The following is an 88,320-nucleotide window of genomic DNA, read 5'->3' on the forward strand; positions in this document are numbered from 1 at the left end:
CAACGAGGAAATACTTTACTTGCCATATGAATTTTTATAATGTTAAAACGGTGTAAAGTAAATCTGTATTAAGTCAATCTTATATAGTTAAATTGAACTTTAAAAAATCCGCTTCACCTCAGTAGTACTCTTTAATTACACAAAAAGAAAATTCTCTCCCAACCCGAAGCTGCCAATGTAAAACATTACAAACATCCGATCTATTTGCCATAGAGAATCGCCCCGATCTCCGTAGAGTTTCGAGCTGTTTCTCGTAGAGTTTCGACTCGTTTCTCGTAGAGAAAAAACGCGTTTTTTCACTCCATTGATTATCAATTGTTTAAGAGAAAGAATCTTTGTTACATTTTTTCATTAGCAAATAATATACATTCTCACACATTAATTCTTTTTCAAATTCTCAAATAATAACAATCATTAATCAGTTTCCGTATTAGTATTACTTATATATTATCAATCTGGGATGAAAACTCCAACTGAGCATTGTAAGTTTTTTATCAAATATATACAGACTCCTGAGAACAATAAATAAAATCAATATAGGTCAAGTAAAATTAAAGCAATAAGTATTTTTAAAGTTTTTCTAAACAATTAAAACTGTAATTTGTTATTTAATTTAAAAATGAAAGTAATTAAAGGAGGTAAACAGCTATCAATTTGACATATTCATGTAAGCTTTTCCGCGGTTAATGGCAAAAATTTAACCAAAATGTAATATAAAATAAGATAGCTAAGCTTTGTTTATTCAGCTCAATAATATATCTTTGTTTGCTTTACGGCGAAAATTCAAATTAAAAACGCCTACAATATTAACTTTTATTTATTAAACATCAATGAAGAATCTAAATTTTCTGAAGTTGTTTTTTGGAACAATGCTCTTAATTGCCACAACGGCCTTTGTGAGCTGTGTTGACGATAATGACGACACCGAGGCTCCTTATCTGGAAGTCTCTCCAACAAATCTGATTTTTACTACAGACGGTACTCCTGCCGAAGGCAGCCAATCATCTTTCGAGATTTCGACCAATCGCCATTGGACAGCAACTGTGAAAGATGACAAATCCTGGGTAACTCTTTCTGCAACTGAAGGAGATGGTTCTGCAACGATTCAAGTTAGTATCCCGGAAAATATCACAGATGAGGCAAGCGTTGAAATCCAGATTTCAAATAAAGTAGGTCCATTGATGACAGAAACAGTGAAGATCAAAAGTGGCAATATTGCGCCTGTGGAAGTTATCTATCACGAAACTGTCGGTACAACAACTATCACAGATCCTCCTACTTATGTAGATGCTTATCAAGGATGGACTAAAACGGGTATGGGTGTTGCCGACGTCACTTATTCAGGACAAAAAGCAACAGTGCGTGCATCCGGTTTATCCAATGCCAATGCATATGAAGGTGCTTCAGGCCCCAATGTTGTATTCTTTGGAACATTACCTGCTGACTTCCAAATAAATAATATTACTCTAAACGCAGAGCAAACCAATTTAAGACTCACATTTGGTGCCAGCTATTCCTACAAACCGGAAGGAGCTACTGAATATGATAACACTTTTGACCCGTCCAAATTCATATTATCGTTAAGTGCCGATGGAACGAACTGGGTTCCTGTAAATTATACAAAGAATAATGGTGATGAAAAATCTCCTTACTGGATTTTTGCAACATCAAACTTTACGTTAAAACAAGCTTCTGCAAAATTATACATCAAGTTCACTGCTTTAGCAGCATCTGCTTTCCGCCTTGATGATATTACACTATCCACAGGTAATGGTGGACAAGAAATAGATTTAGGAAATGTTACTCCACCGGAACCGGCAGAAACAAAACCAATTACCATTCCTGAACTTATCGGAATGATGACTACAACGCAAACTCCAGTAGATGCTACTTTCGATCGTACATTCGAAGCTATTGTACAAAGTAACACTGAAGGAGGAAACTATACAGTTAACAACCTCGTTCTCGCAACAGAAGGAGCAACTACTGCAGGCAATGGCATTACACTATTTGGAAGTCAGGTTGATCCTGCTGCACTGCAACTTACCCAAGGAGATAAAGTAAAAGTTACTCTCTATAAAAGTCTTGCCAAAACAGTTAATTATAATGGTATGTACGAAGTAACCGGTTCTAAAGATGACAATTGGGCTAAGGTTGAAAAACTCAGCTCAGCAACAACCATTACTCCAACTATCATTACTGCGGATAAACTTGCTGCATTCCAAGGCATGACTGTTACAATTAAAAATGCAACACCAGAAAGTGCAGGTGTTTGGGGAAGTGCAGATACTCATACATTTACTGCAGGAGGAGTTAATTTTGCAGTATTCTGTAAGGAGGATTCACCAGCCTTTGCTAATCGCCCATTTGTAAAAACAGAGAGTGATATAACTGGTTTAGCAGCTGTTTACAAAAACAACAGCCAGCTTGTGCCACGTAATCTGCAAGACGTAATAGGGTTCAATTCAACTGATCCTACAATCATTTCTGTAACTCCTTCACCAGTAAGTTTCCCTGCTACAGGCGGAACGCAAATTCTGACTGTTGAAATCGCTAATCAAGGGAGTAATACAATCTCTACAGAGGGGTTAAGTGACATATTATCCTCCGAAGTAGATGGTAATAAAGTTACAGTTATTGCCAAAGCTAACAATAGTACCAATCCGGTAAATCAAACGTTATCCATCTCACTTACCAACGGTAACACAGTAACAGTTCCCGTAAGTGTTTCCGGACAAGGTAGTGGAAATCAAACCGTTCTCACTGTTGATCTTACGGTTCCAGACAACTATCCAAGTACGTTCCCTAAATTATCTGCAAATAAAAAAGTAGAGGCAGCAACATTCTCATTCGGTGGTCATGATTATGTATTTGCCGGTTCAACTGGTAACGGATATTATCAGGCTATGAATAGTAATGTTCCTTATATTATAAATGGGAAACAAGGAGCCTATATAGAATTGCCAGCCATCGCTGACAAAAAATTAACTAAAGTCACTGTTACAACCCGTAGCGGAGCATCTGTTGCTGTCATGGTAGCTATTGTAGATGGTTCTAACACAGAAGTAGCCGGTGGCAAAGCCATTAAATGGGATCAGGCAGAGGGTAATATGGACTATACCTATAACTTGACGGGAACAGCTGTTAATACAAAGTACAGAATTTATATTAGCAGTACCCACAATGCCCAATTCACAAAATGGGAACTCACTTACGAGTAATTTAAACAAATAATGAGAAGACAATCCTTGGAGATGTGTTTCACCTCTCCAAGGTTTTATAATCTCTCAACATCCCTTTTTCAATTATTTAAATGACATCAATTCATAAATATTATACAGCTGTAATACACACCACCTTACTCACAATATTAATGCTGTGTGTAGGAGCCTGTGGCAGTGATGATCCGGAAGTATCACAAGAGCCGAATGTTGCTTACTGGAAAATATCTTCGACAGTAAGCTCGTCCGAAGGTTCTTCGGCAATCATCATAACAGGAACAACAGGCATTGAGTGGGACGCAGAAGTTGTCGAAGGAAACACCTGGTGTGCATTCAGTAGTAAAGACTATACGAATTCTACCAAGAGCGGTGTAGTAAACAGTGGACTTAATGTACTATATGTATACTACAAAAGCAATACCGGAAACGAGCAACGTGAAGCCAAAATCTCTTTCCGCTTTGCGGGAGGAGAAGCACAGACTTTCACCTTGGTACAACTTGCCGAATCGCAACAAAATTTACCGCCGTTCGGAGCTTGGGCAGAACTGCCGGCACCTAAGGAGAATGCGAATTATCAATACGTCACACATTACGGACCACTAAGCAACGATAAAAAGGTTCGTAATTACTCTATCTGCTTCGATAAGACAAAGAAAGCTGCGTTATGGGTTGCCTATCCGATACACAATGCCTATCTGACAGGATCCGGCAGTCGCACAGATGCATGGGCTTTTGATCCTATCATTCCTATGGCTTATCAGGCAAACTGTGTAGACAAATCATACAGAGGATCCTATGATCGTGGACACCAGTTACCATCTGCAGATCGTTTGGCAACTGATGAATTGAATGCTCAAACTTTCTATATGTCAAATATGACTCCACAGCTGAATCGTCTCAACCAAGACATGTGGGCAAAGCTCGAAGCCAGGGTTCGTGGAAACAAATGCTCCGATACTCTATATGTAGTAACCGGTGCCATTTTTAATTCCAATGCAACCACATTTGACGGAGCCGGCAATGTAGTATCACTTCCCACGAACTACTATAAAGTTCTATTGCGTACCAAAAGTGGTTCGACAGGTAAGGCTATCAAGGATTGTTCGGACAGTGAACTTATCTCTATCGGATTCTGGGTGGAACAAAAATCTTATGGTAATATTGAACCTCCCCGGTCTATTTGTACATCAGTAGCAGATATTGAAGCAAAAACAGGTTTTACGTTTTTCCCACAAGTATCAGCAACTGTAAAACAACAAAACAACCCTACACAGTGGGGAATCAACTAATATTCTGACGTATGAAAAAACTATTAATTCCTTCAATTTTCTTTGTGTTACTGATCTCGTTCAGTTTCGCACAGAAGCCCTATAAAGTAGTTTTCTACAACATCGAGAATTTCTTTGACACGATCAACGATCCTGAAGTTCTGGATGACGAGTTTACTCCCGAAGGACCTAAAAAATGGAATACAGCCAAATATAACAAGAAGCTCAGTAATATCGAACGGGTGCTTTTTGACATCGCTGCCATTGATAAGAATTATCCGGTTGTAATTGGTGTTTCAGAAGTAGAAACCCGTGGCGTATTAGAGGATATTATCGCTACTCCTAAGCTTGCTCCGGGTAACTACCGAATCGCACACTTCGATTCTCCCGAAGCACGTGGAGTGGATGTAGCATTCCTGTATCGTCCTGACGTATTTAAAATAGAAGGGCAGTATCCGGTGAAAACAGTCATTCCTTCGTTGCCCAACTTCAAGACGCGTGATATTCTCACCATGTGGGGAACCATCGAAGATGAACCGTTCTTCTTTATGGTAGCACACTGGCCATCACGTCTGGGAGGCAAAGAAGCTTCCGAATTCAAACGGATTGCGGTAGGAGAACAGATGCGTAGCATTGCAGACTCAGTGTTGAGAGCTAATCCGGCCACAAAAGTGATAGCAATGGGCGACTTTAATGATGATCCTACAGACAAGAGTATTGCACAAGGGTTGGGAGCAAAATTCAAATTAAAAGACCTCAAAGAAGGAGACCTCTATGATCCTTATGCCGATATGCTTAAAGCAGGATTTGGAACATTGGCTTATGGCGATGCATGGAACATTTTCGATAATATCGTAGTGACAGAGAATCTTGCCACAGGTTCTACAGGCAAACTTAAGCTTCAAAGGGCTCCCGGTTCTAAATTCTATGGCAATATTTTCAAACAAAGTTACATGATACAAAAAGAGGGGCAGTTTAAAGGATATCCATTGCGCACGTATGTAGGCAATAATTTCCAGGGTGGTTATAGCGACCACTTCCCCGTATATATCTATATAGGTAAATAAAAATCTTTAATATTTATGAGAATAAAAACATTCCTAATTATGGTATTATCTTTGCTATCACTAACCGCTTTTGCGCAGTATGGCGGTATCAAGGGTAAGGTCGTTTCCCGTACTACACGTGCGGCTATTGATGGTGTAAAGGTCACCTTGACACCGGGAGACGTGACGACAAAAACCGATGCTACAGGTAATTTTGAGATTGAAAATTTAGCAAAAGGTGAATACTCTCTTACCTTTGAAGCTGCAGAGTTCGAATCACTCACCATCGCGGTTCGCGTAGACAAGATGATAAGAGATATCAATAATGTAGTGATGGTTCCCGATAACGTTACTCCGATGATGGATGATGCCATCTTTACAGAGTTCGATACCGAAACACTTGAAGATGCACAATCATTGCCTTCGTCATTGTCGGCATCAAAAGATGTCTTCAACAACATTGCATCTTATAAATTCAGTGAAATGCGGTTCAATGTCCGCGGTTACGACTCTCAATATTCGGACGTTTACATGAACGGAATCCAGCTCAATGATGCAATGACAGGATATACTCCATGGTCATTGTGGAGTGGTCTGAATGACGCAACACGTAACCAGGAGATAACTTCCGGACTAAAGATGGGGGACATGGGGATCGGTGGTATTGCCGGTACGACTAATATTAATACCCGCCCTTCACAGATGCGTAAAGGCTTGCGCGCAAGTGTAGTAAATGGTAACTCCATGTACCGTTTCCGCGGGATGGTAACCTATTCATCGGGGCAGCAGGACAATGGCTGGTCCTATGCCTTCTCCGTATCAACCCGTCAGGGAGGTAATTCTTATGTGAACGGCGTTTACTACAATGCTTTCGGATACTTTGCTTCTGTTGAGAAACAATTTAATCCTCAACACCGTCTTGGATTAACCATCCTGGGTGCCCCTACAGAACGTGGAGCACAACAAGCATCCACTCAGGAAGCCTATGACCTGGTAGGAAACAATTACTACAATCCTAACTGGGGGTGGCAGGATGGTAAACGTCGCAATGCACGCGTACGTAATTATCACGAGCCCATTACAATGCTTAATTACACATTTGATATTAATGATCGTTCGCAATTAAACGTTGCCAGTTCACTCCGATTTGGTCAGAATGGTTATTCTGCATTAACCTGGTACGGCGGTCCGGACCCACGTCCCGACTACTACCGTTATCTGCCAAGTTTTTATAATGGTACAGAAGTAGGTGCATGGCTCGACGAAGCATGGCGTACCAATACAGACAATATTCGCCACATCAATTGGGACCAATTGTACGACATTAACCGCAACCAGCCGGAAAACTCATTGTATGGTTCCGGACGCCGTGCCATCAACATGATTGAAGAACGCCATACCGATCAGTTGGACTGGAATTTCTACACACAGTTCTCTCACATTCTCCGTAATAGCTCTAAAATTAATGGTGGAGTGAACTTACGCCGTAACCGCACCGAATATTACAGCGAAGTAAAAGATTTGTTAGGCGGTGATTATTGGGTAGATGTGGATAAGTTTGCAGAACGCGACATGGGCGGTCTCAACCCTATTCCTTATCAGAATGATATGGATTACTACGAGCAACACGGACATGCACGTGCTGCCAAAGAAGGTGATAAATATAGCTACGACTATTACGGAAACAACCTCACTGCACGTGCCTGGGCAATGTATGAAACGAGCTTCAGAGGTCTTGGTATAAACCTTGGTGGTGAGATCGGGCATTCTACTTTGTGGCGTCATGGTTTATGGAAAAAAGGATTGTTCCCCAATGACTCACAGGGTGACTCTAAAAAGCTGAACTATCTGACCTATAAGCTGAAAGCCAACTTCAATTATAAATTCTCGGCAGCTCATTCCATTGACGCCAGCATTATTTATATGCAGGATGCTCCGGCATTCCAGTCGGCATTCGTGTCTCCCCGTACACGTAATTCAGTTACTCCGGGCATCTCAGCAGAAAAAGTATTTGGTGTAGATGCATCTTACAACTTCCGTTGGGGTGATTTTAAAGCACGCGTATCAGGCTATTATACAAAATTCATGGATCAGTCGAAAGTTATTTCCTACTATGACGATGTAGAAGCTACTTTCTCCAACTTTGCCATGAGCGGTATCGATAAGCAGCATTTCGGTTTGGAAGTTGCGGCTTCTATACCTCTGTATGCCGGATTGGCTCTGAACGGTGCTATAAGCTGGGGACAGTTTACTTACGACTCCAACCCCGATTATGTACAGATTCAGGATAACAGTGGAGAAATTAAAAATGAGGGTAAAGTTTACTGGAAAAATTTCCGTGTAGAAAGTACTCCTCAGACAGCAATGAATATTGGCTTGTCTTATCGTAGCCGTAACAACATTTATGCTTCCGTTGATATGAACTACTATAATAATATGTATCTGTCTATGAGTCCACTCTATCGTACAGATGCAGTATTATCACGTAACATGTCAGCAGAAGATATCCGTGAGTTGCGCCATCAGGAGAAATTCAATTCAGCTTGCGTATTCAATGCAAGTGTAGGTAAGAACTGGTACATTAACCGTGCGTACACACTTGGATTCAGCCTGGAAGTAAAGAACCTGCTCAACAACCAAAATATTAAGACCGGTGGATACGAACAGATTCGTTTGCTCAAGAACAAAGATGAGAACTATCAGACTTATCAACCGTTCGACTCGAAATATTTCTATATGTTCGGTACGACCTATTATATGAATATTTATTTCCGCTTCTAAATGACGTAACGAATAAAAAATGAAAGCTATGAACAAAATAGTAAAAATATGTATGATTGCAGCAGTCGTGTTGAGTTTCACAGGCTGCTACAATGACTTTGACGATCCTGCTCCTGCAAAAGTATGGACGAAAGAGGATTTTTCTAATGAGAAGATTATTTCTATCAAGGATTTCAAGCAACTGTTCTATGATGTATATGGCAGTGGTGAAACAAGCCTGGCCAAAACGCTTGAAATAACAGAAGATTATGTAATACATGGAAAAGTAATCTCAAGCGATCAGGCTGGTAACGTTTACAAATCAGTATATATTTACGATGAAGAATCCGAATCAGCCATCGAACTCAAACTGATGGTCAGTAACTATGTGTTCTATCATCCGGGACAAGAGATTTTTGTAAAAACCAAAGGATTGGCCATTGGTAGTTACCGCTATATGTTGAGTGTAGGAGGAATGCCTACCGCTACTGATATCGCCAAAGGTTATGCAAACCGTAATCTGGAAACACAGCTTCTGGTCAATGCACACATTTTCCCGGGAGCCTTGGGAGAATTAACTGCAGCAGACACACTGGTGGTTAATGCAGAAGATTATAAGACTAAGCTTACGGATGCTGCCTTAGGACGTCTGGTGCGTTTTGAAGGTTTGGAATATAAAGCCGGCACTTTTGATGGTGATACATATCCTCAGTTTCTGGAGGTTACCTATCCGGGAGGACAAACAGAGGCTGTTTATACCAATAAATTCTATGAGAGTGAAGGCTTGACACCCACTTATGCTTATAGCTACAATAATCAACGTTATTACGGTTCATCCTGGTTCTCTTTTGGAGGAACTTCGACCTCATCGGGTAACTACATTGTACGCGTAAGCGGTTATGCCAACTTCGCACTTCAACCGTTGCCCCAAAATGGTAAAAAAGGAGATATCACAGCAATTTATACAAAATATTCGGCCAAAAAGGGTAATTACATTAAATATCAGTTATTGGTTAATAGTATGAATGATATTAAGTTTTGAATCAAACTCACCACAGAGTAACACCGAGTTCCACAGAGTACTATTTATCTGATTTACAACAAGAAACTCGACAAAATTCTGTGTGACTCTATGGTGAAATCGATTCAAAACCATCATAAAAAAAAGTCCGGATGATGTTAAAAGCTTCATCCGGACTTTCTTATCATAAAAAGATCAATCGGTTACAAGAAATAGAATATTAATAATACCACCGCATTTACCGCTATCACACAACCGAATCCTCCTAATATCCAGGGACGCAGTTTACTCCCCTTCCCGGAAAAGAACAATGCGTAGCACATATTAACCATAATATTACTCACAATTGCCTGCATACTACAAGCTGTGATCACCAACGCAGCGACAGTACCTGTACTTTGCAATAAGTTCAGAATAAAAGGAGTAATATCACTAAAGCCCGAAATAAACGACAAAAGGTTTAACCCTCCCGTACCTGCATAAATCAATGTATAGTGCGTAAGAACGGTAAACACAACAAACAGCACAGCGAAAATCAATGCTACTTTAAACTCCAACGGATTGCTACCGTCTTCATCCTCATCCACATTTTCAGTAACATCTGTTTTCTTCCTTCGCGAATGAACAAACCATGCAACAGCTGCCGCAGTCAATGCCATGATAAGGAGGTAAGGATAAATATCCAGAAATATCTCACGACTAAAAATAAAGATCAGTATCATAAACCGCAAAAACATCATACTAACTGCCAGCAACATAGCAGCAACATATTCCGTAGCCTGACCGGAATGTATATTACGACTTTTACGCGCTAAAACAGAGATAGTGGCAGTACTGCTATAAAGACCACCTACAATACCGGAAACCAACACACCGGACTCACGAAACACATAACGTTTCAGCAAATAAGACAGATATGAAATGCCGGAAACAACCACAGTAGCCAGCCATATGGAATAAGGAGTCAGGTTGATATCCGGGATAATATTCTCATCAGGCAACATGGGCAAAATGATACCACTAATAGCCAGAAACTTGGCAAGGGTAATCATTTCATCGTTCTTCATACGCTGGGCGAATTCGGTGAAAGTATGTTTCAATTCCGTCAGTAATAATACGGTAACAACAACCATTACATAAAACCACGAAGGCTGCGTATCAACTATCGGAGCAATGCAATAGGTGATCAAAGCAATTATGATGGTAGTCACACCAAATACGTGGAACTGAGATTGCTTAACATAATAGTTCAAACCAAGCAAGATACCCAGTATCAAACCTCCTCCCATAAACAAACGCATATCTGCCTTATCAAGAATGTAGAGTAAATATCCCAATATACCAATAAAGGTAAAGGTACGGTCAGTACCAAAAAGAGTCGTCTCCCCTTCTCGTTTTAAACTGATTTTACGTTGGGAAAGGCCGATAAGAAGAGAAAACAAAGTCACCAGAATAAAAGTGACCAGTTCACGCGGAAGATAGTTATATAATTGCTCCATACAGTGTCCTTTTAATAATAAGAACAAATATACAGATTATTTTGTTAGCGTTACCAGGTTGTGTATGGTTTCTTCATCAACTGTGAATTATAGTAACGAACATCTCCTGTTACTTCCTGTCCGATAAAAGAAGGTTTCACAAAAGCCTCATCTTCAGCATTGAGTTCCACCTCTGCAACAATAAGTCCTTCGTTTTCACCATAAAACTCATCGACTTCAAAAATATGCTCACCACTACGAACCAGATAGCGGGTTTTATCAATTACCCCCGGTTCACAAAGTTTCATTAATTCTTCTGCCTCATGCAAAGGCAGCTCTTTCTCCCATTCATAACGACTGGTACCGGATTCATTAGAAGCCCCTTTGATAGTAAGATACCCTCTGCCATTACGAATTCGTACACGTACCGTCCGTCCACGGGCACTGCTTATATACCCCTGTACAATACGACTTTGCTCAAAAGCCTGTGATTTAAAATCTCCGATAACGAGAAACTTACGTTCTATCTCCTGTGCCATACCGCAAAGATAGAAATAAAAGTCATAAGGTGATAGAGTTATAGGATTATAAGATTACAGAGTGGTAGGGTCATAGAGTGGTAAGGTTATAATTATATCTAAAAGTTATTTGTCAAAATCGCAACTATCTTTTCGGCATTCTCCAGTTTAAAACAGCAATAAAAGTCAGAGACATTCTTCCCTTTATCTAAAATGCTGATTTTCAACCATTAGCTTATTTATATCTTACCGACAAAACATGCACTTTATACTGTCAGAAAATAGTATTTTAAGGGTGAGTTAAATACGTACTTATTATACACAAAAGTACGTACTTTAAACAGATAAGAGTACGTACTTCTCTAAAACCGCGTCATAAATTCGATAACTAACTTATCTTGCTCCGAATCTTTAGGAATGCCCCCCTTTTTGTAGAAATACTTTTCATAGTTCAATCGGATATCGGCAACGAAAGCCTTGGAAAAGCTAAAAGTAAGCCCGCCGGTAAGACGCTTACGGGCATAATCCGTAACGGGAAGGCGACGGGTTGTTTCGTCCATTCCAAGTCCGTTACTATGGTCGTTCATCATATCATAGCGTACGAGAAACGACATTTTATGAAAGAATTTGTGCAATGGCAGATCATAATTTACAAAGCTATTAACAGCATGTACATCATCAAAAGAGCTGTGACCATACTTCTTATATAGATATTCGGCTTCAATGTGGAAATTGTCTGTTTCATAATAGATACCGATATCATACATATTAATACGTATAGCCTCCGGTTTAATCATCTGTGTACTTAAAGTAAGATTCCAGCCTTTAGCAAACCATAATTGTCCTTTTAGGGAGTAGTTCAACGTCTTCTGCCACTCTTTTTGATTAGTAAGTCCCGAACCATTGAATAAACCTCCTTCAAGAATAAAAGGCATTGCAGCATTTTTTCGAGTATAGGCCAACGTAGCGCCTACATCACGCACATCTCCCACCTGCTTGGCAATAAAAGAACGATTTGCAAAATACTGCTGATGGGGAGAGCGATGGGCATCAATCGTAAAAGGAACACGCATCTGCCCGATTGTAAAATCAAGGTGTTTCACCGGGAAGATACGGGTATAGGCATCCAGCATGCGGATAGTGCCCTGATCTGATAAGTCAATTTCTGCTTTGTAAGCAACAATAGGAAGTACATTGCCCGTAAGACTGAAACGTGCATTACGCACCTGGAAACGGCTTTCATCCGTAGCTGTCTGATACTCATACTTAGCACGAACAGTACCATGGATGGCTGGCAAATAGTCATGCAGTTCCATTTTTTCTTTATTCAGCTTCTTGCCATCCACTACTTCTTCATTCACTTGTCCAAAAGCCATTGTAGCAAGCAATAAACCAGCTATGGCTGTAGTCAGTTTCCTCATTCCGGTCAAAATCTTTATTTTGCCGCAAAGGTATCTGCATAGAGGTACATCGTTATGACAAATGAGCTACAAAGCTGTTACAAAAAAGAATTCATCACAAATTACGCAGAAAACCATCTACATAATCTGTGATGAATAAAATCATCCTAAGAAAGAAAAGCCAATTAACATGGCCAATGCCAGAATAACGAGTCCCACCGAAATTATCTTAATGACCCGCTTGGCTTGTTCTTCTTCCTTTTTTGTGTGTGTTACTTTTTTCTTATTCTTACCCATATGTTTTTAGCTTTAAAGTTCAACGCTAACAAAGCTAAGAATAATTATTCAATCCAACGAAGGATAAGGAGATTAATTTTGTTCTTCTGATGAAAACTCCATCAAATAGGCTTTGATAAAATCCTCAATCTTCCCATCCATCACACCATTTACGTCAGAAGTCTGATAATTAGTACGATGATCCTTCACACGCCGATCATCAAACACATAACTCCGTATCTGTGATCCCCATTCAATTTTCTTCTTTCCGGCCTCTACTTTTGCTTGTTCCGCCAGGCGATGCTGCAATTCTCTGTCATACAAAATAGAACGTAACTGACGCATCGCATTCTCTTTATTTTTAGGCTGGTCACGTGTTTCGGTGTTTTCGATAAGAATTTCTTCTTCCTCACCAGTATAAGGATCTTTAAACTGATAACGTAAACGAACTCCCGATTCTACCTTATTCACATTCTGACCACCGGCTCCACCCGAGCGGAAAGTATCCCATGAAATACGTGCCTGCTCGATGTTAACCTCAATACTATCGTCCACAAGCGGAGTAACAAAAACCGAGGCAAACGAAGTCATTCGCTTCCCCTGGGCATTGTATGGCGAAACACGCACCAGACGATGTACTCCATTTTCACCTTTCAGATAGCCGTAAGAATAATCACCTTCTATCTGAATTGTACAAGTTTTAATACCTGCCTCATCGCCTTCCTGCAAGGTAGAAATAGTTGCTTTATAACCATTCGTTTCGGCATAGCGCAGGTACATACGCATCAGCATAGATGCCCAGTCCTGACTCTCCGTACCACCAGCTCCGGAATTTATTTTCAAAACACAGCTCATCTGATCGGCTTCGCCACGGAGCATATTTCTTAATTCCAGATTCTCTACAGCTTCCAGTGCTTTGGCATAACCCTCATCCACTTCTGCTTCGGTGACAAGTTCGTCTTTATAAAAATCAAAAGCCAGTTCCAGTTCATCGCTCAGTGTCTTGACTGTATTATAGTCTGCGATCCACTTCTGCAAGTCCTTCACCTTCTTCATTTGTGCTTCGGCACGTTTCTGATCATCCCAAAAACCCGGAGCTTGTGTTCTTAATTGTTCTTCTTCGACCTGAATTTTCTTTCCGTCGATGTCAAAGATACCTCCTCAGCGCATCAGTGCGCTCTTTCACGTCTTTAAGTTGTTCAATAGTAATCATTTGATTTACAATTTATTCCCTATGGTCATGACCATTATCTAATCTTTATCGCATAGGTACGTTAACGATTTACAATTTACGATTGAAATTACTTTATTCAATCATTTTATCTGTCTCAAGGGGACAAAGATACGCAAAAATCCGCTACCTTTGCTTTTGTAACTAAATTGTTATCATTGATATGAATAAACTACTAAAACTATCCTGCCTGTCGCTATTTCTCTTAATAGTGGCAAGTGTAAGCGGCGCTACGTCCAAAGACTACCGCTATGAGACAGTACCCAACGATCCGTTGAAGGCACGCATTTACACACTGGACAACGGGCTGAAGGTCTACATGACCGTTAACAAAGAAGAACCACGTATACAAACTTTTATTGCTGTACGTGTAGGTGGAAAGAATGATCCCGCAGAAACCACCGGACTGGCTCACTACTTCGAACACCTGATGTTTAAGGGTTCACAAAAGTTCGGCACACAGAATTATGCGGCCGAAAAACCTTTGCTCGACCAGATTGAGCAACAGTTTGAGATATATCGCAAAACAACCGATGAAACTGAGCGTACAGCCATTTACCATAAGATAGACAGCTTATCATACGAGGCATCCAAATTTGCCATTCCTAATGAATATGACAAACTAATGGCTGCTATCGGAGCTACAGGAACCAATGCCTACACCGGATTCGATATGACTGTTTACGTAGACGATATCCCTGCCAACCAAGTAGACAACTGGGCTAAAATACAGGCAGACCGCTTTGAGAACTGCGTCATTCGCGGCTTCCATACAGAATTGGAAACAGTGTACGAGGAAAAGAATATGTCACTGACCAAAGATCCGCGTAAGGTATACGAAACTGTATTGTCTGCCCTCTTCCCACACCACCCTTACGGTACACAAACCGTGCTGGGTACACAGGAAGACCTGAAGAACCCTTCTATCACCAACATCAAAAACTACCACAAACAATGGTATGTGCCCAACAATATGGCAATCTGCCTTTCCGGTGACTTTGAGCCGGACCAGATGATTGCTACTATCGATCAATACTTCGGGCATCTAAAACCCAATAATAACTTGCCGAAACTGAATTTGCCGAAAGAGTCACCCATCACCGCCCCTATTGTTCGTGAAGTACTGGGTCCGGATGCCGAAAGCCTGACACTGGCATGGAGATTCCCGGGAGCTGCCAGCAAAGAATACGAGATCCTACAGGTCGTTTCACAAATCCTGTACAACGGTAAAGCCGGTCTTATAGACCTCGATCTCAACCAGCAACAGAAAGTGTTACAGGCCTATGGCTACCCACTGGACATGGCAGATTACTCGGCTTTAATGCTGCAAGGCCGTCCCAAACAAGGACAGACATTGGATGATGTAAAGAACCTGTTGCTTGAAGAAATCAAGAAGCTACGTGCAGGAGATTTTGACGAAAAGATGCTGCAAGCCAATATCAATAACTTCAAACTTTACCAGGTTCAACAACTGGAAAGTAACAAGGGACGTGCAGACATGTTCGTAAACTCGTTCATTAACGGTACCAACTGGGCAGATGAAGTAACCGCTATCGACCGCCTTGCCAAACTCACCAAAGAGGACATTGTAACCTTCGTCAATAAATATCTGACCGATCAGAACTATGCCGTTATTTATAAGAAGCAAGGACAGAATCCGAATGAGAAGAAAATGACAAAACCAGCCATCACTCCGATTGTGATGAACCGTGACGTTGCCAGTGACTTCCTGAAGGAGATACAAAACAGTAATGTAAAGCCCATTGAGCCTGTATTCCTTGATTTTAAGAAAGACCTCAGCCAACTGAAAGCTAAATCGGGCATTCCTGTACTATACAAACAGAACACAAGTAATGACCTGTTCCAGTTGATTTATGTATTCGACATGGGTAACAACAACGATAAAGCTCTCGGTACCGCTTTCGATTACATTGATTATCTGGGAACCTCCGATATGACACCCGAACAGGTGAAAAGCGAATTCTATCGCCTGGCATGTAACTTCCGCGTATCTCCGGGTAACGAACGTACCTATGTTGTACTTTCGGGCCTCAATGAGAATATGCCTGAGGCAATGAAATTGTTTGAGAAACTGATGGCGGATGCACAGGTAAATAAAGAAGCTTATACCAATATGGTAGCCGACATTCTGAAATCACGCAAAGATGCCAAACTGAATCAGATGCAGAACTTCCGCCGACTGATGAACTATGGTATGTATGGTCCTAAATCTCCTGCTACCAATATACTGACAGAAGTCGAACTTCAAAACATGGATCCGCATGAACTGACAGACCGCATTCATAATCAGAACAGTTACAAACATCGCATTATGTACTACGGTCCAACAAGTGAGAAGGAACTGTTAGCCATTATCAACAAAAACCACCAGGCTCCCAAAAAGTTAAAAGAGATCCCTGTTGGGATGGAATTCCCACGTCTGGAAACGCCGGTAACAAAAGTGCTTATCTCCCCTTATGAGGCAAAACAGATTTATATGACTCAGCTTTCCAATCGTGGTGAAAAATTTGATCCTATGATTGAACCCTCACGCCAAATGTACAATGAATACTTTGGTGGTGGTATGAACTCCATCGTATTCCAGGAAATGCGTGAGAGCCGCGGGCTTGCATACTCTGCATGGGCCGGACTCAACCGTCCGTCTTATTTGAAGTATCCATATCTGCTCCAGACTCAGATAGCCACACAGAATGATAAAATGATTGATGCTATCAAGGTTTTCAATGATATTATCGATAACATGCCGGAGTCTGAAGCTGCTTTCCAGCTCGCCAAAGAAGCACTTATCGCCCGTCTGCGCACAGAACGTATCACTAAGAGTGACATCATATGGTCATACATTAATGCACAAGACCTGGGACAAAATGTAGATAGCCGTATCAAGCTGTATAATGATGCACAAAACATGACACTGAAAGATGTTATCAACTTTCAGAATAAATGGGTCAAAGGACGCACCTATACATACTGTATCCTCGGTGACAAAAAAGAGTTGGATATGGAAAAGCTAAAAGAAGTGGGACCAGTTGAGGAACTTACACAAGAAGAGATTTTTGGATATTAAAGAATAGATATGAAAAATAAAGATGCACCCCACAAGTTGGAAAATAAACTTTAGGGGTGCATTTTTTATATTGAGGCACACATTAATATATGGTTCTTATCTCATTTTCCTGTACGTCAATTTCCTTCGTTTCATTGAGTAAATTACCAGTTACAATAACTGTTTCACCGTTATTATGGTGTATATTCAGCTTTTTACCCCGAATACATAAACCATCTACCCCGGATGTAGTCTTGAACAAATTCACAACATGGGGTTCTCCCTTTTGATAAAAATAATTATTTTTCAATAAAACAAAATCAATAATAGAAGCCATTCCGAATATAGAAGGCCTCACTCCACTAGGTTTACCGTTCCGATAAGTTTCAGCAAAAACCGAATTGGTCAACACGATATCCCGAATATTTGCTTCTAACAAATTCCGGGCAAGAGTAACCTTATTTTTTTCTATCAATCCATATACCGTATAATTCATATCCGGATATTTTGCCGCGTCAAATCCGGCAAATGGTTGTTCAATATCATAGTATTTATAGAAAAGTCCTAACATACTCTCATAATAATCATCCGAAAGTTCATCCAGATACAATCCGGTAGTAATCTGAACCGGAAAGCTATCTCTCCCCTTAAACTGATTAAGATGTTGGACAGGTAGTGCCTGAGGACTATCCCAAAACCAATTCAGACATTGTGAGAACAGACTCTGATATTTATTTTTCCAATCACTGGCATCTACTTCCTTACCAAGTACATCAGCAATTTGAGCCATACATTTGATATCTATGAGTCCTGCAACTACAAACTCTATATCCTTTTCATTTTCAGGTGTCATACCTAAATAAATCCAACGAGGATTCTTTATCCTCCAGTCCAAATAACGGGACAGAGCCGGATAAACTTCTTCCAACGATCTGACATCTCCCGTCAACTGATATAAGACCCAGGCCGTTTCTGCCTTCTTGGAGGGAAGACTTTCACCGCCTAACATACCTTCATCATCAACCAATGAAAGCATACCTTTCAATGCACTCCAGGAAATAGAGGGATTAATATACCCATATAACTGCATCCCGACAAAAGATTCCCATGCAGCCGAGAAAGGAGAACTCTTATGACCATGATCCCATAAAGAAGGCTTTCCTGCCACAAGCTGATAATAAGGATAAACTGCCGGATCGGGGCACAATACAGACTGTGCCAGAAACACCCATGCTTTATAGTAGGTAGCTTTTACTTGTTCCGGAGTAACTCCTTTTGCATCAATGGAACGTAATGAGAAATCCACTGGCTGAGGTACCTGCGAAAGATATGTATCCCAGTACTTTTCCTGTTTTTTATAAGCATCTAACGCCTTCTCCTTTTTCAATGGAGCCAATACACGGGTAAGCATTTTCCCGGAAGATTCCTCCGGCAAAGCAAAAGAAATACTCCAAACCATATCGGGAACTGTTGTCATTTCTATTGCCCACCATTTGGCTTTAGTCGCATCCTTCACCCTATTTTTCTTAGCTTTCAAATCATCATAACTTCCATAATAAGTAATTCCTCTAAACAACCCATTAGAAGCTATAGCATATTTAAAATCAGGATGTTCTATAGTTAAATAAGATTTGTGATAATCAATCTTACCCGGTATACTCCCTGCAAGAACAATACGGGTGTTTGAACGAAAACGAACGCTCCTCACAAGCGTGTTCTCGTCATAGAAAAAGTCAGTCCCTTCCACATATACATTTTGCGGATAAGTAGCACTAAATGGTAATGCATGAGGCATCCACTGTGTCTGGTACGTCAATGCTTCGCTGTATCCTCCGCCAGTATCGGTCAATAATAGCAGCAGTTTTTTTACTTCTCTTCCAAAACGATTTCCTTTATCATTATTGTTCGTACTCAAATAAGCAACGTTTAAAGGTAAAGAAGAAGCATTACTATAAACGACAGGAGTAATTTCATCCGGATTTTTATCAAAATCATAAGGGTTAATTACAATTCTCGAACCTTCGATACTCAGATCGCGACGTTGAAAAGCCCCTTCTTCCATCAAGTCTGTACTTTTAGGAGGTTGTGCTCCTACAACCAAAAACGGAAAAAAGAGAGCTATTATTAAACTAAAATTCTTTTTCATATTTTATATGACAACTGCATTACACATTGTTTTATTACAAATCGATTCTTTTTTCTTCTTCTCCATGCGAGTAAGTAAATTTCGGGCTACAAAGTAGGATGCCCCTTGTAAAATAGTGACCAAAGGCAATGTTATTTTCAAAGCAGCATCTTCTGAAATGAATTTAGCAATAAATATAAACAACCCGCATCCGATGAGACGTCCGGCATAAAGTCCCCATTCATGATTGCAAATATAGGTATATTCATTTCTCTTTTCAATACCCGAAACAAAGTCAATTACCCGCAATTGTATAGGGAAATAAGCTATATCAAACATTGGGCGGGCCACTACCAGGCATAGTAAGAATATTACTACAGAAAGTGTATTGAACAAAAGCGAATTAGTTACCGCTCCGATGATAAACAAAGCTAATGAAACAAAAAGAATATGCAAACGTTGTTCCGGCTTTGCATTCCGCCCGATAATATACATCAAAAAAGCTGTAACTAACGCACAAACACTTTGAATTGGACCAAGTGCACCTTCTTCCCCAATAAACTTGAATATCAATATAGAAGGAGCCGTTACAATAAATCCCTGAACTAATCCTTTCAACACAGCCATCAACAGCATTCTATTCCATAAATTGTCAAATTTGAAATAGAGAAATCTCGGACTATCCGGTTTTTCATATTTCCCTTTTGTAAGAATCAACACCGAAGCAATTATGGTCAATCCAATAATAAAATAAGATATGACCTGATAGGCAAATGAGCGAACATTGCTTAGCCCGACATACTTATGCGTGATATACACAATAATAGTACTAATGATAATAGGCATAACTACCCCCGCAAAAGTATTGAAAAAAGCTTCTGTTCCATAATAATAATTCCGGTTCCCGTCAGTAGTACTAACCAACACCAAATAATCTCTGTTAGCCCAAAAGAAGCCGAAAGACAACCCCATGATAAGTCCTGCTATACCAATGCCCCCTGTTGTCAGTTCAGGCAAAGAAGTCATATACAACATCGATATACCACCCAGCAACATACCAAAAGAATATAACCAGCCCGGAGCTATCTTTCGGAGTAAAAAACCATTGAAAATAAAAGTGATAGGAACACCTGTATAAACCATCAGCTGATACAAAACAACTCTTGCCATATCAGCAGACTGCCCCATGATATATGCTGCCTGAAATATTTCTATAACCGGTAGCACAAATGCATAAATAGCTGCCGTAGCCAACAGAACTTTTGTATTCAATGGTTGTGATTTGAATAAATTAATATCCTTCATACAATCTTTCTTAAGTATTTAACAATAAGCAAGAGGAAAACTAAGGCACCGTAATTTCCGCCACTTCTGTATAATTATACGCATTACTCGGATTTTTCGTTTGAACTCCAACCCTCATATAATATTTTTTCCCGGATTCAAGTTCTACTCTAACAGTCTGTTCTACTCCCAGATCAGATTCATTTAACTTAATTCGCTTACTCAAATCATTAATAAATCCCCCTGTATTCATCCCCCCGACATATTTTGTCTTATCTGAGATGAACAGACGAGTAGTAGAAAGTGCATAAAAATTTTCATCTGTACTACCTTCCGGACGAGTTGCTTTAAATTTCACAACAAGCTCCATACCTTCCAAAGCATATTCCCAATCAATATGTATAAAAGGTATTACTTCAAAAGTAAAATCGGGATAATCACCTTTCTCCAACGAGAATTGCTGAGGTTCAGGAGTGACAAAAGCTCCCTGAACGGGTTGGACCTCATAAAGAGAACCCGCATACCCGAAGGCATACTCCCAATTGAAAGAGCCATCTGTTTTTCCCCAGAAATACTCCGGCTGGATATTGTCCTGATACTCCCAGCTTAATTCGGTCCACTTGATTTTGAAACCATTCGGTTGTTCAGTCTGAATACCCTTACCTGTTGTTTTATCAATAACAACACCTCTAAACTTAGCATTCGGTCCGTCATAGTTATCCACATCACATGACGTAAACAACACACACAATAACACAGTATATATACTATAAAATGATATTCTTTTCATAATCGGTCTTTTTATTTTTATAATTAAATTCATTAGTAACCATAATTCTGGACCAACTTGGGATTCTTCTTTATTTCATCTGCCGAAATAGAATTATAATAGTATTTTTTTAAGAATAGCAAATCATTGGTTCCAACAAAATCAACTTTATATTTCCACTTATTAGTACGAGTATCAAGCATTGGGAAAAGTCCACGGGGACGGAATAATTCCCCCATCACCTGATCAAAAATCCGCCAACGGCGATAGTTCCAATAAATTTTATTTTCAAAAACAAACTCACAAATATATTGTCTGCGCACCTCTCCGATGGTTATATCTGAAACGGGTAATTCCTGTAAACCAGCACGGGTACGTATATCATTAACCAAAGGTTGAGCAATCTCCGGATGTCCCAGTTCTACCTGAGCCTCAGCAGCTATCAACAGAATTTCTGCATATCTGATAACGGTCCATGGCTGGTCACTGTCAAATTCAGTAAGACTATGTTTTTTAGAGTCGTCAATCATTTTTTTCTGAAACATAGAAGTAGGTGTCTTATTGTCTTCACCCATACCGTACTTCCCACGATATTTGGCAGAAGTCTGTTCTTTACCACTTGCATTAATCTCACCATACTTCACATCGATCAATTCTCCCTGAAATGTAGATCCCGGCACAATCACCGATCCCAATAAACGTGCATCCCGACCAGCAAACAAATCTTCACGATTATCAAACTCTCCCGGTATATAACTGCCAGCAGGGGTATTAAAGGCACCCGAAGTACCATCCAGATATTCAAACTGTTCCACTAAATCAAGAGTCGGACAACTATTCGGATTACTTTGACCTCCCCAAGGCAAACGATCCACATCAAAACGGTAAACCAAATCAGGATAAGAATATGAACGACTCATAATGACCTCTTTATTTTTATCCGGCTCCACATTCAGGAATATTTTTCTGAAGTTTTCACTTAAATCATTCGTGTCAAATGACCGCGCCAATTCGTACTTTTCTGATTTAATAATTTCATTTGCTGCCTGATAAGCTATTTCATAATATCTGTCAGCTTCAGATGCAGGAATCCCGCAAACCATTTTTCCGGTATTTTCATCTTCCAAAACCAAATCATTATATTTAGCAATACTTGCTGCATAAATAGCAACTTGTGACTTCAATGCATATACCACAGCCTTATTAATTCGTCCTTGAGGATTGTTTTCCGGAATATTCAACTCGAGTGCCTTATCCAAATCAGCCAAAATATAATCCCAAGTCTCCTGTTCACTATTACGTGGAATTTCAAGTGAAGAAATACTGGAAGGACCTGAATATTCCAACACTTTGTCGATATAAGGAAGGCCCCCAAAACGTTTAGCCATCGCAAAATAATACCAAGCCCTGATGGCATATCCTTCTGCCTGATAACCATCCACTTTATCGGCAGTCATTCCGGCAGAGTATTTATTCAGATTCTCTATATATTTACATACATTTCTGATCACTGTATAATTCCACCAGGAATTACCTGAATTACCACTCAGATTAGCACCATCATCTTGTTTACGATTACGTGCAAAACCAGTAATTGTCTCCAATTCTTCAAACTTATAATTAGTATTGTTAAAGCCCCCACGTTGATCAAAACGATAATCTTCAATAGGCAAATCAATGTATAACCTTGTAAGTGCTGTCTTCACACCTGACTCATTAGCATATACATCCTCATCTGTGACAATATTAGATGGTTTCAAATCCAGATAATCACTACAAGCAGTTGCACATAGCCATATCAATATACTATATAATAAAACTTTTTTCATGATTTATTGCTTTTTAGAAAGTTAGGTTCAATCCGATATTAAAATTCTGAGAAGTTGGATAAACATATCCCCAGTTCGTATCACTACCTGTTTCAGGGTTATCAACATCCCAACCGGGATATTCCGGATCCATATTCTTCAATTTAGAGAATGTCAACAGATTAAAGCCATTGGCAAAGATACGGGCATGTGACACACCTGCCTTACGAGTCAATCTTTGAGGGATAGTATAACCGATCTCCACGCTTTTCAGTCTCAAATAGCTTGCATCCATAATACGCCAGGTATCATCCCGGTAATTGAAAGAATATGAATTATCCCGGTAACGGGGATAAGTTCCTGCAATCCAATTACCGGATTCATCCTGTCTCCACCGATCGGTATGAAATTTCAAAGCTCCGGCAGATCCGTCAAATGCATAAGGTGTTTTAAGGAATTCGCTATATACTACATTCTTTTTACCTGCACCCATGAAATGTAGATTTATATCAAAATTATTCCATTCCAGATTAATTGTAAATCCATATTGAATTTTCGGATAACCTTTATGGAAGAAAGGATAAATATCTTCTCCATCCACATAACCATCACCATTCAGATCTGTATGATAAAAGTCTCCCGGTGTCAATATTGAATTCTGAAAGGTACCTTCTTCGTTGGGCAAAGCAGAAATATCCATACCGGGTGTTATAACACCTCCCCATTCCATAGCCCACCAAAGACCACTATTACGATTATTCACATTCTCTCTCCAATTACGATAAGAGCTAGATGAAGGAGCACGCTCGGTATATATATTCTTTGTATTGGAATACATAAAATTTCCGGTAAAATCATACTTTACACTTCCGATTTTATTACTATGGGTAAGAGTTATCTCCCAACCTGAAGTACGTGTACTATTTAAATTCTCTTGTGGCAAATCCATACCTGTCACACCCGGTATAGAAGCATTTCTTCGGGCAGGTATACCAGTCCTGTTTCTGACAAAAGTTTCCACAGTTCCTCCAAATAATCCATTCCACATGTCCCAGTCAAGTCCGAAATTCATCAGTTTATTTTCAATCCAGGTTAATTTCGGATTTGTTGCACCCCTGTCAGAAATAGCATTCATCTTATCGTTTCCAAAATAATAGTAACCGCTGGGGTAGGTATAGCCAGACACCCATTGATAAGCAGCTACCCCATCATCAGCTGTAACTCCGTAAGAAGCTCTCAGCTTCAAATTATCAATAAATGATAAAGCTTTTATAGATTTAAAGAAGGATTCTTCCGACAAACGCCAGCCAACGGAACCACCAGGAAATAATCCAAATTGCCCACTTCCTGTATACATAGAAGAACCATCGTAACGAAAAGCAAGTTCTAACAAATATCTTTCCGCAAAGTTATAATTCAACCGCCCCACATAGCCTTGCCTCCTGATGATATCAGGAAATGAGGCACCTATCACCTGTGTCTTGTCATTATTGCCAGCAGCCAGTTCGTCCAGATCAAATGTATAATAACGTTGAGCTCCCTGATACTCTGTTCTATTCTGCGACTGTTCAAAAAGTCCAAGAACATCAATAGTATGCTGTCCAAACTGTCTTTTATAATTTACAGATAGTTGTAAACCATTAGTAGTTGCCCAATGCACATCCTGCACCAATGTACTGGGTGACATATAAGTTTTGGGAATATATTGTTCATCTTTGTATGTATATAAAGTATATGCAGGATTCCATCCTTTATAAAGAGCATTATAACGACTATAGTTATACATAAACTTAGCACTTAGCCCTTTTACAAAAGGTATGTCCCAATTGAGAGAGGTCTGAATAGAAGTACGATCTGATTTGTTCTTTTTATATCCGCCTCCATTTTCCGAATCAGAGTTAATTACAGGATTCAATTCAGCTCCCATATATGCCGGATAGTCAGGATTACCATTTGCATATATACTTGTCAACGGTTCATTCGTTTCACGATTTACCGGAGGAGTAAACCACATCCATTTTATCTGGTTCCATGCATCCTGAAAAGGTGCATTTTTCTCATCTTTAATATATCCGATATTTACATTAGCCGTTAACCCATAACCTAATTTCGCAGTCAGATTTGTCCGAAAATTAAAACGTTCATAATCCATTGATCCGGATTTAAACATACCTTCCTCATTAAAGTAACTCCCATTAATAAAATAGTTCACTTCCTGATTTTTTCCCACACTGCCGGAAACACCTATAGTATGATTGGTCTGGGGTACAAAATCTTTAATATATTGGCTATATAAATCAAAATCCGGTGTATTTCTAAATAACTCCAACTGTTCTGGCGTATAGGTTCCTTTCGGATTAGCATATCGGGCTAATCCTACTTCATTAATCATAGAAGCCCATTCAAATGCGTTCATCATTTCCGGTAAATCGGTTTGATGAGACCACCCATAGGTCCCGGAATATTCTATCTTAGCCTTCCCGGTGGTTTTCCCATTTTTAGTTGTAATCAGGAGTACACCATTACCGGCCCGCATTCCGTATACAGCAGCAGATGCATCTTTCAATGCCGACACACTCTCTATTTCGTTGGCAGATAGTCGGTTGAAAGTTGCCATATCACTTACTACCCCATCAATAACAACCAACGGTTCTCCCATTCCACGTATATCAATATGTGATTTAAAAGCACCTGGTTCGCTTGAATTAGTTATCACTTTTACACCAGCCATTTTTCCTGCTATATTCTGTTGCAGATTGCTGTTGGTAGAAGTAATAATCTGACTGTTATTTACTGAGGAAACAGCTCCGGTTAAAGTAGCTTTCTTTTGTGTCCCATATCCTACAACCACAAGTTCATCCAATGAATGGATATCTTCTGTCATTTCCACCAGCAACTCTTTATTATCTCCGACCACAACATCACAATCACGATATCCAATATAAGAGAACCGGAGTGTAGTTTTTGCAGAGGGTACCCGCAATAGGAAATGCCCGTCCATATCAGTAACCGTACCTATATTCTTGTCACCTTTTACCGTTACTGACACTCCTATCAACAGTTCACCTTCGGGAGATGTTACTGTCCCTTTAACGGTAACGGCATTTTGAGCCTGTACTAAGGCCACACCACATAAAAAACAAAAGATAAAAAGTAATCTGAGGAAAAGAATACCTCTGATGTAGTAATTAGACTTCAGGTAATACATAATAGTAGATTTTAATTAGTAATACGATTAATTGAGGCACAAATATAAGAACCATTCAATACTTTAAAGTATGTTTATTTAGCAAACGAGTATACAGCGCAATAATATCTGAAATAAAGATTTAGCATAACAATATGAAAAAATAACAGACCTGTGCAATAACCCCAATCTCCTATATTTGCCACACATTTATTAATCATTTAATTCAATGCGTATGAAAACTTTAAATTTACTACTTACAACCGGAGTACTTCTGGCAAGCTCGTTCATCATTAGTGTAAATGCACAGACTCAGCCTATTAGCCTGGACCCCAAAGAATGGTCGGAAGGCAAGAACATGGACATTTATGAAGAAGAAGGTAATTTAGTACTCGAAGTCTGGACCGCAGCCGAACCAGCCTGGCAAGAAACGTATATCCGTATTATAGACCTGGATCTGGAAAAATACCCTAATTTCAGTATTACGACCGAAGGAGATGAAGGCGCACAATGGAATGTTAAAATAGCTGCCCCCGATCTTCCGGATCAGGCCTCTCTACTTACTGGTTCTACAGCAGGTGGTGGTGACTCTTCTGAATTTGGAGAATTCAACTTCGAGGGGACCATACCTTCTATTTTAGGAGAAGACAGTGGAGAAGTTTCTTTTGAACTTTATCTATGGGTAATCGGACAAGGACAAAGATTAGTAATCAGTGATCTACATTTTTACGGAGACGGCGGAACCGGTTTAAATCAAGCATTCAATCCTACGACACTGATTAATAAACCCGGAGGATTTGTATTGAATAATGTAGAAAATAAAGCTATTACAATTTTTAGTTCGACCGGGGCTATAATAAAAAGTATGATATCGGCTAATAGCAAACAAGATATAGATCTTCCGACAGGGTTATATCTCGTTAAAATCGGGGAGAAAACAACAAAAGTAATTGTTAATTAAAATTCAGAATATGATTATCTGTAATCACGCATATTAACCGACTAAAAACTATAAATAAGAACAGGCTATATATATGATGCAGATAATCATAAATTTGTAAATTCTTAATCCTCATAATGAAAATACCATGAAGAAACAAGTATTATCTTCTCTATTCATTTTATTTCTACCGTTCTGTATTTGTGCACAAATACCTGACACGGAACAACTCCGTGAATCGGATAAGAATCAAAGCAGAGATTTAAGTATCCCGGGATCACGATTAGTTCTAAATCCTTTTGCTTTTTATAATGCAACTCCCTCAACTACTCCATCTGATTTTTCAAACCATCCCTCACTTCCGCTAAACATCGGTTATCTTAGTACGGAACGTATCGGCGAACGGCGTATAGATAATGCTTTATTCCTATATCGATACAAAGGGCAATCGTCTGCTTCTACTTTAGAAACCGGCTGGCAAGCCGATCTAACCAGCACAGTAAAGTGGTACCCTGAGAATGGTTCTAAATTAGAGATTATCGAAGAAGGACTCAAGATGAGTGTAAACAGTAACGCAAATCCTTCCTATAAATCACTAACTACCACCAATCGTATTTCTATTGATCTGGATAAGACTCCAATACTCACTTTATACATGCCACAAGCTTCCGGAAAATGGTCTCTAAAAATTAGAAACACCCAAAATGAAGAAGTTACCCTTCGAACGGATGCATCCGGTACAGGAACCTTTGAATACGATTTACGCGAACTTACTACCTGGAAAGGTAATCAAAGAATCTCTTTCAACTTATGGGCTATCGGTTTAAATTCTTACTTTGTACTCAGTGACATGCGATTCATTGGCATAAACGGCGAAGAGGCCTGTGAAGAAGCAGTCTCTTATTCAACCGAATGGTTACCCAATGAACTACCCTTTAAAGCCACTTATTCCGATGAAACCACTCTCACCGGAACCGACTTCTTCTACGACAAGAACACCATCGCCCGACAAATTAAATTTAATCCGTCAAACAATAATAGTTCTTTTATACTTGCTGGTTATTACGCAGGTAAAGATATATCAGTAACCAATGACATTCTGAAAACCAATAATGGTACATTCTCATTTGCCGTAAAATCTGATGTATTTTCTCCTTCCGAAATCATCTTCTACAAAAGTAAAATTGAATTAAAATCTCAAATAAACGGTTCACCCAATCCTGGATATGGCCCTTATTGGGCTGTAAAATTCAATATTAATTCACTTCAAAAGAATGAGTTAAGAACAGCTGTCGCTTTCTCATATAGTAACGACAAAGAAGATTCCTCTACTATAACCAATCGCATCAATGCTCCGTTTAATGGGGATAATATGCAAACTCAATATATCGAACGTAAGATGTTTTGGAACAACTTCCTAAAAAAGGTTCCCTGCCCTTCAAACTTCTCTATCGAAACTGTAGATAATTATGGTATAACAGCCGAACAAGTCAGAAGAGATTATTACAACGCCTGGGTATTCGTAGCTCAAAATGTCCTTGAACCAGATCCGGTACACTTTCCTTATCCACAAGTAGTAACAGGTAAGGGATCCATGTGGGACGAATCGGACGATCGGGCTCCTTATAGTGCCACTTGGGAGAGTTTCTTTGGCATACAGTTCTATGCTTTCATTGACCCGGAAACGGCTTGGGACGCTTTTGAAGGACTCATGTCACTCACTGACAAAGATGGGGTAATAGGGGGTGAAAGTCTTCCGTCCAGAAAAGCCCAAACAGCCTGGATACTTTATCAAACCACCCAAGACAAAGAACGTCTTGAAAAAATATATGCTCCATTAGAAAGATATCTAAACTGGCGACTGATTTACCCACATTGGATATATAATTCATATCCGGATAAAAATAAGAAAGATGCGGAATTTGCCTTCTCTGCTATTATTGATATTGATTATATGATCAAAATTAGTGAAATAATCCGTGATGAGCAAACAGCAAATGAATGGAGAATCAAACAGAAAGAATTCTATAATCAGTGTTTACCCTGGTTCTGGCGTACACCAACAACTTTTCCTTCACAGTATTACGATCTTTCCACACAAGGCAGATCTGAAGGGCATCCATATTGGGTAACATCCGGTCTGCACATGAATTTGCTTTCGGGAGATTATCTCGAAAGTTTATATTCACTTTTTTCTTTCAATTTCAATCCGAAAAAGAATTTTGGAGGTTCGGGTATGGGATTTCCCAAATATCCTGATGTAAGCTATACATTATACGGATTACTTGAACATCAAAAAACGAAAAAAGCCGAGAATGTAATCGATGCCTGTATCCGGGATATCTGCCGTTCCGGAGGATGGTTCTCCGAACAGTATGAAACAACTGATACACCTTATCCGACAGGAGTACGCCCCTCTCTATTTGGTGCCAGTATGATAATTGACTTCGTAATGATCAAAAATGGTTTTCGATACGATATGGGAGTACCTTATATCCAGAATCTATTCCGAAAAGCAGCTACAATCAGCGGTATCCGTTACGGAAACGACGTACTTAATATAGAATGTGATACAGAAGGAAATTATTCCGTCAGTGGAAGCTATATAAATACTCCCCGGATCATCCGGACAAATTATGGAGAATCAGTTCCCGTCTACAAAGACGGGAACCCAAGTCAGATAAAAGTAAACAATGTGAATGATGAAATAATGAAAATATCCAATAATTACACATCCAGTCCGTTTGTTAGCATATATGTTCCACTAAATCAAATCTACTCGCTTTACCTATATGATTTGAAAGGCAGTTTGCAAGCAATTCTCGCCAATCAAAAAGTATCTACAGAAAGCGAAAAAAGATACTATTTAAACAATTATCACCCACAACCTTACTTAATCTGCCTGCACCTTCCTGGAGAAGTATATTCTAATAAAGTAATCGTTACTCATTAAATTAGCCATCCAAAAATACCGAGACATCATGAACAAGCCAGCCCTTCTTTATATAGCCTCTTACCTTTTTACAATACTATTATCCGGTTGTTCTTCCGAAAGTACTAAGACTCCGGTAGATTATGTAAACCCATACATGGGTAACATCAGTCATCTGTTAGTACCAACCTATCCGACCGTACATCTGCCCAATAGTATGTTAAGAGTATATCCTGAAAGAGCCAATTATACCTCCGAATTGATTAAAGGTCTGCCTATTGCCGTTACAAGTCATAGAGGAAGTTCCGTGTTCAACCTCAATCCATTTCAAGGGAATGAATCCGACGCCTGTTCTGAAGTCTATTACTCATACGATCAAGAAAAAATAACTCCTTACCGTTACACTGTTTTTCTTGATAAAAATAAAATCAACGTTGATTATGCACCCTCACACCGGTCAGCCATTTATACCATACAATTTGAAGAAAGCCGGAAAGAAGCTAATTTTATTTTATTGAATGTAGGCAACGGAAAGCTAACGTTCAATGAAGAAGGTCATATAGAAGGGTATCAGATAATTGATAATAGCCAAACCAAAATATACCTATATTTAGAGACAGAACAAAAGCCTCACTCTACCGGGTTCCTATCCGGCACATCCGTCTATTATGGAGCAAGCAGTATCAACGGTGAAAATAAATCTGCTGTTCTGAAATATAATAAAGAAACACAAACCATAAATATCAGATATGGAATTTCTTTTATTAGCAGCGAACAAGCTAAAAGCAATCTAAGAAAAGAAATCAGAACCTTTGATGTTAATCAGGTAGCCGAAAAAGGAAAGGATATCTGGAATAAGGCTTTAAGTAGTATCTCTGTAAAGGGAGGAAATGAAAACGATAAAATAGTTTTCTATACCTCCCTATACAGAGTATACGAGCGAATGATCAATATATCGGAAGAAGGAAAATATTACAGTGCATTCGACCATCAAATACATAACGATGAGGGAATTCCTTTCTATACGGACGATTGGATCTGGGATACTTATCGGGCTGCCCACCCATTACGTATTCTGATAGATCCGGAAGCGGAACAGGCAATGATTCACTCTTATCTCCGTATGGCCGAGCAATCCCCAGAATTCTGGTTACCTACATTTCCGGAAATCACAGGTGATAGCCACCGGATGAATGGAAATCATGGAGTAATCGTTCTCTGGGATGCATACATTAAAGGACTTACTAATTTTGACCTGGAAACTGCCTATAAAACCAGCAAAGGGGCATTAACCGAAAAGACCCTTCTACCTTGGCAAAAAGCACCTTACACAGAATTAGACACATTCTACAGGACCAAAGGATACTACCCGGCTTTACATCCGAACCAAGAAGAGACGGTAGCACAAGTTTCCCCTACTGAAAAGCGACAGGCAGTAGCCGTCACTTTAGGTACCTGCTATGACGATTGGTGCTTATCACAAATAGCGAAGAAATTAAATTTTGACGATGATTATAACTACTTCTTAAATGCTTCCTACAACTACCGGAATCTATTTAATGAAGAGACTTCTTTTTTCCATCCGAAGGACAAAGATGGTAATTTCATCATGCCGTTTGATTATCGGTATGCAGGAGGACAAGGAGGAAGAGAATATTATGATGAAAATAACGGATGGATTTATCGTTGGGATGTTGCTCATCGTATTTCCGACCTGATCACATTAATGGGAGGAAAAGAGCAGTTTATCCGCAATCTTGACGACTTATTCACAGAACCACTTGGAATGGAAAAATTTCTGTTTTATCATCAATTTCCGGATCATACAGGTAATGTTGGTCAATTTTCCATGGCAAATGAACCTTCGCTCCACATCCCTTATCTGTATAATTATGCCGGTAAGCCCTGGATGACCCAAAAGCGTATCAGACAGTTGCTCAAACAATGGTTCAGAAATGACTTGATGGGAATTCCCGGTGATGAAGACGGAGGAGGTTTATCAGCCTTTGTTGTATTCTCGTCTATGGGATTTTATCCGGTAACGCCGGGAATTCCTGTTTACAATATCGGAAGCCCGTTATTTCAGTCTATAAAAATAGATTTAAAAAATGGAAAGACTTTCGAAATAGAAGCTCTCAATAATTCTGAAGAAAACAAATATATTCAATCGGCTACTTTAAACGGTAAAAAGTGGAATAAGGCTTGGTTCAGCCATGACGAAATAAAAAATGGTGGAAAATTAATTCTTATAATGGGGAACAGAGCAAACCCGGAATGGGGGAGCTCTTCTGAGTCCGTTCCTCCTTCCGGCGAATAGGTTCCATTATGACTTTTTAATACCATTGCTGTTTTTTTAAGACATGGAATCAGGCCAGATCGTATAACTTTGTCCAATTAAGACAGAAAAACACCATGCAGAAAGTATTATATCTACTTACTTTATTACTCATTACCGTATATACATATGCCGATGTCTCTCCGGTCGTCATAAACAGGTTAACCAATAATGAAGGCTTATCTAACAGTTCGGTGAATGTAATCTACCAGGATTCCAACAATTTAATGTGGTTTGGGACATGGGATGGCTTGAATTTATATAATAGCCGTGAATTCAAAACCTTCAAACCCAACCCCAATGTTCCTGGCAATATTACTAATAATATAATCAGAGATATCATTGAAACAACCAAAGGTAAGCTATGGATCACTACAGATAACGGGATCAATCTATACACTCCGGAAGCTATGCGGTTTCAATCTTTCTTCTATGATAACAAAGAAAATACCATCTTTAAAGAACGCTCTTTTTTAATCTGTAAAAACAGCCACAATAAAGTTATAGCTTCAGTATACAACACTGGATTATATTATTTTGATGAAGAACTGTCGGATTTCATCCTTATAAGAAACTTAAAAGAAACCTCCTTGAAAAAGCTATTTTTTGATAAGGATGATAATTTATGGCTATTCACTGACAACAATTCATTATACAGAGTCAATCTAGACTGGAGTAAAAACAAGCCTGATATAAAAGATATAAAACCGGTCATCTTAAGCCAGTCATCCCATGATGTTTTTTACAATCTATACACAAATCAGATATGGGAACAAAATGAAAACAGACATATCAATATCTATGATATACCGACTGAAACAAAAATAACGGAAATACCTTTCTCTAAAGTCATCTCTTCTATTATTTTTGAAAAGACCGGCTATATCATCGGTACAGCCAATGGCTTATTTTCCATCCAGGCCCTAAACCATGAAATAACAACTCTTATAGAAGATATCCCTGTTTTTTCTATTTATAAGGGGACACAAGATATACTATGGGTGGGTACAGACGGACAAGGTGTTATTATGCTCACACCAAAGAATAATCGGTTCACATCCTATTCATTAAAGAATTCATCTATTTATGGACTCAGTCCGGTACGCTGTTTTTGGGAAAATCAAAACAAACAATTATTCATTGGTACCAAAGGCTCTGGCCTATATATCTTTCAAGATAATACTACCGAAAATCTTTTTGCACAATTTACGACCAATAATGGTCTGATCAACAACTCCGTCTATGCGTTAGCAGGAAAGGAAAATGACATATGCTGGATAGGAACAGATGGCAAAGGGCTAAATTATTGGGATTATAAAACAAAAAAATTGTATACTCTGAAAATGAATGAGAAACTTGATATCATTTCCGTTTACGCCATTTATATTCAGAATGATCATACACTATGGATAGGTACGAATGGATTCGGACTCTATAAATTAACTATAAACCGATCAAAAACTCCCTATGAGGTCACAGAATATAAACAATTCATCTATCAGGATCATAATAAGAAAGGGCTTAGTAACAATGTTATTTTCTCCATTATTCCTGATGATCATAACGGTTTATGGATTGGTACCCGGGGAGGAGGACTCAATTATCTGGACACACATACCTATACTTTTACCACCTATCGCTTTTCAGAAAAAGAAATGTCCTCCATCAGCAACAATGATATCATCACTTTATATAAAGATCCTGATCATCAGCTATGGATAGGAACCAGCCTCGGACTTAATCTCATGCAAAAAGACGAAAAGGGAACGATATCTTTCAAACATTACACCGAAAAAGATGGTATGCCCAATAATACGATACATGGCATACAAGCAGACAATGATGGTAATATATGGATCAGCACAAACAAAGGATTAGGCAAATTATCCAAAAATAACGATAAAATCATTTCTTACTATCAAAACGACGGACTACAAAACAACGAGTTTTCTGATGGTGCATCCTATAAGTCTTCCTACACTAACAACTTGTTTTTCGGCGGTATTAATGGATACAATAAATTTGATCCTCAAAGTATTCCTGAAGCCACTTTCTCTCCCCGGCTTAATTTCGATGATTTCCTTATTAATAATGAGAATGCTGACATCCGTAAATTTACTAAAAAGATCAATGGAAAAAAAATGATTGTGCTCAACCATACTGAAAATCTGATAGGGTTTAAATTTACTCCGATCGATTACATATCAGGTATGAAATGTGAAATAGAATATAAACTTGCACCTTATGAAAAGAACTGGATACAAATGGGGACTTCACAGCTAATTGTACTCAATAAATTACCATCGGACGACTACATATTAAAAATCAGATTTAACAATGCCAATAAAATCTGGTCAGAGGATATCTATGAAATCCCGATCCGTATACTTCCACCATGGTGGCTGAGTAAATGGGCTTATCTTTTCTATTTTCTTACATCCATCAGTATTCTATTTGTTATCTATTCAGTAGTTAAAAATAGAATCCAAATGAAACATACATTAGAATTAAGCAATTTGGAGAAGACTAAAACGGAAGAAATTCATCAAGCCAAACTTAGGTTCTTCACAAATATAGCACACGAATTCAGTAACTCGTTAACTTTGATTCTCGTTCCTTCGGAGCAATTACTAAAAATAAGAAATTTGGAACCGGAGGCTAAGAGATATGTTAGAACAATACACTCTAATGCCGGACGAATGCAAAAACTCATTCAGGAACTGATTGAATTTCGTAAAGCAGAAACTGGTTTTTTAGAGTTGCAAACTGAAATTGTTGATATACATGAATTTGTAAAATACATAACTGATTATTTCACAAATACCGCAGCACAAAAAAACATACAGTTTTCAATTCAGATACAAGATGATACCAACACATGGATCACTGATCGTAGTTGCTTTGAAAAGATCGTATTCAATATTATATCCAATGCTTTTAAATACACCCCAATAAATGGGTATATCCATTTATCTATCAGTCAAATTAATGAACATCTTATTCTTCAAATCAAAAATAATGGGAAAGGAATTAAGAAAGAAGATATTCATCTCATATTCAACAGATTCAAGATACTTGATCAGTTTGAAAAACAAATGGCTCAAGGAGAAAACAGGAATGGAATTGGATTGGCACTCTGCAAAGCTTTAACTGATCTTTTGAAAGGTACAATTGAAGTGGAAAGTGAACTAAATGATTATACTCAATTCACCATATCTCTTCCGGCATTGGAACTCACAAACAAACAACCGGTCTCAATGCCTCCATTGGTAACAGAAGAACCGCCCATAAATACAGAGTATACAGATATTACAGAATTGACAGATACGGACACTAACAACATGTCTCAAACAGTAATCCTAATTGTAGAAGACGATAAAGAAATCAGTAGTTTATTATATGGCTTATTGAAACATAAATATAGCTTATTGTTTGCTTCTAATGGGAAAGAAGGCGTAGAAATGGTAGAAAAGAACAGTATCCATTTAATTATCAGTGACATCATAATGCCGGAAATGAATGGAATTGAATTTGTCAATCACTTAAAGGGTAAAAGTACAACTGCCAACATACCAGTAATTTTTCTCTCCTCCAGAACCTCTATTGATAATCAAATTGAAGGATTACAAACCGGAGCAGATGCTTATGTAGGAAAACCTTTTAATTCAATGCTTCTTGAAACAACCATTGACCGTCTTCTCACAAGCCGCAGAAGCTTAAAAGATTTCTATGCTTCTCCTTTATCAGCTATTGAAAAAATTGAAGGAAAAACTGTTCATAAAGAAGAAAAAGAATTTATCCTGAAACTAACCAGGATTGTTTCTGAGAATATAGACAACGAAAACCTATCAATCGAAATGCTTTCCAATGAAATGGGAATCAGTAAAATAATGCTCTACCGTAAACTGAAAGAGATAAAAGAAGAAACCCCCACTGAATTCATCCGGAAAATAAGAATGAATCAGGTAGAGAAATTATTGAAGATGACCAACAAGACAATACAGGAAATAATGTTTGATTGTGGTTTTAATAATAAAGCGTACTTTTATCATGAGTTCAGCAAGCAATTTAATCTTACTCCTGGAGAATATAGAAAAAAACATGGTTCAAAAGCTATGAATGAATAAGCATCATACTCTTTTGTAATCCTACGATACCAGGTTTTCCGATAAGCGGCGTTTCTTTGTTTTGATTTTTAATTTTATCATAAAAAACATACTAAGAAATGAGAAAGACAGATTTAGCTTATCGCTCAGAACTGAATCCACTGATTAAACCACAGGATTTAGCCCCTATGATACCGGGTATGGAAATAGCTTGTATTTTCAACCCGGGAGTATTTAGATTTAATAACAAAACCTGCTTGTTACTACGTGTTGCCGAAAGGCCAATTCAAACAGACGGAGAAATATCCACTATCATCAGAAACTCCAACGGACAATTTGAAAAAATAACCTTCAGAAAAAGTGATCCGGACCTTGATGCTAAAGACCCGCGCGTAATACGTTATAAGGGCCAGGATTATCTCACCACATTGTCTTACCAACGATTATTATTCAGCGATGACAATATTCATTTCTATGAAGATATAAACTACCCTCCCATTTTTGGTGAAGGCCAACTGGAGAGTTTTGGAATCGAAGATTGCCGTGTATCATATATCGATGGTAAGTTCAATCTAACCTATTCTGCCATATCCCCGGTAGCCGTCGGTATCGGTTTAATGCAAACCACAGACTGGCAACATTTCGATCGTAAAGGTCTGATATTCCCTCCTCATAATAAAGATTGTGCTTTTTTTGAAGAAAAAATCAATGGCACACATTATGCCTTGCATCGTCCCAGTTGCCATGAATTAGGAGGAAATTATATTTGGATAGCGCAATCTCCCGACTTGGTTCATTGGGGGCAGCATAAATGTATTGCATTAACCCGCCCGGGTATGTGGGACGAAGCAAGAATTGGTGCCGGTGCATCCCCTATAAAGACTCCTGAAGGATGGTTGGTTATCTACCACGGAGCAACCTATGATAACAGATACTGTCTTGGTGCCATGCTGCTCGATCTAAACGATCCTTCTGTTGTTCTTTCACGTTCTATTCATCCAATCATGGAACCATTAGAGCCTTACGAGAAAACAGGTTTCTTCGGCGAAGTCATTTTCTCAAACGGACATTATTTGGAGAGAGATACCATACACCTTTACTACGGTGCCAGCGACGAGATCATTTGTTATGCCCGAATGTCAGTCACAGAAATCGTAAACAATCTCAAATGTAATTAATATGAATTTCAATAAAGCACGTACACTTTACTTTCACAATCTATTGATGGTATTTTGCTTCTACCTATCCTCAGCCACCGTAACTGCTCAAGATACGGCCATCATGCGAGATGAGTGGTATCAAAGAAGTATAAAAAATACTTATACAACTGCACCGATACAAGAGATATTCAAAAGAGCTGAAGCAAACAAGAAGTTAACTGTTGGAGTAATAGGCGGATCGATAACTGCAGGAGCAAACGCATCCGATTTTCAGCAAACAGCCTATGCTCCTTTGGTTGTTCAATGGTTTCGTAAGAAGTTTCCTCAAACTGAAATACATTTTATGAATGCAGGAATAGGAGCTACTAACTCACTTTTTGGTGTACACAGAGCCGACGAAGATTTACTGTCATGCAAACCCGACATTGTTATTATAGAATTTAGTGTCAACGATCAAGGCGAGTCAAGAACAAAAGCCAGCTATGAAGGACTTATACGTAAGATTCTGAAATCAGAAAACAAACCTGCCATACTTGCATTAGGACTAATGGATATGCAAGGAAACTCATGGCAGAAATATCACTTAGAGGTCTGTAATCATTATCACATTCCGTATATCAGCTATCGTGATGCTATATATCCTGAAATACAGAATGGTAATATGGTATGGAGTGAAATTTCCTCAGATGAAGTACACCCAAATGACAGGGGACATCAAATCATCAGTAATTTAATCACTCATTTTTTAGAGGAGATATTCAACGAGAAAACTCTACCGGTTCCACTTACCCTGAATAGATATGAACAAGCCTGTATATATCCGTTTACTCATATCGACAACCCGGATTGGGAACTGACCTCAAGAGGATGGCGCACTACTCATAAAGGTAAACCACTGAAATTTACAGTCAAAGCCTCCATAATCACAATTATGTTTGAGAAAACAATCAATTCTCAAAAAGCTGCAAATGTATATGTTACTCTTGATAATGGTAAACGGCAAAAGCTCAGTACATTCTTTAAAGATGGCTGGGGAAATTATATGTATCCGGAAATTATCTTGGACTCAGATAAGAGTGAAAGTCATATTATAAGTTTTGAATACGATGACAAAAGCGGTAAAGAATTCATTCTTCATAACATCCAAATCGTTCCATAGATAAAATTAAAATCCCACTTCAGGATTTTAATCTGATAGTGGGATTCTCTTTTTATGATTGCTAATTACTCTTCGTACATCTTATCTATCATCTCTTTGTAGTTTTTGGCTACCACCGGACGTTTTAGTTTCAATGTATTTGTCAACTCACCCTTTTCCATACTGAACGGTTCGGGCAAGAGTGTAAAGCGTTTTATCTGTTCATAATTAGCAAATTGTTGCTGCAAGGTATCAATACGGGCACGGAACAATCCTACAATCTTAGGATGCTGCAACAATTCTTCCAGATCCTTATATTCAATACCTTTCTCTTTGGCGTAGTCTTTCACAAAGCCATATACCGGAACAATCAACGCAGATACAAACTTACGCTGATCGGCAATAATAGCAATCTGATCGATATAACGGTCAATGACCAATTTCGTTTCAAGAGCTTGCGGAGCAATGTACTTACCATTGGATGTCTTGAACAAATCTTTGATACGCTCCGTCAGGTACAGTTGCCCGTTCTTAAAGTATCCGGCGTCACCCGTATGGAACCAACCATCAGCATCAATGGTAGCTGCGGTAGCCTCCGCCTTCTTATAATATCCTTTAGTGATAGTCTTTCCACGCAACAGAATCTCATTATCTTCTCCTATCTTCACTTCTACATCCGGCATCACCTGGCCTACCGAACCAATATCATAACCTGTTTTGGAAGTACAAGAGACGGTAGCCGTAGATTCTGTCAATCCATAACCTACCAGCATATCAATACCCACAGAATGAACGAATTCACAGATTTCATCGGGTACCGCTGCACCGGCAGTCGGAAAGAAATTACCATTTTCAATACCAATCGTTTTCTTCAGCAATGAATAAATTGTTTTCTCGTAAAACTTATATTTCAAATGAAGCATTAACGGCGGAGTCTTTCCCTGACGTACATAGTCAATATTGTGTATTCTGCCAACACGGATAGCATCCATCATCAATGTTTTTTTGATACCTGTCGTCTCGGCAATCTTTTCTTGTACACCCGCATACACCTTCTCCCAGAAACGGGGAACGCTACACATCAATGTGGGGCGGATCTCCTTAATTGTCATCTGAATATCGGCAGGACGAAGGTTAACACAAATCTGTACCCCCTTATAGATGCAAAGATAACTCCATGCTTTCTCAAACACATGAGTCAACGGCAGAAAGTTCATAGAAATGTCTTCATCCGTCATGTCCACCAGGCGAATATCATGAATCCGGAAAGCTTCAAGGAAACAAGAGTGATGCAGCATTACACCTTTCGGCTCGCCCGTTGTACCGGAAGTATAGAGAATATTAGCCAAGTCATCTTCTGAAGCACGTGAAGTTCGCTCTTCCACCACATCATTATGGGGTAATCCTTCACCCATTGCCAAAAACTCATCAAAATAAATAGACGACACATCACGGGGATCTTTCACCACATCACGGTCGAAAATAATAATCTGCTGTAACGACGGACAGAAGCCAAATATGCTAAAGGCAGCATCATACTGAAACTGTTCGCCCACAAACAAGAAACGTATCTGTGCATCATTAATAATGTATTGCGCCTGTGCCGGAGAACTGGTGGCGTAAAGCGGAACAGTCACTGCACGGTTAGCAAATGCTGCAAAATCCACATAAAGACATTCGGGCTTGTTTTGCGAAAAAATACCGATATTTTCTTCTTCCTCTACACCAAGTGCAACAAGAGAATTTGCGGCTTGTTTTACGGTTTTTGAAAACTGATTCCAGGAAATAGGAATCCATTGTGCAGTCTGGTAATCACGGTATCGAAGAGCTGTCTTATCGCCATACTTTTGGGCTTGGCGATGAACTAAGACAGATAAATGATGTTCAATCATATCTATTTGTTGTTAGTAAATATAGGGCAAAGATATTAGTTTTATTTGAAACTATCGCCTTTTTCAATAATTATCAGTAAGTTTGCACCATGAAATATGACGTATCTTATCTGACAACGGAGGCCGTAAGCCTGCTTAAGTCGCTTATAGCCATCCCCTCAATCAGCCGTGAAGAAACTCAGGCTGCTGGCTATCTGCAAAATTACATTGAAGCAGAAGGCATGACTACCGGACGTAAGGGCAACAACGTTTGGTGTCTTAGCCCGATGTTTGATTTAAAGAAACCCACTATTCTGCTCAACTCGCACATTGATACCGTAAAGCCCGTAAACGGCTGGCGCAAAGATCCTTTCACTCCGAGAGAAGAAAACGGAAAGCTCTACGGACTAGGTAGCAATGATGCCGGTGCCAGTGTAGTAACGTTATTACAGGTGTTCCTGCAACTATGTAGAACAGAGCAATCATACAATCTTATTTACCTTGCCTCCTGCGAAGAAGAGGTATCCGGTAAGGAAGGGATCGAGAGTGTTTTGAAAGGTCTTCCTCCCATTTCGTTTGCTATTGTGGGTGAACCCACCGAAATGCAACCTGCCATCGCCGAAAAAGGTCTTATGGTACTGGATGTCACTGCCACCGGAAAAGCAGGCCATGCGGCCCGCAACGAAGGTGACAATGCTATTTACAAAGTACTGGATGACATTGCCTGGTTTCGCGACTACCGTTTCAAGAAGGAGTCTCCTTTGTTAGGTCCGGTCAAGATGAGTGTTACAGTGATCAATGCCGGCACACAGCACAATGTGATTCCGGACCGCTGTACATTTGTAGTAGATGTGCGAAGCAATGAGTTATACTCTAACGAAGAACTGTTTGCTGAAATACAAAAGCATATTAGCTGTAAGGCTGAAGCACGTTCCTTCCGTCTGAACTCCTCACGTATCGAAGAGAAACATCCTTTTGTTCAAAAGGCCATCAAATTGGGGCGTTCACCTTTTGGTTCCCCTACTCTTTCAGATCAGGCACTGATGCCGTTTCCATCTGTTAAAATAGGGCCGGGACGTTCATCCCGTTCACATACAGCAGACGAATATGTGATGTTAAAGGAGATGGAAGAGGCAATAGGGCTATATCTGGAATTGCTGGATGGATTAAGTCTTTAAATATCAGTTAGATTTGGATAAAGATATACTCTTTATATATGCAAATGATATTTACTTGAGGTGTTTTTCATTCTTTAATTCTAATGAAAAATGAATAAAGGAAGAGAAAAGGTTGCGTATCCAAAAACTTATTACGTATTTTGCGTTACACAAAATGTGTAACGTAAAACATGTAATTATGATGAAACCGAATAATCCCTTTTTAGTTTACGGCTATCATAGCCCGGCATACTTTTGCGACAGAGAGACTGAAACTCAAAAGATCATATCGGCTTTGAACAATGAGCGAAACCTTACCCTCATTGCTCCCCGACGCATGGGTAAAACCGGTCTTATCAAAAATGTGTTTCACAATATGGCAGAGCAGGAAAAAAAAATATTCTGCTTTTATATGGACATCTACTCTACCCGTGACTTAAAAGCATTCGTCCAATTATTGGCAAAGACAGTGCTGGGAGAGTTGGATACATTGTCACAGAGTGCACTCAGAAAGCTGATGTCTTTCTTTAAAAGTTGCCGCCCGGTAATCAGTGCAGATGAGAGGACCGGAACACCAACCGTAACACTCGATTTTCTACCGGAACAATCAGAGCAAACATTAAAAGAGATATTCGACTATATAAAAGACTCCGGGAAACGTTGTTATCTTGCCATTGATGAGTTTCAGCAGATAACAGAATATCCGGAAAAGGGAGTAGAAGCACTGTTACGATCTTACATTCAGTTTATACCTAATGTACATTTCATTTTTTCCGGTAGTAAGAAGCATGTCATGGAGGAAATGTTCACTTCGGGCAAGCGACCTTTCTACCAAAGTACTCAAATGATGGTCCTGAAAGAGATTCCGGAAGAAACTTATTATCAGTTTGCTTCGAGATTCTTCGAAAAAGCAGAAAGAGAACTCCCGAAAGAGATATTTTCTTACATTTATGATCTGGAAGACGGACATACCTGGTATATACAAACAATTCTGAACAGGCTCTACGAAACAAGCTATAAAACTATTAATAAGGAGAGGGTAGACCAAACTGTGAGTAATATTCTGGAAGAGCAAGAATCAGTATATCAAAATAATCTGGTATTACTAACCAACAATCAAGTAAATCTGTTGAAAGCCGTTGCCATGGAGGGCTGTGCGCAAAGTGTCAATTCAAGCGAATTTATTAAGAAATACAACCTGAAAGCACCCAGTAGCGTAAATGTAGCCTTGAAATCGTTACTCAACAAAGAATTGTTGTATAAGACCTCAAAAGGCTACATCGTTTACGACCGCTTTATGGGTAAATGGCTGAAGAGCGAGATTATCTGATCGCTATTTATCTACTGAGAATTTAAAGATACAATGACTATTGTATTTCTCGCCGGGACGTAGTACTGCCGAAGGCCATTCGGGTTTATTCGGAGTATCCGGATACTTCTGTGTTTCAAGACAAACGGAAGCACGTTGATTGTATACAATCCCTTTCTTACCTTTCACTGTCCCATCCAGGAAGTTACCAGCATAAACCTGTATACCGGGCTCGTTAGTATAAACATCCAGGATGATACCCGTCTTTGGAGATTGAAGGGTAGCACACTTGCGGGTAATATCCCCTTTTGTATTCAATACCCAGTTATGATCATAACCGTTTCCATTCTTTAACTGCACAAAATCAAAGTTGTTGATCCGGGTCCCTACGGCAACCGGCGAACGAAAATCCATTGGAGTATCTTCTACCGGAACAATCTCGCCGGAGGTCATAAAGGTACTATCCACCGGGGTATAGTAATCGGCATCAATCGTAAGCAAATGTTCCGCATTGCTGCCAGCATCTCCATCCAGATTGAAATAAGAATGGTTGGTCATGTTAACGATAGTAGGCTTATCCGTTTCTGCCTCGTAGCGAATATCAATGGCATTATCATCCGTCAATGTCATCAGCACCTTGCAGGTAATATTACCGGGAAATCCTTCTTCACCATCTTTGGCAAGATAGGTCAGCTCAAGCTCCTGCGGACCAATCTGCCGGGCATCATATACTTGGTACTGGAATCCCTTTGGACCGCCATGCAAGCAATGTCCGTAGTTGTTGCGAGGCAGAATATATTCCACACTATCCAACACGAATCGTCCCTGATTGATACGATTGGCATAACGCCCGATAGAAGCTCCGAAGTCCGAAGGTATCGTAATATAATCCTGTATCGAATCAAACCCAAGAACTACATCCCGCATAATTCCCTCTTTATCGGGTACCATAACAGAAACAATACGTCCGCCGAAATTCGTCACACATACTTCCATGTTGTTAGCATTGCGAAGTACATACAAATCAGTCTTTTTACCATCCACTTCGGTTTGGAAATTGCTCTGCAATAAACCGGATCCGGTTGTTTTCTCATTAGTGGCACAACCTGCCAACAAAAGGGCACAAAGTGTCCACACTGAAATTTTCTTCATCATTCTTCCTTAATTATTCTATACTGTTTAATAGGTCTGTTTTCCCCTCATTCACAAGTTTAAGAATCAACTCTCCAAAAAGAGTATTCTGCCAGGCAAACCAGGCACGGGTAAAGTTCTTCGGATCATCCTTATGAAATGATTCGTGCATAAAACCTGTACCCGCATCAGTATTCATCAACATCTTGATACAACTCTTTATTTCTGCATCATTCTTACTTGTGAAAGCTTTCATCATAATACTCATCGGCCATATCATATCGTAACCAATATGAGGGCCACCTATACCCTCACCTGCCTTACCTTTAAAGAAATAAGGATTATCCTCACTCCACACAAAACGACGGGTATTTTGATAAACAGGATCATTCACATTAACATCTCCCAGATAAGGCATAGCTATCAGGCTGGGTACATTGGCATCGTCCATCAACAGATGATTACCAAATCCATCTACTTCAAAGGCATATATCTTACCATATTTAGGGTGCTTATAGACTGCATATTTCTTTAGAGCTGCTTCCACTTCGTTGGCAAGATCTTTGCATTCTTTTGCCAATTCCGGCTTCTTATTGACCGTTTGCAATATCTCGGCTGCCTTACGAAGCGAAGATACAGCAAAGAAATTGGAAGGTACAAGGAATTGCAGTGTGGTAGCATCATCAGAGGGACGGAAGGCAGAAGCAATCAGTCCTACCGGCTTCACCGGATTTCCCAGCCCGTTATTGGTCATCGTATCTAATGCACGATTCGTTTTACGTTCAAACTTGTAAGGACCAACTCCATCTTTACGTTGCTGTTCTTTGAAAGTGCGCAGGATGTTGGTGATAGCCTGTATCCACTCTTCATCGAAAATACTGGCATCACCCGTTACCTGCCAATAGTGATAAGCCAAACGTAAAGGATAACACAATGAATCTATTTCCCATTTACGTTCGTGTAATTCAGGTTTCATATCAGTAAGGTCACTCATCCAGCGTCCACCTACGGGACCATCATTAAAAGCATTGGCATAAGGATCCATCATAATACACTTGAACTGGCGGTTGATGACACCGGCAAGCATACGTTTCAACTCAGGATCGGAGTTGGCAAGCTGTACGTAAGGCCATACTTGTGCACCGGAATCGCGCAACCACATGGCATGAATATCACCTGTATAAACAAAGGTGTCGGGTTTACCATCTTCGCCTTCACGAAAATGTACAGTAGTATCGAGCGTATTCGGAAAGCAGTTGGTAAACATCCAGGCAAGCCGGGCATTTTTCAGAAGTTTCTGTAAACGGATAATTTCATTTTCTACTGCCTGAGAACGGAAAAGACGTTCAGCCGGTTTAGGACGGTTGTCTTTCTGAATAGCGTCTGTTGCACAGACATGTTCAGACAAATTGTTTCCGGATGCAAATGCAAAAGCCGGAGAGGCCAAAAGTAAAGTAGCTGTAACCGTGCAGCTGCCAATCAGTTTCATCGAGTGTTTTAGTGTCATAATCTGTAATTAAAGTTAGTTATTTATTCAATCCTGTAAAACAGAAAAGTAATGACTATGGCATTTCATAGCAATACGTATCTTTTATATATTACAAAGAAAGGCCTTTTCGGGCAAATACAAAAGCGCTTAGATGGTAAATACGTAGCAAAAAAGTATCCTATTCTGCCAAAAGAGTAACAAGAAATGCCATTGGGCAATATCTGCGATTTATTGAATGATTTATTTCATACATTTGTCTTCGTTTTCTTGCATATTTGTATAACGAAACCTATAAAGAAAAACATGAATACCGTCACAAGACTTACACAATTTTTCATCGGTGCATTGATTTTGGCAGGCACACTAATATCATGCGTATCCAAAGAAACGCGACAAGAAGAAATCTCCATGAAGGACCGGCCGGACTATACACAGACAAATGTGAATTATATCGGAAACCGTTCTCCATTGAAATCCTCAAACTTTATAAAGCTTCCGGTAGGAAGTATTCAACCGGAGGGATGGGTAAAGAAGTATCTGGAATTACAGAAAAACGGTCTGACCGGACATTTAGGAGAAATCAGTGCCTGGCTGGGTAAAGTAAATAATGCCTGGCTCACCAATGGAGGCGATCATGGTTGGGAGGAGGTCCCCTATTGGCTGAAAGGATATGGCAACCTGGCCTATATCCTGAAAGATCAAAAAATGATTGATGAAACCCGGATATGGATCGAGGGAGCCTTTGACAGCCAACAAGCCAGTGGATTCTTCGGCCCGGCAAACACAAAGAACGGCAAGCCGGAACTTTGGGCACAGATGATAATGCTCTGGTGTTTACAATCTTATTACGAATATACACAGGACGAAAGGGTGATCAGCCTCATGACTAATTACTTTAAATGGCAACTGGCTTTGCCGGATGATCAGTTTCTGGAAGATTACTGGGAAAACAGTAGAGGAGGAGATAACTTATTGAGTGTCTACTGGCTATATAACCGTACCGGAGAGAGCTTCCTGCTGGAACTTGCTGAAAAAATTCATAGAAATACGGCTGACTGGACACGTCCATCCACCTTACCAAACTGGCATAATGTAAATATCGCACAATGTTTTCGCGAACCGGCAAGCTACTACGTATTAAGTGGTGACTCCGCCTTTTTACAAGCCTCTTACAATGCGCACAATCTGATTCGCCGTACTTTCGGACAAGTTCCGGGAGGTATGTTCGGAGCCGATGAAAACGCACGCATGGGCTATATCGATCCCCGGCAAGGAGTAGAAACTTGTGGAATGGTAGAGCAAATGGCTTCTGATGAAATAATGCTTTGCATCACAGGTGACCCTTTCTGGGCTGAACATTGTGAAGAAGTGGCTTTCAACACATACCCGGCCGCTGTAATGCCTGATTTTAAGGCATTACGATATCTCACTTGTCCGAATCATACAGTCAGTGATGCCCAAAATCATCATCCGGGTATTGATAATAGCGGACCTTTTCTTGCCATGAACCCATTCAGCAGCCGTTGCTGTCAGCACAATCATGCACAAGGCTGGCCTTACTACAGTGAATATCTTGTATTGGCAACCCCTGATAACGGCGCTGCCATTGGGTTGTATGCAGCTTGTAAAGCAACTCTAAAAGTGGCCAATGGCCAGGAAATAACGATCGATGAACAAACAAACTATCCGTTTGGAGAAGAGATTGATTTTACTGTCAATACGTCAAAAGAAACTAAATTCCCATTCTATCTGCGCATACCTTCATGGAGTAATCAAGCAGAAGTTGCAATTAATGGGAAGAAAGTAAATATTGATCCGACTCCGGGGAAATATGTATGTATCAACCGCATTTGGAAAGACGGAGACAAAGTAAACCTAAAGCTACCGATGCAACTCGCGATACGTACCTGGCAGGCAAATAAGAACAGCGTCAGTGTAAATTATGGTCCTCTTACCCTATCACTGAAAATAGATGAAGAGTATGTTAAGAAAGACAGCCGCGCTACCGCAATATACGACTCCCGCTGGCAGGAAGGGGCAGATTCGGAGAAATGGCCTTCCTATGAAATATTCTCGAAAAGTCCGTGGAACTACGCACTGGTGCTTGATTCTAAAGATCCTTTGAAGAACTTCAAAGTCATACATAAAGAATGGCCGTCGGATGACTTTCCGTTTACAACCGCCAGTGTCCCACTGGAAGTAAAAGCAACCGGCCGTCAAGTACCTTCCTGGACATTAGACAAATACGGACTTTGTGGTGTACTGCCTGAGATAGATGCTCCTAAAGCCGCCAAAGAAGAGATAACACTTATACCAATGGGCGCTGCCCGGTTAAGAATCTCTGCTTTCCCAAACCTAAAAGAGTAAAACCCTAATAAACTAACAAAAAGACCATGAACAAACTTTGGATAGCAGCATTGCTGCTTCTTATGAACACTTACAGTGGATTTAGTAATAATACGCCACGTCCGGAGTATCCTCGTCCGCAATTTGAACGAGCCGAATGGATTAATCTGAACGGAACCTGGACTTTCCAGTTCGACTTCGGTAACTCCGGCAAAGACCGCCAATTACAACAATCCGAAAGATTTGCACAGAACATTACAGTCCCTTTCTGTCCCGAAAGCAAACTATCCGGCGTGGGACATACGGACTTTATCAATCAAATGTGGTATCAGAAGCAAATCTCCGTCCCTGCAAACTGGGATGGAAAGAAAATATTCCTCAACTTCGGTGCTGTAGATTATCAGGCTGAAATATTTATCGATGGCCAGTTCATCGGGCGGCACTTTGGCGGAAGTTCTTCATTCAGTATAGATCTGACCCGTTTCGTAAAACCCGGACAGAACCACAATCTGATTGTATTCGTGAAAGACGATCAACGCTCGGGGTTACAGACAATAGGTAAACAATGCAATAATTTTCAGTCCGGTGGGTGTTCCTATACCCGTGTCACCGGAATCTGGCAGACAGTATGGCTGGAAGCCGTAGCTCCGGCAGGATTGAAAACAGCAGTTATCCGACCGGATATTGACCAAAAGCAACTCATCATAGAACCAGAATTCTACAACGAGTCCAATGGAACCCTGGAGGTGACCCTTATGGACGGACAAAAGGCAGTAGGCAAAAAGACAGTAACCTGTGCCAATAGTGCTACTATCGTTCTACCCATAAAAAACATGAAGTTATGGACTCCTGAAACCCCTTATTTATATGATATTATTTATCGTGTTAAGGACGTACAAGGCAATCTCATCGATGAAGTAAAGTCTTATGCAGGCATGCGCAAAGTACATACTGCCAACGGACTCTTTTACCTAAACAATGAACCTTACTACCAGCGTCTTGTACTCGACCAGGGATATTACCCCGAGGGAATATGGACTGCACCGACAGATGAAGCATTAAAACATGATATCGAATTGGGAAAAGAAGCCGGTTTCAACGGTGCACGCTTACATCAGAAGGTTTTCGAAGAAAGATATTTCTACTGGGCAGACAAGTTAGGTTACATCACCTGGGGAGAATCGGCAAGCTGGGGTTCGGACGTAAACAATGAACTGGCTGTACGCAATTTTATCGGCGAATGGAGCGAAGTAGTTGTACGCGACCGTAATCACCCGTCACTGGTTACGTGGACTCCCTTTAACGAGACCTGGGGTGGTGGTCCCGATACGTATGTACGATTGATTCAGGATATATATCACATCACAAAAGCCATTGACCCTACCCGCCCGGTAAACGATGCCAGTGGTGACAATCATGTGCTGACAGATATCTGGAGCGTGCATAACTATACACAAGAGAAAGAGAAACTGATTGAGGAACTGAAAATAATAGAGGGTCAAGAACCTTATCGTAATGCACGGGACAAAAAATACCTGGCTGTATATGAAGGACAACCCTATATGCTGGATGAATTTGGCGGTATTGGCTGGATGGCAGCCAAGGACCGCAACAATTCATGGGGCTACGGTGGAATGCCTGCCGATGAAGAGGCCTTCTACGAGCGTCTTGAAGGACAGATCGATGCCTTGATTGCTTCAAAACATGTATGCGGTTTCTGCTATACACAGCTGACAGACGTGGAACAGGAGAAGAATGGCGTTTACTACTACGACCGTCGCCCCAAAATGGATATGAAACGCATCAAAGCTATTTTTGAGAAAATACCCAGCAGACCTGCTAAATAAGACAAACTTATACTTACTGATATGAAAAATAGATTCGGACCTATACTTCTATTGGCATCAGCCCTGCTGGTGCCAACCGGACTTTCGGCACAACTGGGCGGGAAGTTATACCAGCAACGTGCTGACTCCTTGTTACAAAACATCCTCACCCGTTATGAGGTGAAAGAACACGGGTTGCTCATGGAGACATACCCCAGAAACTCCAAACAGGAAATTACCTATACAGCCAATACAGGATCTACTGTTCATCAGCAGGAAGTATCTTTCTTATGGCCCTACTCGGCCATGGTATCGGGATGCGTGTCTTTATACAAAACTTCCGGCAATAAGAAGTATAAGAAGTTAATGGATAAACAGATCAAACCCGGTCTTGACCTCTATTGGGATACCACCCGGGAGCCACATTGTTATCAATCCTATCCGGCTTTTGCCGGCCAGAACGACCGATACTATGACGATAACGACTGGGTAGCCATCGACTTCTGTGATTACTACGAACAGACCCGTAACAAAGAATATCTGAACAAGGCCATTGCCCTGCATAAATATATTTACTCGGGCTGGTCAAACGATCTTGGAGGGGGTATCTACTGGTGTGAGCAAAAGAAGGAATCGAAAAACACCTGTTCTAATGCTCCGGCCACCGTATTGTGTATGAAACTGTACAAACTGACCAAAGATAAAAAGTATCTGGAACAAGCCAAAGAAACGTATCAATGGACACGCGACAATCTTTGCGATCCATCCGACCACGTATATTGGGACAACAAGAATCTGGAAGGTAAGATCGGCTATGCTAAGTTTACATATAATAGCGGACAAATGATACAAGCCGGTGTACTGCTTTACCAGGCCACCGGAGACAAACGTTATTTACAGGAAGCACAACAAACGGCAGAAGGTTCTTACCATTTTTTCCTGAAACCACAGCCCACTGTGAAAGGAGAAATGAGATTCTATCCCTCCAGCCCCTGGTTCAACGTTATCTTATTCCGCGGACTGAAAGCACTCTATCTTGTTGACCGGAACGACACTTATGTGAAGGCCATGATTGACAACGTAGATTACGCATGGAGATATACACGTGACGAAAACGGATTACTCAACAGAGACTGGTCCGGCAACAAAAAAGATCAGTTCAAGGGCTTGCTGGAAAACTCCTGTATGATTGAGCTCTATTCGGAGATTAGCGAATTATAGGAATATATAAATCATAAAACAGACAGAAATGAAGAAACACATCGTTGCACTGGCATCGACTTTACTATTATGCAGTGGCTCCTATAGCCAAAATACGCAACCGGAGAAAAAGTCCAAAGCCTACATGGTTGCAGATGCACATCTGGACACTCAATGGAACTGGGATGTCCAAACGACTATTAAACAGTATGTATGGAATACTATTAGCCAGAACTTACTTCTACTAAAGCAGTATCCTGACTATATCTTCAACTTTGAAGGGGGAGTCAAGTATGCATGGATGAAAGAATATTATCCGGCTCAATACGAAGAAATGAAAAAATATATCCGGGAAGGACGCTGGCACGTGAGTGGCTCCAGTTGGGAAGCTAACGATGCTTTGGTGCCCTCAACCGAATCTGCGATTCGTAACGTCATGCTGGGACAGGAATATTACCGGAATGAATTTGGAGTGGAAAGTACAGATATCTTCCTACCGGACTGTTTTGGCTTCGGATGGACACTGCCTACCATTGCAGCTCATTGCGGACTCATCGGGTTCTCATCACAAAAGCTGGACTGGCGTAACAAGCCTTTCTACGGAAAAAGCAAACACCCCTTTACTGTCGGGCTGTGGCAGGGAATCGATGGTTCTTCCGTCATGCTGGCTCACGGATACGATTATGGCAAAAGATGGAACGATGAGGATTTATCGGAGAACAAGGAACTGTTAGGACTGACCACACGTACCCCGCTCAATATGGTGTACCGTTATTACGGCACAGGAGATATTGGCGGATCACCCACATTGGGTTCCGTACGTTCTGTTGAAAAGGGAATAAAAGGAAACGGGCCACTCGAAATCATCAGTGCTACAAGCGACCAGATGTTTAAAGACTTCCAACCTTATAAGGATCATCCGGAATTGCCTGTATTCAACGGAGAGTTACTGATGGACTTACATGGAACAGGCTGCTATACTTCACAAGCAGCCATGAAACTGTACAACCGGCAGAATGAGCTTTTGGGAGATGCAGCAGAAAGAGCAGCCGTAGCCGCCGAATGGCTCAACAAAGCTGCATATCCCGGAGCAACTCTAACAGATGCCTGGAAACGTTTCATCTATCATCAGTTCCATGACGACCTCACCGGAACAAGTATTCCACGTGCCTACGAGTTTTCGTGGAATGACGAGTTAATCTCACTCAAACAATTTTCCGGCGTACTTACCTCTTCCATTCGTTCAATAGCCGGAGACATGGATACACAGGTAAAGGGCATTCCGGTAATACTCTATAATGCATTAGGATTCCCGGTACAGGACATAGCAGAAGTAGAACTGGAATTGCCCACAGCCCCCAAAGGTGTCACAGTATATGACAACAACGGTAAAAAGGTGGCATCACAGTTACTATCCTACACAAACGGAAAAGCACATCTGTTGATAGAAGCAACAGTACCGGCTACCGGCTACGCAGTGTACGATGTACGTACTTCCGGCACGGCAAATCGCTTTGCTGCAACAACAAGTAACATACTCGAGAATTCCATCTATAAAATCACATTGGATGAAAAAGGTGATATCACCTCGCTTCTCGACAAGACGCAGAACAAAGAGTTGGTAAAACAGGGTAAAGCCATCCGACTGGCCCTCTTCACCCAAAATAAATCATACCACTGGCCAGCCTGGGAAGTACTAAAAGAAACAATAGACCGGGAACCAATCTCTATCACGGATAATGTGAAAATATCATTGGTAGAAAACGGAGAACTACGTAAAGCAATCTGCATTGAAAAGACACACGGAGAATCGGTGTTTAAGCAATACATCCGGCTCTATGAAGGAAGTCGTGCCGATCGGATCGATTTCTACAATGAAATAGACTGGCAATCAACCAATGCCTTGCTAAAGGCCGAATTCCCTCTGAATATAGAGAATACGGAAGCAACTTATGACTTAGGAATCGGAAGCGTTAAACGTGGAAATAATACCGATATCGCTTACGAGGTATATGCACAATACTGGGCCGACCTGACCAACCAGGACAACAGCTATGGTGTATCGATATTGAATGACAGCAAATATGGCTGGGACAAGCCCAACAACCATACGCTCCGTTTAACGCTGCTCCATACTCCGGAAACGAGTCGGAACTACGCTTATCAGGACAAACAGGACTACGGACATCACAACTTCACGTATAGCCTTGTAGGGCATTCCGGTAAGCTGGATCATGCATCCACCGTAGAGAAGGCAGAACTTATGAACCAACGCCTGAAAGCATTCCAGACTACAAGGCACAAAGGTACACTGGGCAAAGAGTTCTCTTTTGCAACCTCAGACAACCACAACGTAATTATCAAAGCACTCAAGAAAGCAGAAAGCTCAGATGAATATGTAGTGCGCGTGTATGAAACCGGAGGTGAAAAGTCACAGCAAGCTACTTTGTCATTCGCAGGTGATATACTCAATGCGAATGAAGCTGACGGAACAGAAAAAACAATTGGTGCTGCCAGTTTCAATGGAAACAAACTGCAAGTCACTATTAAGCCCTATTCTGTCAAGACATTCAAAGTGCGTTTGAAAGGTGCTGCACAACCTGCATCTGAACCGGAATATGTGAACCTGCCACTAAATTATGACCGCAAATGCGCCTCATTTAATGAATTCCGCGGAGAAGCGAATTTTGAGTCCGGATACTCATACGCTGCAGAACTACTACCGGATTCCATATTCGCAGATCAAATTCCGTTCCGCCTGGGAGAGAAAGAGACATTCAACGGCATGACCTGCAAAGGAGATACGATCTATCTGCCCGACGGACATAAATATACTCATTTATACTTCCTGGCTGCTGCAACGGATGATGATTATACAGCTACATTCTGCTGCGGGAAAAACAAAGCGGAAATCACCGTTCCTTCTTACACCGGTTTCATCGGACAATGGGGACATACCAATCATACCAAAGGGTATCTAAAAGATGCCGAGATAGCTTATGTAGGTACACACCGTCACGCTCCGGGTGAAGATCAGGCATACGAGTTTACGTATATGTTTAAATTCGGTATCGATATTCCCAAAGGCGCAGTAAGCTTTATCCTGCCAAAGAATGACAAGATTGTGCTCTTTGCCGCTACACTGGCCAAAGAAGAACAGCCTGCTGTGAACACTGCATCACAGCTATTCCGTACAGCCATCAAAGAAGAAGCCGGCAAGAAATTATCTACACAGGAAAGTCCGAAAGAAAACTTGCTGAAAACTGCGAAGATCATATCTTATTCAGGCTATATGAACAACCGTGAAAAACCGGAATGCATGATTGATGGAAATAAGGATACCAAATGGTGTGATACAGGTATGACTCCGAACTATGTGGATTTTGATTTAGGAGAGGCACAAGACATCAGTGGCTGGAAACTTGTGAATGCAGGTGAAGAGAGTCACACATATGTTACGAAAGGGTGTTTCCTGCAAGGAAAGAATAATCTGAATGAAGAATGGAAAACACTGGACAGGCTCAACAATAATAAGCGTAATGTTGTTTCACGACAACTGTCAGAACCTGTTAAAGTACGTTACATCCGCTTAATGGTAACCAATCCGACGCAAGACGATGAAGGGAAAGACACCCGCATTTACGGATTTGAAGTTTATAAATAGAAAGTCCTCTTAGAGATCCTTATATAGGAACAGGCTTTTATATATTTCGCCGGTTATCTCGTTATCGAGACTAACCGGCGAAACGGGTTTATAGAGAGTTCGCCAACTACCGGAAACACAAATATGGCTCCTCTTGAAACAAGGAAGCCAGAAGAAAGACGCTAAAAGGAGTAGCAAGGGAGACATAACCCGGTAAGGTCGTAGAGGAACAAGAGATGGCTCGTAAGGGAGCGTTGTTTTACATGTACATGTTTAACAGTACGACATGCACATGTGGAGCAGTACGACATGTGCATGTGGGACAGTACGACATGTGCATGTCGTGCAGCTTTACATGTACATGTAAAACAATGCTTCCCACCAGAGAAAGGAGGTTTACATTACTAAGAGAGGAATCGTCAACGGCAGGCATCATCTGTTCAGCCAAGGTTCAGGATTTAATTTGTCTTTCTCTTTACGCAATTGGAAGTGCAATACAGTACGCCCATTGTCGGAGGCATCAGAAAATACCTGCCCGATAGCCTGCTTCGTACTAACCGTATCTCCCGACTTAACAGATGCGGAAGAGAGATTACAATATACAGAGATATAATTGCCATGGCGAATTAACACATTGAACAACCCATTGAGTTGGAAAACGGCCGCAACTTTACCATCAAAAATAGCACGAGCCTGCGCACCGGGCTTTCCTTGAATATCAATACCCTTATTATCGAGTTTAACATTGCGTAATCCCTCAACGGCATATTGTCCATAATGGCTGGTAATAATATAAGGACCCGAAATCGGCATAGGTAGCTTACCACGATTACTGACAAAGTTGCCGGATAACTCACGGTCCGCTTTACTCATACTATAAGCTTCCAGAGGTTCCGCTTTTTTCTTTGTCTCCGTTCCGGAAGAAGTTGATGTTGATTTACCTTCCTTAGCTTCTGACTTTTTACGAGCCTCTGCTTCGCGACGCGCTTCTTCGGCTGCACGCTTACGGGCACGTTCTATTTCCTCGGCTATCAACTTATCAATCCGGGCATTGAGTTGATTGGCTTCACGTCTCTTTTTATTTATTTCGCTTTGTAACCCTTTCTGCTTCTTTTGCAGATTAGCCACCATTTCACGCTTCTGCTTTTCCTGATCTTCAAGTTTCTGCTTCTCTCCTTCGCGTTCTTTCAACAGATTTTCTTTGGCAGTCTTTACCTGCAGCAGCTCTGCTCTTTTCTTCTTGATCTGTTCCTGTTTTTTCAGAATTTCTTCGCCCTGAAGCCGTTGATAAGTAGCATACTCACGCACATAACGAAGACGGCGATACGTCTGTCCCAGGCTCTTGGCCGAAAAAATAAACATCAGTTTTTCTTCTATCGATTTATTACGATAGAGGTATTGGACGGAAGATTCATATTTCTTTTTCTTATCCTGTAAGTCACGCTGAAGTGTACGAAGCTGTCGCTCAAGGACAGACAATTCGCGTTGAAGAGCCTCCACGTCATTATTTATGGCAAGGATATATCGCTTGCGTTCTTCAATCTGCCCCGTTAATGAAGCAAGACTATTAAGTTGGCTTCCTACGTCTTTCTTTGTATTCTTCAACAATGATTCAGTGTCAGCAATCTGCTTTTGCAATTCGCCGCGTTTACTTTCCAGCTCTTTAATCAATCTGCTACTCTGAGCAGAAAGCGGAATGACCAGAAACAGAATACATGTTAATCCTACAAAGATACGTTTCATCATAACTTAGTCAGCATATTTAATAGTTCTTCAAGTGGCACCTGGGTGTATCTGTCCGAGACTTCGGTAGGTGTCATTGCAAATTCTTTGGACGAGAAATCATATAATCTCACTTTTGCTCTTTCCAGTGAAGGTATGCCCAACTCCTTGCCACTCAACTCGGCTTTCCCTTCCGGGCGTGAAGCACTCAGAAGTAACTTCTCCAATTTAGAGAACCGGGCGTCCTTAGGCAGAATATCATCCAACTCTTTCCGGGAAGCCCTGACATAGCGCTTATTCATCCGATCGATAAGTAATACTTCGTCGGGAGTTATCTCCAACCGGGCTATTTCCGTACGGAGAATAGGCATCAGAATGGAAAGCTGCACACGTTCGCCTCCTTTCATTTTCATTGTTCCCCCCGTCGTTATACTCCCATCAGAGCCGGAGGGTATAGTTAACTGCAGTTTGGATGATAGGTAACAAGGCTCGGCGACAGGCACGTTTGAAGTTATATTCTTTGTGCTTTTACAGCCTGCAAGCATTACTACCAGCAACAATAAATAGAATACGTTTCTCATTCTGCAATGTATTTCTTCTTCTTAATTTTCTCTTTCAGCGTTTTCGATTCACTCCCCATATCAAGAGCCTCTTGCCAATATTTCAATGCGCCATCCACATCACCGGTCATATAATAGATATCTCCGCAATGTTCTACTATCACATCACTTTTCTCCCCATCGCTTTTCATGGCATCATCAATGTAGATACGAGCCTCAGCATAGTTCCCTTTCTCAAAAAGTATCCAGGCATATGTATCAAGATAAGTGGCGTTGCCAGGATCGGCTTTCACCGTCTTATAACTCATTTCCTCAGCCTTATCGAGTTCCCGGCGTTCTACAGACAGATAATAGGCATAATTGTTCAATGCACCAATATTAGAAGGGTTGTAAACCAATGCAGAATCATACGCATTGTATGCCTCCGTCATCATCGCTTTTTTATGGTAAACATCGCCCATGATAGAATAGAAGTCAGATAAGACTTCTTTCTTACTCTCATTTGTAGCGTTTGCCAAAGCTTTCTGACAAATAGCAAGTACCTCATCATTACGCTCCGCCTGGCTATAGCCAATAGCGAGATAGAAATAGAACTCAAGTGCTTCGGGAGTAGCCTCTACACCAGGTTCACAGATTTTAATGACCTGTTCAAAATCATTCTTCTGCACAGCTACTTCAAGGAGCATCAGACGGGCAGCTTTATTGGCCGGATCAATCTGGACCACACGCTCCAATACCGGAATCGAAGCTTCCTTCATGTTCTTTGCCCAAAGATATTGTGAATAGAGCATAGGAATCTGATCATCATCCGGGTCCTGCTGCAGGATACGGTCAAAAAGCGAAATCACCTTCGTACTGTCTGCTGTAGCCTGTTCATTTTGGGCAATCACCTGGCGCATTACATTCAGTTTCGTATCTGCAGGTACCTTTTTGTTCATCAGCAAAGAGTCCAGTTGCTGTTTATACAAATCCTGTTGGCCGGTTTGTTCATAATAGGAAGCCAGTGAAAAATGGGCCATCACATTGTCCGGCTCCGTAGCAAGTACCTTCTGATAAATATCGTATGCCTCCTGCTTTTTACCATTCTGCATATACACATCTCCCAGGATTACTTGATAACGCATATCCATAGGATATTCCTTCACCAGGTTCTCAATCTCCCGAAAAGCACTTTTGTCGTCTTTCATCTGCAGATAAATACGGAATTTCTCCATTGTGAGTTGCTCATTCTTCCCCATTATCTCTTCCAGACGATCTAACGTTCCGATCACTTTACCATAATCCTCTTGCTGATTATACAAATCAAGCAAAGCAAACAACGATTCTCTTTTTCCCGGAAAACGGGTAGCCATCATCTCAAGCAATCCTATTGCTTTCTCTTTCTCATTCTGTTGTTGATAAAGGCTGGCAAGTGCCTGGCTATACCAATAATTATCCGGTGCGCTTTCCACCGCAGCCTCCAAAGCAGCCTGGCCTTGTGGCACTTGCTTCAAAAACATATAATACTGCGAAATCTCATAAAGGGCCGAAGCTGCCTGCGGATTAATGGTCAGACAATGTTTCAGCAAATCAAATGCAGCATCATACTCCTTTTTAGTTTTCAATCGCGTTGCTTCGAGGAAAAAGTAGTCATATTTACGCTGTTGCTCGTCCGAGAGGGTAGCTAACTGCCGGGCAGGCTTAACAGCACCCGCCTTTCCTACTCGTTGTGAAGAACCGCAAGAAGCAAGTATCAGTATCAACACCCCAAGGAGTAATAATTTTATTTTCATTCGTAATTCGTAATTTGTAGTTCGTAATCTATCCCCTTCCCGTATGCCCGAAGCCACCTGCACCACGCTCCGTATCATTCAGTATTTCCACTTCCTGCCAAACAGCCTGTTCATGACGGGCTATCACCATCTGTGCAATACGTTCTCCGTCTTCAATAACAAATGGTTCGGTCGAAAGATTAATCAAAATCACACAGATCTCTCCCCGGTAGTCGGCATCAATCGTTCCCGGAGAATTTAAAACAGTAATCCCTTTCTTTAAAGCCAGACCGCTACGCGGACGAACTTGTGCCTCAAATCCCGGAGGGAGTGCGATATATAATCCGGTAGGAACCAGACAGCGTTGCATAGGGGCCAGAGTCATTGAGTCCGAAAGATTAGCACGAATATCCAGTCCGGCAGAGAGTTCAGTAGCATATGCCGGAAGCGGATGCTTTGATTTATTGATAACTTGTACGTTCATATTCAGTCTGTTTACTATTTAACGGGCGAAAATACATAAATTGTATCGAATTTCCGTACATTTGCAGTTAAATAATGTGCGAATATGGGAACTATGTACTCCCAAATCGTAAATTGTAAATAGCTAAATCATAAATACCCATGATGGATTGGAGGAAATTAATCTCAGCAAAGCGCTTTGGGATGGAAGAGTTTCATGAAGAAAGACAGGAAAACCGTTCGGAATTTCAAAGAGACTATGATCGGCTCATTTTCTCAGCTCCCTTCCGCCGCTTACAGAATAAGACACAGGTATTTCCACTACCGGGTAGTATCTTTGTGCACAATCGGCTCACCCATAGTCTGGAGGTTTCGTGCGTTGGCAGGTCACTGGGTAACGATGTTTCAAAGGCAATACTCTCCCGACAACCGGAATTACAGGACTCTTTCCTACCCGAAATCGGATCCATTGTTTCTGCCGCCTGTCTTGCTCACGATTTGGGTAATCCTCCGTTCGGTCATTCCGGTGAAAAGGCTATCTCCACTTTCTTTTCCGAAGGTAAAGGACAGTTCTTAAAAGATCAACTCCTCCCGGTGGAATGGGATGATTTGACACATTTTGAAGGAAATGCAAACGCTTTCCGGCTCCTTACACATCAATTTGAAGGACGCCGTAAAGGTGGATTTGCCATGACCTATTCTACGCTTGCTTCCATCGTCAAATACCCCTTTTCATCAAGTCTGGCAGGTAAAAAATCCAAATTTGGATTCTTTATCAGTGAAGAAAAAGGATTCCAGCGTATTGCTACTGAACTTGGATTAATTCAACTGAGTGAACAACCTCTGAAATATGCCCGTCATCCGCTGGTCTACCTTGTTGAGGCAGCCGATGATATTTGCTATCAAATGATGGACATTGAAGATGCCCACAAACTAAAAATTCTAACCACCGGGGAGACGAAAGAAGTACTGCTGGCTTATTTTAATGAGGAACGACAGGCACATATCCGAAGAACATTCAGCATCGTCAGTGATACAAACGAACAAATTGCCTATCTACGTTCTTCGGTCATAGGATTACTGATAAAAGAATGTACAAGAATATTCCTGGAACATGAAGCAGACATTCTTGCCGGTAACTTCACCGATCCACTGATTAAAAAAATTTCCGAACGCCCCGCACAGGCCTACAAGCGTTGTTCTGAGGTCTCTTTTAACAAGATCTACCGTTCTCGGGATGTGCTTGATATAGAATTAGCAGGTTTTCAGGTTATCAGCACCCTGCTGGAACTCATGGTCGATGCCGTAACCTCCCCCAACAAAGCTTATTCACAGCTTCTTATCAATCGCGTATCGGGTCAGTACAACATAAAAGCGCCTGCACTCTATGAAAGAATACAGGCGGTACTTGATTATATTTCGGGAATGACTGATGTCTTTGCGCTGGACCTCTACCGCAAAATCAACGGCAACAGTCTTCCTGCGGTGTAAATACTTTATTGACGCCCGAGGTTAACTTACAGTCTTCCGGATGACTTTCGATGAATGATTGGATATGACGCATACGCTTATCCTCAAGAATTTCGTCAACAGCTATCAGAATGCCGGTTTCTTCAACATCTCCAAATTCATAATTAATAGCTGTACCAAACATACGCATTGTAGGGCTTAAACTCATATAGGCATTTACCAATGGAGGAATATTATAGCCTAACTTACGAATCTCACTATTCAGAATCTTGTAATCATCTTTAAATGATTTCTCATAGAATATAGTAGCCAAATCTTTCTCCTCAGTCTCCATTTTCAACGGATTCAACGGAGTGATTAACCCATCTTTATCGCCAAAGTGCTTTTTCAGGAAGTAAAGAATCATATCACGACCCTGACGGTGATAACTGGGATACATCGTTACTTTACCAAAGAAGTATTTCACATTTGGCATCACAACAGTCAACGCTCCCAATCCGTCCCACAAATTATCCAAAGCAAATAAGCCTTTGCTTCCTGCGCGGGTAGACTGATATTCAAGGGTTACGAATGATCGTCCCAGCTCAATTGTAGTAGGCAAATACTCTTTAACAAACTGCTCAGAGAAGTTGAACATATGGGAAGTAGCCAGTATCGGAGCCCCCTTTTCATCAAAACGTACATCTGTACCCAGCAAATAACGGTACCCACCCAGAATCTCCTCCGCTTCCGGATTCCATACAATCAGTTGTTTGTAAGGATTCTCCATTGTATCGTATTCATCGATATCCATAGACAACCCGGTACCTCCTCCTGCTGCACGAAAAGCAATTTCACGCAAACGGCCAATCTCTTTCATTACATTTGGAGAATCTTGTGAAGTAGTAATATAAATATGATTATTACTTTTATTCGTCATGCGCAACCGCTTATCCTCCGTAAGTTCCGCCTTTAGCAGTTCTTTGCTTATCGGTTCAATAATCTCTTCCATATTCCTCGTTAGTGTAGTTGTTCTTTTTCTCTTTATCACAGTTTATATACGATATCCTTAACATACTCCGCCCACTGTGCAGGGGTTTTAGATTTATCAAATGTCTGCCAGGGAATTGGTTTACCGAAAGAGACTGTAAATGTCTTATGACGGTTTTTAAACATTTCATCTGCCAGATAAAGCATAGCTATATTAAATTTTATTCCCAGTGTTTTACAGATATTTGCCAGATTATAAAAGAAATCAGAGTTACGCCCACCAAAATGTACAGGTATTACATCTCTTTGCGCCTGCACACTTTTAACAATAAATGTCTTCTTCCATTCCAAATCCCGGATAATGCCATTCTGTCGTCTTGAGCAGAGTCCTGCCGGAAACATAATTAACTGGTCATCTGATTTAAATCCAGCCTCTACCATTTTCGGAAAATCTTTCGCCTGTTTTCCTGTCTTATTAATAGGAATACAAAGAGGAGCCAGTCCACGCAGGTTCATCAGCAAATCATTTACCAGATATTTCACTTTCCCATTATAGTGTTTACCAAGAACATAGCCTAATGCTACACCATCTTGTCCTCCTAGCGGATGATTGGACACAAATGTATATAAACCATCTTCCGGTAAATTCTCTTCTCCCCTTACTTCCACTTTGGCGTCAAGAAAATCCAAGGAAGCTTCCAGAAAGTCTACTCCTAATTTATCCTTCGACTCACGTAGAAAAACATTAATTTCTTCCTGATGAACAATCCTTTTCAGATAAGAAACTATAAATTTAGGGATATACTTATAATGCTTCGGAGCTTTTGTCCGAAGAATCTTATCGATATCTATTAAAAACAAAGAGTCGTCAGTCATTCGTTATAGATAAAATGATTGTGCAAAATTAATTGTTCTTTTCTATTAATTGCAATAATTTGGCAGAAAATGCAGGATTTAGGTTTCTGACGAGAAAAAAGAACACCTGAAAACTATCATATACCACCTAAAAACTATCAATTGATAGTTTTTAGGTGAAAGAAAGACGAATTCACCCCTGTCTCAATCATCAAAACGCCGTAAACTTGCAACATCGAAACAACAACGATATATTCACAATTTAAAAAGCAACGTTTATGAAAAGTTTAAGCTTCAAAAAAGATTTGATAGGAGTTCAGGATGAACTACTTCGTTTCGCATACAAACTAACAACCGACCGAGAAGAAGCCAATGATTTGTTGCAGGAAACCTCATTAAAAGCATTAGACAATGAGGATAAATATATGCCAGATACTAATTTTAAAGGATGGATGTATACCATCATGCGAAATATCTTTATCAACAATTACCGTAAAGTCGTTCGCGACCAGACATTTGTTGATCAGACAGACAACCTTTATCATTTGAGTCTCCCGCAAGAATCAGGTTTTGAGAGCACAGAAAGCTCTTACGACTTAAAAGAGATGCACCGCATTGTCAATTCACTGCCCAAAGAATATAAGGTTCCATTCTCTATGCATGTTTCCGGTTTCAAATATCGTGAGATAGCAGAGAAATTACATCTTCCACTTGGTACTGTGAAGAGTCGTATCTTCTTCACCCGCCAGAAATTACAGGAAGAATTGAAAGATTTCAGATAACCTAAGCCGACACTATATAATTGTCGATTTCCATATAAAATTTAGTGCAGATTTTTAGTTGTGTTCACAGTAGAAGCAAGTAGGAGAAACTCCTTCTTGCTTCTTTTTTTATACTCAAATTCAAAGAAAGCTCCTAATAAAACTCCACAGAATATACTCCATAACATATTTAACTTTTTTTCAGCCACTTGTTATCAAGCTTATCCGAATGTTTCCTTATATTTGGACAACAAATTTGAAACATTGTTCCAAATATGGAAAAAGTAGAAGAATATATGGAAAAAGCAGAAGAGAACTACAAAGTCCCAAACCTTGAAAAAGGAATTGCGATTCTTGAGTACCTATCGCTTTATTCCTTAGGAAGAACACTACAAGCAATCAAATCAGAACTTGATATTTCGCAAACGACCGCCTACCGTATTTTAAATACTTTAGTCCGGTTAGGATACCTTATATATAATGAAGACACAAAACATTATAAATTATCCCGCAAATTATTATCACTTGGATTCAAATCATTAAATGAGCATAATTTGCTGGAGGTAGTCCTGCCACATTTACGTAATTTGCGGGATCTAGTAAAAGAGACAGCCTGTTTCGGAGTGTTAGGAGACCAGAAAGGCATTTTCATAGAACAAGCTCAAGGACATCACACTTTCCGGTTTGTTCTATCACCCGGTAAACCCTTTGAACTACATTGTTCGGCACCGGGAAAGGCTATCATGGCTTATCTCCCCTGTAATGTTCGTGACTATTATCTGTCACAAATGGAGTTTACACGCTATAATGCACGTACTATTACTACTCCTGAGGCATATATGGATGAGCTGGAAAAAGTACGAAAGTTAGGCTACGCCATGGACAATGAAGAAGAATTAAGCGGAGTACTCTGCATAGGTGCCCCTATTTTCAATTACACAAGTTATCCATGCGGAGCTATTTGGATATCTGGTCCCAAAGACCGCTTATCTAAGGATGTAGTGCGTAATTCAGTTGAATGTATAAAAGATGCCGCACAAACTATCTCCAAAGAATTAGGATACAATCAGTCTTAAAAACATAAAACATACATACTATGAATACCCCCAAACAAATATTAAAAAAAACATTAGCCACCGCATTCTTTTGTGGTTGTGCTTCCTTCGTTCTGGCGGGGACTCCCCCATTTTTCCCTACAGACATTACCTTAAATTCCAAAGGTGAAATTCTTATTGTAGAAAAGGGGACAAGCCGAATCAGTTTCTTTTCGCCGGACGGTAAAACTTTACTTCGCACCATTCCTGTTGAAGAAACCCCAACTGGCATCCTTCTGGATACCCATAAAGCATATGTCACTACCAGTGCAGCCACCGGACATTTGCAAATTTTATCATTGGAATCAGGACAAAAAGAAGCTACCATTCTAACAGGTTCCGGTGCATGTTCTCCTATTTTCGGGCCTGACAAAAAACATATATATGTATGTAATCAATTCCAGAACACTGTATCAGAAATTGATCCGATAAATCATACGGTTGTACGTTCGGTTAATGTGTTGCGTGAACCTAAATCAGCACAGTTCAGCAAGGATGGCAAATATCTGTTTGTTACCAATTACTTGCCATCTCAACGGGCAGATCTCGACTATGTGGCAGCTTGTGTTTCCGTCATCAGAATGGATGATTTTACCAAAGTAAAAGACATCAAACTGGCCAACGGTAGTAATGCTTTACGTGGTATTTGTATTACACCGGACGGTAAATATATATATGTATCCCATAATTTAGGACGTTTTACAGTTCCCACATCACAATTGCAACAAGGATGGATGAATACCAGTGCCTTCAGCATTATAGATGTGGAAAAACAGGAATTCCTCGGCGCAATTGTAGTCGACGAACCAGAACGTGGAGCAGCAGGTATCTGGAGCATTGCCTGCAATGACGAGTCACTCTTCATCACTCACTCCGGGACACATGAAATCAGCGTTATCGACCATAAAGCCATGCTGAAGAAATTTTTAAGCTATCCTGATAAAGCTATGCTGGATTATGACCTGAGATTTCTGTATGGTCTGCGTAAACGTATCCCACTGAAAGGCAATGGTCCGCGCAAAATGATAATGGAGAACGGAAAACTCTATATTCCCACTTACTTCGCTGACATCCTGAATATCGTAGATACCCAAACAACTGAAATTACCTCGGTTAATCTGAATCCGGACCGGGAAGAGAGTATAGAAAACAAGGGAGAACGCTATTTTAATGATGCCTCTCATTGTTTCCAAAACTGGCAAAGTTGTAATGGTTGCCATCCGGGAGATGCCCGTACAGATGGTATGAACTGGGATTTAATGAATGATGGAGTAGGTAACTCTAAAAACTGCAAAAGTCTTTTATTCAGTCATCCCACCCCTCCAAGCATGATATCAGGCATACGCGAAACAGCAGAATGGGCGGTACGTGCAGGTTTTAAATTCATACAGTTCTTTGATATAACCGAAGAAGATGCCGTATGTGTGGATGCTTATCTGAAATCTCTCCAACCTGTTCCAAGCCCCTATCTGGTAAATGGAGAGTTATCCGACCTGGCCAAAGAAGGAAGAAAGGTATTTGAAAAACTAAAATGCACAGAGTGCCACAGTGGTCCATATTATACAGACCTGAAAATGCACCGTATCGGTGAGGATATTGAGTTCGAAAAAGGTTGGGATACCCCTACCCTACGTGAAGTCTGGCGCACAGCCCCCTATCTTTTTGACGGACGTGCAGCCACGATGGAAGATGTATTTAAGGTACATAAACACGGTATTGAGAAAAAGGTTTCTCAAAAAGAGATTAAAGCGCTAACAGAATACGTAAATTCCTTATAAAAAACAAGACACCATTGGAAAACATGAATTATTGTGATAAAATAAAATATAGCATATATACCACCGAAATTGCTGATTTCGGAACAATGGCAGATACTTTGTTAGCACAGTTACCTCAAAACGAGCACATATTCAGACTAATATTTTTCGGCACACCGACAGATAACAACGAATATGTAATTCGTCGTAACATTTTAAGTGACAAAATACAACAACGTTATACCCAGAAGTTACCTGTATTAAGTTATGTATCCCAACCTGCTTTGGATGGCGGACTTACAATGGAAGTACATAGTTATCAGGCAGATGAGAATGATCATATCACGTATCATCCCAATAAAGGTTTTCCTTACATCACATTGGAAAATGCTGATGGACGTTTTCTCTTTGCAGGAGGCTTTCATAGTGATGTGTTGAATTTCAATACCCAACAACAATCCGTTGAAGTTTTCCGGTTAGCAAGTGAAGTTTTGCATAAGGAAAATTTTCCCATTGAAAATATCATCCGCCAATGGAACTACATTGAACAAATTACAGGATTTGATGGTGCCGATCAACACTACCAGATGTTCAATAATGTGCGTAGCAACTTCTACAACCAGGCTACCTGGAGTTTGGGTTATCCGGCTGCTACAGGTATCGGGAGTAATCTAGGGGGTGTTTTGGTAGATATTGATGCCGCTGTATTTACCCGTCCGGAATGTTTTGCCACTCCTATTGATAATAAATTACAGGTAGCAGCTCATGCCTATTCACCACAAGTACTGGAAACGGCTCATCAGCAAAAATCAACACCAAAGTTTGAACGTGCCAAAAGTATGACGTTTGATGACAGACAACTCATTTATATATCCGGTACAGCCGCAATCCGGGGAGAAGAAAGTCTGGCCGGAGTAGGTCTTGAAAGACAACTCCACATCACTATGGAAAACATAGCCCAACTAACAGGAGACGCACATTTAAAGTTATTGCGTGTGTACCTGAAAAACAAGTCACATTACCAGGAAGCATATAAGCTGCTGAATGACTATCAACTGAATATACCTATTTCTTATATGTGTGCAGATGTATGTAGGGATGAATTGCTAATTGAAATTGAAGGTATTGCCATAAAATAAGACACTGCCTCATCACAATAAATAAAAGAGGAGAAATTACTAACCAAATAAATAAATGAAAATGAAGAAAAGACTTAGAAATTCAGTAACCCTAGGAGTTGTTTTACTCTCAATGGTAGCATGCACAGGCAAAACGTCTACATCAGAGTCAGCTTGCAGTGCCAACGGACAATGTTCCGAACAATGTAAAAATGAATGTAATCAAAATAACTGTAAAAATAAAAAAGAAATGACTTATTCTAAGAAGTACACAAATGCCGATTTTTACAAAGACGGCAAATTCCAGCAAGAAGCTGCTATGGAAGCAATGAAAGACATGTTCGCATTCTATGATGTTCCTTTCACCGAATTAATGGCCAAAGACATGTGGGTTACAGACTTCGGACTAGGAGATTTTGAGAACGTAGGTATGGGTGGTATTTTCTGGGTTAACAACGCAGAACAAAGATACTTTGCACATGCTATCTATCTGCTGCCTGGACAAATGATTCCGGAACATGCTCATGTAGCTACTACATATCCTGCTAAACACGAATCCTGGATGGTTGAAAAAGGATGGGCCTATAACTTCTCTGAAGTAGGAGATGAAACTCCGAATGCCCCTGCAATCCCAGCCACTCATGGTCCTATCAAGAGTAAGAATTTCGTTGTACAAAAGGTAGGCGAAGTACTTCCGTTGAAAGCTTTGACAACCTTCCACTTCCTGATGGCTGGTCCCGAAGGTGCAATTGTTTCAGAATGGGCTACTTACCATGACAATGCCGGTCTTCGTTTTTCGAATTCTAAAGCTGCATTATAATAGTAGAAAAGCATAATACCTTAGAATCAACCTTATGAACAAAATATTGTTAATAACACTCTGTTTCTTATCAGCTTCCGCCTCGGCATTTGCCGGGCCGAAGCCTAAGAAAGCAGAGACATGGATTGATGCTTCAGTAAAAGCCAAATCCGAATTGCGTACGCAACTACAAAAAGCAGGAATGCCAGTCATATCCAAATGGATTAAAGTCAATGACAAGGCAGAGCCTTTTGTTGTGGACTTGAAGAATTGCGATAAGCTGATACTGGTTACCTCCGGTGGTCCTGACGGTAGCAGCTATGATCATGCAGTATGGGGGAATGCCCGCCTGATTGCAGCCGACGGTTCTTCTGTATGGTTGGACCAGACTCCGTTTGAATATGGCGTAGCCGGCTGGGATAAACCAAGAATGAACATCAACGCAAATGGCAAACCCATCCGGATTGCCGGAAAAGCTTATGAGCACGGTGTATTCTGCCATGCTAACGGCACATTGGTCTATCCTGTGAAAGGTAAATACGTACGTTTTGAAGCAGAAGTTGGTATTGACGATGACTCAAGAACGGGTAGTGTATATTTTCAGGCATTGAATATATTGCCTAAAGACATCGCCAATCAGCTGGCAGAAAAATACCCGAATCAGATCGGGATGCTAAGCAGTCAGATGGACGGACTGGATACTTGGTTAATCACCCCCGATGCCTCTGTTGAGAAACAAATTGTAGATGCTTTGGCTGGTAAGATAAAAGATGCTTCTTACTTCAAGAACATCATACGGCAAATAGCAACCGAACAAGACGTAAATACACAGATATACAAATACCTCGAGATATTTGAAAAAATGCAAAATGTATACGAGGTACAGAATGAATTGGAGTGGCTGAATATAAATGCAATCAAACTGGCATTCGCTGATATGAAACAACAGCAAGGGTTTGATGTAGCCAAATACCAGCCTTTGCTCGACGAACTAATAAGCCTTTCTCAAAAAGGTTTCGACGGCATTTATAAAGGCGACACACAAGCATTGTCCAATGCCCGCAAAGCATTGAAAAACAAGCAAGCCATTCTGCTTGGTAACCCTTTACTCAATGGCGACAAAATTGTTGCTACTCGTTTCAAACTGGGTTCAAAGGCACATACAGCTATGGCTCCGGATTTAGGCACACAATCTAATAACTGGAGCAATCAGGAATCTGCACGCCGTAGTGGATTTAATGCTGAAATAGTAGAATTGTCTAACCTGCGTGGTGACATTCAGATGCGTCAAATATACAAACCACAGAACTCATCCTCTATCGCAGACCTTAAAATGCATTGGGATGGCGACCGGGTTATGTTTACTGCAACCATGCCCGACAATCGGTGGAATATATATGAAGTAAAGCTGGACGGTACCGGTCACAGAATGCTAATAGAAAATGAAGAACCAGATCTGGAATTCTACGACGGTACATATCTACCTGACGGGCGTATGATAGCAACTTCTAATATTGGTTATCAAGGTGTACCTTGTGTCAGTGGTTCTGATCCTGTAGGTAATATGGTGCTTTATGATCCCAAAACCAAAAACATGCGTCGCCTTACATTTGACCAGGATGCCAACTGGAATCCGGTTATCATGAATAATGGTAGAGTAATGTATACTCGTTGGGAATATACCGACCTGATGCACTACTATTCCCGCTTTGTAATGCATATGAACCCGGACGGAACAGAACAAAAAGCCCTGTTTGGAAGCGGTTGTGCTTTCCCTAACAGTACATTCGATATTCAACCTCTGCCTAATCATGCGTCTGCTTTTGTAGGTATTATTTCCGGTCACCACGGTGTTGCCCGCTCCGGCCGTTTAATTTTGTTTGACCCAACCAAAGCCCGCAAAGGCACTGCCGGTATGCTTCAGGAAATTCCATATCGGAACCGTCCGATAGTAGAATTGGTTAAAGATGAATTAGTAAACGGCGTATGGCCACAATTCATCAAACCTACTCCATTGAATGACAAATATTATCTGGTAGCCGCCAAGCTGAACCCACAAGATTTATGGGGTATTTATCTGGTGGATGTATTTGATAACGTAACTTGTCTGATGAAACAGGAAGGCGAAGGATACATCAGTCCGATTGTTGTGCGTAAGACAACTACTCCTCCGGCTATACCTGACAGGGTAAAACTGAATGAAAAAGAAGCAACTGTATTTATCCAGGATATATACGAAGGTGAAGGATTGCGTAATGTACCTCGTGGTACTGTAAAAGAACTCCGTCTGCATGCTTATGAGTATGCATATCTGAAAACTGTTTCGGACCATAACTGGCATGGTATCCAGAGCGGATGGGACATTAAACGTCAGCTCGGAACAGTTCCTGTGGAAGAAGACGGATCTGTTATCTTCAAAATACCAGCCAATACGCCAATCTCCATCCAGCCGATTGATAAAGACGGAGCTGCTATACAGCTGATGCGTAGTTGGTTGACCGGACAACCGGGTGAAGTTGTTTCCTGTATAGGATGTCACGAAGATCAGAATCAGATTCCCGTGCCTAAGCGTGTAATTGCATCTCAACGTGCACCACACTCTATAAAAGCACCAGAAGGTGGTGTCCGTTCATTTACATTCGATCTTGAAGTACAGCCGATTCTCGACCGTGCTTGTATTGCCTGTCATAACGGCGAAAAAGCATTCGACCTCCGTGCCGGTGCAAAAGACGAACGTGGATATGGTCCTTCTTATCTGAATCTACATCCGTATGTTCATCGTCAGGGTCCGGAAGCTGATATGGCAGTTCTTCAACCCTATGAATATCATGCCAATACCAGCGAATTAATCCGTATCCTTAAAAAGGGACATGCAAATGTGAAGCTGACTGACAAAGAATGGAGAACATTGTATACATGGATTGATTACAATGCACCGGATAAGGGTTACTTCAATGCTAATAAGATCAAAGATTTCCCATATCAGGGTTTTGATCAGATTGAACGCCGTACAGAACTCACCAACAAATATGGCAACGGTATGGGAGTAAACTGGAAGAAAGAGATTGCTGACTATGCAACCTATCTGAAAGGTAAAGGAGAAATTATTCCGGTCCTTCCGGCAGCAACAGCTCCTGTAAAAGAGAAGAATGTAAAAGTGAAAAACTGGCCTTTCGATGCCAACGCAATCAAAGCGATGCTGGCAAACGAAAAGGAAACACGCAAAGAAGTTGTATTGGCTCCCGGAGTTAAACTCACCTTCGTTCGTATTCCTGCCGGAGAATTCGCTATGGGTAGCTGGAACGGATCTGCTGATAATCGTCCGGTATCTAAAGTAAAAATTGCAAAACCATTCTGGATGGGTGAAGTAGAAATCACCAATGAACAATACAATGTCATTTTCCCCGACCACGACAGTCGTTATGTAGACCAGTTATGGAAAGACCATGTACATTTCGGTTACCCTGCCAACCAGCCGGAACAACCTGTTATCCGTGTTAGTTATGAAGATGCTATGGCGTATTGTAAACAACTGAGCGAAAAGACCGGCCTCAACATCACCCTCCCCACAGAGGCACAATGGGAATGGGCGTGTCGTGCAGGAAGTGATTCTGATTTCTGGTATGGTAATAGCAATACGGATTTTGGTAAATTGGAGAACTTTGCAGACGAAAGTTGCAATAAAATGGCTGTAAGTGGCGTTAATCCACAACCAATGTCTAAGAATTCATACTGGTACAAATATTACTCTTATCTGCCTAAAGAGGAAAGTGTAAACGATGGAGCAATGAACCAGGTTAATTCTAAAAATTACCAGGCCAATCCATTTGGATTATATAGCATGCACGGAAATATAGCAGAATGGACCCGTTCGGATTACATACCTTATCCTTACACCGAAAAGGTAAAGAATCCTTCGGAATTCAAAGTAGTACGTGGTGGTTCTTATATTGAACGTCCTAAAGTCTCAACTTCTTATGCCCGTAAAGCCTACTACCCGCATCAGCGAGTATTCAATGTAGGATTCCGCGTAATTATTGAAGACTAATTAAACAGTTGACAGTGGACAATTGACAATTGACAGTGAGCAGGCCAACTGCCCACTGTCTACCGTCAACTCTTCATTGTCAATTGTCAACTATCAGCTGCCAACTGTTATCAATTGTCAACTCTAAAAATGATTTTCCAATGAAAGTAAATTTCCACAAGCCCTTCTCTTCTTATGTAACAACCATTGTGTTGCTACTGATTTATGCTGTTGCACTCGCTGCCGCTACTTTCATTGAAAAATACCATGGCACTGCAACAGCCAAAACGATCATCTACTATTCGCCTCTGTTCTTTTTGCTTCAATTATTGATGGTTATCAATTTTGTAGCAATTGTTATCAAGCGCCAATATCTTAAAAGCCGGAAATGGGGTATGTTAGTCACTCATTTTGCTTTTATCATCATTTTCCTGGGTGCTTTTACCTCTTTCCTTTTCAGTGAAGAAGGTATCCTTCATCTTCGCGAAGGAGAAACGAGCAACCAAATCGCCGTTCGCTCCGCCGATAATAACACAAGTATCCACACCTTACCCTTCTCTGTGGAACTAAAGAAATTTACGTTGACCCGCTATCCGGGTTCTTCCAGTCCCTCTTCCTATGAAAGTGAAGTTGTAGTACATGTGGACGGTGAAACACGTCCCGAACGAATATTTATGAACAATGTGTTAGATGTAAAGGGCTACCGGTTCTTTCAGGCATCTTATGATCCGGACGAACAAGGTACGATTCTCTCTGTCAACCGGGATGTTGCAGGACGCAACATCACTTACACAGGGTATCTTTTGCTTGTCATCGGACTGGTTCTATGCTTTATTGGCAAGAATACCCGATTCATGTCATTGAGCCGTCGGTTAAAAGAATTACATACTGCAACTAAGATAATAGCCTGTCTGCTCTTCTTTATGCCCTTTCCTTCTGAAAGCAGAGCAAACGAGAATAACTCCCCAATGATGGATATCGTACAGAAACATAAAATTTCTCCTGCACATGCCGAAGTTTTTGGTTCTTTACCAATCCAGTCAAATAGTGGGCGTACCATGCCAATCAACACTTTTTCTTCCCAAATACTCCGAAAGCTACATAAATCGGATAAAATCGGAGGTTTAAACTCTGACCAATTCCTTATCAGTTTACTGGTGATGCCAGATGTATGGATGCGCATACCATTTATTGCCGTATCCAATCCAGAGTTAGCAAGTTATTATAATCTGCCTGCCAAACAATGTGCATACGCGGAAATGTTTGACAATAACGGCTACTACAAGTTACAGGAGAAGCTGGAAGAAGCATATAACAAAATGCCTAACCAACGTACCCGATTCGACAAAGATTTGATGAAATTGGATGAACAGATCAACATCTTCCACCAGCTTATCAACCGTCAGATGCTGAATCTCTTTCCAAAAGAAGATGATCCCAACCATAAGTGGTATGCTCCCGGAGATGACCTTTCGGCTTTTACAGGAAAGGACTCCATGTTCGTAGCCCGTATTATGGACTGGTATCTGGAAGAGGTACAGGAAGGTCTGAAAAGTAACGACTGGACAAAGGCCAACGAAGTTGCCGGCATGATCAGTACTTACCAGCAAGCCAAAAACAAAACACTCGACATCAGCCCTAAAAAGATACAGTCTGAACTGAAATATAATAAGATGGATGTATTTCGCTATTGTAAAATCGGTTATCTTATTTTGGGTGGTCTGCTGCTCATCTTTACATTCATCGTACAGTTTCAGCAGAAACGCTGGATAAAGTCTATGGTCTGGATATTGGGGATTCTGGTGCTTATCGTGTTCCATTATCACATGTACGGTATGGGAATGCGGTGGTATATTGGCGGATATGCTCCCTGGAGCAATTCATACGAGACAATGGTATATGTGGCCTGGGCTACGGTTCTTGCCGGTCTACTGTTTGTACGCCGCAATACAATTACTTTAGCACTGGCTACCTTGTTCGGTGGTATCATTCTTTTTGTATCCGGTCTGAACTGGATGGATCCGGAAATAAGTCCCTTAGTTCCGGTACTTAAATCTCCCTGGCTAATGTTCCATGTTGCCATTATTGTAGCTGCCTATGGTTTCTTCGGCGTCAGTTGCCTGATGGGATTAACCAATATGGTTTTGATGATCTTCGCCGGCAAGAAACGAACGAGTCAGCTGATTATTCGTATCAAAGAGTTAAGTATCATCAATGAAATGTCATTGCTGGTAGCGCTGGCTTTGATGACGATCGGTACTTTCCTGGGGGCCGTCTGGGCAAATGAATCCTGGGGACGCTACTGGGGATGGGATCCTAAAGAAACCTGGGCACTGATTACTATGGTTGTTTATGCCATTGTCACCCACCTGCACCTGATAAAACGTTGTAATACCCTTTGGTTATTCAATGTCGCTTCAGTCATCGCATTTTCATCCGTATTAATGACCTTCTTCGGAGTCAACTATTTCCTTAGCGGAATGCACTCATATGGACAGAACGACAATGTAAACAATATATTGATCTACCTGTACTTTGCCTCAATTGTTATTATTGTATTAGCATTTTTCTCTTACAGGAGTTGGAAAAAGAATCCTGAGTTAAATCCGAACAAGTCATAAACCAATAGTTATTATAAACACTTAAAACGAATAAATTATGAGAACATTCAACCACGTAGGTATCGTCACTACCGAACACAAAGAAGGCGCCTTCTTTAATGAAGGGCTCAGCGTATGGCTGACAGACTATAGCAAAAGTCCTAACAGAATCGAGTTTCTTAAATTCGAAGAAGGCAGTTGTATGCCCGAATTGGTACAAAAGCAAGGTCACATTGCCTATACAGTACCCTCTCTGGAAGAAGAGCTAAAAGGTAAGAAGGTTATTTTTGGCCCTGCCGTATGCGATGAACACCTCACTATTGCTTTCATAGAAGAAGAGGGTATTTCTATCGAACTAATGGAAATTAAATAAAAACTAATCTCAAAATAAGGAGGAAAACATCATGTCAGACATCAAAACTAAATTTATCAACAACCCCGAACAAATTACTCCCGAATTGTTGGAAGGCTATGTAATGGCTTATGCCGATCAAGTAAAACTGGGAGGTGAAAATATTGTAGTACGTACCCATGCAAAGGACGAAAGTAAAGTAGCTATTGTCACCTTAGGTGGCTCCGGTCATGAACCAGCATTGAGTGGTTTCGTTGGCGAAGGTATGCTGGATTGTTCTGTAGTAGGAGATATTTTTGCAGCTCCCGGTGCACAACGTGTATTCCAGGCATTGCAACTGATGAAACGTGAAGCAGGTATATTACTGGTCGTATTGAATCACTCCGGTGATATAATGAGTGCAAACATGGCTTGCCAGTTGGCAGAACGTGCAGGAATCAAAGTAAAACAGATATTGACACATGATGACATCAGTGCCGGAATTGATGCCAACACAGAAGATCGTCGTGGGCTGGCCGGTTGTGTTCCTTTGTATAAAATATTAGGAGCAGCAGCAGAAGAAGGCAAGTCATTAGACGAGCTTATCGAAATCGGCGAACGATATAACAATAAGGTAGCCACACTTGCTGTAGCTATGCGTTCTTGTACCCATCCTCAGAATGGCGCAACAATCACGGATCTGCCTGCCGGTATCATGGAGATAGGAATGGGCCAACACGGCGAAGGTGGTGGCGGTCAAAAACCGCTTGTATCAGCCGATGCTACAGCTGCCGAAATGGTAGACCTGCTTTGCCAGCAGCTCAAACCCAAAGCCGGAGATAAAATGATGCTTATCATCAACGGTGTAGGTGCCACTACTCACATGGAACTGAATATCATATTCCGCAAAGCTTATAAGGAACTGGAAGCACGTGGTCTGCAAGTAGTTGTAAGCCGTATACAGGAGATATTGACCGTACAGGAACAAGCAGGTTTCCAAATGATTATGGGTATCCTGGACGAAGATCATATCGACTATTTGAAGAACAAACGTGCTAACGCACCTTACTGGACAACTATTGGCAAATAAAAGCAAAAGAAAATGACACAACTGACTATTGATAACTTCAAAACAATGCTCACCACAGCTTTAGCAAATATCAAAGCACGTGAAGATGAGTTTTCCAAGCTGGATGCCGTTATTGGTGACGGTGACCACGGACAAGCGATCGTAACAGCCATGAGCGCTATTGTTGCCACTGCCGAGAAAGGGACTGAATTTAAAACGATGCTGAACGACATGGGATTCGATGTTATGTTACAAGTAAGCGGTTCAACCAGTACTTTACTGGGAGCTTTCTTCCTTGGCATGAGTGATCATGTAAGTGGCACACAATTGGATGCGGCTGCTGTAAAAGCCATGTTTGCCGGCGGACTTACTAACGTACAAAAGCAGACTAAAGCTCAGAAAGGTGATAAAACAATGATGGATGCCCTGATACCTGCTGTCGAAGCTATTCAGAATTGCCCTTCAGACGATATCAAAGAATTGATAAATGCAGGAGCCGAAGCAGCTTTAGCGGGTGCTCAGTCCACAATTGAACTTAAAGCTAATTTCGGACGTGCACGCAACTATGGTGAACGGTCTATAGGCTATATGGATAGCGGCGCTGCTTCCTGGAGTTGTATGTTCGCTTCATTCTCAGAAGCTATAAAGTAAAAATGTATTTCGAATAAATATCAAATATAAAGAAATGGCAGATTTAGATGATTTAAGAGAAGGTGCAAATTTTGGTTTAGACATTGCATCTCAACAACAACACTTTCACGTGAAAGGTGCAGAAAATGCAGCATGGGGTATGAAAGACCGTTTATCACGTATCTTTAACCCCCAAACAGGTAAATCCGTTATGTTGGCTTGCGACCACGGTTTTATCATGGGGCCTACTTCAGGACTCGAACGTATTGACTTGAATATAGTCCCGTTAATAGAATATGCAGACTGCCTGATGTGTACACGAGGCATTTTACAGTCGGTTATCCCTGCTAATACAAAAACTCCTATCTGTCTGCGCTCTGATGCCGGTACTTCCATCCTTACTGATCTGAACGACAATGTACTGATTGATGTAGAAGACGCTATCCGTATGAACGTATCAGCCATGGCTGTTATGTTGGCTATTGGTGACGAAGCACACGAAGCAAAAACCGTAGCCAATTTGTATAAAGCTGTAGACAAAGCAAGTCGTTACAATATTCCCGTGATGGGGGTAACAGCCGTAGGTAAACAAATGGCACGCGATGCCCGTTATTTTGGCTTAGCATCCCGTATCTGTGCTGAGAACGGTGCCAACATCGTAAAGACCTACTATTGCGAGGGATTTGAGAAAGTGGCAGCAGCCTGTCCGGTTCCTGTAGTTATTGCCGGAGGTAAGAAACTCCCCGAAAAAGAAGCACTTGAGTTATGTTATAACGCGATCAACGATGGTGCTGCCGGGGTAGATATGGGACGCAATGTATTCCAAAGTGAATCGCCTGCGGCTATGATCCAGGCTGTACATGCTGTAGTGCATGACGGATTGACTCCGGAACAAGGTTTTGAAATGTTCCAGGATTTATCTAAATAATCAACTAATTGAGAATTGGGAATCGATCAAATCAGGTTCCCAATTTTCAATTAACACACATACATTATGAAGAGAATATTATTTTTTCTATGTTTTACTCTCCCACTCTTCCTTAATATCTCCGGAAAAAACAAAGCTGAGAAATTATTATTAGGTGGTTCGGGATGGAATAAGATCGTCATTATAGACAAAGATTCAAAACAAATAGAGTGGGAACATCCTTTACAGAAAGGTTGGGAATGTAACTCTGTAGCTGCGACTCCGGACGGAAATATTTTATTTTCCTACGCCAAAGGTGCCAAAGTAATCAACCGGGATCATAAGGAGATCTGGAATATTACAGCACCTGAAGGTTGTGAAATGCAAACTGCCCGCGTGTTATCCAACGGTAATTACCTGTTAGCCTGGACAGGACATCCGGCTGTCATTATGGAAGTGAGCCCGAAGGGTAAAATTCTCTCCCGTACAGAATATGAAACAGGGATTGACCGCGCCCACTCTCAGTTTCGCCAACTGAATAAAAACAAGCGTGGAAATTACCTCATTCCTCTCATATCTACCTCTGAAGTACGTGAAATTTCTCCTTCCGGCAAACTAATCAACTCTTTCAAAGTAGAAGGTACACCCTTCACTACATTAGAGTCAACAGATGGTAACTATTGGATTGCTTGCGGTGACGGGCATGCCTTAATCGAAGTCAATCCGAATGACGGACAAATCATCCGACGTTATAACGAGAATGATATCAAAGGAGTCCGGCTTTTCTTCACAGCCGGTCTTTGTAAAAGTGCTGATGATAACCTTTATATATGCAACTGGCAAGGGCACAGCCATGACGCCAATGCAGCAAACAGTCCTCAACTTTTCGAAATAAACCAAAAAGGAGAAGTGATCTGGAGCCTAAACGACAATCAAACATTTGGAATGATATCAGCAGTCAGTACGATAAACTGACCCTATACAACAGAATGACTATAAACTCCCCGGAATATTAAATAAAAGGGGAGCTTATAGTTATCACATCAGCCACAAAAAACATACAAAATCAGGTTGAAAATTTTGTAATTCAATATATCCTCCAGGTAATCCCATTCACGGTTAGCAATGAATATTCCATATGCTCTACTTCCTATACAAACGGCTTTAACTGTAACTTTATGAGAAAATATATTCCTACTCGAAAGTAAGCATATCACCAAATTCAAAAATATTTTCTTAATCTCAAAGTTCTTAGTAACTTGTCATATTTATCATTGCCCGTTATACCTTTGGAGTAGTTCTTAATATCTCATTTTTATATAGTACGTAAAGAGACGAAATTAATACAAACAAATAATGGTTTCTTCATAAATCATTTATTTTCAACAGGAATTTTAGTTATCCATATATAAAAAGATTCCTGATGTACTTCCATAAAGTTTAGTATTTTAATAATTATGAAATGATTTCACTTCCATTCGGAGATATCCAAATTTCCACAACATAACAGTATTCAAACTATATTTCAAAGGTTCTGTTCAACAAAAACATAAGTTGTAAAATTATAAAAATTACCAGATATTTTTAGATACCTATATCAAAATGTTTTCTATCTTCACAGTCTGTAGCATTTAGTCTATCCACATAATATAAAGCTAGATGCAATCAACCTTTTAAACAATCTCAATGCTTCTTCTTACATCCCCAATTATCCAATTTTTAGTTATCCCTCAATACTGCCTCAAATACTTTCGATAATATTCTTGAGGAATATCTGCTTTAATCCCCCATCCTTCTGCATATTCATTATGAATAATATGTTTAACAGCATACGACTCAGCTTTTTTAAACTTAAAATGATCTGTTTTAGTATTCCATACAATATGACTTATGAGATTAGAAATACTATCAAACTTTGAACGCGAATTAGTACCTGCAAAAAAGTCTAATGACAAAGTAAAAATTAAAGAATCATTTGGATAAATAGTCGTATTTTCAGCACTAAATGATAAATTTTCAGAAAACAAGGGTAGAGAGTCTCCATTAATAAGGTAACAAGTCACTGAATTACGATCTTGGTTCATTTGATCTTTATCAAAAGGAATTTTTCCTAAGACTAGAGTATCTATACTATGATTTACCACTCTACAATTAAAAAAGAGATAACCATATCCTGTCACTAAAGTTGTATCTTTCTCTGAAACAAGCATAAATGCATTTTCTATTTCTAATTTTTGGCCTTCTTTTATTGATAAATTATTGCAATTACAAGCCATCAATACCAATAATAGAATCCATACTATATTATTTACGTTCTTTCTTCTCATAATATCTTTACTCGTATCACACAATTCAGTTTTACCATTTACCACTATAGACATATTGAATTCTTTTATTTACATAAAGATATTGCCAAATGCAGTAAGGATGAGTGGCCAAATCATTCGCAAAAAATCTCCGTGGGTCAACACAACGAAAAGTAAAGTACTTTCTTGTCTTTTTAAACAGACGATTCGTATATAAGCCGTCACAGAAGAAACAAACTCCCTTATAAAAGAAAATATTTTTATGCCATCCATAATTAAACTGTTGACTACCAACAGGAACATTTTCAATTACAATTGACGCACTATCCCTACTCATTTTCTGTACAAGAAAAGAAAAATTATTTTCCACATACCCTCCCGTTTTCTCCATATAAAATTCATTTGTAAGCTTTATAACAGAATCAAGCAATATATTCAGTTCATTATCTACTTCATAAACCCTAAACTTCATAGTTATAGAATCTTCAGACACATAAGGTCGAAAACGAACAAATTCTTCTTCCTTTGTTGACGAAATTACTTCATACCTATCTGCAATATTATAATAATCTGTACTTCGACAAGCGCACAGCATAACCAATATAATCAATAAACAATAAGTATTCTTTTTCATTGAGCGAACTTTAAAAACATAATCTTAATGAATTACTTACATGGATAATATTCTCCTTCATTTAATATTCTTGTTTTCCCTTTAAAATATAAAATAGTTCGTTGAAATATAATTAATTACATTTTTTCATTAGCCCTACATTTAAAATTAATTATTGCAAAATTGAACAATTTTTATCATAATAAATACCAGTATTTTCTCAAATTCTAGCATTAAAGTACCTATATTATGAATACTATTGAACTATTCCTCATCACAATACGGAACCCACTCTTTCAGACCTTCCACATTAATAATTGTTGAATAAGAGTTTACCTTGACGATAAAAAATAAATCAACAAACCGTGCTTTTCTATTAACAAAATCAACATCTATATCAAGCGGAAAACGTTTTTCTTCAGTGTTTAATAATTTAATTCTTAAAGCTTCTCCATCTACAAATATACATTTATATAAGTATTTATCATTGGTTGTATCAATATAGTATGGAGAAATTCTCCCTGTTGCAGAAAAAATAGCTATTCCTTTTGATAAATTTAGATTCAAGTTGAAAACTTCCTTGATGTATTTTTCAACTTGTTTTGATACAGGTAAGTAGTAAATAGAATCTTTATTAAGGTTATTTGCAAAGGGCATGCTCTTTGCAACATTTTCACTACAATTAATTGCTACATTATCAATATCTAAAGGAATAAAAAAAGAGATACTTGTATAATCAATTGGAATTGAATATGATTGGTTATTGATTCTTTTTATTTTTTGATTATAAGAATAGATAATTTCATCTTTGAGAAATCTTGTCACATAATATCCCTTTATATTGACCAAGGAATCTACAGTCTGAGAAAATCCGTTAAAAGTGATGCCAATAAAGGCAAATAAACAAATAAGTAGCTTATCCATAAATTATTATTTTTTAGTCCATAACCATCCAACTGCATCGCCTGTTGATCTTGGCAAATCTCGTTTTTTAAATATTATTTTTGTGAATTTATCACTCATACTTGGGTAATTATGTGATATAGTAGTACTCCCCCCCTATTTGATTTGTAACAAGAATTGATGACACTATATCCATTACAGAAGATTACTATGTTCTCCTCCCCATTCACTCTATATCGGGGACTACACTACTACAAATTTACCGTTACCAGATGTAATGCCATATAATAAAGAGTAAATCCTAATGAAAGACAGACTAACTCTTCATTGTATATAAAATTGGGACATACAGAGATAGTAAAGCCTATATTAAAGCTAAAGAGGCATAATTGAGACGGCCCAATAAACATCGCAACTTCTATTTCACCACAATATATATCCAATCAGGTATATAGTAAACTAAATTATTTTATATAAAGTGTATTCATCATAGCATCCGAGTAATATTCAACTTTTGTGTTCGCACACTCTTTTTTCACTAGAATTGCTACTTGCTCACCTTCTTCATCTAGGGTTTTAATCCTTTCCGAATCTGAATATTGATTAAAAAATTCAGACTCATATTTTGTCAACCATTTTTTGAGCTTATCTATTAAAGCTGGACTAAGATTTAATGACTCAGGAAGTATATATCCTCCATTGTATTTGTCTCTAATCCCAGTCCCACTAAAATAACCATCAATTATTATATATTCCATAACGTTTATAATTATTTAATAAGGTCTAAAGAAACGATGATCTATTACCCCCTTCTTGTTTACTCCTATTTCATAAACTCCATTTCTGCCATTCATACTTCCACTTAATCTATAGACACTAATTGCTTTAGTAGATAAAATACATTATCAAAGCTATATGGAAACAGGAACTTATTTAAATTCTTTTATTTTCGTGAGCTCTCCACTTTCATCGTAATATTTCCATTCACCGTATTCAAAAACAAAATCAGAATCAGCACTCTCATCCCAAAGTAAAACACCTTCAGATTTTTTATTACCATTCGGATGGAAAGAAATACTATAACAACGATACGGACATATCCCTTGTGCGTGATGTTCTAAAGGAATCTGATATGTATTTTTTTGAAAATCGCTCTGCATCATTAGTAAGTGTCCGTAATCACCAAAAATATACCAGATACCAGTTTCTATATCATTTTTATACTCCCCCATACTTACAAGTTCATTTCTTACCGTATTAAACATCTTGTATATACCATTCTTTTTACCTTTATGATAATATGTTTCAGTACGAAAATGCTCATTAACATTCTCTTTCCAAAAACCTTCTTTTTGGCCTTCATTATTAACTTGGTTAATCTCATTAACATATCCTTTTTGTGCAACAGCATCAAAATAGGATAAGAAAAAAAACGCTACAAATAAAATCAAAAAATTAATTTTCATATTTCTACAATGTAATAAATACCTACGTCTATACCAGGAGTTCCCGGATCGGTTTTTCTATAGTAGTAGTGGTTCCCCAAAATAAATAAACGTTCCCATCCGTATCCGTTACACGAAATCCTAAAGTAGAGGTTCCTGTAGGAAGAATTACTTCAAATCTAATTCCCGTATAAGGTACCGGAACTAATGTTATTCCTTCATTTTGGGACTTTCGAAGATAAAAACAACCCGACTTACCCTTTAATCTATAATAATATTTATCAGATTGAGTATCAATCTCATTATTAAGCATTCGTAAACGATTATAGGGGGTATAAGTATTAGCAAAATCAAAATTTGTAAGTTTCCCAAATGGGACTCGCTCATACTCATTATAATAATAACCGGATAATTGCCTAAAATCATCATGACCTCTAATCTCTCGTACAATCTGAAAATCAGAACTCAGCGACCAGCCCAATCCTGTATAAGCACTTTCTTCTTTTGCCTTAAATCCTCCGGCATGATAGCTAATTACAAGCGGCAAACTACTCTCACGGCCTTTCAGCTCAAAAAGAGGAATTTCTATCCGGGGAACACCTGTATTATAATCTACCGGGAAATTAATACACTTGGCTAAACTCGCAGCTTCTGGAGCAGGAGGAGATTTTACCGGATAACTGAATTGTGAAGGAACACCTTGAGCCAATAAAGGGGATACAAATGATCCTAATAGGATAATACAAAATAAATAATGGCTTTTCATAAGCGCTAAATTTAAAATTAACCATTGTAAAAATAGGCAATTTTTAACAAAATGATTATCTGCATTATCTCAAATATTATCAATAAAGTATCTATTTCAAGAATATAAAAACTCATCGCCCTCCGGCGATGAGCATCTATAATAATCTCAATACAAATCTACTATTACTCTCTCCCTCGTAAACGTTCCGTCAGCCTGTTGCACCGGTTCTTCCATTCTCCACTTCATAGTAACCGATTTACCCAAATAATCGAGAATCTGATAGAGCGTTTCGTTCCTGAAAGTAGCCCTATATTTATACTCTTTCCCCGATATATTATTAAATTGGATATCAATATTAAAATGCCGTGACAATCTCTTCAACATATCAGGTAAAGGAGTATCCCTAAATATCAGCTTACCGTCTTTCCAGGCTATCTTCTCAAATACATCAACCTCAGATTTTACATATTGCGACGCCTTTTTGTCATAAAGCAGACGTTCACCCGGCTGTAAAGACTCAGCTTCCTCATATCCGGGTATAAGTATATTTACATGTCCGGATTCCAGCACTGTCTCAACATAACCTTCATTTTCATAGGAGCTGACATTAAAACGGGTCCCGGTTACAAACACACGCACTCCCGAAGGGGTATTAACATAAAAAGGATGCTCTTTATCAGATTGTACTTCAAAATATGCTTCGCCTTGCAAATCCACCTCGCGTATATTTTTGCTAAAGATAACCGGATAACGAAGGGTACTCCCCGAGTTTAGCCAAACGACCGAATTATCAGGCAATTCATAACGCACCACAGAACCTGTAGAAGCTGTTATACTCGCATATTGTATTTTTTCATCCGACGATTCATTAAAATACAAATACCCTAATATCACAGAGGAGAGAAATAAGGGCAAAGCCAGAAATGCAGCATACCGGATCAATTGGTGCTGCAATCTTTTATTCTTCTTTCTTCTTATCTGATTTTGAGTTTTCCCAAAAGCAGTTTGTACATCAATCGTTTCCATCTCTCTGATGTCATCTCCCAAAGCCAATGCCATCCGAAGGTCCTGAAATAGTCTTCGGTGCTCCTCCGACTCATTCAACAGGACCTCCACCTTCTTTTGCTCAGCTTCAGTGCATAAGCCTTTACAATAGCGAAAAAATAAATCTGAATCTTTATATTCCATTTGTTTTTAAGTTATCTTTTTCGTTTTTCAACTATTACCGGATAAATTATAATCGGGTAAATCGTTGGTCCGCTTAAACTATCTACTATTTGGGATGCCAATTTACTCTATTCTTGTCGAATAATTAATAAAAACATAAAACTAATTTTCTCTAAGAATCATAAAATCATAAATATATATCCCACGGCTTTTCAATGTATACTCACCTTATCTATATTACAATTAAAACCACCTCCAAAGGACAACTCCTCTTCTATTTTTGAAAAAACAGTCCTAATCAGTACCTTTACAAAGCACTATTTACTATTTTTGTGACGACTTTGGCTATGATACAATAATAAATACCCTAACAGCAGATGCAATGAGAATACGCCTTCGCGAAAGTAATAACGAGAAAGAATTCAGAAAGCTGTATGAAGAATACTATGCTCCTTTCTGTCTGTATGCGAAGAGATTCATAAATGATATGACAGTCTGTGAAGACCTCGTTTCCGACGTATTTGTTTCCCTCTGGGATAAACGGGATTCAATCGAATTAAAAAAAGAGACAGCAACCGCATATCTGAAAATATGCGTGCGCAACAGTTGCCTCAACCACCTGAAACACATGGAATATGAATGGAACTACAATAAGTTCTGTCAAAAGCAGTCTCCCATCTATGCCACAGAGACAGACAGTGTATATACTTTGAACGAACTTTATGATATGCTATACAAAACACTGCAACGCCTTCCCGAAAACTACCGCATTGTATTTATCAAAAGCTTCTTTGAAGGTAAAACGCATGCCGAAATTGCACAAGATATGAATCTTAGTGTAAAATCGATCAATCGATATAAACAGAAAACAATGGAATTACTCAGAGAAGAACTCAAAGAGTATCTGCCTGTATTGCTTCTAATAATATTACAGCACAGATTATAATCCATGTTTTACAATTTTCTTTTTATCAAGATATTTTTGATTATAAAATTTCTCATTTGTTTTTATATTAATCAAACTATCCCGACTATACAAAAAATGCATATCAGATATGTCAGGAACATTATATCCTTCAACATCTGTAGGATAAACAATAAGTTCATTATCAATTAATACATACTTAATTATCATTGAACGACCTATCCCTCCATAACGTTTCCAATATTCCAAAATTGAATCATTTCTTAAAATAATAGATTTCACATCACTCTCCACGATTTTTTTCCTGATTTCATTTTCACTATAAATATCTGAATCAATAGAAGGTATAAACCTATATACCTGAGTATCAAAACTAATTTTACATGACACAATAACAAATGCAATAAGCATTAATGATACGAAAAGAAATAAATTCTGTTTCATGGTAAAAGTTCATATATAGGTATTAAATCGTAAATTCTGCTCCCACAAAATTATAAAATATCCATAGCATCAGATACAGAAAGGGCTATATCTGTAACCTCCAATTATTTATATTCTTTCTGCTACATTTAAACTACATCAGTAAACTATCACGAAGAAACACATACTCCTTCTCTCCAATTTTATAAAGACATGGCATAGTTTCAGGGAGATTTATATGAATCTTTCGATTTAAAACTTTTGTATCTAAATTAATACTATCCAGAGGAGGTATATAATACAATGAATCACGCAACAATGAATATATCTTCAGGGGATATTCACAATAAGAGACGCCATCAAATCTTAAAGGATCACATTTCAAAATTAAATTTATAGGAGCTCCTGTTTTACCCTCCTGTTCCGGAGAAAAGGGAGGAACATTATAAATCCCAGGGAAAACATCCAGAAGATCAATCTCAGAAACAGAAAATTCAAACGGCTGATTACCATTCTTAAGTAAAAAACGACTCTCAATATTTGAAGATAAATCTAAATAGAAAGAAGAATCAGATTTATTGTAAATCTCAATATACAAATATATTTCCAATAAATCAGAAAAAAGAGATACTGAGTTATCCTTACCACAAATCCGAACATACGAGATAGTCATATCCACTAAAGGATCTACTTTCACGTCCTCTAAACAACGAAAATTACGTATAGCTTCTATATCGTAATAACTCTCTAGTTCTCTTTTTCGGGTAAACATACTTTTATCACACGACTTACATTTAAAAAAATACCATGTAAAATTACTATATTGAGCCCCTTCTAAATATGGCCATATTTTATCTACTATTTTACCAGGCAATTTTGGTTTACCCTGCAAATAAAACAAAAAATATTTACCACTATATTCTATAATATCAGTTGGTTCTCGATCTTCAATTGATTCAGGGATAAAAGATCCATCTCCAATTATTACATAAGAGTAAAAATCAGAATACGTAAGTCCTACAATCTGTGTAAATTGAGATAATGAATCAGTGTCAGCCAAATGTTTTAAATGATCTAATAACTCTTCATCTATTTTATTAGGATTTATATTTACTTGGCAACTGCTCAATAATATCACAACAAATATGCAACTTCTACTTATAATGTTTTGATACATCCAAATTACTTTATCCATAAACAATTTCACCACAAAAAAACAACAATCCAAACAAGGTCCTCAGCTTCTGTCTATTCGTAGTCCTATTTTTCTTTCTAACAAGATAATACAAAAAATAAATAAAAACTTTTCATAAACATCATATTCATAATTATCAATTGTAAAAATAAGCAATTCTTAGCAAAACTACTATCAGTATTCTCTCAAATATTATCAATAAAATATCTATATACAAAACGATAACCATTACTAAGAAAAAAATAACACAAAACATTACTGTAACCTATCATCCTCCCTTATAATATCACATATAGATACTCAATTCAACCACCCTTTATTATATAAATCAAAAATAAAGAGTTCATTCCTTTTAAACACCCTTCTTCTCTATAAATTCATTCATTATGAGAGCTATATAAAACAATATACTTTAGACCTCCTAAAGCAGTTATTCTTTATTTGCATATCTACTGACTTTAGCATATCTTTGCTACATAATTTAAGACTAAAAACATCCCCATGTTTTCTACCAAAACACCCGGATGTTCTTATATAAAACATCCGCATGTTTTTATTCAGAACATCCGGATGTTTTAATAATAGATATCACAAGACCAGGGCCGACGCATTAAATAATTTACTATTGCATATGTACTTTTCTTATTGTTATTTAATTGAATATTAATTATTTA

60 protein-coding genes are annotated in these 88,320 nt (G+C 39.7%); 32 read left to right on the plus strand and 28 right to left on the minus strand.

The window, feature by feature from the left end; genetic code table 11:
* Positions 1-830 precede the first annotated feature (830 nt).
* The 5 genes from HCG69_RS15060 (at position 831) to HCG69_RS15080 (ending at position 9,337) form a co-directional block, all read left to right on the plus strand.
* Complete coding sequence (locus HCG69_RS15060; RefSeq protein ID WP_221650717.1) at positions 831-3,221, plus strand: DUF5689 domain-containing protein; 2,391 nt, start codon at positions 831-833, stop codon at positions 3,219-3,221.
* A 92-nt stretch (positions 3,222-3,313) separates the two neighbouring features.
* Positions 3,314-4,510, plus strand: coding sequence for a DNA/RNA non-specific endonuclease (locus HCG69_RS15065; protein WP_221650718.1), 1,197 nt, complete (start codon positions 3,314-3,316; stop codon positions 4,508-4,510).
* An 11-nt stretch (positions 4,511-4,521) separates the two neighbouring features.
* The gene (locus HCG69_RS15070; RefSeq protein ID WP_221650719.1) at positions 4,522-5,556 is read left to right on the plus strand and encodes an endonuclease/exonuclease/phosphatase family protein; all 1,035 of its coding nucleotides are present in this window, start codon (positions 4,522-4,524) and stop codon (positions 5,554-5,556) included.
* Between the two features lie 15 nt (positions 5,557-5,571).
* The gene (locus tag HCG69_RS15075; RefSeq protein ID WP_221650720.1) at positions 5,572-8,316 is read left to right on the plus strand and encodes a carboxypeptidase regulatory-like domain-containing protein; all 2,745 of its coding nucleotides are present in this window, start codon (positions 5,572-5,574) and stop codon (positions 8,314-8,316) included.
* Positions 8,317-8,344: 28 nt separating this feature from the next.
* A complete protein-coding gene (locus tag HCG69_RS15080; RefSeq protein WP_221650721.1) occupies positions 8,345-9,337 on the plus strand; it encodes a DUF5689 domain-containing protein in 993 nt (330 codons plus the stop codon).
* Between the two features lie 182 nt (positions 9,338-9,519).
* Here the strand turns inward: HCG69_RS15080 and HCG69_RS15085 are convergent, their stop codons facing one another.
* The 5 genes from HCG69_RS15085 to prfB all read right to left on the minus strand — a co-directional run bounded on the left by HCG69_RS15085 (position 9,520) and on the right by prfB (position 14,201).
* Positions 9,520-10,815 (minus strand): DUF4010 domain-containing protein, encoded by a 1,296-nt coding sequence (locus HCG69_RS15085; RefSeq protein WP_221650722.1) that lies wholly within the window; start codon positions 10,813-10,815, stop codon positions 9,520-9,522.
* A 50-nt stretch (positions 10,816-10,865) separates the two neighbouring features.
* Positions 10,866-11,333, minus strand: coding sequence for a CYTH domain-containing protein (locus tag HCG69_RS15090; RefSeq protein ID WP_221650723.1), 468 nt, complete (start codon positions 11,331-11,333; stop codon positions 10,866-10,868).
* 341 nt (positions 11,334-11,674) lie between these two features.
* A complete protein-coding gene (locus tag HCG69_RS15095; RefSeq protein ID WP_221650724.1) occupies positions 11,675-12,733 on the minus strand; it encodes a porin in 1,059 nt (352 codons plus the stop codon).
* Between the two features lie 141 nt (positions 12,734-12,874).
* The gene (locus HCG69_RS20735; RefSeq protein ID WP_002558839.1) at positions 12,875-13,009 is read right to left on the minus strand and encodes a hypothetical protein; all 135 of its coding nucleotides are present in this window, start codon (positions 13,007-13,009) and stop codon (positions 12,875-12,877) included.
* Positions 13,010-13,081: 72 nt separating this feature from the next.
* A protein-coding gene (gene prfB / locus HCG69_RS15100) for a peptide chain release factor 2 (RefSeq protein WP_221650725.1) occupies positions 13,082-14,201 on the minus strand; the annotation gives its coding sequence in 2 pieces (ribosomal slippage) (positions 13,082-14,137 and positions 14,139-14,201; 1,119 coding nt in all).
* A gap of 181 nt (positions 14,202-14,382) precedes the next feature.
* Between prfB and HCG69_RS15105 the strand changes: the two genes are divergently transcribed.
* Entirely contained in the window at positions 14,383-17,304 is a 2,922-nt protein-coding gene (locus HCG69_RS15105; RefSeq protein ID WP_221650726.1) for a pitrilysin family protein, read from the plus strand.
* Positions 17,305-17,386: 82 nt separating this feature from the next.
* Here the strand turns inward: HCG69_RS15105 and HCG69_RS15110 are convergent, their stop codons facing one another.
* Genes HCG69_RS15110 through HCG69_RS15130 form a run of 5 tightly spaced genes read right to left on the minus strand, consistent with a single transcriptional unit; the run spans position 17,387 to position 26,477 of the window.
* Positions 17,387-19,429: a hypothetical protein gene (locus tag HCG69_RS15110; protein WP_221650727.1), complete on the minus strand. Its 2,043-nt coding sequence runs from the start codon at positions 19,427-19,429 to the stop codon at positions 17,387-17,389.
* A gap of 3 nt (positions 19,430-19,432) precedes the next feature.
* The gene (locus HCG69_RS15115) at positions 19,433-20,713 is read right to left on the minus strand and encodes an MFS transporter (RefSeq protein WP_221650728.1); all 1,281 of its coding nucleotides are present in this window, start codon (positions 20,711-20,713) and stop codon (positions 19,433-19,435) included.
* A gap of 40 nt (positions 20,714-20,753) precedes the next feature.
* Positions 20,754-21,482 (minus strand): DUF3823 domain-containing protein, encoded by a 729-nt coding sequence (locus tag HCG69_RS15120; protein ID WP_221650729.1) that lies wholly within the window; start codon positions 21,480-21,482, stop codon positions 20,754-20,756.
* A 32-nt stretch (positions 21,483-21,514) separates the two neighbouring features.
* A complete protein-coding gene (locus HCG69_RS15125) occupies positions 21,515-23,290 on the minus strand; it encodes a RagB/SusD family nutrient uptake outer membrane protein (protein ID WP_221650730.1) in 1,776 nt (591 codons plus the stop codon).
* Between the two features lie 13 nt (positions 23,291-23,303).
* Positions 23,304-26,477: a TonB-dependent receptor gene (locus tag HCG69_RS15130; RefSeq protein WP_221650731.1), complete on the minus strand. Its 3,174-nt coding sequence runs from the start codon at positions 26,475-26,477 to the stop codon at positions 23,304-23,306.
* Between the two features lie 214 nt (positions 26,478-26,691).
* Between HCG69_RS15130 and HCG69_RS15135 the strand changes: the two genes are divergently transcribed.
* The 6 genes from HCG69_RS15135 (at position 26,692) to HCG69_RS15160 (ending at position 39,088) form a co-directional block, all read left to right on the plus strand.
* On the plus strand, positions 26,692-27,417 hold the full coding sequence (locus HCG69_RS15135) for a T9SS type A sorting domain-containing protein (RefSeq protein WP_221650732.1): 726 nt from the start codon (positions 26,692-26,694) through the stop codon (positions 27,415-27,417).
* A gap of 127 nt (positions 27,418-27,544) precedes the next feature.
* Positions 27,545-30,349, plus strand: coding sequence for a hypothetical protein (locus HCG69_RS15140; RefSeq protein WP_221650733.1), 2,805 nt, complete (start codon positions 27,545-27,547; stop codon positions 30,347-30,349).
* A 28-nt stretch (positions 30,350-30,377) separates the two neighbouring features.
* Positions 30,378-32,645 (plus strand): GH92 family glycosyl hydrolase, encoded by a 2,268-nt coding sequence (locus HCG69_RS15145; protein WP_221650734.1) that lies wholly within the window; start codon positions 30,378-30,380, stop codon positions 32,643-32,645.
* Positions 32,646-32,740: 95 nt separating this feature from the next.
* A complete protein-coding gene (locus HCG69_RS15150) occupies positions 32,741-36,790 on the plus strand; it encodes a hybrid sensor histidine kinase/response regulator transcription factor (protein ID WP_221650735.1) in 4,050 nt (1,349 codons plus the stop codon).
* 98 nt (positions 36,791-36,888) lie between these two features.
* Positions 36,889-37,947 carry a glycoside hydrolase family 130 protein gene (locus HCG69_RS15155; protein ID WP_221650736.1) on the plus strand — a complete coding sequence of 353 codons (1,059 nt, stop codon included), beginning with the start codon at positions 36,889-36,891 and terminating at the stop codon, positions 37,945-37,947.
* A 1-nt stretch (position 37,948) separates the two neighbouring features.
* Complete coding sequence (locus tag HCG69_RS15160) at positions 37,949-39,088, plus strand: SGNH/GDSL hydrolase family protein (protein ID WP_221650737.1); 1,140 nt, start codon at positions 37,949-37,951, stop codon at positions 39,086-39,088.
* A gap of 65 nt (positions 39,089-39,153) precedes the next feature.
* Here HCG69_RS15160 and HCG69_RS15165 read toward each other — a convergent pair whose 3' ends face one another.
* On the minus strand, positions 39,154-40,959 hold the full coding sequence (locus HCG69_RS15165; RefSeq protein ID WP_221650738.1) for a long-chain fatty acid--CoA ligase: 1,806 nt from the start codon (positions 40,957-40,959) through the stop codon (positions 39,154-39,156).
* Between the two features lie 89 nt (positions 40,960-41,048).
* Between HCG69_RS15165 and HCG69_RS15170 the strand changes: the two genes are divergently transcribed.
* Both HCG69_RS15170 and HCG69_RS15175 read left to right on the plus strand, forming a co-directional pair.
* Complete coding sequence (locus HCG69_RS15170) at positions 41,049-42,116, plus strand: M20 family metallo-hydrolase (RefSeq protein WP_221650739.1); 1,068 nt, start codon at positions 41,049-41,051, stop codon at positions 42,114-42,116.
* Between the two features lie 181 nt (positions 42,117-42,297).
* Positions 42,298-43,425 (plus strand): ATP-binding protein, encoded by a 1,128-nt coding sequence (locus HCG69_RS15175; RefSeq protein ID WP_221650768.1) that lies wholly within the window; start codon positions 42,298-42,300, stop codon positions 43,423-43,425.
* A gap of 3 nt (positions 43,426-43,428) precedes the next feature.
* Here the strand turns inward: HCG69_RS15175 and HCG69_RS15180 are convergent, their stop codons facing one another.
* Positions 43,429-44,556, minus strand: a complete 1,128-nt coding sequence (locus HCG69_RS15180; RefSeq protein WP_221650769.1) for an aldose epimerase family protein — start codon at positions 44,554-44,556, stop codon at positions 43,429-43,431.
* A 13-nt stretch (positions 44,557-44,569) separates the two neighbouring features.
* A complete protein-coding gene (locus HCG69_RS15185; RefSeq protein ID WP_221650740.1) occupies positions 44,570-46,042 on the minus strand; it encodes a glycoside hydrolase family 125 protein in 1,473 nt (490 codons plus the stop codon).
* A gap of 285 nt (positions 46,043-46,327) precedes the next feature.
* On the opposite strand from HCG69_RS15185, the gene HCG69_RS15190 reads away from it, so the two are divergent.
* The 4 genes from HCG69_RS15190 to HCG69_RS15205 are packed head-to-tail and all read left to right on the plus strand — an operon-like array spanning position 46,328 to position 55,060.
* Entirely contained in the window at positions 46,328-48,391 is a 2,064-nt protein-coding gene (locus HCG69_RS15190) for a beta-L-arabinofuranosidase domain-containing protein (protein ID WP_221650741.1), read from the plus strand.
* Between the two features lie 26 nt (positions 48,392-48,417).
* A complete protein-coding gene (locus tag HCG69_RS15195; protein WP_221650742.1) occupies positions 48,418-50,217 on the plus strand; it encodes a glycoside hydrolase family 2 protein in 1,800 nt (599 codons plus the stop codon).
* 21 nt (positions 50,218-50,238) lie between these two features.
* Positions 50,239-51,417 (plus strand): glycoside hydrolase family 76 protein, encoded by a 1,179-nt coding sequence (locus tag HCG69_RS15200; RefSeq protein ID WP_221650743.1) that lies wholly within the window; start codon positions 50,239-50,241, stop codon positions 51,415-51,417.
* 28 nt (positions 51,418-51,445) lie between these two features.
* Positions 51,446-55,060, plus strand: a complete 3,615-nt coding sequence (locus HCG69_RS15205; RefSeq protein WP_221650744.1) for a glycoside hydrolase family 38 C-terminal domain-containing protein — start codon at positions 51,446-51,448, stop codon at positions 55,058-55,060.
* Positions 55,061-55,471: 411 nt separating this feature from the next.
* On the opposite strand, the gene HCG69_RS15210 is transcribed toward HCG69_RS15205, so the two are convergent.
* From HCG69_RS15210 to dut, 4 genes are read right to left on the minus strand one after another with little or no spacing between them, the layout of a single operon-like run.
* Positions 55,472-56,785: a murein hydrolase activator EnvC gene (locus HCG69_RS15210; RefSeq protein ID WP_221650745.1), complete on the minus strand. Its 1,314-nt coding sequence runs from the start codon at positions 56,783-56,785 to the stop codon at positions 55,472-55,474.
* The gene (locus tag HCG69_RS15215) at positions 56,782-57,342 is read right to left on the minus strand and encodes a DUF4292 domain-containing protein (protein ID WP_221650746.1); all 561 of its coding nucleotides are present in this window, start codon (positions 57,340-57,342) and stop codon (positions 56,782-56,784) included. Before HCG69_RS15215 ends, HCG69_RS15210 begins: the two co-directional genes overlap by 4 nt.
* Positions 57,339-59,093: a lipopolysaccharide assembly protein LapB gene (locus tag HCG69_RS15220; protein ID WP_221650747.1), complete on the minus strand. Its 1,755-nt coding sequence runs from the start codon at positions 59,091-59,093 to the stop codon at positions 57,339-57,341. The genes HCG69_RS15215 and HCG69_RS15220 overlap by 4 nt, the downstream gene beginning before the upstream one ends.
* 28 nt (positions 59,094-59,121) lie before the next feature.
* Positions 59,122-59,556, minus strand: a complete 435-nt coding sequence (gene dut / locus HCG69_RS15225) for a dUTP diphosphatase (RefSeq protein ID WP_221650748.1) — start codon at positions 59,554-59,556, stop codon at positions 59,122-59,124.
* A gap of 140 nt (positions 59,557-59,696) precedes the next feature.
* Here dut and HCG69_RS15230 point away from each other — a divergent pair, with 140 nt between their 5' ends.
* Positions 59,697-61,025, plus strand: a complete 1,329-nt coding sequence (locus HCG69_RS15230) for a deoxyguanosinetriphosphate triphosphohydrolase (RefSeq protein ID WP_221650749.1) — start codon at positions 59,697-59,699, stop codon at positions 61,023-61,025.
* On the opposite strand, the gene HCG69_RS15235 is transcribed toward HCG69_RS15230, so the two are convergent.
* Positions 60,997-61,995, minus strand: a complete 999-nt coding sequence (locus HCG69_RS15235) for a GNAT family N-acetyltransferase (RefSeq protein WP_221650750.1) — start codon at positions 61,993-61,995, stop codon at positions 60,997-60,999. The two genes, HCG69_RS15230 and HCG69_RS15235, sit on opposite strands and share 29 nt — an antisense overlap.
* A gap of 35 nt (positions 61,996-62,030) precedes the next feature.
* The gene (locus HCG69_RS15240; RefSeq protein WP_221650751.1) at positions 62,031-62,849 is read right to left on the minus strand and encodes a 1-acyl-sn-glycerol-3-phosphate acyltransferase; all 819 of its coding nucleotides are present in this window, start codon (positions 62,847-62,849) and stop codon (positions 62,031-62,033) included.
* 257 nt (positions 62,850-63,106) lie between these two features.
* Here HCG69_RS15240 and HCG69_RS15245 point away from each other — a divergent pair, with 257 nt between their 5' ends.
* The 12 genes from HCG69_RS15245 to HCG69_RS15300 all read left to right on the plus strand — a co-directional run bounded on the left by HCG69_RS15245 (position 63,107) and on the right by HCG69_RS15300 (position 78,896).
* Positions 63,107-63,610, plus strand: a complete 504-nt coding sequence (locus HCG69_RS15245; protein ID WP_002558810.1) for an RNA polymerase sigma factor — start codon at positions 63,107-63,109, stop codon at positions 63,608-63,610.
* Positions 63,611-63,864: 254 nt separating this feature from the next.
* Positions 63,865-64,665 carry an IclR family transcriptional regulator gene (locus HCG69_RS15250; protein WP_370634154.1) on the plus strand — a complete coding sequence of 267 codons (801 nt, stop codon included), beginning with the start codon at positions 63,865-63,867 and terminating at the stop codon, positions 64,663-64,665.
* 20 nt (positions 64,666-64,685) lie between these two features.
* Entirely contained in the window at positions 64,686-66,461 is a 1,776-nt protein-coding gene (locus HCG69_RS15255; RefSeq protein ID WP_221650752.1) for a YncE family protein, read from the plus strand.
* Positions 66,462-66,484: 23 nt separating this feature from the next.
* Positions 66,485-67,579 carry an endoribonuclease L-PSP gene (locus HCG69_RS15260; RefSeq protein ID WP_221650771.1) on the plus strand — a complete coding sequence of 365 codons (1,095 nt, stop codon included), beginning with the start codon at positions 66,485-66,487 and terminating at the stop codon, positions 67,577-67,579.
* 61 nt (positions 67,580-67,640) lie between these two features.
* A complete protein-coding gene (locus tag HCG69_RS15265; protein WP_221650753.1) occupies positions 67,641-68,378 on the plus strand; it encodes a hypothetical protein in 738 nt (245 codons plus the stop codon).
* Positions 68,379-68,412: 34 nt separating this feature from the next.
* Positions 68,413-72,405 carry an SUMF1/EgtB/PvdO family nonheme iron enzyme gene (locus HCG69_RS15270; protein ID WP_221650754.1) on the plus strand — a complete coding sequence of 1,331 codons (3,993 nt, stop codon included), beginning with the start codon at positions 68,413-68,415 and terminating at the stop codon, positions 72,403-72,405.
* A gap of 140 nt (positions 72,406-72,545) precedes the next feature.
* Positions 72,546-75,005, plus strand: coding sequence for a cytochrome c biogenesis protein CcsA (gene ccsA, locus HCG69_RS15275; RefSeq protein ID WP_221650755.1), 2,460 nt, complete (start codon positions 72,546-72,548; stop codon positions 75,003-75,005).
* Positions 75,006-75,042: 37 nt separating this feature from the next.
* A complete protein-coding gene (locus HCG69_RS15280) occupies positions 75,043-75,357 on the plus strand; it encodes a hypothetical protein (protein WP_002558803.1) in 315 nt (104 codons plus the stop codon).
* Between the two features lie 31 nt (positions 75,358-75,388).
* Complete coding sequence (locus HCG69_RS15285) at positions 75,389-76,405, plus strand: dihydroxyacetone kinase subunit DhaK (protein ID WP_002558802.1); 1,017 nt, start codon at positions 75,389-75,391, stop codon at positions 76,403-76,405.
* A gap of 12 nt (positions 76,406-76,417) precedes the next feature.
* Entirely contained in the window at positions 76,418-77,035 is a 618-nt protein-coding gene (locus HCG69_RS15290; protein WP_007483474.1) for a DAK2 domain-containing protein, read from the plus strand.
* Positions 77,036-77,069: 34 nt separating this feature from the next.
* Entirely contained in the window at positions 77,070-77,942 is an 873-nt protein-coding gene (gene lsrF / locus HCG69_RS15295) for a 3-hydroxy-5-phosphonooxypentane-2,4-dione thiolase (protein WP_221650756.1), read from the plus strand.
* A 66-nt stretch (positions 77,943-78,008) separates the two neighbouring features.
* A complete protein-coding gene (locus tag HCG69_RS15300) occupies positions 78,009-78,896 on the plus strand; it encodes a hypothetical protein (protein WP_221650757.1) in 888 nt (295 codons plus the stop codon).
* A gap of 755 nt (positions 78,897-79,651) precedes the next feature.
* On the opposite strand, the gene HCG69_RS15305 is transcribed toward HCG69_RS15300, so the two are convergent.
* The 7 genes from HCG69_RS15305 to HCG69_RS15335 form a co-directional block, all read right to left on the minus strand.
* Positions 79,652-80,302, minus strand: a complete 651-nt coding sequence (locus tag HCG69_RS15305; protein ID WP_221650758.1) for a hypothetical protein — start codon at positions 80,300-80,302, stop codon at positions 79,652-79,654.
* Positions 80,280-80,861, minus strand: coding sequence for a hypothetical protein (locus HCG69_RS15310; protein WP_221650759.1), 582 nt, complete (start codon positions 80,859-80,861; stop codon positions 80,280-80,282). Before HCG69_RS15310 ends, HCG69_RS15305 begins: the two co-directional genes overlap by 23 nt.
* Before the next feature lie 243 nt (positions 80,862-81,104).
* Positions 81,105-81,764 (minus strand): hypothetical protein, encoded by a 660-nt coding sequence (locus HCG69_RS15315; RefSeq protein WP_221650760.1) that lies wholly within the window; start codon positions 81,762-81,764, stop codon positions 81,105-81,107.
* A gap of 443 nt (positions 81,765-82,207) precedes the next feature.
* The gene (locus HCG69_RS15320) at positions 82,208-82,501 is read right to left on the minus strand and encodes a hypothetical protein (protein WP_221650761.1); all 294 of its coding nucleotides are present in this window, start codon (positions 82,499-82,501) and stop codon (positions 82,208-82,210) included.
* A gap of 171 nt (positions 82,502-82,672) precedes the next feature.
* Positions 82,673-83,209 (minus strand): hypothetical protein, encoded by a 537-nt coding sequence (locus HCG69_RS15325; protein WP_221650762.1) that lies wholly within the window; start codon positions 83,207-83,209, stop codon positions 82,673-82,675.
* A gap of 28 nt (positions 83,210-83,237) precedes the next feature.
* Positions 83,238-83,954 (minus strand): hypothetical protein, encoded by a 717-nt coding sequence (locus HCG69_RS15330; protein WP_221650763.1) that lies wholly within the window; start codon positions 83,952-83,954, stop codon positions 83,238-83,240.
* A gap of 147 nt (positions 83,955-84,101) precedes the next feature.
* Positions 84,102-85,124 carry a FecR family protein gene (locus tag HCG69_RS15335; RefSeq protein WP_221650764.1) on the minus strand — a complete coding sequence of 341 codons (1,023 nt, stop codon included), beginning with the start codon at positions 85,122-85,124 and terminating at the stop codon, positions 84,102-84,104.
* Positions 85,125-85,485: 361 nt separating this feature from the next.
* Between HCG69_RS15335 and HCG69_RS15340 the strand changes: the two genes are divergently transcribed.
* Positions 85,486-86,049 (plus strand): RNA polymerase sigma-70 factor, encoded by a 564-nt coding sequence (locus HCG69_RS15340; RefSeq protein WP_221650765.1) that lies wholly within the window; start codon positions 85,486-85,488, stop codon positions 86,047-86,049.
* Here the strand turns inward: HCG69_RS15340 and HCG69_RS15345 are convergent.
* Positions 86,044-86,472 carry a hypothetical protein gene (locus HCG69_RS15345; RefSeq protein WP_221650766.1) on the minus strand — a complete coding sequence of 143 codons (429 nt, stop codon included), beginning with the start codon at positions 86,470-86,472 and terminating at the stop codon, positions 86,044-86,046. The two genes, HCG69_RS15340 and HCG69_RS15345, sit on opposite strands and share 6 nt — an antisense overlap.
* A gap of 133 nt (positions 86,473-86,605) precedes the next feature.
* A complete protein-coding gene (locus HCG69_RS15350) occupies positions 86,606-87,646 on the minus strand; it encodes a hypothetical protein (RefSeq protein ID WP_221650767.1) in 1,041 nt (346 codons plus the stop codon).
* Positions 87,647-88,320 lie beyond the last annotated feature (674 nt).

Source organism: Bacteroides sp. K03 (assembly GCF_019734355.1).
Taxonomy (GTDB): Bacteria; Bacteroidota; Bacteroidia; order Bacteroidales; family Bacteroidaceae; genus Bacteroides; species Bacteroides nordii.

Excerpts from the sequence above, each read along its gene's own strand:
- HCG69_RS15060 (WP_221650717.1), top strand. The coding sequence starts at position 831 with ATGAAGAATCTAAATTTTCTGAAGTTGTTTTTTGGAACAATGCTCTTA.
- HCG69_RS20735 (WP_002558839.1), bottom strand. The coding sequence starts at position 13,009 with ATGGGTAAGAATAAGAAAAAAGTAACACACACAAAAAAGGAAGAAGAA.
- HCG69_RS15280 (WP_002558803.1), top strand. The coding sequence starts at position 75,043 with ATGAGAACATTCAACCACGTAGGTATCGTCACTACCGAACACAAAGAA.
- HCG69_RS15200 (WP_221650743.1), top strand. The coding sequence starts at position 50,239 with ATGAAAAATAGATTCGGACCTATACTTCTATTGGCATCAGCCCTGCTG.
- HCG69_RS15215 (WP_221650746.1), bottom strand. The coding sequence starts at position 57,342 with ATGAGAAACGTATTCTATTTATTGTTGCTGGTAGTAATGCTTGCAGGC.
- HCG69_RS15270 (WP_221650754.1), top strand. The coding sequence starts at position 68,413 with ATGAACAAAATATTGTTAATAACACTCTGTTTCTTATCAGCTTCCGCC.
- HCG69_RS15185 (WP_221650740.1), bottom strand. The coding sequence starts at position 46,042 with ATGACACTAAAACACTCGATGAAACTGATTGGCAGCTGCACGGTTACA.
- HCG69_RS15110 (WP_221650727.1), bottom strand. The coding sequence starts at position 19,429 with ATGAAAAAGAATTTTAGTTTAATAATAGCTCTCTTTTTTCCGTTTTTG.
- HCG69_RS15350 (WP_221650767.1), bottom strand. The coding sequence starts at position 87,646 with ATGGATAAAGTAATTTGGATGTATCAAAACATTATAAGTAGAAGTTGC.
- HCG69_RS15255 (WP_221650752.1), top strand. The coding sequence starts at position 64,686 with ATGAATACCCCCAAACAAATATTAAAAAAAACATTAGCCACCGCATTC.
- HCG69_RS15115 (WP_221650728.1), bottom strand. The coding sequence starts at position 20,713 with ATGAAGGATATTAATTTATTCAAATCACAACCATTGAATACAAAAGTT.
- HCG69_RS15195 (WP_221650742.1), top strand. The coding sequence starts at position 48,418 with ATGAACAAACTTTGGATAGCAGCATTGCTGCTTCTTATGAACACTTAC.
- lsrF (WP_221650756.1), top strand. The coding sequence starts at position 77,070 with ATGGCAGATTTAGATGATTTAAGAGAAGGTGCAAATTTTGGTTTAGAC.
- HCG69_RS15130 (WP_221650731.1), bottom strand. The coding sequence starts at position 26,477 with ATGTATTACCTGAAGTCTAATTACTACATCAGAGGTATTCTTTTCCTC.
- HCG69_RS15205 (WP_221650744.1), top strand. The coding sequence starts at position 51,446 with ATGAAGAAACACATCGTTGCACTGGCATCGACTTTACTATTATGCAGT.
- ccsA (WP_221650755.1), top strand. The coding sequence starts at position 72,546 with ATGAAAGTAAATTTCCACAAGCCCTTCTCTTCTTATGTAACAACCATT.
- HCG69_RS15135 (WP_221650732.1), top strand. The coding sequence starts at position 26,692 with ATGAAAACTTTAAATTTACTACTTACAACCGGAGTACTTCTGGCAAGC.
- HCG69_RS15250 (WP_370634154.1), top strand. The coding sequence starts at position 63,865 with ATGGAAAAAGTAGAAGAATATATGGAAAAAGCAGAAGAGAACTACAAA.
- HCG69_RS15330 (WP_221650763.1), bottom strand. The coding sequence starts at position 83,954 with ATGAAAAGCCATTATTTATTTTGTATTATCCTATTAGGATCATTTGTA.
- HCG69_RS15265 (WP_221650753.1), top strand. The coding sequence starts at position 67,641 with ATGAAGAAAAGACTTAGAAATTCAGTAACCCTAGGAGTTGTTTTACTC.
- HCG69_RS15150 (WP_221650735.1), top strand. The coding sequence starts at position 32,741 with ATGCAGAAAGTATTATATCTACTTACTTTATTACTCATTACCGTATAT.
- HCG69_RS15260 (WP_221650771.1), top strand. The coding sequence starts at position 66,485 with ATGAATTATTGTGATAAAATAAAATATAGCATATATACCACCGAAATT.
- HCG69_RS15105 (WP_221650726.1), top strand. The coding sequence starts at position 14,383 with ATGAATAAACTACTAAAACTATCCTGCCTGTCGCTATTTCTCTTAATA.
- HCG69_RS15190 (WP_221650741.1), top strand. The coding sequence starts at position 46,328 with ATGAATACCGTCACAAGACTTACACAATTTTTCATCGGTGCATTGATT.
- HCG69_RS15075 (WP_221650720.1), top strand. The coding sequence starts at position 5,572 with ATGAGAATAAAAACATTCCTAATTATGGTATTATCTTTGCTATCACTA.
- HCG69_RS15245 (WP_002558810.1), top strand. The coding sequence starts at position 63,107 with ATGAAAAGTTTAAGCTTCAAAAAAGATTTGATAGGAGTTCAGGATGAA.
- HCG69_RS15325 (WP_221650762.1), bottom strand. The coding sequence starts at position 83,209 with ATGAAAATTAATTTTTTGATTTTATTTGTAGCGTTTTTTTTCTTATCC.
- HCG69_RS15175 (WP_221650768.1), top strand. The coding sequence starts at position 42,298 with ATGAAACCGAATAATCCCTTTTTAGTTTACGGCTATCATAGCCCGGCA.
- HCG69_RS15065 (WP_221650718.1), top strand. The coding sequence starts at position 3,314 with ATGACATCAATTCATAAATATTATACAGCTGTAATACACACCACCTTA.
- HCG69_RS15305 (WP_221650758.1), bottom strand. The coding sequence starts at position 80,302 with ATGTCTATAGTGGTAAATGGTAAAACTGAATTGTGTGATACGAGTAAA.
- HCG69_RS15230 (WP_221650749.1), top strand. The coding sequence starts at position 59,697 with ATGATGGATTGGAGGAAATTAATCTCAGCAAAGCGCTTTGGGATGGAA.
- HCG69_RS15285 (WP_002558802.1), top strand. The coding sequence starts at position 75,389 with ATGTCAGACATCAAAACTAAATTTATCAACAACCCCGAACAAATTACT.
- HCG69_RS15300 (WP_221650757.1), top strand. The coding sequence starts at position 78,009 with ATGAAGAGAATATTATTTTTTCTATGTTTTACTCTCCCACTCTTCCTT.
- HCG69_RS15125 (WP_221650730.1), bottom strand. The coding sequence starts at position 23,290 with ATGAAAAAAGTTTTATTATATAGTATATTGATATGGCTATGTGCAACT.
- HCG69_RS15155 (WP_221650736.1), top strand. The coding sequence starts at position 36,889 with ATGAGAAAGACAGATTTAGCTTATCGCTCAGAACTGAATCCACTGATT.
- HCG69_RS15165 (WP_221650738.1), bottom strand. The coding sequence starts at position 40,959 with ATGATTGAACATCATTTATCTGTCTTAGTTCATCGCCAAGCCCAAAAG.
- HCG69_RS15140 (WP_221650733.1), top strand. The coding sequence starts at position 27,545 with ATGAAGAAACAAGTATTATCTTCTCTATTCATTTTATTTCTACCGTTC.
- HCG69_RS15210 (WP_221650745.1), bottom strand. The coding sequence starts at position 56,785 with ATGATGAAACGTATCTTTGTAGGATTAACATGTATTCTGTTTCTGGTC.
- HCG69_RS15310 (WP_221650759.1), bottom strand. The coding sequence starts at position 80,861 with ATGAAAAAGAATACTTATTGTTTATTGATTATATTGGTTATGCTGTGC.
- HCG69_RS15120 (WP_221650729.1), bottom strand. The coding sequence starts at position 21,482 with ATGAAAAGAATATCATTTTATAGTATATATACTGTGTTATTGTGTGTG.
- HCG69_RS15235 (WP_221650750.1), bottom strand. The coding sequence starts at position 61,995 with ATGGAAGAGATTATTGAACCGATAAGCAAAGAACTGCTAAAGGCGGAA.
- HCG69_RS15290 (WP_007483474.1), top strand. The coding sequence starts at position 76,418 with ATGACACAACTGACTATTGATAACTTCAAAACAATGCTCACCACAGCT.
- HCG69_RS15070 (WP_221650719.1), top strand. The coding sequence starts at position 4,522 with ATGAAAAAACTATTAATTCCTTCAATTTTCTTTGTGTTACTGATCTCG.
- HCG69_RS15220 (WP_221650747.1), bottom strand. The coding sequence starts at position 59,093 with ATGAAAATAAAATTATTACTCCTTGGGGTGTTGATACTGATACTTGCT.
- HCG69_RS15180 (WP_221650769.1), bottom strand. The coding sequence starts at position 44,556 with ATGAAGAAAATTTCAGTGTGGACACTTTGTGCCCTTTTGTTGGCAGGT.
- HCG69_RS15095 (WP_221650724.1), bottom strand. The coding sequence starts at position 12,733 with ATGAGGAAACTGACTACAGCCATAGCTGGTTTATTGCTTGCTACAATG.
- HCG69_RS15080 (WP_221650721.1), top strand. The coding sequence starts at position 8,345 with ATGAACAAAATAGTAAAAATATGTATGATTGCAGCAGTCGTGTTGAGT.
- HCG69_RS15160 (WP_221650737.1), top strand. The coding sequence starts at position 37,949 with ATGAATTTCAATAAAGCACGTACACTTTACTTTCACAATCTATTGATG.
- dut (WP_221650748.1), bottom strand. The coding sequence starts at position 59,556 with ATGAACGTACAAGTTATCAATAAATCAAAGCATCCGCTTCCGGCATAT.
- HCG69_RS15340 (WP_221650765.1), top strand. The coding sequence starts at position 85,486 with ATGAGAATACGCCTTCGCGAAAGTAATAACGAGAAAGAATTCAGAAAG.
- HCG69_RS15240 (WP_221650751.1), bottom strand. The coding sequence starts at position 62,849 with ATGACTGACGACTCTTTGTTTTTAATAGATATCGATAAGATTCTTCGG.
- HCG69_RS15315 (WP_221650760.1), bottom strand. The coding sequence starts at position 81,764 with ATGGATAAGCTACTTATTTGTTTATTTGCCTTTATTGGCATCACTTTT.
- HCG69_RS15145 (WP_221650734.1), top strand. The coding sequence starts at position 30,378 with ATGAACAAGCCAGCCCTTCTTTATATAGCCTCTTACCTTTTTACAATA.
- HCG69_RS15085 (WP_221650722.1), bottom strand. The coding sequence starts at position 10,815 with ATGGAGCAATTATATAACTATCTTCCGCGTGAACTGGTCACTTTTATT.
- HCG69_RS15335 (WP_221650764.1), bottom strand. The coding sequence starts at position 85,124 with ATGGAATATAAAGATTCAGATTTATTTTTTCGCTATTGTAAAGGCTTA.
- HCG69_RS15345 (WP_221650766.1), bottom strand. The coding sequence starts at position 86,472 with ATGAAACAGAATTTATTTCTTTTCGTATCATTAATGCTTATTGCATTT.
- HCG69_RS15090 (WP_221650723.1), bottom strand. The coding sequence starts at position 11,333 with ATGGCACAGGAGATAGAACGTAAGTTTCTCGTTATCGGAGATTTTAAA.
- HCG69_RS15320 (WP_221650761.1), bottom strand. The coding sequence starts at position 82,501 with ATGGAATATATAATAATTGATGGTTATTTTAGTGGGACTGGGATTAGA.
- HCG69_RS15170 (WP_221650739.1), top strand. The coding sequence starts at position 41,049 with ATGAAATATGACGTATCTTATCTGACAACGGAGGCCGTAAGCCTGCTT.